This is a genomic window from Kribbella caucasensis (assembly GCF_004361855.1).
GTDB classification, from domain to species: Bacteria; Actinomycetota; Actinomycetes; order Propionibacteriales; family Kribbellaceae; genus Kribbella; species Kribbella caucasensis.
Window position 1 is genome coordinate 1 of the sequence record NZ_SNWQ01000009.1, and the last position, 115343, is coordinate 115343.

General features: G+C 67.3%; 89 protein-coding genes, 2 tRNA genes and 2 pseudogenes (1 of these 93 running past the window's edge). 52 read left to right on the top strand and 41 right to left on the bottom strand.

All coding sequences use genetic code 11. From position 1 onward, the window contains the following. Window positions 1-91 precede the first annotated feature (91 nt). From EV643_RS19365 to EV643_RS19375, 3 genes are all read right to left on the bottom strand, one after another. A complete protein-coding gene (locus tag EV643_RS19365) occupies window positions 92-562 on the bottom strand; it encodes a hypothetical protein (protein WP_133801510.1) in 471 nt (156 codons plus the stop codon). Between the two features lie 733 nt (window positions 563-1295). Then, window positions 1296-1661, bottom strand: a complete 366-nt coding sequence (locus tag EV643_RS19370) for a universal stress protein (protein WP_133801511.1) — start codon at window positions 1659-1661, stop codon at window positions 1296-1298. A gap of 13 nt (window positions 1662-1674) precedes the next feature. Beyond that, a complete protein-coding gene (locus EV643_RS19375; RefSeq protein ID WP_133801512.1) occupies window positions 1675-3099 on the bottom strand; it encodes a sugar porter family MFS transporter in 1425 nt (474 codons plus the stop codon). Window positions 3100-3302: 203 nt separating this feature from the next. On the opposite strand from EV643_RS19375, the gene EV643_RS19380 reads away from it, so the two are divergent. The 11 genes and pseudogenes from EV643_RS19380 to EV643_RS19420 all read left to right on the top strand — a co-directional run bounded on the left by EV643_RS19380 (window position 3303) and on the right by EV643_RS19420 (window position 13859). Then, window positions 3303-4226 carry a TIM barrel protein gene (locus tag EV643_RS19380; protein WP_238165676.1) on the top strand — a complete coding sequence of 308 codons (924 nt, stop codon included), beginning with the start codon at window positions 3303-3305 and terminating at the stop codon, window positions 4224-4226. A 12-nt stretch (window positions 4227-4238) separates the two neighbouring features. After that, window positions 4239-5249, top strand: a complete 1011-nt coding sequence (locus EV643_RS19385; protein ID WP_133801514.1) for a Gfo/Idh/MocA family oxidoreductase — start codon at window positions 4239-4241, stop codon at window positions 5247-5249. A gap of 13 nt (window positions 5250-5262) precedes the next feature. Beyond that, window positions 5263-6759 (top strand): CoA-acylating methylmalonate-semialdehyde dehydrogenase, encoded by a 1497-nt coding sequence (locus EV643_RS19390; RefSeq protein WP_133801515.1) that lies wholly within the window; start codon window positions 5263-5265, stop codon window positions 6757-6759. Window positions 6760-6786: 27 nt separating this feature from the next. After that, window positions 6787-6966, top strand: a pseudogene (locus tag EV643_RS46930) (sugar phosphate isomerase/epimerase); the annotation flags it as partial. 31 nt (window positions 6967-6997) lie between these two features. Next, a complete protein-coding gene (locus tag EV643_RS19395) occupies window positions 6998-7630 on the top strand; it encodes a sugar phosphate isomerase/epimerase family protein (protein ID WP_238165677.1) in 633 nt (210 codons plus the stop codon). A gap of 9 nt (window positions 7631-7639) precedes the next feature. Next, window positions 7640-8590 (top strand): 5-dehydro-2-deoxygluconokinase, encoded by a 951-nt coding sequence (gene iolC, locus EV643_RS19400; protein ID WP_133801516.1) that lies wholly within the window; start codon window positions 7640-7642, stop codon window positions 8588-8590. Then, window positions 8587-9501 (top strand): Cgl0159 family (beta/alpha)8-fold protein, encoded by a 915-nt coding sequence (locus EV643_RS19405; RefSeq protein WP_133801517.1) that lies wholly within the window; start codon window positions 8587-8589, stop codon window positions 9499-9501. Before iolC ends, EV643_RS19405 begins: the two co-directional genes overlap by 4 nt. Window positions 9502-9542: 41 nt before the next feature. After that, window positions 9543-10496 (top strand): annotated as a pseudogene (locus EV643_RS46935) (thiamine pyrophosphate-binding protein); the annotation flags it as partial. Between the two features lie 205 nt (window positions 10497-10701). Then, window positions 10702-11370 carry a thiamine pyrophosphate-dependent enzyme gene (locus EV643_RS44915; protein WP_202869633.1) on the top strand — a complete coding sequence of 223 codons (669 nt, stop codon included), beginning with the start codon at window positions 10702-10704 and terminating at the stop codon, window positions 11368-11370. Window positions 11371-11411: 41 nt separating this feature from the next. Beyond that, entirely contained in the window at window positions 11412-12473 is a 1062-nt protein-coding gene (locus EV643_RS19415; protein ID WP_202869634.1) for a LacI family DNA-binding transcriptional regulator, read from the top strand. Window positions 12474-12623: 150 nt separating this feature from the next. Beyond that, window positions 12624-13859, top strand: a complete 1236-nt coding sequence (locus tag EV643_RS19420) for an ROK family protein (protein WP_202869635.1) — start codon at window positions 12624-12626, stop codon at window positions 13857-13859. Between the two features lie 7 nt (window positions 13860-13866). On the opposite strand, the gene EV643_RS19425 is transcribed toward EV643_RS19420, so the two are convergent. Further along, a complete protein-coding gene (locus tag EV643_RS19425; RefSeq protein ID WP_166665500.1) occupies window positions 13867-14934 on the bottom strand; it encodes an alpha/beta hydrolase in 1068 nt (355 codons plus the stop codon). Window positions 14935-14999: 65 nt separating this feature from the next. Further along, entirely contained in the window at window positions 15000-16538 is a 1539-nt protein-coding gene (mhpA, locus tag EV643_RS19430) for a bifunctional 3-(3-hydroxy-phenyl)propionate/3-hydroxycinnamic acid hydroxylase MhpA (RefSeq protein WP_133801520.1), read from the bottom strand. Window positions 16539-16794: 256 nt separating this feature from the next. Here mhpA and EV643_RS19435 point away from each other — a divergent pair, with 256 nt between their 5' ends. Genes EV643_RS19435 through EV643_RS19460 form a run of 6 tightly spaced genes read left to right on the top strand, consistent with a single transcriptional unit; the run spans window position 16795 to window position 22945 of the window. Next, window positions 16795-18090, top strand: coding sequence for an ABC transporter substrate-binding protein (locus tag EV643_RS19435; protein WP_133801521.1), 1296 nt, complete (start codon window positions 16795-16797; stop codon window positions 18088-18090). Window positions 18091-18117: 27 nt separating this feature from the next. After that, entirely contained in the window at window positions 18118-19056 is a 939-nt protein-coding gene (locus EV643_RS19440) for a carbohydrate ABC transporter permease (protein WP_202869636.1), read from the top strand. A gap of 2 nt (window positions 19057-19058) precedes the next feature. After that, window positions 19059-19895 (top strand): carbohydrate ABC transporter permease, encoded by an 837-nt coding sequence (locus EV643_RS19445; protein WP_133801522.1) that lies wholly within the window; start codon window positions 19059-19061, stop codon window positions 19893-19895. Window positions 19896-19927: 32 nt separating this feature from the next. Next, a complete protein-coding gene (locus EV643_RS19450; protein WP_133801523.1) occupies window positions 19928-21469 on the top strand; it encodes a GMC oxidoreductase in 1542 nt (513 codons plus the stop codon). Further along, on the top strand, window positions 21459-21860 hold the full coding sequence (locus EV643_RS19455) for a C-glycoside deglycosidase beta subunit domain-containing protein (protein WP_133801524.1): 402 nt from the start codon (window positions 21459-21461) through the stop codon (window positions 21858-21860). The genes EV643_RS19450 and EV643_RS19455 overlap by 11 nt, the downstream gene beginning before the upstream one ends. Continuing rightward, window positions 21857-22945 carry a sugar phosphate isomerase/epimerase family protein gene (locus EV643_RS19460; protein ID WP_133801525.1) on the top strand — a complete coding sequence of 363 codons (1089 nt, stop codon included), beginning with the start codon at window positions 21857-21859 and terminating at the stop codon, window positions 22943-22945. The genes EV643_RS19455 and EV643_RS19460 overlap by 4 nt, the downstream gene beginning before the upstream one ends. Before the next feature lie 65 nt (window positions 22946-23010). On the opposite strand, the gene EV643_RS19465 is transcribed toward EV643_RS19460, so the two are convergent. Together EV643_RS19465 and EV643_RS19470 are read right to left on the bottom strand one after the other, a co-directional pair. Further along, window positions 23011-24144 (bottom strand): Gfo/Idh/MocA family oxidoreductase, encoded by a 1134-nt coding sequence (locus EV643_RS19465; protein WP_370452318.1) that lies wholly within the window; start codon window positions 24142-24144, stop codon window positions 23011-23013. After that, window positions 24048-25040: an apurinic/apyrimidinic endonuclease family protein gene (locus EV643_RS19470; protein ID WP_133801527.1), complete on the bottom strand. Its 993-nt coding sequence runs from the start codon at window positions 25038-25040 to the stop codon at window positions 24048-24050. Before EV643_RS19470 ends, EV643_RS19465 begins: the two co-directional genes overlap by 97 nt. A gap of 93 nt (window positions 25041-25133) precedes the next feature. Here EV643_RS19470 and EV643_RS19475 point away from each other — a divergent pair, with 93 nt between their 5' ends. Together EV643_RS19475 and EV643_RS19480 are read left to right on the top strand one after the other, a co-directional pair. Then, on the top strand, window positions 25134-25541 hold the full coding sequence (locus tag EV643_RS19475; protein ID WP_133801528.1) for a C-glycoside deglycosidase beta subunit domain-containing protein: 408 nt from the start codon (window positions 25134-25136) through the stop codon (window positions 25539-25541). Further along, window positions 25538-26791 carry an alpha-hydroxy acid oxidase gene (locus EV643_RS19480; RefSeq protein ID WP_133801529.1) on the top strand — a complete coding sequence of 418 codons (1254 nt, stop codon included), beginning with the start codon at window positions 25538-25540 and terminating at the stop codon, window positions 26789-26791. The genes EV643_RS19475 and EV643_RS19480 overlap by 4 nt, the downstream gene beginning before the upstream one ends. A 139-nt stretch (window positions 26792-26930) precedes the next feature. On the opposite strand, the gene EV643_RS19485 is transcribed toward EV643_RS19480, so the two are convergent. Further along, window positions 26931-27650, bottom strand: a complete 720-nt coding sequence (locus EV643_RS19485) for a TetR/AcrR family transcriptional regulator (RefSeq protein ID WP_133801530.1) — start codon at window positions 27648-27650, stop codon at window positions 26931-26933. A gap of 140 nt (window positions 27651-27790) precedes the next feature. On the opposite strand from EV643_RS19485, the gene EV643_RS19490 reads away from it, so the two are divergent. Continuing rightward, window positions 27791-28483, top strand: coding sequence for an SDR family NAD(P)-dependent oxidoreductase (locus EV643_RS19490; protein ID WP_255513024.1), 693 nt, complete (start codon window positions 27791-27793; stop codon window positions 28481-28483). Here the strand turns inward: EV643_RS19490 and EV643_RS46940 are convergent. Then, window positions 28453-28836 carry a helix-turn-helix domain-containing protein gene (locus EV643_RS46940; protein WP_202869638.1) on the bottom strand — a complete coding sequence of 128 codons (384 nt, stop codon included), beginning with the start codon at window positions 28834-28836 and terminating at the stop codon, window positions 28453-28455. The genes EV643_RS19490 and EV643_RS46940 overlap by 31 nt on opposite strands. A gap of 884 nt (window positions 28837-29720) precedes the next feature. Here EV643_RS46940 and EV643_RS19500 point away from each other — a divergent pair. The 7 genes from EV643_RS19500 (at window position 29721) to EV643_RS19535 (ending at window position 39625) form a co-directional block, all read left to right on the top strand. Next, window positions 29721-31046 (top strand): ABC transporter substrate-binding protein, encoded by a 1326-nt coding sequence (locus EV643_RS19500; RefSeq protein WP_166665501.1) that lies wholly within the window; start codon window positions 29721-29723, stop codon window positions 31044-31046. Continuing rightward, complete coding sequence (locus EV643_RS19505) at window positions 31043-31978, top strand: carbohydrate ABC transporter permease (protein WP_133801532.1); 936 nt, start codon at window positions 31043-31045, stop codon at window positions 31976-31978. The genes EV643_RS19500 and EV643_RS19505 overlap by 4 nt, the downstream gene beginning before the upstream one ends. A gap of 5 nt (window positions 31979-31983) precedes the next feature. Further along, window positions 31984-32808: a carbohydrate ABC transporter permease gene (locus EV643_RS19510; RefSeq protein ID WP_166665502.1), complete on the top strand. Its 825-nt coding sequence runs from the start codon at window positions 31984-31986 to the stop codon at window positions 32806-32808. Between the two features lie 31 nt (window positions 32809-32839). After that, on the top strand, window positions 32840-33907 hold the full coding sequence (locus EV643_RS19515; RefSeq protein ID WP_166665503.1) for a LacI family DNA-binding transcriptional regulator: 1068 nt from the start codon (window positions 32840-32842) through the stop codon (window positions 33905-33907). Between the two features lie 82 nt (window positions 33908-33989). After that, window positions 33990-36626 carry a family 78 glycoside hydrolase catalytic domain gene (locus EV643_RS19520; RefSeq protein ID WP_133801535.1) on the top strand — a complete coding sequence of 879 codons (2637 nt, stop codon included), beginning with the start codon at window positions 33990-33992 and terminating at the stop codon, window positions 36624-36626. Between the two features lie 2 nt (window positions 36627-36628). Continuing rightward, window positions 36629-38197, top strand: a complete 1569-nt coding sequence (locus EV643_RS19525) for a DUF5597 domain-containing protein (RefSeq protein WP_133801536.1) — start codon at window positions 36629-36631, stop codon at window positions 38195-38197. 621 nt (window positions 38198-38818) lie between these two features. Next, complete coding sequence (locus EV643_RS19535; RefSeq protein WP_166665504.1) at window positions 38819-39625, top strand: IPT/TIG domain-containing protein; 807 nt, start codon at window positions 38819-38821, stop codon at window positions 39623-39625. 191 nt (window positions 39626-39816) lie between these two features. Here the strand turns inward: EV643_RS19535 and EV643_RS19540 are convergent, their stop codons facing one another. The 4 genes from EV643_RS19540 to tenA all read right to left on the bottom strand — a co-directional run bounded on the left by EV643_RS19540 (window position 39817) and on the right by tenA (window position 43855). Further along, a complete protein-coding gene (locus EV643_RS19540) occupies window positions 39817-41244 on the bottom strand; it encodes a helix-turn-helix domain-containing protein (RefSeq protein WP_133801538.1) in 1428 nt (475 codons plus the stop codon). A 244-nt stretch (window positions 41245-41488) separates the two neighbouring features. Then, window positions 41489-41561, bottom strand: a tRNA-Lys gene (locus tag EV643_RS19545). A gap of 75 nt (window positions 41562-41636) precedes the next feature. Then, window positions 41637-43190, bottom strand: coding sequence for a phytoene desaturase family protein (locus EV643_RS19550; RefSeq protein ID WP_133801539.1), 1554 nt, complete (start codon window positions 43188-43190; stop codon window positions 41637-41639). Beyond that, window positions 43190-43855: a thiaminase II gene (gene tenA / locus EV643_RS19555; RefSeq protein ID WP_133801540.1), complete on the bottom strand. Its 666-nt coding sequence runs from the start codon at window positions 43853-43855 to the stop codon at window positions 43190-43192. Before tenA ends, EV643_RS19550 begins: the two co-directional genes overlap by 1 nt. Before the next feature lie 95 nt (window positions 43856-43950). Between tenA and EV643_RS45720 the strand changes: the two genes are divergently transcribed. Continuing rightward, window positions 43951-45714 (top strand): aminotransferase class V-fold PLP-dependent enzyme, encoded by a 1764-nt coding sequence (locus EV643_RS45720; protein ID WP_202869639.1) that lies wholly within the window; start codon window positions 43951-43953, stop codon window positions 45712-45714. 42 nt (window positions 45715-45756) lie between these two features. On the opposite strand, the gene EV643_RS19565 is transcribed toward EV643_RS45720, so the two are convergent. Continuing rightward, window positions 45757-46293, bottom strand: a complete 537-nt coding sequence (locus EV643_RS19565) for an ArsR/SmtB family transcription factor (RefSeq protein ID WP_133801541.1) — start codon at window positions 46291-46293, stop codon at window positions 45757-45759. A gap of 113 nt (window positions 46294-46406) precedes the next feature. Here EV643_RS19565 and EV643_RS19570 point away from each other — a divergent pair, with 113 nt between their 5' ends. Then, window positions 46407-47354, top strand: a complete 948-nt coding sequence (locus EV643_RS19570) for a DUF2218 domain-containing protein (protein ID WP_133801542.1) — start codon at window positions 46407-46409, stop codon at window positions 47352-47354. A gap of 70 nt (window positions 47355-47424) precedes the next feature. Here the strand turns inward: EV643_RS19570 and EV643_RS19575 are convergent, their stop codons facing one another. Beyond that, window positions 47425-49425 (bottom strand): tachylectin-related carbohydrate-binding protein, encoded by a 2001-nt coding sequence (locus tag EV643_RS19575; protein ID WP_166665505.1) that lies wholly within the window; start codon window positions 49423-49425, stop codon window positions 47425-47427. A gap of 267 nt (window positions 49426-49692) precedes the next feature. On the opposite strand from EV643_RS19575, the gene EV643_RS19580 reads away from it, so the two are divergent. Both EV643_RS19580 and EV643_RS19585 read left to right on the top strand, forming a co-directional pair. Beyond that, a complete protein-coding gene (locus EV643_RS19580) occupies window positions 49693-59355 on the top strand; it encodes a polymorphic toxin-type HINT domain-containing protein (RefSeq protein WP_166665506.1) in 9663 nt (3220 codons plus the stop codon). Further along, window positions 59352-59762 (top strand): hypothetical protein, encoded by a 411-nt coding sequence (locus EV643_RS19585; protein WP_133801545.1) that lies wholly within the window; start codon window positions 59352-59354, stop codon window positions 59760-59762. Before EV643_RS19580 ends, EV643_RS19585 begins: the two co-directional genes overlap by 4 nt. 47 nt (window positions 59763-59809) lie before the next feature. Here EV643_RS19585 and EV643_RS19590 read toward each other — a convergent pair whose 3' ends face one another. The 3 genes from EV643_RS19590 to EV643_RS19600 form a co-directional block, all read right to left on the bottom strand. Continuing rightward, on the bottom strand, window positions 59810-60625 hold the full coding sequence (locus tag EV643_RS19590) for a DUF6299 family protein (RefSeq protein ID WP_133801546.1): 816 nt from the start codon (window positions 60623-60625) through the stop codon (window positions 59810-59812). A 216-nt stretch (window positions 60626-60841) separates the two neighbouring features. Then, window positions 60842-61270, bottom strand: coding sequence for a RidA family protein (locus EV643_RS19595; protein ID WP_133801547.1), 429 nt, complete (start codon window positions 61268-61270; stop codon window positions 60842-60844). Next, entirely contained in the window at window positions 61267-62082 is an 816-nt protein-coding gene (locus tag EV643_RS19600; protein WP_166665507.1) for an NAD(P)-dependent oxidoreductase, read from the bottom strand. The genes EV643_RS19595 and EV643_RS19600 overlap by 4 nt, the downstream gene beginning before the upstream one ends. An 80-nt stretch (window positions 62083-62162) precedes the next feature. Here EV643_RS19600 and EV643_RS19605 point away from each other — a divergent pair, with 80 nt between their 5' ends. The 3 genes from EV643_RS19605 (at window position 62163) to EV643_RS19615 (ending at window position 64409) form a co-directional block, all read left to right on the top strand. Next, a complete protein-coding gene (locus tag EV643_RS19605) occupies window positions 62163-63077 on the top strand; it encodes a LysR family transcriptional regulator (RefSeq protein WP_133801549.1) in 915 nt (304 codons plus the stop codon). 53 nt (window positions 63078-63130) lie between these two features. Beyond that, window positions 63131-64015 carry a helix-turn-helix transcriptional regulator gene (locus EV643_RS19610; protein WP_133801550.1) on the top strand — a complete coding sequence of 295 codons (885 nt, stop codon included), beginning with the start codon at window positions 63131-63133 and terminating at the stop codon, window positions 64013-64015. Between the two features lie 94 nt (window positions 64016-64109). After that, window positions 64110-64409: an antibiotic biosynthesis monooxygenase family protein gene (locus tag EV643_RS19615; RefSeq protein WP_133801551.1), complete on the top strand. Its 300-nt coding sequence runs from the start codon at window positions 64110-64112 to the stop codon at window positions 64407-64409. Here the strand turns inward: EV643_RS19615 and EV643_RS19620 are convergent. Continuing rightward, on the bottom strand, window positions 64402-65412 hold the full coding sequence (locus tag EV643_RS19620; protein WP_133801552.1) for a LacI family DNA-binding transcriptional regulator: 1011 nt from the start codon (window positions 65410-65412) through the stop codon (window positions 64402-64404). The genes EV643_RS19615 and EV643_RS19620 overlap by 8 nt on opposite strands. Before the next feature lie 204 nt (window positions 65413-65616). On the opposite strand from EV643_RS19620, the gene EV643_RS19625 reads away from it, so the two are divergent. After that, window positions 65617-66975 carry a Gfo/Idh/MocA family oxidoreductase gene (locus EV643_RS19625; protein WP_238165679.1) on the top strand — a complete coding sequence of 453 codons (1359 nt, stop codon included), beginning with the start codon at window positions 65617-65619 and terminating at the stop codon, window positions 66973-66975. Window positions 66976-67601: 626 nt separating this feature from the next. Here EV643_RS19625 and EV643_RS19635 read toward each other — a convergent pair. From EV643_RS19635 to EV643_RS19645, 3 genes are all read right to left on the bottom strand, one after another. Continuing rightward, window positions 67602-67674 (bottom strand) — tRNA-His (locus tag EV643_RS19635). 49 nt (window positions 67675-67723) lie between these two features. Continuing rightward, window positions 67724-68332, bottom strand: coding sequence for an oligoribonuclease (gene orn / locus EV643_RS19640; protein ID WP_133801553.1), 609 nt, complete (start codon window positions 68330-68332; stop codon window positions 67724-67726). 19 nt (window positions 68333-68351) lie between these two features. Next, window positions 68352-69257: a class I SAM-dependent methyltransferase gene (locus EV643_RS19645; RefSeq protein WP_133801554.1), complete on the bottom strand. Its 906-nt coding sequence runs from the start codon at window positions 69255-69257 to the stop codon at window positions 68352-68354. Between the two features lie 167 nt (window positions 69258-69424). On the opposite strand from EV643_RS19645, the gene EV643_RS19650 reads away from it, so the two are divergent. The 3 genes from EV643_RS19650 (at window position 69425) to EV643_RS19660 (ending at window position 73642) form a co-directional block, all read left to right on the top strand. After that, window positions 69425-72631 (top strand): tetratricopeptide repeat protein, encoded by a 3207-nt coding sequence (locus EV643_RS19650; RefSeq protein WP_133801555.1) that lies wholly within the window; start codon window positions 69425-69427, stop codon window positions 72629-72631. Window positions 72632-72699: 68 nt separating this feature from the next. After that, window positions 72700-73065 carry a M23 family metallopeptidase gene (locus EV643_RS19655; protein WP_133801556.1) on the top strand — a complete coding sequence of 122 codons (366 nt, stop codon included), beginning with the start codon at window positions 72700-72702 and terminating at the stop codon, window positions 73063-73065. A 91-nt stretch (window positions 73066-73156) separates the two neighbouring features. Further along, window positions 73157-73642, top strand: a complete 486-nt coding sequence (locus EV643_RS19660) for a GNAT family N-acetyltransferase (protein WP_133801557.1) — start codon at window positions 73157-73159, stop codon at window positions 73640-73642. Window positions 73643-73719: 77 nt separating this feature from the next. Here the strand turns inward: EV643_RS19660 and EV643_RS19665 are convergent, their stop codons facing one another. Together EV643_RS19665 and EV643_RS19670 are read right to left on the bottom strand one after the other, a co-directional pair. After that, window positions 73720-73923: a cold-shock protein gene (locus EV643_RS19665; RefSeq protein ID WP_133801558.1), complete on the bottom strand. Its 204-nt coding sequence runs from the start codon at window positions 73921-73923 to the stop codon at window positions 73720-73722. Window positions 73924-74172: 249 nt separating this feature from the next. After that, the gene (locus EV643_RS19670; RefSeq protein WP_133801559.1) at window positions 74173-75651 is read right to left on the bottom strand and encodes an MFS transporter; all 1479 of its coding nucleotides are present in this window, start codon (window positions 75649-75651) and stop codon (window positions 74173-74175) included. A 48-nt stretch (window positions 75652-75699) separates the two neighbouring features. Between EV643_RS19670 and EV643_RS19675 the strand changes: the two genes are divergently transcribed. Further along, entirely contained in the window at window positions 75700-76137 is a 438-nt protein-coding gene (locus EV643_RS19675) for a MarR family winged helix-turn-helix transcriptional regulator (protein ID WP_133801560.1), read from the top strand. 349 nt (window positions 76138-76486) lie between these two features. Further along, complete coding sequence (locus tag EV643_RS19680) at window positions 76487-77533, top strand: 2-dehydropantoate 2-reductase (RefSeq protein WP_133801561.1); 1047 nt, start codon at window positions 76487-76489, stop codon at window positions 77531-77533. A 55-nt stretch (window positions 77534-77588) separates the two neighbouring features. On the opposite strand, the gene EV643_RS19685 is transcribed toward EV643_RS19680, so the two are convergent. Genes EV643_RS19685 through EV643_RS19705 form a run of 5 tightly spaced genes read right to left on the bottom strand, consistent with a single transcriptional unit; the run spans window position 77589 to window position 84019 of the window. Continuing rightward, window positions 77589-79334, bottom strand: coding sequence for a glycoside hydrolase family 35 protein (locus EV643_RS19685; RefSeq protein ID WP_133801562.1), 1746 nt, complete (start codon window positions 79332-79334; stop codon window positions 77589-77591). Window positions 79335-79358: 24 nt separating this feature from the next. Further along, entirely contained in the window at window positions 79359-80711 is a 1353-nt protein-coding gene (locus tag EV643_RS19690; RefSeq protein WP_133801563.1) for an ABC transporter substrate-binding protein, read from the bottom strand. 35 nt (window positions 80712-80746) lie between these two features. Continuing rightward, complete coding sequence (locus tag EV643_RS19695; RefSeq protein WP_133801564.1) at window positions 80747-82168, bottom strand: ricin-type beta-trefoil lectin domain protein; 1422 nt, start codon at window positions 82166-82168, stop codon at window positions 80747-80749. Between the two features lie 28 nt (window positions 82169-82196). Beyond that, the gene (locus tag EV643_RS19700) at window positions 82197-83060 is read right to left on the bottom strand and encodes a carbohydrate ABC transporter permease (RefSeq protein WP_238165680.1); all 864 of its coding nucleotides are present in this window, start codon (window positions 83058-83060) and stop codon (window positions 82197-82199) included. A 53-nt stretch (window positions 83061-83113) separates the two neighbouring features. Further along, window positions 83114-84019, bottom strand: coding sequence for a carbohydrate ABC transporter permease (locus tag EV643_RS19705; protein WP_166665508.1), 906 nt, complete (start codon window positions 84017-84019; stop codon window positions 83114-83116). A gap of 127 nt (window positions 84020-84146) precedes the next feature. Here EV643_RS19705 and EV643_RS19710 point away from each other — a divergent pair, with 127 nt between their 5' ends. Beyond that, window positions 84147-85181, top strand: a complete 1035-nt coding sequence (locus EV643_RS19710) for a LacI family DNA-binding transcriptional regulator (protein ID WP_133801565.1) — start codon at window positions 84147-84149, stop codon at window positions 85179-85181. A gap of 31 nt (window positions 85182-85212) precedes the next feature. Here EV643_RS19710 and sucD read toward each other — a convergent pair whose 3' ends face one another. After that, window positions 85213-86106: a succinate--CoA ligase subunit alpha gene (sucD, locus tag EV643_RS19715; RefSeq protein ID WP_133801566.1), complete on the bottom strand. Its 894-nt coding sequence runs from the start codon at window positions 86104-86106 to the stop codon at window positions 85213-85215. 14 nt (window positions 86107-86120) lie between these two features. Further along, on the bottom strand, window positions 86121-87275 hold the full coding sequence (gene sucC, locus EV643_RS19720) for an ADP-forming succinate--CoA ligase subunit beta (RefSeq protein WP_133801567.1): 1155 nt from the start codon (window positions 87273-87275) through the stop codon (window positions 86121-86123). A 145-nt stretch (window positions 87276-87420) separates the two neighbouring features. Between sucC and EV643_RS19725 the strand changes: the two genes are divergently transcribed. Beyond that, window positions 87421-88800 carry an MFS transporter gene (locus EV643_RS19725; protein ID WP_133801568.1) on the top strand — a complete coding sequence of 460 codons (1380 nt, stop codon included), beginning with the start codon at window positions 87421-87423 and terminating at the stop codon, window positions 88798-88800. 140 nt (window positions 88801-88940) lie between these two features. Then, window positions 88941-89366, top strand: coding sequence for a hypothetical protein (locus EV643_RS19730; RefSeq protein ID WP_133801569.1), 426 nt, complete (start codon window positions 88941-88943; stop codon window positions 89364-89366). Window positions 89367-89371: 5 nt separating this feature from the next. On the opposite strand, the gene EV643_RS19735 is transcribed toward EV643_RS19730, so the two are convergent. Next, window positions 89372-89656: an Rv0250c family protein gene (locus EV643_RS19735; protein WP_133801570.1), complete on the bottom strand. Its 285-nt coding sequence runs from the start codon at window positions 89654-89656 to the stop codon at window positions 89372-89374. A 123-nt stretch (window positions 89657-89779) separates the two neighbouring features. Here EV643_RS19735 and EV643_RS19740 point away from each other — a divergent pair, with 123 nt between their 5' ends. From EV643_RS19740 to EV643_RS19765, 6 genes are all read left to right on the top strand, one after another. Further along, entirely contained in the window at window positions 89780-91513 is a 1734-nt protein-coding gene (locus tag EV643_RS19740; RefSeq protein WP_202869640.1) for a thiamine pyrophosphate-binding protein, read from the top strand. A 26-nt stretch (window positions 91514-91539) separates the two neighbouring features. After that, on the top strand, window positions 91540-92766 hold the full coding sequence (frc, locus tag EV643_RS19745) for a formyl-CoA transferase (RefSeq protein ID WP_133801571.1): 1227 nt from the start codon (window positions 91540-91542) through the stop codon (window positions 92764-92766). Between the two features lie 34 nt (window positions 92767-92800). After that, window positions 92801-94945: an acetate--CoA ligase family protein gene (locus EV643_RS19750; protein WP_133801572.1), complete on the top strand. Its 2145-nt coding sequence runs from the start codon at window positions 92801-92803 to the stop codon at window positions 94943-94945. Between the two features lie 81 nt (window positions 94946-95026). Beyond that, complete coding sequence (locus tag EV643_RS19755; RefSeq protein ID WP_133801573.1) at window positions 95027-96526, top strand: Nramp family divalent metal transporter; 1500 nt, start codon at window positions 95027-95029, stop codon at window positions 96524-96526. Between the two features lies 1 nt (window position 96527). After that, entirely contained in the window at window positions 96528-97079 is a 552-nt protein-coding gene (locus tag EV643_RS19760) for a hypothetical protein (RefSeq protein WP_133801574.1), read from the top strand. A 74-nt stretch (window positions 97080-97153) separates the two neighbouring features. Continuing rightward, window positions 97154-98128 carry a TerC family protein gene (locus EV643_RS19765; protein ID WP_133801575.1) on the top strand — a complete coding sequence of 325 codons (975 nt, stop codon included), beginning with the start codon at window positions 97154-97156 and terminating at the stop codon, window positions 98126-98128. Here EV643_RS19765 and EV643_RS19770 read toward each other — a convergent pair. The 4 genes from EV643_RS19770 to EV643_RS19780 all read right to left on the bottom strand — a co-directional run bounded on the left by EV643_RS19770 (window position 98121) and on the right by EV643_RS19780 (window position 101534). Next, window positions 98121-98873, bottom strand: a complete 753-nt coding sequence (locus tag EV643_RS19770) for a GntR family transcriptional regulator (protein ID WP_133801576.1) — start codon at window positions 98871-98873, stop codon at window positions 98121-98123. The two genes, EV643_RS19765 and EV643_RS19770, sit on opposite strands and share 8 nt — an antisense overlap. 119 nt (window positions 98874-98992) lie before the next feature. After that, window positions 98993-99148: a hypothetical protein gene (locus EV643_RS44195; RefSeq protein WP_166665499.1), complete on the bottom strand. Its 156-nt coding sequence runs from the start codon at window positions 99146-99148 to the stop codon at window positions 98993-98995. A gap of 143 nt (window positions 99149-99291) precedes the next feature. Continuing rightward, on the bottom strand, window positions 99292-100452 hold the full coding sequence (locus EV643_RS19775) for an NAD-dependent formate dehydrogenase (RefSeq protein ID WP_133801577.1): 1161 nt from the start codon (window positions 100450-100452) through the stop codon (window positions 99292-99294). Window positions 100453-100559: 107 nt separating this feature from the next. Then, on the bottom strand, window positions 100560-101534 hold the full coding sequence (locus tag EV643_RS19780) for a LysR family transcriptional regulator (RefSeq protein WP_238165681.1): 975 nt from the start codon (window positions 101532-101534) through the stop codon (window positions 100560-100562). 151 nt (window positions 101535-101685) lie between these two features. Between EV643_RS19780 and EV643_RS19785 the strand changes: the two genes are divergently transcribed. Beyond that, window positions 101686-102459, top strand: coding sequence for an alpha/beta fold hydrolase (locus EV643_RS19785; RefSeq protein WP_133801578.1), 774 nt, complete (start codon window positions 101686-101688; stop codon window positions 102457-102459). 54 nt (window positions 102460-102513) lie between these two features. Here the strand turns inward: EV643_RS19785 and EV643_RS45730 are convergent, their stop codons facing one another. Next, the gene (locus EV643_RS45730) at window positions 102514-108567 is read right to left on the bottom strand and encodes a PKD domain-containing protein (RefSeq protein ID WP_133801579.1); all 6054 of its coding nucleotides are present in this window, start codon (window positions 108565-108567) and stop codon (window positions 102514-102516) included. 362 nt (window positions 108568-108929) lie between these two features. Beyond that, complete coding sequence (locus EV643_RS19795) at window positions 108930-109649, bottom strand: YdcF family protein (RefSeq protein ID WP_133801580.1); 720 nt, start codon at window positions 109647-109649, stop codon at window positions 108930-108932. A gap of 98 nt (window positions 109650-109747) precedes the next feature. Here EV643_RS19795 and EV643_RS19800 point away from each other — a divergent pair, with 98 nt between their 5' ends. Both EV643_RS19800 and EV643_RS19805 read left to right on the top strand, forming a co-directional pair. Then, the gene (locus EV643_RS19800; protein WP_133801581.1) at window positions 109748-111712 is read left to right on the top strand and encodes an SRPBCC family protein; all 1965 of its coding nucleotides are present in this window, start codon (window positions 109748-109750) and stop codon (window positions 111710-111712) included. Beyond that, a complete protein-coding gene (locus EV643_RS19805; RefSeq protein ID WP_133801582.1) occupies window positions 111709-112752 on the top strand; it encodes an NAD-dependent epimerase/dehydratase family protein in 1044 nt (347 codons plus the stop codon). Before EV643_RS19800 ends, EV643_RS19805 begins: the two co-directional genes overlap by 4 nt. On the opposite strand, the gene EV643_RS19810 is transcribed toward EV643_RS19805, so the two are convergent. The 3 genes from EV643_RS19810 to EV643_RS19820 form a co-directional block, all read right to left on the bottom strand. Further along, window positions 112749-113132: a hypothetical protein gene (locus EV643_RS19810; RefSeq protein WP_133801583.1), complete on the bottom strand. Its 384-nt coding sequence runs from the start codon at window positions 113130-113132 to the stop codon at window positions 112749-112751. The two genes, EV643_RS19805 and EV643_RS19810, sit on opposite strands and share 4 nt — an antisense overlap. Continuing rightward, window positions 113129-114391, bottom strand: a complete 1263-nt coding sequence (locus tag EV643_RS19815) for a YncE family protein (RefSeq protein ID WP_202869641.1) — start codon at window positions 114389-114391, stop codon at window positions 113129-113131. The genes EV643_RS19810 and EV643_RS19815 overlap by 4 nt, the downstream gene beginning before the upstream one ends. Before the next feature lie 114 nt (window positions 114392-114505). Beyond that, window positions 114506-115343 carry the 3' portion of an SDR family oxidoreductase gene (locus EV643_RS19820; protein WP_133801584.1) on the bottom strand. 77 nt of this gene lie beyond the right edge of the window, so the window shows 838 of its 915 coding nt (coding positions 78-915); its start codon lies beyond the right edge, outside the window; its stop codon occupies window positions 114506-114508.

Consider the following 115343-nt stretch of genomic DNA (forward strand, 5'->3'; position numbering starts at 1 on the left):
GCCGCCAAACACGGCAAGCACTTCTTCGACACCCTCGTCATGCTCGCCGAGGGCCGACCCTGGCTGCCCACACTTTCAACAACCTGACCAGTTACGGGTGCTCAATATCGCCGAGGCTGACCTGAGCGCGCCACTGGCCATTCGCGCTGAGTTTCACATCCTCCTCAAAGTAGATGCGCGGATCCTCATCATCTCGAACGGCCACAACTAGCGCTTTGTCTGCTGGCAATTTGCTTACAACTCCGGTGACGAGGGTACACAAGGGCACCTTCGCGTTCTCCTCAGGAGCTGTTATCGTTCGCTCCGCCGGCGGACTGGACTCGGTCGTCGGCGCAGCTGTCACGGTGGTTGTAACAGTTGTCCCCGCGCTGACAGTCGTCCCTCCAGCGTCGGCGCTGCTGCGCGAGGTCCCCTTGTATACACCGAACACCACGCCGCAGATCGCGGCCACGGTGCCGCATATCGCGGCAATTCTCTTGGTGGTCTCCTTCATTCTTGTCTTGGCCAGCATTGCTGCAACTGCTGGATCCGATCCGGTTGATCCGGATTGTTTCACCATCATTGGCAACACCCCCCGGTGAGGATTGTAGGGACGTAGGCTTGCCCCCGACAGAGGCAAGGGCTTGACTACGTGGCGTCCGGTACCTGTCGGGCGCGATGCGGCCCGGCCAGCGGTTGCGCGGCCCGCGGAGCGGAAGGCGATCCGTCGGCTGAAGGCCGCGGAAGGCTTGGACGGTTGGCAACATCCCGCTGTCAACCCCACAGTCTTGGCCAAGCCTCAGTCTGCGTCGCCCGGCCAAGGCCAGCAGGAGGTGCGTCAAGACGTGAGTAAACGGCTCTGCCAGGACTGTGCGGTCGGCTCTCGGAATCGAACTAGTCCTGAGCTCGGCTGCGCCGTCGTTGGTCGGCTGGCTCGCTATGGCAGCCCGGCGGGGAGTGCTCGAGGACGGATGATCGGCACAACTGTTGACGATTCACCGTGAGCGGCAAATTTGCAGGCAGGCTGGCGGCAAATTTGCAGTCTGGCTCTGTGGGAACTGGAGCCGTGACCAGCTTGGCCGCACGGCTCCGGGCAGTTAGAGGTCCGATCTTTGCGCGCTGCCCGCTCGCATAACGAGGTCCGAGATGCGGACCCACATCTCGGGTGGGCCGCACACCCGGCCCGCTTCTGAGTGTCGCAACGGCTCGCGCCAACACAAGGCGCCGCGCTCTCATCCGCGCTGAGTGTTGCAACCGAAGGCCTCGGGCCGGACCGGGGCCTGGGCGCGACCGCCGGTCTGGCTCGAGGGCTGGTGTCAGGCGCGGGCTTCGTTGATTTTTACTGCCAGTACGGGGATGGGGGACTCCAGTAGGAGGCGTTGGCTGATGCTGCCGAGGAGGGCTTTGCCGACGGGGGAGCGGCGTTTGATGCCGATGACGAGGCGCTGGGCGCGGTGTTCCTCGATGTCGGCGAGGACGGCGTCGGCGGGGTCGCGGTCGGACTTGCCGTGTCGTTCCAGGACGGTGACTTTGATCGTGGCCGGGATCGTCGAGGTGTCGAGTGGGTTGAGGGCGAGGTTGACTGCGACGAGGTCGGTGCCTAGGAGTTCGGCTTCGGCCGCGCCGGCTGCGAGTGCGGCGACGCCTTCAGGGCTGTCGGGTACGGCGACCATCACGGTCATGGCGTGTGCCTCTCTAGGCGTGGGTGGTCTTGAAGGAGTCCTCGAACTGCTCGAGGGTGACGCCGCGGGTCTCCGGGACCGAGGTGGCGATGAAGACGAGGGCGAGGATGCCGAGGCCGGCGAAGATGAAGAAGGTGGGCGCGATACCGATGGAGGAGACGACGGGCGGGAACCCGAAGGCGACGCCGGCATTGGCCATCCAGAGACAGAAGACGCACACTCCCATGGCGAAGCTGCGGATCTTCAGTGGGAAGATCTCGGCCAGCAGTAGCCAGACCAGGGGCCCGATGGTGCCCTGCATCGAGAACACGAACAGGACCGCGAACACCAGCAGCGCGTAGGGCTTGACCGAGTTGTCCGGCATCAACAGCGCAGCCAGTCCGACTAGAAGGTGGAAGCTGGTGGTAAGTCCGAATCCGCCGAGCAGCATCGTGCGGCGGTTGACCTTGTTCATCACCAGGATGCCGACCGAGATGCCTACGACACTGGCCAGACCGAACAAGGTGTTCCCGAGGATCGCGGCATCTGCGGAGAAGCCGGCCTCCTCGAGTAGTTGGCTGCCGTAGTACATGATCGAGTTGATCCCGGTGAACTGCTGGAAGACGCCGAGTCCGATCCCGACCAGCAGCAGCCGGCGGACCCACGGCACCGCGAGGTCGGCCCAGCCGCCGGTCTGCGCCAGCTTCTCCTCCTCGGCGAGCGCCTGTACTTCGGCCATCTCGGCCTCCGCGCGCTGTGGTGACCGAACCTGCCGGAGTACGGCGAGCGCCTCGGGATCGCGGCCCTGGGAGGACAGCCACCGTGGGCTCTCCGGCATCCGCAGCATGCCGACGAACAGCAGGATCGCCGGCGCGACGGCGACCAGCAGCATGAACCGCCAGACCGACTCGTGCTCGCCCCAGAGCTGGAAGATGATCGCGTTGATCACGAACGCCGCGAACTGGCCCGACACGATCATCACCTCGTTGCGGGTGACCAGACTGCCCCGTCGTTCGTACGGCGAGACTTCGGCCAAGTACACGGGGACTGTGGCCGAGGCGCCGCCGACGGCGAGACCGAGGACGAACCGGAACAGCGCGAGGATCTGCCAGGACGGTGAGAGTACGCATCCGATCGTGCCCACTGCGAAGATCGCCGCGAGCATCAAGATGTTGTGCCGGCGGCCGTAGCGGTCGGAGAGCCGGCCTCCGACGAGTGCACCGATGGCGGCGCCGAAGATCAGGATGCTGACAACGAAGCCCTCGGTGAACGCGGTGAGGCCGAGGTCCTCCTTCATCGGTGCGAGGGCGCCGTTGATGACACCGGTGTCGTAGCCGAACAGCAAGCCGCCGAAGGTCGCGACGACGGCGATGAGCCCCAGCCGTCGGGAGTGTGGGCCTGGTAGGTCGGCGGGTAGGGCCGAGTGCTGCGCCCCCGGTGCGCCGGTTGCTTGAGTCATGGGTCAACCTTCCGTACGGTTCTGCCCCCGCGGATCGTGGACTGGCGACGCACTAGCACGTGCCAGACTTCACGTTTGAATCGGGACAGTAGGTCCGAACAAAGGTGGCGTCAAGATCGAACGGCAAGTTGATTTAGCACGTGCTAGTAAGTGTGACGGCGAAGTCTTGACATTCACTAGCACGTGCTAGTTCCATGATTGACGTGACCAACCTTTCCAAGCTTCGTCTCGGTACCGCGCCCGATTCCTGGGGCGTGTGGTTCGCCGACGATCCGCACCAGGTGACCTGGGACGTGTACCTCGACGAGATCGCAGCTGTCGGCTACGTCAATACCGAGCTCGGCCCACAGGGCTTCCTGCCGCAGGATCCCGAACAACTCAAGGACGAACTCGCCAGGCGCGGACTCTCGGCGTGCGGTGGCACGGTCTTCGCCGGGCTGCATGAGGGACAAGGTGCGCTGCAGAAGGCAAAGGCGGCGTTCGGCCGGGAAGCCGAGTTGCTGTCAGCGCTCGGTGCGGAGTACTTGGTGCACCTTCCGGAGCAGTACACCGACATGCACACCGGCGAGGCGACGCAGGCTGCCGATATCAACCCGGAGCAATGGAAGAACCTGGTCACCGGGACCGACGAGCTGGCGAGGTACTTGTACGAGTTGTACGGCGTGAAGCTCGTGTTCCACCCGCACGTGGACACCCAGGTCGACACCCAGCAGCGCATCGAGCGTTTCCTCGAAGACACCGACCCGGAGTTGGTGAACCTCTGCCTCGACACGGGCCACATCGCGTACTGCGAAGGCGACAACCTGCAGATCATCAGGCGCTTCCCCGAGCGGATCACCTACGTCCACCTGAAGTCGGTGGATCCGGCGATCCGGGCACGTGCGGTGACCGAGAACCTGGCGTTGTCCGAGGCGGTGAAGCTCGGCGTGATGTGTGAGCCGCCGTACGGCGAACCCGACATGCCGCCGTTGCTCGAGGCGCTCGGCGAACTGGACCGCGACATCTTCTGCGTCATCGAACAGGACCTGTACCCGGTGGAGCAGCATATTCCGCTGCCGATCGGCGCGCGGACCGCCGGCTATTACGTCGGCTGCGGTCTCGGCCCGGTCCGTCGCTGGCCCTACTGAGAGGGGACACCCATGGCGCTTCGTATCGGAGTCATCGGCACCGGGATGATCGGCACTGATCACATCCGCCGGATCACCCAGGTGCTGTCGGGAGCGGAGATCGCGGCGGTTACCGACGCCAACCTCGACCTGGCCAAGCAGGTCGCGCAGGACCTGCCGGATACCGAGGTGTTCGGCGACGGTCACGATCTGATCGGCTCCGGTCAGGTCGACGCGGTGCTGGTCACCTCCTGGGGGCCCACGCACGAAGAGTTCGTGCTCGCTGCCATCGCGTCGGGCAAGCCCGTGTTCTGCGAGAAGCCACTGGCCACCACGGCAGAGGCCTGCAGGCGCATCATCGCCGCGGAAGTCTCCGCCGGCTGCCGTTTCGTGCAGGTCGGTTTCATGCGCCGGTACGACGCTGCGTATCGGCAACTGAAGGCCGTGATCGACTCCGGCGTGATTGGCGCTCCGCTGATGTACTACTCGGCGCACCGCAATCCCGACGTACCGAGCACGTACACCAGCGAGATGGCCGTCGTGGACACCGCCGTCCACGACTTCGATGTGGCTCGCTGGTTGCTCGGCGAAGAACTGGGCGCGATCCGGGTCCTGCCGGCGAAGCAGAACAGCCTCGGTGGCGGTCTCAAGGACCCGCTGCTGATGGTCGTCGAGACCGAGAGCGGCGTGCTCGTCAACGTAGAGACCAGCGTCAACATCCGCTACGGCTACGACATCCGGGGTGAGGTCGTGGGGGAGTCAGGCGCGGTCGCGCTCGCCGACCGCAACCAGGTCGACCTCCGGCACGCGGGCCTGCGCTCCGGCGGTGTTCCAGCCGACTGGCGGGAACGCTTCGCGGTGGCCTTCGATACCGAGTTCCAGGAGTGGATCGACACGATCGCGTCCGGCTCGGAACCAGTAGGACCGTCCTCGTGGGACGGGTACGCGGCCACCGTGGTCTGCGATGCGGGCGTGCGTTCCCTTGCCACCTCTGAGCGTGTACCGATCGTCCTCGGCGACAAGCCGGCGCTCTACCGAAACTGAATGGAGGCTCACCGTGAGAACGATCGAGCATTGGATTGGTGGAGCGTCGACGAGTGGTGCCTCGTCCCGGCGTGGACGGGTGTGGAATCCGGCGACGGGTGAACAGCAGGCGGAGGTCGTGCTGGCCTCGGCGGCAGATGTGGATACCGCCGTACAGGCGGCGAAGCGGGCGTTCGACTCGTGGTCGCAGTCGTCGCTGTCACAGCGGACGAAGGTGTTGTTCGCGTTCCGCGAGCTGGTGAACGCGCGGGTGCGCGAGTTGGCGGAGATCGTCAGCGACGAGCACGGCAAGGTCGTGTCGGATGCAGCCGGTGAGGTGCAGCGCGGGCTGGAGGTCGTGGAGTTCGCGTGCGGTATCCCGCAACTGTTGAAGGGCGACTACTCGGATCAGGTCTCGCGAGGCGTCGACGCGTTCTCGTTCCGCGAGCCGATCGGGGTGTGTGCGGGGATCACGCCGTTCAACTTCCCGGTGATGGTGCCGATGTGGATGCATCCGGTGGCGATTGCCTGCGGCAACAGCTTCGTGCTCAAACCCAGTGAACGCGACCCCTCGGCAGCAGTGCTGATCGCGGAACTGTGGGCCGAGGCCGGACTTCCCGACGGGGTGTTCAACGTGGTGCACGGAGACAGGGAGTCCGTCGACGCGTTGCTGGACCACGCGGATGTCGCCGCGATCTCTTTCGTCGGCTCCACGCCCATTGCGAGGTACATCCATCAACGCGGTACGGCGGCCGGGAAACGGGTACAGGCACTTGGCGGCGCGAAGAATCACGCGATCGTCCTGCCGGACGCCGACCTGGACTTCGCGTCGGGTCACCTGGTGGCGGCGGCGTTCGGGTCGGCCGGTGAGCGCTGCATGGCGATCTCTGCCGCCGTGGCCGTCGGTGCGGCCGGCGATGCGCTGGTCGAGGCGGTCAATTCGAAGGCGCGCGATGTCGTGGTGGGCGCGGGCCGGGACGAACGCAGCGAGATGGGGCCCGTGGTCACGCCCGAGGCGCGGGACCGGATCGTCGGCCTGATCGATGCCGGGGAGGCCCAGGGCGGGAAGATCACCACGGACGGCCGCGGCCTGGTTGTCCCTGGCCACGAGAACGGGTTCTTCGTCGGTCCGACCGTGGTGGATCAGGTCACGCCGGACATGGACGTCTACCGCGAGGAGGTGTTCGGCCCGGTGCTGTCCGTCCTGCGGTCCGACAGTGTGGACGCGGCGATCGATCTGATCAACGCCAACCCCTACGGCAACGGGACCGCGATCTTCACCGGCAGCGGCGAGGCGGCGCGCCGGTTCATGCGGGGCGTGAAGGTGGGGATGATCGGCATCAACGTTCCCGTCCCGGTGCCGATGGCCTATTACTCCTTCGGCGGCTGGAAGGACTCGCTGTTGGGTCAGTCCCACATCCACGGCCCCGAAGGTGTGGCGTTCTACACCCGTGCGAAGGCAGTCACCTCCCGCTGGCCGCACGTCGAGCACCCGGTCGACTCCAGCTTCTACTTCCCGACAGCGAGCTGACACATGAAGATTGCTCTCGATCCCTACATGTTCCGCAGTACCCCGCTCCTCGAGCTCCCGGCGCTGGTGGCCGATCTCGGCTATCAGTACATCGAGTTGTCGCCGCGGGAGGATTTCACGCCGTTCTTCCTGCACGCCCGGGCCGGCGACGACACGGTGAAGGAGTTCAAGAAGGCCTTGGACGCCGCCGGCGTGCAAGTTGCCTCGCACCTGCCGTTGTACCGCTGGTCGGGGCCCGATGAAGACGAACGCCAGGCCGCGGTGCGCTATTGGAAAACGCGCGATCCAGCTCACCGTGGACCTGGACTGCCGGGTGATGAACTCGGAGTTCAACGGCCGCCCCGAGCAGGCGAGCCGGAGCGAGGCGATGTTCTGGAAGTCGATGGAAGACCTCTTGCCGGTCTTCGAGCGCGAGGGCGTGCAACTGCGTCTGGAGCCGCACCCGGACGACTTCGTCGAGGGCGGCCTGACCGCGATCGACATGATCCGCGGCATCAACTCACCTTCGGTGTCGTTCCTGTACTGCGCCCCGCACACCTTCCACATGGGCGGGAACATGGCCGAGATCATGAGGTACGCCGGGCCGCTGCTGACACAGGTCCATCTGGCGGACTCGTTCGACCACCGCGCCTCGTCCGGCCTGCGCTACATCGTCAACCCACCGGGATCGACGGCCCGGATCCACCAGCACCTCGACATCGGTCAGGGGGAGGTCGACTGGGACACCTTCTTCGGCACGCTGGGTGAGCTGGGGTTCGGTGATCGTGAGGAGACGATCATGACGTCGTGTGTGTTCGCCTGGGAGGACCGCGCCCGCGAATCCGCCACGTACATGCGCGAAACCGTCGACAAGTACGTCGGGTCCTGGTGACAAACAGTGATGACAGATCTTGGTCTGCTGACGGTCGGCCGGGTCGGGGTCGACCTGTATCCGCAGCAGGCGGGTCCGCTGAAGGACGTGACATCGTTCGGCCGGTACCTGGGCGGCACGGCGACCAACGTCGCTGTCGGCGCCGCCCGGCTGGGACGCCGTACCGCCGTACTCACGAAAGTGGGGGCGGACGGGTTCGGCGACTACGTGCGCGAGGCGCTGAGCGAGTTCGGTGTCGACCCGTCGTACGTCGGAACTTCGCCCGAACTGCTGACACCGGTCGTGTTCTGCGAGTTGAACCCTCCCGAGGACCCGCCGCTGTTGTTCTATCGACGGCCGGTTGCTCCGGACCTGACCCTCACGTCGGACGACGTGCCCTGGGACCTGGTACGGGAGGTTCCGGTGTTGTGGGTCACCGGTACCGGCGTCAGTGTCGAGCCTGCCCGCAGCACACAGCTGGCAATGCTCGAGCACCGCGGCCGGCGACGGTGGACGGTGCTCGACCTCGACTGGCGTCCCATGTTCTGGTCTTCTCCCGAGCAGGCCCGACCCGAGTACGACCCGATGCTCGATCTGGTGACTGTTGTCGTCGGCAACCGTGCGGAGGTCGAGATCGCCACCGGAACCGCTGCCCCCGAACTGGCCGCCGATCGGCTGCTGGATCGCGGCGTGGAGCTGGCGATGGTGAAGCTGGGTGCTCGCGGCGTGCTGGTCGCCACTCCCGACGAGCGGTCCGTCGTGCCGCCGCATCGGGTCGAGGTGGTGTGCGGACTCGGCGCGGGCGACGCGTTCGGTGGAGCACTCGTACATGGTCTCCTGGCCGGATGGCCGGCGACCCGGATCGCCGAATACGCCAATGCGGCCGGCGCACTGGTCGCATCTCGTCTTGCTTGTGCCGACGCCATGCCCGCCGCGGCTGAGCTTGATGCTCTGCTCGCATCCCAAGGAGTGAGAGCGTGACAGGTCCTCTGCTCGACGCGGACCGGTGGCGCCGGCTGCTGCGCACTCGCGCGACCGATCCGTACGCAGTGAAGCGGGCCTACGCGACCCGGACCCAGCCGGAGCGAGTACTCAGCCCGCGCGGGACATTGTTCTTGGTGGCCGCGGATCATCCCGCCCGCGGTGCGTTGGCGGCTGGTGCGAACACGATGGCAATGGCCGATCGGCGCTCGCTGCTGGCGCGGCTGGTCGAGGCGCTCGAACATCCCGATGTCGATGGAGTGCTGGGCAGCCCGGACATCGTCGAGGAGCTGCTGTTGCTCGGAGCGCTCGAGGGCAAGGTAGTGATCGGGTCGATGAATCGCGGCGGTCTCGACGGTGCTACCTGGACGATGGACGACCGGTTCACCGGGTACGACGCGGCCGGCATCGCGGACTGCGGTTTGCAGGGCGGGAAGATGCTGCTGCGGATCGACGACACGGATCCGTCGACCGCGGGCACCATCGAAGCGTGCGCGCAGGCGGTGTCCGAACTGGCCGTCTGCGGGCTGATGGCAATGATCGAGCCGCTGCCGTATCACCGCGACGACGACGGCACACTGCGGTTGCGCAAGGATGCGCCCGCCCTGGCCCGTGCGATCGCTGTCGGCAGCGCGCTCGGCAGCACCAGCGCTCACACCTGGTTGAAGATGCCGTCCTGCGACGACCCGGTCACGGTGTTCGGTGCGACCACGCTGCCCTGCGTCGTGCTCGGCGGGGTACCGAGCCTGGACCCCGCCAAGGACCTTGAATCCTGGGGCGCCGCTCTGAACCAGCCTGTGGTGCGTGGGCTCGTGGTCGGGCGGGCGCTGCTGTACCCGCCGGACGGCGACGTACGAGCGGCAGTGGACGCGGCCGCGAAGATCCTCAGTGCAGCGGAGGCGGCGGCATGAGCGCGCTTCGCCTGACGACGGCGCAGGCGCTGGTTCGGTGGATGATCGCGCAGCGCTCGGAGCTCCTCGACGGGACCGAAGTACCTTTGTTTGCAGGGGTCTTCGGCATCTTCGGGCACGGCAACGTCCTCGGCCTGGGCACCGCTCTGTACGACGTCCAGGACGAGCTTCCGACCTGGCGTGGCCAGAACGAGCAGGGCATGGCTCTGGCGGCGGTTGCCTACGCGCGCGCAACCGACCGCCGGCAGGTCATGGCGGCAACCTCCTCCGTCGGACCTGGCGCGCTCAACATGGTCACGGCCGCAGGAGTCGCCCACGCGAATCGCTTGCCGATATTGCTACTGCCAGGCGACACCTTCACAAGCCGCGCACCGGATCCCGTCCTGCAGCAGGTCGAGCACTTCGGCGACCCGACCACCACGGTCAACGACGCGTTCCGCCCGGTGTCGAGGTACTTCGACCGGATCACCCGCCCTGAGCAGCTCGTGACCACCTTGCCTCAGGTCGCCCGCGTCCTCACCGATCCGGCTGACGCGGGTCCCGTCGTCCTGGCGCTGCCGCAAGACGTGCAGGCCGAGGAGTACGACTTCCCGATCGCGATGTTCCAGCACCGGCTTCACGTCGTGGACCGGCCTCGCCCGGACCGCGACGCGCTCGCATCCGCGGCCGCCGTACTGCGAACCGCACAGCGACCGCTGCTCGTTCTCGGCGGAGGCGCGCGCTATTCCGGCGCTGCCCGCGAAGCGCTCGCTTTCGCCGAAGCGCACCACCTGCCGGTCGTGGAGACCGTGGCCGGGCGCACCCTGGTGCCACATGACCACCATCTGTACGGCGGGGCGCTCGGCATCATCGGCTCCACCAGCGCCAACAACCTCGCCGTGGCGGCAGACGTCGTACTCGCCGTCGGCACACGTCTACAGGACTTCACCACGTCGTCGTGGACCGGCTTCGCCGCGGACGCGCGGATCATCACCGTGAACACCGCTCGCTTCGATGCGGTCAAGCACGCCGCCCGGGCGGTGGTCGGCGACGCCCGCGAAACCCTCGACGAGCTCACCGCGAACCTCGCCGGCTGGACCGCGCCGACCGCCTGGATGGCACGGGCAGCCGAAGAGAAGGCGACCTGGGACGCCCAGATCGACCAGTTGCGTACCGGCGGCGGACCCCTCACCTACGCGCAGGTCGTTGGCGCCGTGAACGATGCCAGGCCCGGACGACTACGTCCTCACCGCTTCCGGCGGCATGCCCGGCGAAATCCACGGTGGCTGGCGCACCGGCGACGTCAAGCCCGGCACCACCTCCGGCGCCACCATGGACCTCGAATACGGCTTCTCCTGCATGGGGTACGAGGTCGTCGCGCCCTGGGGTGCGGCCATGGCTCGCGCGACGACCCATCCCGACGGCCTCGTCACCGCGCTCTTCGGCGACGGCTCCTACCTGATGCTCAACTCGGAGCTCTACTCCGCCGCCTTCTCCGGCCACCCGTACGTCGCCGTACTGTGCGACAACGGCGGGTACGCCGTCATCCACCGCCTGCAAACCAACCAAGGCGCCGCCGGGTTCAACAACCTGCTGACCGATTCCCGTGGACCGGGGGCCGACGGCCTCCGCGTCGACTTCGCCGGCCACACGAAAGCCCTCGGCTGCACAGTCGAACACGTCACGGAAGGCACCGACGCCTTCCGCGCGGCCTACCAACGAGCTCGGCAGGCAGCCCGGACCACCAACCGCCCCGCTGTCGTCGTCTGTCACACGCACCCGTCGTCCTGGACCGAGGCCGGCGCCTGGTGGGAAACCGGCGTACCCGAGGTGCTGGCCGGTCGCACCGGCTACGAGGACGGCAAGGCGCGGCAGGTTCGGTGGTTGTGAAGGATTAACCTCCTACAGTGGTGGCGAGCGAAGGAGGACCGATGAGCAGCGACGCGGCCGAGACGCCTCGTCCGCCGACAATGGCCGACGTCGCGGCTCATCTCGGCGTCTCACGTCAGCTCGTCTCGATCGTCCTGCGCGACCAGCCCGGGGCCAGCGACGAGACCCGCCGCCGAGTGCGCGAGGCTGCCCGAGAGCTCGGCTTCAGTCCACACGGCGGTGCCAGGTCGCTGCGCCGAGCGCGCAGCAAGGATCTCGGCGTGATCTTCGCCCCGGCCCACTCCACCGAGCCCGAGATCGTCGAAGCCATCTACCCGGCGGCCGCGGCCCGAGGGTACGACGTCGTGCTCAGCGCCGAGACGGCGACTCGGAGTACCGAGCAGGCGGTCGAGGAGCTGCTGGGCCACCGCTGCGCTGCGCTCATCGTCATTGGCTCCGACCTCAAGCACGCCGGACTCAAGGCGGTTGCCGAGCGAAGTCTCGTACCGCTGGTCGACGTCGGCTACGGCCGGCGCAACCAGTTCTACGACGTCGTACGGTCGTCCGGCGACAAGGGGATCGAGGAGCTCGTCGAGTACCTCGTGGAGCTCGGGCACCGGCAGATCGCGTACGTCGATCCCGCGTCGATGCCGCCCGGCAGCCTGCGCCGCCGGGGTTACGAGCGTGCGGTCAAGCGCCTGGACCTGCAGAGCGACATCGTGTCCGTGCCGGGCGACTACACCGAGGCCAGCTACTTCGACGAAGTGGGAACCGCTGCCGGACGAACCCTCCTCGCACGGCGTCGGCTGCCGACCGCCGTGATCGCGCCCAACGACGACACCGCCGTTGGCCTTCTGCACACCCTGATCCGCATCGGAGTACGCGTTCCCGAAGATGTGTCGGTCGCCGGCTTCGACGACGCGCCGATCGCGCGGTTGTCCTCGGTGGACCTGACCAGCGTGCGACAAGATCCCGAACTCATGGGCGTCTCCGCTGTCGAGGCCGCCGTACGCCGAATCGAGAAGCGGGAGGAGCGACCCCGCGAGACCGTGGTCGAGACCTCCCTGGTCGTCCGGAGCAGCACCGCCGCACCCAGTCGACGTCAGCGTCCGTCACGGCGATGACGGCCGGTCTGCGCGACGTGATGGGAAGTCCTGCCTTCCCCTGTCGGTTCGCTCGTCGGTGGTACATCTGTCGAGTATCATCATAAGTATGAGCAGCGATGGCGGCGGCGTGCGATGGTGAGGCCTGTCGTTTCGGCCAGGGACGGGCTGGTGCTCACGCACATCTTCGATCTGGTGCGGACGGGACGAGCGCGGACGCGGGCCGAGCTCGGGGACATGACCGGTCTCGGTCGCACGATCATCAACGACCGCTTGCAAGAAGGCATGGAGCTCGGCCTCCTGGCTGAAGGTGATCTGGTCCCTTCGGGTGGGGGCCGTCCTTCGCGGACGGTCCGCTTTCGCTCAGAGGCCGGGCTGCTGCTCGGTGCCTCACTCGGAGCGATGGAGTGCCGCGTCGGCCTCGCAACGCTCGACGGAGAGCTGCTCGCGACCGAGGTCGCCGATCTCGACATCAGTGGTGAACCGGACAGCGTGCTCGGACGGGTGAACGAGATGTTCGAGGACTTGTTGGCGCGAGCGCCAAAAGGTCGTGCCCCTGTGTGGGGGATCGGTATCGGTGTTCCCGGACCGGTCGACTTCCGGACCGGTCGCGTGGTCGCGCCGCCGAGTATGCCGGGTTGGGACGGTTTCGAGATCCGTGGCTGGTTCAGGTCCCGCTACGAGGCGCCCGTCTGGGTGGACAACGAGGTCAACCTGATGGCCTTCGGTGAGTGGGACCGCGCCGAGCCTGATGACAGTCGGGATCTACTGTTCGTCAAGGTCGGTACCGGAATCGGCAGCGGACTGGTAGCCGGTGGCCGACTCCATCGGGGGGTCAGTGGAGCGGCCGGTGACATCGGCCATATTCGCGTGACCGACGACCCTCAGGCGATCTGCCGTTGCGGCAAGACGGGGTGTCTGGAGGCGGTGGCAAGCGGTTGGGCCCTCGTTCGGCAGTTGACCGCGGCCGCGGAGTCGGGGGAGAGCAGCTTCCTCGCTGCGCGGCTGGCGAAGCGTGGGCGCCTGACGTCTGAGGACATCGGCGATGCTGCTGCGAGTGGTGACCCCAGCGCCGGGGAGGCTGTGGCGCGAGGAGCGGCTCAGGTCGGACGTACGGTCGCCGGCATCGTCAACTTCGCCAACCCGGGCCGACTCGTTCTCGGCGGTGGCGTCCTGCGAATCGGGGACTTGTTCTTCGAGACCTTCCGTGACTGCGTCCTGGAGGGAGCCATTGAGCTCGCCAGTCGTGGGCTGAGCATCCGCAAGGCCTCGCTGAACTTCGACGAAGGCGTGTACGGCGCGGTCTCGCTCGCGATGCACCGCCTCTTCAACCGTGACGCACTCAACGTGTGGATTACCAACGGCTCGCCGGTGGGGTCGGCGATCCGGCTGCAGCGCGCCAGCTGACCCGGCCCTACTGCGGCGGGCCGGAGCCCAATCGGCTTGCGAACCAGTCAGCCATCACCGCGTCGCGCTCCTGCGCGTGGTTGTAGAGCGTGTGTTCACCATCGGGCCAGATCAGCAGGGACGAGTCGTGATGGGAGCTTCCGGCCATGAATCGGCTGGCGTTGTCCTGGGTCACCAGGGCGTCGGCGACGCCGTGCAGAAGCAGCAGTGGGGCGGACATGCTGTGACGGTCGGGGAGGAAGGCGAGTCGACCGAGCGCCTCGTTGGCTCGGCTGGAGTCCGTCGTACCGACGAAGGCGAAGATCTGCTCGCGTGCTGTACGGATGTCGGGCAGTTCGAGAGTCGACGGCGCGCAATTGATCGCGCACGCCGACACGAGTTTGTTGCCTGCGGCAACGCGGGCTGCGATCATGCCGCCGAAACTGTTGCCGTAGACGCCGACCGGTGCATCGGTGAGGCGTCGGTCGGTTGCCGCGAACTCGACGAAGCGGTCGTAGCCGGTCAGGGTGGCCTCCGCGCCATAGATGCGTGAGGTGAGGCGGGTGCTGCCTTGACCGGGGCCTTCGGCAAGGATGCAGGCCAGGCCCCTGGCCGTCAGAGCTTCGGCGGCTGAGAGGTAAGCCGCGCCCCAACCGCTGAGCCCGCCCCACGCGACGACGGTGCCGGTGACGGTGTCGTCGGGAAGGACGAGCCAGCCCTCGAGCGTCCCGTCGGCGTAGTCGATTCGCAAGCGCTCCAATCCGCCGCGATGGATCGCGTAGCGGCCGACAGCGCTTTGGAACTCTTCGTACAGGACACGTTTCTGTGGTTCGTCGAAGGTGATAGGTATCTGGGCGACGTTGAGTGCTGCCGCGGCCGCCAGCGCGGCGTCGCGAGCGGTGACGCCTCGGCCTCGATTCGCGGCTTGATCGGAACGAGCCAGTTGGCGGCGGCCGATCTCAGTGGCCGCGCTCGTCCAGTCCTCCCCGTTGGCGGTGCGCCAGAGGAGTTCTCGCGCGTCGGCGGGCTCCATCCCGTAGTCGGTGATCCGGGTGTACGGCATGGCGCGGTGCCACTCCCGCGCCGGGTCGTTCAACTCGGCTGGGTCTGGTACTGATCCGCCTAAGGTGACTGATGTCGGTCGGTGCAGCGGCGCCATCGTCACGGAGCAGCCACGCGTCCGTGGAGGGCGACGCCCAGACTTTGGATGAGGTCCGATGCTTCGGCCGCGGCCGCCACTCCGTAGACGATGTGATCGGGGCGAATGAGAGCGACGGCTGCACGGTTCTCCTCCAGGAGTTGTGTGTAGCGGCCCTCCTCGTCCGTTGCCGACCCGAGGTCGAGGACCTTGACGTCCAACGCTGTGAGCACTTGGCGGTCGTCCTCGGTGATCGCCGCGAGCCCGTCCGAGGTCGCGATCAGGCGGAAGCCGCCACCGAGCACATCATCACCGCGACCGCTCCGCCCGTCGATGGTCAGCCGCCCTTGCGGTGCCACCGTGCCCGCGGCCTCGTCATCGCTGTGCAGAACACCGTCGAGCAGCCGAGGGAACGGGGCGGGGCCGGCAGCGGATCCGTCGAGGAACGCCTTGTCCCTGGCGGCTGCGGCCTCCGGATCCGTGGTGTTCGCTATGCGTCCGAGTGCTATCGACGACTGAACCACGAAGTCGGCGTGAGGCCGGCGCTCCGATTCGTAGGTGTCGAGCACTTGCCGGCCGGCCAAGCCGCGAAGCACCAGGTCGAGTTTCCAGGCGAGGTTCGCCGCGTCACGGACGCCGGAGCAAGCGCCCTGCCCGAGATAGGGCGGCATGGTGTGTGCGGCATCGCCGGCGATGAAGACCCGGTCCGATCGCCACTGGTCGGCCACTCGCCCGGTGAAGGCGTAGCGCAGATAGCGGAGCGGACGAAGGTCCTGCGGGCCCAAGCCATGCGTCTGTTCCAGCCAAGCCCAGCAGGTGGAGATGTCCGCGAACTTCTCCGGGTCCTCGCCGGGCAGGACGGCGAACTCGAATCGCTGGCGGGTTCGTCCGATGCCCATGTACATGTGGCCGCGCGCCGGATCGCAGTACTGCTTGGCGAGCGCGAACGTCTCCGGCATCGGACGTAACCACTCCGCGTCGAACGTGACCCACGTTTCGTGGAAGTCGTACTCGGTCACGGGAACGCCCAGTGCGGCACGCACGCTGCTGCGGTTCCCGTCGCATCCGATGACGTACTTCGCCGCCACGACCTCGGCTCTGGACTCGTCCGCGTGGCGGTCGACGAACGGGGCGACGGTGATCCGTACGTCGCTGGTTTCCTGAGCGAGCCCGGTGAGAATCCACCCTTGGCGGAGCGTGACGTTGGGCAGGCTGCGTAGCCGCGCGTCGATCGCGACCTCGATGTCGGGCTGATAGATCGAGTTGTGCACGGGATAGCCCTGGTTCCCCATCGGGGTCGCCATGGACAGCAGCACGTCGTCATCGCCGTTGACCCACTCGTAGACGGTCGGCGAGGAGTCCGCCAGCGCGCGATCGATGTCGCAGATCTCCTGGAGCGTGCGCGCGGTGTCGTCGTCGACGTGGGTCAGACGCGGAAGGCCGTACAGGCTCGGCCAGCGCTCGATGACGATCACCCGATGCCCGGCTTGGCCGAGCAGGGCCGCGGCGGTCATTCCAGTGGGACCGTAACCGACGATCGCCACGTCGTAGGAGTTCTTCACAGTCTGTCTCCACGCGAAGGAAGAAGTTGGCGACCGATCGGTCCCGCCACTGACCGTGGCAGCGTAATCTTTTGCTGTTACTGAGCACAAGACTGAAGATGAGATCAGATCTACGATCAAGGCAGTAGAAAACTTACGCCTCTTCTTCTGTTGTCAACGTGCAGAAGTGCTGCAATCATCAGATCGGTCGCCGACAGTCGGTGACCGGGCCCTGGTTCAGGGGCAGGGTGACAGCAAGCCCGAAAGGCTGAGCACCATGAAGAAGCGCACACACCGAAGGGGGAGGCGACCGGCCGCGACTGCCGCGATGCTCCTGATCAGCGCCGCCGCGCTCGCCGGTTGCCAATCGGCCAGTAGTTCTGACGGGCCGGTCACGGTCCGGTTCGCGGTTGAAACCGGATTCGGCAAGACGAGTCCCTACGCCCAGATCATCGACGGCTTCAACAAGTCGAACACCCAGAACATCAAGGTCGAGCTCACCGAGATCCCGACCGACAGCTACTTCCAGACGGTCAGGACCATGTTCCAGGCGGGCAACGCGCCTGACGTGGTGTGGGGGTCGCCGGGCACCGGAGCGGCGAACGCGCTCGGTGTCTTCGCGCAAGCGGGCCAGCTCGTGGACCTGTCGAAGGAGCAGTGGGCGTCCGCCTCCGTTCCGGACAGCGCGCACGATCTGTACTACGTCGACGGCAAGCTCATCGGGGTGCCGGTTGACGTCGCGCCCATCCCACAGGTCGTCAACGCGACGGCCTACAAGAGCCTGCACCTGGACTTCGCGAAGACCTACGACCAGCTCCTGCAGCAGTGCGCGGCGGTGCGGAAGGCGGGACGCACCTCGCTTCTGGGCCTGGCCGGATCGCAGCCGACGAACACCGGCCTGATGGGGCTGGAACTCGCCGCGTCCCGCGTCTACGCGAAGGATCCGGACTGGAACCAGAAGCGTGCGTCGGGGCAGGTCACGTTCGCCGGCTCACAGGAATGGCGCGACACCCTGCAGGCTGTCGTCGACCTTCACAAGCAAGGGTGTTTCCAAGGCGGTGCCGAGGGCGGTACGCCGGAGACGGTGACTCCGGAGTTCACCAAGGGCAAGATCCTGGGGATCTTCGCCCCCGCGAGCATTGCGACCGACCTGGGCAGCCTCGCGCCGACTTCGCAGATTTCGGTGGCTGTCTTCCCGGGCACAACAGAGCGGGACACGTTCCTGTTCGCTTCGCCGAGCAACGCCTTGAGCATCAACGCATCGAGCAAGCATGTCGACGCTGCCAAAGCCTTGCTGGAGTACTGGATGCAGCCGCAGCAGCTCGACAAGTTCGCCGCGCTCAGCGGCAACGTGTCACTGACCAGTGTTCTCCACGGCCGGCCGGTGTCGAAGAAGTACGCCGGGCTCGCGACGTACCTGACCGATCCGGCGCGAAACGCGCCACTGCCCTCCCTGTTCTGGCCGAATCCCGACATCTACAACAAGCTCGGCGTCGGCATCCAGGGTTTGCTCACCGGGCAGGCAGAAGTGGACAAGGTGCTCCAGGACATGGACGCGGCTTGGCAGAGCTAGGCCGTCAAGCAACCGAAAGGAGGCGTTATGCGCTCCGTAGCCGTCCCGGCGACGCGCGTCGAGGTGGTCGAGACCGAGGGAAAGGCTCGCCGAGCAGGCCGGCGGGCCGGCGGCTCCATCGCGGTGTGGTGGTGGGCCGTGCCCGCCGTAGTGCTCACGATCGGGATCCAGTATCTGAGTGTGGCCGCCGGCTCGGTCTACGCCTTCACGAACTACCGCGGCTTCGGCAAGGCCACGTTCGTCGGCTTCGACAACTTCGTCAAGATCTTCCATTCACCGGCAACGACCCGGGCTTTGTGGAACACACTGTTGCTGGCGGCATGTTTCGTCATCTTCACCAATGTGATCGGCATGGCTCTCGCCCTGGCACTGAACCGCCTGCTCAAGTTGCGCTACTTCCTCCGCGTGCTGATCTTCCTGCCGGTCGTGCTGAGCCCGCTCGCCGTCGCCTACGTGTGGAAGTTCATCTTCCAGCCCAATGGTCCGCTGAACGGCATGCTCAGGACCGTAGGACTCGGTGACTGGGCGACGGCCTGGCTGGGCAATCCCGCAACCGCGTTCTCGACGATCGCCGTCGTGGTCGTGTGGCAGAACATCGGTCTGGCCATGGTGATCTATCTCGCGGGCCTGGCGAATGTGTCGCCGGAACTCGAGGAGGCGGGGGCGGTGGACGGGGCAGGCCCGGCGGCACGGCTCTTCCGCATCGTGCTGCCGTTGTTGCGACCGACGATCGTGATCGCCTCGACGTTGACGCTCATTCAAGGGCTTCGGGTGTTCGACCAGGTGCAGGCGCTGACCGCGGGTGGCCCGTACGGCGCCACCGAGACCCTCTCGACCCTGGTGTACAAGGAGACGTTCGTCAACGGAAAGTTCGGATACGGGTCGGCGTTGTCGCTGCTGCTGACGGTGCTCATCATCGCGGCCGCACTCCTCCAGAACGCGGCGCTGCGCTCGAGGGGAGATTGACGATGCATCGCTACACCAAGCGGACGCTCATCCTCGAGATCCTCACTGTGATCGTGGCGCTGGCGCTGATGATCCCCTTCTTCTTCCTGGTGAATCTCGCCTTCAAAGGCGACACGGATGCCTTTCTCTCGCCGGCTGTCGCACCTCCCAAACCGCCGACGCTGTCCGCGTTCGCGGACGCATGGGCGGGAACTCCCACCGGCAACATCCCGCTCGGGCTGCTCAACAGCGTTATCGTCACGGCAGGGTCGCTCGTGGTGCTGATCGCGCTCGGATCGCTGGCAGCGTTCACGATCACGCGTATACCCGGCAGGCTGAGCAGCGCCCTGTACGTCCTGTTCCTCGTCGGCATCATCCTTCCGTTTCTGCTGGGGCTGGTTCCGCTGTACGTCGTGATGCGGCAGCTCGGACTGGTCGGCACCCTGCCCGGCATGATCATCCTGTACAGCGGCCTGCTGATGCCGCTGTCGGTGTTCCTCTACACAGGTTTCACGCGGTCGTTGCCGCGGGAATACGAGGAGGCAGCTCAGGTCGACGGGTCCTCCAGCCTTCAGACCTTCGTCCGGATCATCTTTCCGCTTCTGCGGCCTGCGACAGGCACCGTTGCCATCCTGGCCGGGTTGATCATCTGGAACGACTTCTTCACCGCGCTCATCTTCCTCATCGGATCGAGGAACGCGACGTTGCCGGTGGTCATCTACGGCTTCGTCGGCCAGAACGTCTCGGCGTGGAACGTCATCTTCGCCGGGATCATCCTCTCGATGATCCCGGTCCTGCTCCTCTACCTGTTCGCGCAACGCAAGTTCATCCAAGGCTTCGCCGGTGGCATCAAGAGCTGATCTTGCCGGAACAACGAGAGAGGTGCTCTGCGGTGGCTGGACGCAGCTATGACATCGTCATTGTCGGGAGTGGACCCGTGGGATCCGCCGTCGCCAGGACGGTGGCCGATGAGGCACCGGACCTGGACGTCCTCTTGGTGGAGGCTGGACCGGCTCTGTCGGACCCACCGGGCCGGCACGTGAGGACGCTGCCGAACGTGGAGGACATCGCCCGCGCGCAGATGCTTGCTCAGGCAGGCCGCGTCAGCCAGCCCCCTCAGGAAGGTCGGATCGCGGCCCGGCCCGGCACGTACCTCATCGGCGACGGAGTGGTCGACTCCGACGACACCGGTATGCCCGCTGCGGCGATGTCGACCAATGTCGGCGGTATGGGTGCGCATTGGACGGGCTCGTGTCCGGTTCCTGGTGAGGGAGAACGCATCCCGTGGATCCCGAGATACGAGTTCGACACGGTCTGGGCCGATGCGTGCGGCCTTCTTCGCGTCACACAGAGCGCGTTCGACGGCTGGCCGCTGGGAGCGGAGGTCCGATCCGCATTGTCGGCCGTCTTCGACGAGGGGCGTGCCCCTGATCGCCGCGTGCAGCCGATGCCGCTGGCGATCGAAATCGGCCGAAGTTGTGAACGGTACTGGACCGGGATCGATGTGATCCTGGGCGACGTCATCGAGCGAGGCGCAGTCGAGTTGCGGGCCGAGACGCTTGTGACCCGCATCACCCTCGAGAACGACGAGGTTACCGGGGTGATGATCCGCGATCGCCGCGGTGAGGAGGAGTACATCCCGGCGCGGGCTGTCTTCGTCGCGGCTGACTCTTTCCGGACTCCACGTCTCCTACACGTCTCCGGTGTCCGCCCGCCGGCCCTCGGGCGCTACCTGAACGATCACCTCCAAGTCATGGCACTGGCCCGGCTCGACGATCGGTTGATCCCGGCCGCGGCACGCACACGCCACTCGCGCACCGCCGGAACACTCGAGCTCTTCTCCGGCGTCAACTGGATTCCCTACGACCGCGAACGATTCCCGTTCCACGGCCAGATCATGCAGATGGACGCGTCCCCGGTTCCGATCGACGGCCTCGACGAGCCCTGGCCCGGATCCATCGTGGGCATCGGCTTGTTCGGCTGCAAAGACATCGCAGCCGAAGACCGGGTCGCGTTCGACGACGCAGCTCCTGACGAGACAGGCCTGCCCGGGCTGACCATTCGCTACCGACTGACCGACACCGACCGCGCGACGATCGACGCGATGAAGAAGGCCGCCGCCGACATCGCGGTGGCTCTGGGCGGGCCGGTCGGCGGCGAGGAGCCGACGGTCCTTCCCAACGGGAACTCGCTGCACTACATGGGCACGGTGCGGATGGGCCTGGTCAACGACGGTACGTCGGTGTCCGACAGACTCGGCCGGGTCTGGGACGTGAACGGACTGTTTGTCGGAGGCAACGGTGTCATCCCGACCCCCACGGCCTGCAATCCCACCGCGATGAGCGTCGCGCTTGCCATCCGCTCCGCCCGCCGGGCCATTGAGGACCTGCGCGGTGCCACACCCTGCACAAAGGAGGAGTCAGTTGCTACCTGATCAGATCATCGAGCCGGACACGCTCCGCACCGATGACGGCCGCGTGAGCGTATCCATCCGGATTCCCTGGTACCGGGCGCTCCCGTTGTCGTCGGTATCGCAGGTCGGCCTCGACATCGACGGCCACCAGGTGCCCAACGAATCCATCGTGTGGCGGACCGCGCACGGTGAACGCTACGCACTCGACGAGCTCCCACCGCGCCACGACAAGTGGTGGTTCGTCCTGGACTCCGCAGTCCTCGAAGGGGATCTGCCGCCACTTGCCGAGGCTGACGAGCATGAGGTGCACGTCGTGATCGGCCTCTACATCCCGTATGTCCCCGCAGCCGACGGAGCCCCGCTCGTACTGGAGCAAGACCGCAAGACCATGAAGCTGGAGGCTGCAGCATGACGGCCACAACCGCGGCACTGGGAACACCGATCCAAGGCGTGACCCTGTACTCCCTGACACGATTCTGGCACTCGCGCCAGATGACCTTTCCCGAGCTCGTCCGCGAAGTGGCGCGGCGAGAACTGGGGCCGGGGCTGGAGATCGTCGGGTTCCAGTCCATTCGTGACTTCCCACGAGTGGATGAGAACTTCGTTCGCGAGTTCCGTGACCTGCTGGACGAGACGGGCCTGGTTCCCACTGCGCTCGGCGCCAACGCGGACGCCGGACTGCGGCGAGACCGGATGCTGACCGACGACGAACTCGTCGAGTACATGAAGCCGCAGATCGACGTCGCGCGCAGGCTGGGATTCCCCATCGTCCGCGTGCAGTACTCGGTGACCCCGGACGACATGGAACGTCTGCTTCCGGTCGCCGAGGCGGCCAGCGTCACCTTGGGCATGGAGATCCACGCCCATCACAGCCCGAGGCACCCCACGATGCAGGCCCTGTTGGAACGCTACGAGAAGCTCGGATCCCCACACCTGGGATTCATTCCCGATTGGGGATCCACCATGAGCCAGGTGCCGAGATCCCTGCTGGAGAAGTACCGCAGGCGCGAGATCGCACCGGAGCTGATTGCCGAGGTCGACAAGTACTGGAACTCCAAGCACGGAGCCGGCGGCTTGACCGACGAGGAGCAGCAACGGCAGCTCGAAGAGTTCGCGGACCTCGCTCGCTCGTACGGCGCCGACGACATCGCGTTCGAACTGGCAATCAACGCCACGAGCCTGTTCGGCCACGGCGAGGTGAGCGAGTGGCTGGACATCCTCCCGTGGGCCGTGCACACGCACGGCAAGTTCTACGAGATCGACAGCGCGGGGGAGGACCCGTCTGTTCCCGCACGAGAACTCCTCGATCTCTACGTCAAGAACGGATACTCACGCACGATCTCCACCGAATGGGAGGGATTCCACTGGAACGACTGGGAGAACGCCTTCGACATCATCGCCAAGCAGCAAGCCCTCCTTCGCGACGCAACCGAGCAGAGCGGCTCCCGAATGATCGTTGACGCCGCGGAAGCGCGAGCGGTGCGCGGCTGGCGCTGAGTACACGCGGGCGAGAGCGGGTCCCACGTCATCCAGACCCGGTCCCGGGCGGATCACCCAACGTCTCAGTCGACGTGGACGATGCTGCGTTCGTCGGCGGACTGCTGGCTCGCTTCGAGGATCCGAAGGATCTGGATGGCGTCCTCCGCAAGGACGGGCGGAGGTTCCGCGCACTGGATGTGCTGCCGGAGAAGGCGGTAGAACTCGACCCAGTCGCCGGGGACGATCGGCTCGGAGCGTGTCCTGGTGCCCGTAAGCGCGGCTGCTGGTCTTGACGGATCCGTTCCCCATCCAATGGATCCGGGTCGGATGCCCGCGACAAGTTGCTCCTGTTGTGGATCCATTCCGTCGACTTGGCATGATCCGAGTCGCCCTTGCGCGAGAAATCGGGGGACAGGGGCGGATTGGACGGCCGACATGTGTGCGTGGCTGGTCACGCCAGATCGGTGCCGGAGGGCCAGAAAGCAGTCGTCGTTGGGCCCTCTCGCGACCCGGGCGGCGCGAACTTCGGCGTACACGCTGTCGACTGGACCAAGGAGATTGACCAACTGGTCGACGAGGTGGCTGCCGAGGTCGGCGAGCCTGCCGTCCAGGCCTGGTCGGCTGCGCTCGCGCCAGGAGTTGCCGACGGCAGCTGTCCAGCGGGCGATGCATGACGTCACCCGGATGAGGTCGCCGAGCGAGCCGTCTCCGATGAGGCCCTTCATGGTCAGGAAGTCGCCGTCCCATCGCCGATTCTGGAACGGGACGAGTACAGATCCTGCGGACCTCGCCGCCTCTGTCATCCGTACGGCTGCGGCCGACGACGTCGCCACAGGTTTGTCAACCACAACGGCACGCGGCTTGAGTGCGAGGGCGCTGTGGAGCATGTCCTCGTGCGCCTCGTCGGGTACGGCAACAACAACGATGTCCGGACTGCTGCCGTCGACTGTTTCCAGCGACTCCATCAGTGGAAGCCCTGCCTCCCGGACTCTGGCTTCTGCGGCGGCAGAGGTCGCCACAACGCCACTGACCTCGAAGCCCGCGGCTACCAAAAGGGGAAGGTGCATCATGCGGCCCGCGTTGCCAAAGCCGATCAGCACGGCATGTAAGGGCGGCTCTGTCACCGGGCCACGACCTGCTCGACGAGAGACCGGTGCCCTCGGGTCATGGTGACGGCGTCGAAGTCCGGCCCGTCGAGCCACTCGTGGCCGCCCCACTCGCTCGTGATCGGGCCGGTGAAATCAGCCCGTGCGAGCTCGTACGTGAGCTCCCGCAACGGAGTCGACACTATGCCGTCGGGGTCGTAGAGGTCCCAGAACTTGAGGTGGACAATGTCGGTGACGGACAGGAAGTCGCGCCAATCCCCGACGCGCGAGTTGCCGAACCGGGCGAACGGCATCATCAACCGCAGCCGCGCATCGGCGGACAGTTCGGCGCCGTCGGTCACCGCGAGCACGTGGTCGCGGACGGCGGAGCCGCGGTCGGACGGCCATTCCTCGGCGATCAGCCGCACCGCCTCGCCAGGAATCCCGAGTCGGTGCAGTTCCTCCAGATACGTGACCGGTACGCCGTACATGCAGGCGGACAGATCGAACACGAATCCGAACAGGCCCGGGTACTTCTGCGCGAATTCGACACGGCTCTGGACATCGTGCGAGTCGGCTCGGAGGCCGCCTTGTGCCTCCTGATTCAGCGAGATCCCCGACCGGTCGAGACAGGGGCGCAGGCGGTCGAGGACCTCGAGATCCACCCCCCACATCACCTTCACGGCCGGAAACCCGAGTCGGGCGGCGGATTCGATCTGACGCTCGAGGTACGAAACACGCTCGCCGACAGTCGCCCGATGCCGCGGATCGACGTAGAGATCGTCGTAGATGCCGAGCTGCGTGAGCTGAAGGTCGAGGTGCTCCACCTCGTTGCGGAAACGCTCGACTTCCTCGTCGGCCACAGTGGGGAACGTGGCGAAGTGCTGGAAGCCGTCGATCTCGAACCTGCCCGCGAGGCCGGCAGAGCTAGCACCGCGCAGCAACTCCTGCGGACTGTGCTCGCCGCGCGCGATCTCGGTGGTGAACGAGAACATGGTTACCGCCCACTGACGGTCGACAGACGGCATCGGCTCGCTCCATTTCCAACCCGGCAGAACTCCGCTACGATCCACATATGTTGATAGTGTACAAAAGTTCGCCGTGGTGATGTAGTGCCTTTCATGTCAGGGTTCGTGCGTGCGGGCGGACTTCGGGTGGTCGACGACGGGCTCGACTTCGAGGCTCGCCTGCCCTGGATGCGGAGCCTTCCTTGGCGGTGCATCGACCAGATCTCGGTGACGCTGGACGGGCAGGAACTGCCGGACAGTTGCCTGCGGCTCCGCGTCGACGGCCGTCTGGTGCGGATCGAAGAGTGCTCGAGCCTGGACGGTTACTGGATGATCGGCCGTGCCGTCACCGTGCAAGTTCGCCGGCGTCGGATGCGGGAGGGGGCGCTGCTGCGTGTCACGGTCAGGTTCGTCATCCCCTATGTGGAAGGTGACGACGGCCCGACCGAGTTGCTCGCGGCAACCACCCTGCGGTTACCGGTCGCGCGAGCCGGAGATCACACCGACGTGGAGGTCGGATGAGGCGCCGTCTGCCGCGTCCACATGAGCTGGCTCCGTTGATTCGGTTCAAGCAGCCCGTACTGCGCTCACGGGACCGCACGCTGGCCGACTCCCTCACCATCGAGGACCTCGCACGGGCTGCGAAACGCCGTACTCCACGGATGCCGTTCGAGTACGCCGATGGCGGCGCGGACGATGAGATCTCGCTCCTCAGGGCACGGCTGGCCTTCCGGGACGTCGTGTTCCACCCATCTGTCCTGCGTGACGTGTCCAAGCTCAGCACTGTCAGGAATGTCCTCGGCAGTCCCGCGGCACTGCCGTTCGGGATTGCGCCGATCGGGTTCACGCGGCTGCTGCACACGGCCGGCGAACTCGCCGGTGTTTCGGTCGCCGCAGAAGCAGGCATCCCGTTCGCGTTGTCCACCATGGGAACCGCCTCGGTCGAGGACGTCGCACGGACAGCGCAGCAGACTGCGCCGGGAGCGCGAACCTGGTTCCAGCTGTACATCTGGAAGGATCGCGACCGCTCCGCCGAAGTGATCCGGCGCGCGGCCGCCGCGGGAATGGAAGCGCTCATCGTGACAGTGGATGTCCCGGTCGGCGGTCGCCGGCTGCGCGATGTCCGGAACGGTATGACGGTGCCGCCGACGCTGACGCCGCGAGCAGTGCTCGAGACCATCCCGCATCCCGCGTGGTGGTTCGACTTCCTGACCACCGAGCCGCTCGCCTTCGCCGCCCTCGACCGCTCGTCCGGAAGCATTCGCGAACTGTTCGAGAGCATGTTCGATGCGTCCGTGACGATCGACGACCTCGGCTGGATCCGGCAGCAGTGGAGCGGCCCTGTGGTTGTCAAGGGCATCCAATCCGTTGAGGACGCGCTGCGCGTCGCCGCCACCGGGGTGGACGCGATCGTGCTGTCGAACCACGGTGGGCGTCAGCTTGATCGGGCCCCGACACCGCTGGATCTGCTGCCGGACGTTGCTGAAGCGCTACGGGCAAGGCAATCCACTACGGAGGTCTGGCTGGACAGCGGCATCAGGTCTGGTTCGGACATTGTCGCTGCGCTGGCCATGGGCGCCCGTTTCACCCTCATCGGCCGCGCGTACCTCTACGGGCTGATGGCAGGCGGGCGACTCGGGGCCGCCCGGTCGATCGAGATCCTCCGAACCGAGATCGAACGGACGATGCAGCTACTCGGCGTCGCCGACCTCGACGAACTCGAGCCCAAACACGCATCCCGCCTCGCGGACCGCCGTCCGGACTCCAGTTGAGGAGGCAGGTGCTGCGGCATACGACTACTCGATCACCCTGAGGACTCCGCGTCGAGAGAGCCAGACTTCGGAGGTGATGTCGGGGGCGTTCAGTAGGCCGAGAGCTCATCAGCTCAACCGAAGAGTCCCCTTCGGGCAGTCACTCTTGCGTGATCTGACTGCGCTCGATGAGGTCGAGTACGGCGTCCCTGGCTTCCTGGAGGATTGCGACGGTGTCTGCTGCGGCTGCGGAGATGGCCGGCGCGGCCGGGGCGACGGGCGGCGCGAACAACTGAGCGATGGTGTCGGAGAGGACTTCGGCAGGGGCGTCGACGCCGAGTGGCGCGGCACTGGCGGGGTTCGACACCGCGACGTCGAATCCAGTGAGCACGGCGTGCAGGACATAGGCCTGGGTAGCCAACGAGCGGTCGTGGCGGACCAGCCCGTGGTGGCTCAGCACCGGCAAGACTGTGTTGCACAGGGCGCTCGGTCGGGTCCGGTCGAACAGATCCCGGTTCTCAGGCTCCGACAACAGTCGCATCAGATCGGCGTCGCCGCTCTTCAGACGGGACTTGAGCGGAAGGTTCAGTCCCGTGCTGATCAACAGCGGGGCCAACCGGTGTGGCAGCACCAGGGTGTGGTCGGCCGTGATAGGCGCGATGAGTTCGTCCAGGAACGTCAGCAGCTCGCGTGCGAACAGTCCGACGATGAGGTCTTCTTTGGCGGCCCAGTACAGGTAGACGGTGCCTTTTGCGACGCCGGCCGCTCGGGCGATCTCGTTCACGGTGACTTTGCGTACGCCGTGCTCGAGCATCAGCTCGCGCGCGCTGTCGAGGATGCGCGCGGCTTTACGTGATCGCTGCTCGATCAGCTGTGTCACGTGAGTTGCCTTCCCTGGTTCGTCATAGCAGTGCTGACGTGTTGTGTCTCCTGCATGGTAGCGGACGAACTGACCGAAGCGGTCTGGTTGGTTCTATCTGTGCTAGATTCAGAGGCGTGGATGAGGCGTTGAGCGTTGTCGTGACGGGTGGTAATCGGGGCATAGGGCGGGCTGTGGCAGCGGAAACTGTTCGGCGTGGTCATCGGGTCACGATCCTGGCGCGCCGCCCGGACGAAGGTGCCGCTGCCGCAAAGGACACGGGGGCCGATCTTGTTGTAGGTGACCTCTCGTCCGTCCGATCGGTGCGACAGGCTGTGGAGAAGATTGCTGCGGCGATCCGTCGGATCGACGTACTCGTCCACAACGCGGCGGTCTGGCCGAGTCGCCGCATCATCAACGAGGACGGGTTCGAGCAGGCGTTCTTCGTCAATCACCTCGCGCCGTTCCTGATGAATCATCTGCTGGAGGAGCGCCTGGGGCGGGTCGTCCAGGTCAGTGCCGGGCTCTACGTCAGCGGGAAGGTCGACCCGGATCGGACGCCTACGGGCGAGGACTTCCACTCGATGAGAACCTACGCGGACACCAAGTTGGCCAACTTGTTGATGGTCGCGCTGTTCGCCGAGCGGTGGAGGGCTTCCGGGGTGACGATCGATGCGGTGCATCCTGGCGTCCTGCGGACCGGACTTGGCGATCCTGGTGGGGTTCGCGGGCTGGCCTTGAAGACAGTCAAGCGGTTGTGGAAACCGGCCGAGGAGGCAGCGCCGCCGGTGGTCGACCTCCTGGTGTCCGAGGGGACAGGCCGCTACTTCAACCGGTCGAAGGAGGCCCGCTGAGGCCTGTAGCCCGCGACGCGGCGCTCGCTCGCAGACTCTGGAACGACGCGACGAACGCACTCGACGTGGCCTGACGCAGCGACCCCGACCGGTGAACGTGACCAGGCGAGCGCTCGGCGTCGCAGGAGGAGCCAGAGTTCGGCGCTGGTGTCGGGATCGTCGACGTCGTCCTCGAGTCGTTCTTCGCATTTGGTGATTCGGTGCCGGAGGGTGTTCCAGTGCACGCCGAGGGAGCGCGCCGCGGCCGCCCACTGCCCGTGGCGCCGGAGATAACCGACGAGCGATTCGAGTTGACGGGCGCCGAGGCGGTCCAACACTGTAGCGAGCCGCTCCGCGTTGCCGGCCGCCGTCATGGAGCGGCTGGCCCTACCCTGGCTGCATCAACAGTCGCACCGGGCTCTGGTTGCCAACGACGGGCGGGTGCTCGTTTCCCTGGATCCTGATCGACCGCCGGGGTGCTCTCTCCCGGACTTCGCTGGGCTGAGTGAGTTCGTTCCGATCGACGCGGACGGACCCGTAGGCCAGTTCCCCGTGCTGCACTGGGCCTAGAGACATCAGGTCAAGGGGATCGTCGATGAGGTCGAGCACGACGTGCAGGACATAAGCCCGGGACGCCAAGGAGCGGTCGTGGCGGATCAGCCCGCTGTGGCGCAGTATCGGCAAGACTGTGTTGCACAGGGCGCCGGTCTGATCCGGTCGAACAGATCTCGGTTCCGGCCTCCGACAACCGCCGCAGCAGATCGGCGTCGTGGAGTTCGTGGAGCGGTCAAAGGCGCAGGAGGCTCTGACCGTCGCGACCACCGGGATGGCCGATTCGCCGATCGGCGTCTCGCGGACATCGCGCTCGACACCGGCACGCCGAACGGCGCCACCTGGACCGAGTTCTTCGCCGGCCGCGCTAGCGACGTACTCACCGCAGGCCTCTTGTTCGTCCTTGTAGCTCAACGCGTCCCGGACCCGCTGAGCCGCTCGAGCGAGCTGGTCAAGCCCGTCGTGCAGCCAGTCACCTGAAGCGAGCAATCGCGATGGGCCGCGCGGCGCGGCCGTAACGTCCGGATCCGGTCAGGGTGGGCTGTTGACAGGTCTTGCTACCGATAACAAGATGTTACCGATAACAGCGCTGCTTTCCGGGCGACTCGCCCTTCGCGGATGCAGCGTTTCGCAGGGCTTCCTGTGCGGTTCGGGGGATCGCGGTCGGGCTCTGTATCGATGCCGTTCGGCGAGGAAGGAATCGCACATGCCCATACCAGGCGGAGGAAATCGACTGACGCGCCGTCGACTGCTCGGGCTGGCCGCAGTCTCTGCTGGAGCTGCGTTGTCCGGCCCGGTCCTTGCCGCTTGTGGCAAGGACTCGGCGAAGGGTGGCGGATCAACCACGCTGACGTTCCTGAACCAGTCCCGGGGACAGGTCAAAGCGCTCGAGAAGCTGGTCGAGACGTACGAGAAGCAGACCGGCGTACGGGTGACGATCGACAGTCCCGGACCGACGAATTTCCCGGCGAAGTTGCAGTCGAAGTCGCAGTCGGGCGATATGCCGGACGTCTACTCGACGCTCACGCTGCCCGAGATGATCCCGTACTACAAGGCCGGCTGGGCGATGAACCTGGAGCCGAAGCTGACCGGTGAGTGGAAAGGCAACTTCTCGCCGATCGCGCTGGACCTGACCACTGTGAGGGCCGGTTCGGTCAGCGGCCTGGACGCCGGTATCTATTCGGCGCACTGGGAGATCCAGACCATGGGGCTCCTGCTGAACACCAAGACGTTCGAGTCGGCCGGGATCGATCCGAAGGTTCCGCCGGCCACGACGGACGCGTGGATCGAGCAGCTGAAGAAAGTCTCCGGCAAGACCGGCAACGGTGCGTTCCTGATGGCTGCGTCCCTGGCGGACCGGTTCCTGCTGACTCATGCCTCCAACTGGATGACCGACGCCGAGATCGACGCGACGCTCGCAGGAAAGGCGAGTTGGAAATCGGACGGCTGGCGTAAAGGTCTGCAACTGCTGGCGGAGCTGAGGGACGCCGGAGTCATCGTCAACAAGACCCTGCCCGGCGGCAACGACGACAACCCGACGGTGGAGAAGGGCTTCTTCAACGTCCAGGACACGCCGGCGATCTTCGACGCGTCGGTCGCGATCGGGGTCGCGCGGGCCACCGCGCCGGACTTCACGGAGTACACCTCGATGGGGATTCCGAAGGCGGCCGACGGCACGCAGAAACCGCGGGTGTACGGCGGTGTCGGCAAGGGGGCGTGCATCAACCCGAAGGGAACGAACGTCGATGCCGCGGTGAAGTTCGTGCAGTGGTTGACCGAGCCCGAGCAGGCGAAGGTGTTCGCCGACATGGTCGGGTTGATCCCGGCGAACCCGAAGGTCACCTCAGCCGACCTGCCCCCGCAGGTCGCCGGTTTCGCGTCGCTCGCCAACGCGATCGAGGTTGTTCCGTCACCGTTCAGCCCCGACGCCCGGACGGCGTTGATCAGCGGCGTGCAGAGCCTCGTGCTGAAGGAGAAGACCGTCGACCAGGTGCTCGACGACATGGAGACGGCGCAGAAGAGGACCAAGTGACGGTACGTCCGCTCGAACGGGTCGCTCTGCGTGTGCAACCGGCCTCCCGGCGCCGCAGCCCGCTGGCGCGGCGCAGGGAACTCATGGCCTACGTGTTCCTCCTACCGGCGGCTGTGCTGCTGGCGGTATTTACGCTCGTCCCGTTCGTCCAGGCGGTCGTGCTGAGCTTCCAGGAATGGGACGGGGTCAGCGCGGTCACGTCCTTCGTTGGCCTGTCCAACTACCGGTTCGTGATGCACGACAGCGTTTTCTGGTCGTCGATGCGGAACGTTCTGGTCTTCGGCGTGGCCGGTTTCGTCCTCGGCAACGCGTTGTCGTTGGGGATGGCAGTCGCGGTCAACCGGGTACGTCGCGGGAAGGCGTTCTTCCGGACCGCGTTCTACCTGCCAGGTGTCTTCTCCGTGGTGGTCATCGGGATGATGTTCTCCTGGCTGCTTGCTCCGAACGCAGGCATTCTGAACCGCCTGCTCGGCGGCGTTGGGTTGTCCGGACTCCAGCACAACTGGCTCGAGGATCCCGGTACGGCGCTGCCGGCGGTGGCGGCGGTCTTCCTCTGGTATCACTGGGGATTCGGCTTCATTCTGTACCTGGCCGGCCTTCAGGACGTGCCCGTGGAGCTGTACGAGGCGGCCGATCTGGACGGCGCGAGCGGCTGGGCGAAGTTCCGGTACGTGACGTGGCCGGACCTGCTGCCGGTGACGGCGATCGTGTCGTTGCTGACACTGCTCGGAGCGTTGCAGGTCTTCGGCACTGTGCAGGTCCTCACCAACGGCGGACCGGGTGACCACACGATGGTGCCGACGCTGCGCATCTATCAGGAGGCGTTCACGAACCAGCGCTTCGGATCGGCGGCAGCGATGTCGGTGATCTTCGGCGGCGCGCTGGTCCTGCTCGCGATGCTGCACCTGTGGTTGTCCCGGCGGCGGAGGTGATGGTGATGTTGAAGGGTCTGGCCGGCCGTGGCGGTCTGTACGGGCTACTGGTGCTGGCTGCGGTCGGGGCACTGTTCCCGATGGTCTGGTTGCTGATCGGTTCGCTGCAGACGAGCAGTGAGCTGTACCGCGGCAAAGATCTGCTGCCGGCGAAGCCGCAATGGTCGAATTACGTTACTGCGTGGACCGACGGCGACCTCGGCACGTATCTGCCGAACAGCGTGATCTACACGGTTTCGGCGGTCATCGGGATCCTGGTCGTGTCCAGTATGGCGGGCTACGCGTTGGCCCGGATCGAGTTCCGGGGCAAGGCCGCGGTGACGTTCGCGCTGCTGGCGGTGATGATCATTCCGGCGCCGGCGTCGTTTATCGCGCAGTACAAACTGATGGTGATGCTGGGACTGACCAACAGCCGGCTCGGCTATGTGCTGATCCTGGTGTCGGCAGGCATCCCGATCTCAGCGCTCATCATGCGCGGGTTCTTCGCGAATCTGCCGAAGGACTTGGAGGAAGCCGCCGCGATCGACGGCAGTTCGGCGCTGAACACGTTCGCCCGGGTGATTCTCCCGCTGGCGCGGCCGGGGTTGATCGCTGTCGCCGTGATCCAAGGTCTCGCGGTGTGGAACGAGTACCTGCTGGCGTTGGTCCTGTTCGACGACGACCGGCTGATGCCGGTGCAGCGCGGGCTGATGAACTTCGTGTCCGCGGAGACACCGGTGCAGAACATTCTGCTGGCCGCCACCGCGATCTCCGTCCTGCCTGTGGTGGTGTTCTATGTCTTCGCTCAGCGGCAGGTTGTGCAGGGGATCAGCAGCGGAGCGGTCAAGTAGGCTGCGTGATTCGAAGGGAGGTGTACAAGCGATGACCGAGAAACCTGTGCCCGTGGTGCGGGCCACTCTCACCGACGTCGCCCGCGCCGCCGGGGTCTCCCGGCAGACGGCGTCACGCGTCGCTCGCGGGGGTGAGAACGTCAACGCGCGCACGGCGGCGCGGGTACGGCGAGCCATCAAGGCGCTCGGCTACCGGCCGGATCCGATCGCGCGGGCGTTGTCCATCGGGCGTGGGCTCAGTGTGGGATTGCTGACCCATCAGCTGACCGATCGGCAGATGGGGCTCGGGGCGATCTCGATCATGATCGGCGTCGAGCAGGCCGCGACCGAGTTGGGGCTCGGCGTCAGCGTCGCGACGTTCGCGACCTTCGATCGGGCCACTGTCCAGGACGGGATCGACCGGCTGGCCAGGGCCGGCTGCGACGGTGTGATCTTCATGGCGCCGTGGGTGTCGGCAGTGAAGACGTTGCGGGCGATCGACACCTCGCTGCCGATGGTGTCGACCAGTGACGTCCCCGACTACGACGGTCCCGCCGTGCATGCCGATGCCGCGCAGGCAGCAGGTGACGTGGTGGACCACTTGCTGTCGCTGGGGCACGAGACTGTTCACCATGTCGCGGGTCCGCTCGACTGGATTTCGAGCCAGCGTCGTCTGGTCGGTTGGGAGAGCGCTTTGCGGCGGGCCGGTGTGGCGGTGCCCGAGCCGCTGGCCGGCGACTGGACCGCCGGGTCGGGGTATACGGCCGGCAGGCAACTGGCGCAGGATCCCTCGGTCACGGCGATCTTCACCGCCAATGACGAGATGGCGTTGGGTGTCGTCTACGCGCTCAACGAGGCCGGGCGGCAGGTTCCGGAGGACGTCAGTGTCGCGGGCTTCGACGACGCGCCGGGGTCGGATTTCTTCCGGCCGCCGCTGACGACGGTGAGGGTCGACGATGCCGAGTACGGACGGGAAGCCGTCGCGCAGCTCATGCTGCAGATCAACGGCGACGCAGCGTCCCCGGCAACGATCCTGCCGCACCAGTTGATCATCCGCGCCAGTACGGCGAGCAGTCCGCGCAGGGTACGAAAAGCAGCTGGACGTCAGCGTTCGCGCTGACGTCCACAGCACTGTCAGCAAGCGACTCGGTCGACTCCGGCCGGGTCTAGGAAGCATGCCTGTTTACCTAGTGAGGACAACAGTGAGTGGAGCTCCGGACCGGCTGCGGATCGACAGCGGCGGCGACCAGTTCACCGTATCGGGCGCGGCGCCCAGACTCTCCTGGCGAATTCCGCGCGCGTTCACCGGCCAGTCGGCGTACGAGCTCGAAGCGACCGTTGACGGTACGCCGCTCGCCCGCGTGGCCCGAACCTCGAAGGAGCACCTGTTCATCGCCTGGCCGTGGGCACCGCGGCGAAGCTGCCAGCGAGTGACGTGGCGTGTCCGGGTGCGCAGCGAGCAGGGCTTGTCGGACTGGTCGGCGTCGAGCGCGTTCGAGGTCGGTCTGTTGAATGACGACTGGACCGCTCGGTGGATCTCCCCGGTCGAAGGTGTGGACGAGGGCTACGGCAACCGGCCCGCTTACGCGCTGTCGACGCGGTTCGAGGTGTCCGCCGACGTGCTGTCCGCGCGGCTGTATGCCACTGCCCTCGGCGTCTACGAGGCGTTCGTGAACGGCCACCGCGCCGGTACGGCGGAGTTGACGCCCGGCTCCACGTCGTACGACCGCACGCTCTACGCCCAGGCGATGGACGTCACGGACGCGCTGCGTCAAGGCAGCAACGAAGTCGAGGTCCTGCTGTCGGACGGCTGGTACCGCGGCAAGACCGGAGGCTTCCGGCTGCCGTCCGGTTGGGGTACGACGACCGCGGCTCGACTCGAGCTGCACCTGTGGAACCAGGACGGCACGCGGACCGTCGTCCGCAGTGGCGAACGGTGGACGAGTAGGCCGTCGAAGATCACCCGCGCCGACCTGATGGACGGCCAGTCGATGGACCTCGGATCGTCGACTGGCCCATCACAGCCGGTGCTGATCGACCAAGTGGTTGCCCCTGGCATCGACTGGTCGCCCGCGCCGCCGGTACGCCGGATCGAATCGCGACCACCGGCGTCGCTGCGGCAGATCGATGCCGGGACCTGGGTGGCGGACTTCGGCCAGAACGCCTCGGGCTGGATCTCACTCGCGGATCTCGGTCCGGCAGGGACTCGCACAGTGATCGACCATGGTGAGTTCGCGGGGCCGGACGGCGAACTGACTACGGCGCATCTCGACTCCGTTCTGCCAGGGGGTGGGCCGGTCCGGTTCGTGCAGCGCGACGAGGTCGTGTCTGCCGGCGGCGGCGAGGTGTTCGAGCCGCGGCACACCGTTCACGGGTTCCAGTACGCGCGGCTGCGGCGCGACAGTGCCGAGCTCGACCCGGCGAGTGTGACCATGCACGTGGTGCACTCGGATCTCACCCGGACCGGGACGTTCGAATGCGCCAACGCCGACATAAACCGTCTGCACGACATCGCGGTGTGGAGCTTTCGCGGTAACGCCGTGGACGTGCCCACCGACTGCCCGACCCGCGAGCGGCTCGGCTGGACCGGTGACTACCAGGTCTTCGCCCCCGCGGCGGCGCGGCTCTACGACGTTCACGGCTTCACCCGCAAGTGGCTGCGCTCGGTCCGCGACGACCAGCTGTCCGACGGAAGGATCGCGAACTTCTCCCCGGACGGGCGGCGTACCAAACTCCATCTCGAGGACCGCCTGGCGAAGTCGACCGGATCCGCCGGCTGGGGAGACGCGATCGTCGCGGTCCCGATCGAGCTGTACGAGACGTACGGCGACCGCGAAGTGCTGGCCGAGAACTGGGAAGCGATGGTGCGGTGGGTGGAATGGACGCTCGCGGCCGCCCACGAGTACCGGCATCCATCCCGGATCGAGCGGTCCGCGGAGCCGCTGCCGCATGAGGAGTTCATCTGGGACGGCACCTACCACTGGGGGGAGTGGTGCGAGCCGCGGACCGACCCGCCGCTGAGCTGGGAGGAATGGCAGCGGTCCGACAAGGGTGAGGTCGGAACCGCCTACCTGTACCGATCGAGCGCTACTCTCGCGCGGATCGCGGCGATCCTCGACCGACCAGTCGAGGCCGAGCGCCACATGCGGATCGCCGACCAGGTGCGTGCGGCCTGGCGTACGGAGTTCCTGGACGATTCCGGCCGGACGACCGGCGACAGCCAGGCAGGTTACGTGCGCGCGCTGGCGTTCGGCCTGGTGCCGGAAGAGGTGCGCGGGGCCGTCGTGCGGCGCCTGATCGAACTGATCCGGGCCGCGGGCAACCATCTCGGGACCGGCTTCCTGTCCACAGGCGAGCTGCTGCCGGTGCTCGCGGACAGTGGGTACGCCGACGTCGCGTACGACCTGCTCTTCCAGCGCACCTCGCCGTCGTGGCTGGCCATGCTGGACCGGGGTGCGACGACGATCTGGGAGGACTGGGACGGCGTCGACGACGACGGGAACCCGCACGAGTCCCTCAACCACTACAGCAAAGGCGCCGTGGTCCACTTCCTGCACACGCACGTCCTCGGCCTCCGGCAGGCCAACGGGTCCGCCGGGTGGGAGTCGTTCGTGGTTTCTCCCGTGCCGCATCCAGACATCCCGTGGGCACGAGGAACCTACGAAAGCCCTCAAGGCACGATCGAGGTCGCGTGGCACACCGCGGGCGGCACCTTGCAGCTCGAGGTCGACGTACCGCCCGGCTCCACCGCCGAGGTCATCTTCCCGCACGGCGAAACCACGACGCTGCCAGCAGGCCGTTCCACCTTGACCCGGCCCACCCGAGAGGCCTTACGTTGACCATGCCAACAGATCCTCCCGTCTTCCGGGACGGCCACCTTCTCGTCGACGGGTCGCCGTACCTGGTCGTCGGAGCAGAAGTACACAATTCGAGCTCGGGCAGTGGCGCCGCGATCGAGGCATCGTTCCGCACCGTGGCCGAGCTCGGCGCGAACACCGTCCTCGTACCTGTCACCTGGGAACTCGTCGAACCCGTCGAAGGAACCTTCGACTTCGCCCAGGTCGACGGCATCCTGTCCGCGGCGCGGTCGCACGGCCTTCGCGTGGTGCCTCTGTGGTTCGGCTCGTACAAAAACGGGATGTCGAGCTACGCGCCCGGCTGGGTCAAGGAGGACGTTGCGCGCTTCCCACGTGCCGAAGTCTCAGGGGGACCCATCGAGCATCTGTCGCCTTTCGGTGATGCTGCCGTGTCCGCGGACATGCGTGCGTTCGCCGAATTGATGGCGTACCTGGCGCGCGAGGACACGCAGCACACCGTGATCATGGTGCAGGTCGAGAACGAGGTCGGTCTGCTCGGTGGCTCCAGAGACCTCAGCCCGCTCGCGAATGACGCCTTCGCCGCGGAGGTCATACCTACCGTCGTGGCGACCGTTGCAGGCCATCCCGAGATGCCGGTCCACGATGACTGGGTTGCGCGCGGCTCGAAGACCGCGGGAACGTGGGCCGAGGTGTTCGGAGACACCGACAGCGCGGACGAGCTCTTCATGGCCTGTGCGTACGCCGGGTACGTCGAGCGCGTGGCAGCGGCCGGCCGAGCCCAGCTCGATGTCCCGCTTCTCGTGAACGCCTGGCTCGACGGGAGCTCCGCAGACCCCGGGCCGACCGACGTAGCCGGCGGACGACGGCCCGGCGTCTATCCCAGCGGAGGACCGGTCATCCGGGTCGCCCCGATCTGGAGAGAGTTGGCTCCCACCATCGACCTCTTGTGTCCGGATTTCTACTTCGGCGGCGTACGAGCCGTCTGCGAAAGCTACGCCCAGGCGTCCGCCGGACTTTTCATTCCGGAGATGCACCGTACGGCGGACGGCGTGGCGCAGATGTTCCTCGCGATCGGCGAGTTCGGCGCCGCGGGCGTTTCCCCGTTCGGCGCGGACTCGCTGTCACCGGGCACACCGGATCACGGGCGCCTGGCAGACGCAAACGCGATGCTCCGCCTGGCCCACCAGCTGCTACGTGAACAGCCAGGTGCAGTTCGGCGTGGCTTCCTCCTCGACGGGTCTGCGCCTTCGATCCAGGTGGAGTTGGGTGATTACGCTCTGAGCGCTCAGAGGTCTGGCGGCGAACCGGCGTACGGCATGGTGATCGAGCAGGCACCCGGCCAGTTCGTCATCCTCGGCCGAGGCTTCACCCTCAGCTTCTCTGCCCCAGCCGGCAAGGTCGGCATCCGCTCGGCGCAGGAGTTGCACTGGAACGGGAACCAGGTGCTGCCCGGACGCCGCTTGAACGGGGACGAGACAGCCGCCGGCACCCTCGTACGCTTCCCAGCCTACGGAGCCGAACCCGAGCCGCTACGCATCCCAAGACTCCAGGACCTGTCCGGCGCAGTCCAGCTCCACCTATACCGCTTCTGACCGCAGCGTCCCAGCGGCCTGGGGACAGCGGTGAGCCAGACTGCTGCCGGCTGTGCCGATCAGAACGAGGAAGACCAGCACACCGCCGTACCCGTAGATCAGCCCGCGGCACTCGTAGCGGTCGGCGACTCACCCGCCCCAGTGGTTGCCGACGGCCATGCCGGTACCGAACACGGCCAGGGCGATGTGGCCGCCTTGGTCGAGGGCGGTGTCGGTGGGTTTGCGGAGAGCGTGCGATTTGATCCAGGCGAGTTTGTCTGACTCTGCCGGTTGGGCGCCTTCGTCGAGCTGGGTGAGTAGTTCAGGCGAGTCGTCGAGGGTGATCTCGTAGGGCTTGAGGAGTTCTGCGACGAGTTGGTGGTCTACTTTGATGCGGCCGGTCTCGATCAGCTCGATCCTGGTCTTCGGTCAGCTAAGGAGGTCGGCGGCCTCGTTGCGCGTTATGCCGGTGTCGCGGCGGAGGGTTCGGGGGTGAGGCCGAGGTCGCGGCGGGCGGTGCTGCCGATGGGGAGAGGGCGGCGCGGAGGGCTCGGCGGGTGTTGGAAGGGTCTCGGTAGCCGCCGCGGGTGTCGGCGAAGATGGGGTCGTCGAGGCGGATGCCGGCGGTGTGGCGGGCGCGGAGTGTCGCACTGGGCGGCCGAGCGTTTGGCACCGAAGAGCCTGTCGATCACGCCTACGCCCTTCACGATCGCAAAGGGAGACACCAAGGCCGTATTGGTGTGGGGGACGTACCCCGACGGCAGCACCAGGGACGCCTCGAAACTCGTCACTCTGACCAGTGACAACCCGAGCGTCGCGACCATCGACGACTTCACTGTCAAGGCCGTGGCTGTCGGCCAGGCACACATCGCGGCGATGCTGACCGCGAATCATTCCATCGCGGTCGTTCTCACCGTCGCGGTTGGACCTGCGGTGCCGAGGAGTCTTGCGATCGCACCTGCAAGCCCGCTGCTGGTTGTCGGCAAGAACCTGCAACTCGCGGCGACCGTGACCTACACCGACGGCACGACTCTGTCCACAACATCGTGGTCTACCTGGAGTTCCGGCAACACGGCCGCGGCGACCGCTTCGGCGAAGGGCTCACTTCGCGGAGTCGCCGTGGGCATCGCCTCGATCAGCGCGACCTACAAGGATCCCAGAAGCCCGGGAATTGTGACTCGTTCGACAATCGCAACAGTCCTGTCGGGTCCACCACAGGTCACCGGATTCACACCAACGTCGGGACCCGTAGGGACACCGGTGACGATCCAAGGAGCCGATCTGCTGGGCGACATCTCGGTTGAGTTCGGTGGGGTCTCAGCGCAATTCACCCCGAACTCGAGCTCGAGCGAGACGGCCATCGTCCCCGCGGGCGCGCGTACCGGGGCCATCAGCATTACGTCATCCCTCGGCACAGCGAGGAGCAAGAACAAGTTCACAGTTCGCTAGGGTGCGCGGGCGGCGGTTGAAGCGTGCGCACCATTCCTCGGGTCTGAGAGGCTTTTCGGATCCATCTGCGGTATGACGACAGGTATGCCCAGGTAAAGCGGGGATTAGGGTGTCGAGTCGCCTCAGCTGAACCGCTCGGCCTCGGGGCTGATGGACTCCCTGGCGCGACCGTCTTGACGCGGTCGGTTGCATCACAGGAGGTCTGGGCCTTCGAAGGCTTGTTCAAGGGCTTGGGCGGCTGGGTTGGCGGCTCGGCGGCCTAGGTAGACGTCTTGGGTGATGGAGACCTTGGCTTGGCCGAGTTGGTCGGCGATTTGGCGGGCGGTGTGGCCGGCTTCGTCGAGGGCGGTGGCGGTTGTTTTGCGGAGTGCGTGCGATCGGATCCAGGCGAGCTTGTCGGAATCGGCCGGTTGGATCGCTGCCTTGACTTCAGACTGGAGGCTTGGGGAGGTCTCGAGGTTGATGCCGTAGGTCTTGACGAGGTTGGCGACGAGTTGCTGGTCGGTCTTGATGCGGCCGGTTTCGATGAGCTCGATCCTGGTTTGGGGCCAGGCGAGGGCTTCTGCGACCTGTTTGCGGGTCATGCCGGCTGTGCGGCGGAGGGTTCGGAGGGATTGGCCGAGGTCGCGGCGGGTGGTGCTGCCGATGGGGGACAGGGCGGTGCGGAGGGCGCGGCGGGTGTTGGATGGATCGCGGAAGCCGCCGTGAGCGTCAGCGAAGATCGGGTCGTCGAGGCGGATGCCGGCGGCGTGCCTGGTGCGGAGCATGGAAACGGCCCAGCGGGGCAGGCTGAGGACGCGCTTGCCAGCTCTGGACTTGGCGGCCTTGCGCAGGAGGCCTTCGCCTGCGATGCGGGCGAGGGTGTGGGTGATCTCGACGGTCCCGGCTTCGAGGTCGACCTGAGACCAGAGGACGGCGAGGGATTCGCCGATGCGGACGCCGGTGCCCAGCATGAACGTGACCAAGTCGGGGAGATCGGCCTGGATAGCTTGGCCGTCAGCGGTCAGGCTCTTGCGGAGGAGGGTGACTTCTTCGGTGGTGAGGGCTCGGGGTGGGTGCTTGGGTTTGGCTTCGATGGCGTCGACCTCGCGAACCGGGTTGACACTTATGGCGCCGTAGCGGACAGCGAGTCTCATGGCGCCGGAGATGACGGCGCGGCAGGTCTTGGCGGTGGGGGCACCGGCTTTGTTCTTGATCTTGGTGAGGGCGGTGTCGATGCGTGGGGTGGTGGCTTCGCCGATGCGGAGTTCGCCGAGGGCGGGGCGGATGTGGTTCTTCAGGGCGCGACGGTAGGTGTCCAGGGATGTGGGGGAGCGCGTGCCGTCGGCGACCAGGCCCTCGAATCTCTTCTCCCAGAGGTCGAGGAGGTGGTTGATCTTGTGCATCGCGGTCAGCTCGCCCGACTGGCTGGTCCTCGCCCGGTCCTGGAGCTTCTTCAGGAGGGCACGTTCGGCGGCGGTCTTGTTCTTGCCGAATGCGGACACAACGCGGACGTGGCCGTCGTGGTCGCGGAACTTCGTCTTGGCGCGGTAGGCGACAGGTCTGTCCTTGTCGTCGGTTCTCTCGACGCTGGTCGAGATGCTTCCCCAGCTTCCGATGGGCAGCGGTGGTCTCGACATCTCAGGCCTCCAACCGGGGCGATGGTTGGCAGCTCAACGCTGGGTGCGGCCGAGAATCCGAGAAATCGGTAGCGATGCGAACCGATGTGATGTGACGCACAGTCACAATCAACTCAGGGGCGTGAAGCTGACCTGAACAAGACGGTGGGCACTCGCTGCGAACGGAGGTTCTGGCAAAGGGGCACGTAAAGGGCCCGTGGCAGGCATGAAGAAACCCAGGGCACCTTGGTGACCTGGGCTTTTGTGCGCCGCCAGGGACTCGAACCCCGAACCCGCTGATTAAGAGTCAGCTGCTCTGCCAATTGAGCTAGCGGCGCTTGTGGTGCTTTCGAACGAAGAGGATCGTAGCAGGGTCGATCGGGAGATACGAAATCGGTTAGCGGCGACCGGGGTCAGGGGTGGAGGGCCAGGACCGCGTGGGCGGCGTTGTGGCCGGAGATGCCGCTGACGGCGCCGCCTCGGCGGGCTCCGGAGCCGCAGATCATCAGGTTGGCCACGTCGGTTTCGACGCCCCAGCGGCCGGCGCCGGACTCGTCGTCGGCCCAGGGCCACGACAGGTCGCCGTGGAAGATGTGGCCGCCGGGCATGCCGACGGATTCCTCGATGTCGTACGGCGTCTTGGCCTCGACGCAGAGGTTGCCGTCGGCGTCCCGGGCGATGCAGGGTTCGAGGGGTTCGGCCAGGTACGACTCCAGGCCGGCCAGCACCCGGCGTACCGACTCGGCGCGGGCGGAGTCGTTGTCGGCGGCAAACAGGCGGGCGGGGAAGTGGACGCCGAATACGGTCAGCGTCTGGTGGCCGGAGGCAACCAATGAAGGGCTGAGGATGGACGGGTCGGTGAGCGAGTGGCAGTACACCTCGGACGGCGGTACGGCGGGCAGTGAACCGGCCGCGGCCTCGCCATAAGCGGTCTCCAGTTGGGTGTAGTCCTCGTCGATGTGGAAAGTCCCGGCGAACGCGCGCCGCGGATCGTCGCCGGACCTCAAAAGAGGCAGACGCGACAGCAGCAGGTTGATCTTCAGTTGCGATCCCTCCGGCTTCGAGGCAACCGGACGGCCGCGCAGGCGGTCGAGTACGGCGGGCGCGACATTGGCGAGCACGAAAGAGCAGTCGACCGAGCGCTCCCCGTCACCGCCCATCCAGGTGACCGAACCGCGGGTGCCGTCCGCCTCGACCGACAAGACCTCCGCGTTCGTCACCACCGCGGCGCCCGCCCGGCGAGCGGCCTGGAGCAGAGCATCCGTGACCGCGCCCATCCCGCCGACCGGGACCCGCCACTCGCCGGTGCCATTGCCGATCAGGTGGTAGAGGAAGCAGCGGTTCTGCAGCAGCGACTCGTCGTGCAGCCGGGCGAAGGTCCCGATCACACCGTCTGTCGCGACCACTCCACGCACGGTGTCGTCGGTGAACCGCCGCTCGATGGTCTCCCCCAGCGGCCGCTCCACCAGTTCCTCCCACAGAGCAGGATCCACCCGCCGGCGTACCGAATCCGCCGATTCCAACGGCTCCAGCAGGGTCGGTGCGACCGCCGAAGCCAACGACCCGACCGACCCGTAGAACGCCTGCCAGGCGTCGTAGTCTGGGTCGCTCCCGGTCAGCGCCGCGAACGACTCCCGGGTGGCCGCTCCCTCGGGCCGCTCGACCATCAGGCCGAGGTCGCGCCCGCCTCGGCGTACCGGCGTGTACGACGCGACGGAGCGCGAGCGGAGCTCCAGGGACAAGCCCAGGTCGGCCACGATCTTGTCGGGCAGCAGGCTGACCAGGTACGAGTACCGCGACAGGCGGGCGTCGACCCCGGGGAACACCTGCTCGCTGACCGCGGCGCCGCCCGTGTGCGACTGCCGTTCGAGGACCAGGGTGGACAGCCCCGCGCCGGCCAGATACGAGGCCGCGACCAGTCCGTTGTGCCCGCCGCCGGCGATCACCACGTCGTAGAAGTCCTTCATCAGACCGGCCAATCCAGTTCGTGGTACGCGGCGTCCCAGAACATCCACTCGTACCGGGTGGTGGTGGAAAAATGCCGATGGCAACGATCCCGTTCACCCGGGCCGACCTCGGCGCCGAGCCGGTCCGTCACCGCCAGCACCGACTCTACGACCGCGTCGAACTCGGGGGAACCATACGTCGCGATCCACTGCGCGTAGAGCGGATCGGGTGAGGACCGCTCCAGCAGGGCGCGCCCGACGTCGCGGTAGATCCAGTAGCAGGGCAGCACGGCCGCCACCGCCTCGGCGTACGTGCCGGTCGCGCAGACGGCGGTGAGATAGGACATGTACGCCGTGGTGGTGGGCCCCGAACCAGTCGCATCGACATCGGCGGACGTGAGCCCGAGCGAGCCGAGCAGCGAGGAGTGGAGTTCGCGCTCGACCTCGATCGCTTCGGCGGCGTGCCGGGCGAACATGCTCACCGCGTCCTCGTCGGTGGCGCGACCGGCGACCAGGGCCAGGGCGCGGGAGTACGAGCGCAGATAGTGACTGTCCTGAACGATGAAGTAACGGAACTTGTCGTGCGGCAGCGACCCGTCGGTGAGCCCGGTGATGAACGGATGCCGGACGATCTCGTCGTACACCTTGGCCGCGCCCGCGTCCCACAGCTCGGCGGAAAACGTCATCCCGGTCTCCTCACCCGTCGACTGCCACGAAGACTAGTCAGCCCCGTCCACAGAAGCACGAGACGAAAGTCACGTCGCGGACTTACTCTGACGCCATGGGGGACCAGTTGATCGCGCCCGCCGTCGGCGCAGTACAGACGGACGCTGTACGGACGGAGATGCCGCCCGACACACCGCTGCTGCGCCGGATCCGTGCCTCGGTGATCGGGGACGACCAGGTGATGCCCGGGCCGTATGGGCCGCGCCGGGTCACGTACGCCGACTACACCGCGTCCGGCCGCGCCCTCACCTTCCTCGAGGACTTCATCCGCGACGAGGTGCTGCCGCGGTACGCGAACACGCACACCGAGTCGAGCGGCACCGGCCTGCAGACCACCCGGTTGCGTGAGGACGCCCGGCGGATCATCCACCAGAGTGTCGGCGGTGACGACGAGACCGCGGTGATCTTCTGCGGCTCCGGCGCGACCGGCGCGATCGACAAGCTGATCGGCGTGATGGGCCTGCGCATCCCGGCCGAGCTGGACGACAAATACCACTTCACCGACGAGATCCCGCCGGCCGAGCGACCGGTCGTTTTCATCGGCCCGTACGAGCACCACTCCAACGAGCTGCCATGGCGCGAGTCGATCGCCGACGTGGTCGTGATCGGCCAGGACGCGGACGGCCACATAGACATCGAGCAGCTGGAGAGCCGGCTCGTCCAGTACGCCGATCGCCCGCTGAAGATCGGCTCGTTCTCGGCCGCCAGCAACGTCACCGGCATCGTCAGCAACACGGCTCGGGTGTCCGCCCTGCTGCACGAACACGGTGCGCTGTCGTTCTGGGACTGCGCCGCCGCCGCGCCGTACGTGGAGATCGAGATGTACGGCGGCCGCGCGGCGAACCCGATGTCGTACAAGGACGCGATCTTCCTCAGCCCGCACAAGTTCATCGGCGGACCGGGCACCCCCGGCGTACTGGTGGCTCGCCGCGAACTCCTGCGCAACCGCGTTCCCGACGTACCGGGTGGTGGCACGGTCGCGTACGTGAACCCGACCGAGCACCGGTACCTCGACGACCCGGTGCACCGCGAGGAGGGCGGCACCCCGGCGATCATCGGGTCGATCCGGGCCGGCCTGGTGTTCCAGCTGAAACAGGCGGTCGGGATCGACGTGATCCGCGCGCATGAGGACGCGTACCTGCGGCGCGCGGTCGAGGCCTGGCAGCAGGAGCCGAACATCCAGATCCTCGGCAACCTGGACTCCGAACGGCTGTCGATCGTTTCCTTCGTGGTGAAGGCGCCGTCCGGGCGGTACCTGCACCACAACTTCATCGTCGCCGTGCTGAACGACCTGTTCGGGATCCAGTCCCGCGGCGGCTGTTCCTGTGCGGGACCGTACGGTCACACGCTGCTCGGGATCGACCTGGAACGCTCGCACGAGTTCGCCGAGGAGATCGAGCACGGCTGCGAGGGGATCAAACCGGGCTGGGTCCGGGTCAACTTCAACTACTTCATCTCCGAAGCGGTCTTCTCGTACGTCGTCGAGGCGGTCCGGATGGTCGCGCGGGAGGGCTGGCGGCTGCTCGGCGACTACCGCTTCGACCCGTCGAACGGCCTCTGGCGACACCACCGCGGCCCGGTCGAACCACCGCTCCGGCTGTCCGAAGTCGGGTACGACGCCGACGGCCGCCTCCGCTACCCCCGGCACGAGGCAACCGCCCCCGAATCAGCCCTCCAGGACTACCTCGCCGAGGCCCGCGACCTCCTGGCCGCCTGCCACCACGCCGACACCGACACCGAAGGCCACGTAAACACCGACTTCGACCACCTCCGCTGGTTCGACCTCCCCAGCAGCTGCCTAACGCCGGTCGTGCACTGACTTCTCAAGTCGTGCACTGACTTCTCAATCAGCGGGTTCGGGTCAATCAGCGGGTTCGGGTTCCAGGGTGGGGATGTCGGCTGGGAACAGGCTGACAAGGAGGCCGTAGGGCTCGCGGTGTGTTCCATCGACCGCATGCGGTTCAGCCTCATGCTCGGCCAGTCGGGCAGCGAGGGCATGGGCCTCCTCCCGGGACAGCCACAGGTGCCGCAATGAGGTGTGTTCGGGCTGGCCCGGGCGGGTGGGCAGCATCTCGCCGAGCGCGGCGTTGATCAGGAACTGGGGGCCGTTGTCGACGTCCTCGTGGAAAGTGAAGGCGGAGCTGACCAGAGCGAAGTACTGCTCTGTGCCGCCGCGCACCTGTCGCGTTTCCGTCAGGTGGATCAGGCCGGCTTCGCTCAGCATCCGTACGTGGTAGCCGACGGTTCCCTTGGCCAGTCCGAGTGCGGCGGACAGCTGGCGCAACGTGGCCGATCGCTGGCGCAGGAGGTTCACGATGCGGTGCCGGATGGGGTGACCGAGCGCCTTGAACTGCTCGGGTGATCGCAGCACCAGGGGCTCGGACCGGACGTCTGGCATGCACGCAAGTGTCCATAAAACTCGATCCTTTGACAAACGAGTTGGCCGGAGTCCAAACTTGCCCCGAATAAAGCGACGAGAATTTTCAACACTTTCCTCTGGGAGGACCAGCGATGCCCCTGTCGACGGCACTGGTTGCAACCGACCGTCCCGCCCGCTACCTCAAGCAGCTTGTCTCCCACCTGGGGCACAAGGCCACCACCCGGCTGAGCGGTGACGGCCGAGGCGCCGTCACGTTCGGCACCGGTACGTGCGGGCTGGCCGCCACTCCGGACGGGTTGAGCCTGATCGCTACCGCTACGGATGCTGAGAGCTTGGTCCGGGTCCAGGACGTGGTCGCTCGGCACCTGGTGCGCTTCGCCACCCAAGAGGAGCTGAGCGTCGAGTGGACCAAGCCAATGGCGGGCGAGGATCTGGACATCCTCGACACAGTGCTCGACGACTACCTGCTGTCCCACTGCACGCCTCCTGATTCGATCCTCCAGGACCTGGCCGCCTCGACGCGGGAGGTCACCGGGAGTGCGTCGAGGATGCAGGTCAGCCCGGACGAGGGAGCTCTGCTGACGATGCTGACCCGCTTGGTCGGCGCCCGATTCGCCGTGGAGGTGGGCACCTTCACCGGCTACTCCACCTTGTCCATCGCCCGAGGTATGGCCGACGGAGGCCGCCTGATCACTTGCGACGTCAGCGACCAGTGGACCACGGTCGCCCGCCCGTTCTGGGAACGGGCGGGCATGGCCGACAGGATCGACCTCAACCTCGGCCCTGCGATCGAAACTCTGCGCGCGCTGCCGGAGGAGCCGGTCATCGACATCGCCTTCATCGACGCAGACAAGGACAACTACCCCGTCTACTACGAGGAGATAGTCACGCGACTGCGTCCCGGAGGGTTGATCGTCTTGGACAACGTCTTCCTCGGCGGCCGCGTCTTCGATCCTGCGTACCAAGAGCCGCACCACCTCGCCATGCGTCGACTGAACGGCTTCATCGCGGGTGACGAACGGATGGAGTCGGTCATGCTGCCACTGCGCGACGGGGTCACCCTTGCGCGCAAGCGCTGACGACTGATCCCTGCCAACGCCGATGTGCTCCGCCGTACCACCAGCGGAGCACATCGACGCGACGGTCTACTTACTTCGGTGCGGCCGGTAACGCGTTACTCGTGAACACCGGGTCAGCCGTAGTCGTGGTGAGGCTGGACCTTGCCGCTGCCGCGGTTTCGGCGGCGCTGGCTGTGATTACCCGGACCTGGAAGTCCTGGGTGTGGGTGACGAATGCCCACTTCTGTACGCCGCCCGCTGTGTAGATGAAGGGGGTGGGGTCGGGCGTGTACTGCTCGGACACCTCGGGCATCACGACCTTGAATTGGCCCCAGGTGCCCGAGCCCTGGGCGATCTCCTGGGCGAAGTAGTTCTTGCCGTCGGCACCGAGGGCGAGGATCTCGATCAGTCCGGTGCTCGGCGACATGATCGCCTGCGGCGAACCGGGCCAGGTCTGCTCCGGCGCGACCGTCTCCCAGGTGCCGGGGAACGCCGTACCGGCGGCGGTCTGCTTCTGGGTCTGGACGTGTCCGTTGGCGTCGCGGGCGAACACGCGGAGCAGGTCGCCGGGGTACCGCACGATCGAGGCCTTGCCGGTGAAGCCGCTGCCGCCGAGGCTGCTGAAGGCGGACAGCGTCGTGCCGTTCCAGTTCGCGGCCCAGTAGGTGCCGGCGGTGTCGCGAGCGATCACCGTGAGGGTGTTGCCCGCGCCGGGACCGACGGACGGTACGCCGGACAGCACCGGGCTCGGGAACTTCTGCCAGGCGAGGTATCCGCCGGTGTTCTCCGCCTTCGCCCAGAGGCCGCCGCTACCGTCCACCGCGAACAGAACGATCTTGTTGGTGGAAGGGTTTTTGGCCGAGACCGCGCTGGATGCCATCAGGCCGGCCCGGTCGACCGGCGCCCCGAGCAGGGTCGAGTCCTGCGCGGTCTGGATCCGCGCCGCGAACCTGCTGTTGATGTTGTGCAGGGTGATGTCGACCTTGTTGTCCGCGCCCTGGACCAGCCCCGGCGTCCCGGTGAAGGCGTCGGGGCCGTTGATCGGGGTCCAGGCGGTACCGCCGAAGTCGGTGGGGTCGGGCTGGTGACCCCACTGGGCCTGCCCGATGTTGTCGGTGTAGGTGTATTCGATCCGACCGGTCGTGGTCTGCAGGACGGCGATCTGCGAGTTGTTCTCGATCGGTACAGCCGGCGCCGGCGGTACGAACGAGGCGGTCAGGTTGCAGGCGTTCGACATCCCGACGACGGTGCTGAACTGCTGCCAGCCGCCGCCGATCGTGTGGTTGCTGATCAGCCAGGCGGCGTTCGGCCCGGGCCGGTACCGGTACTGCGCGAGGCGGCCGGTGCCGTCGATGCCGAGCAACGTGTCGCCACCCACCGAGAACAACGTGCCGTAGGCGTTCCAGCCGCTGCCGAACTGCAGATGCTCGACCATCCGGTCGCTGGTCTTGTCGAACTGGTAGCGGTGCAGGACCCCGGTCGTGGAGCGGGCGTAGATGACTCCGTCACCGGCCGCCGTGATCGAGTTGTACACGTTGAAGCCGGTGGCCATCGGCTTGCCGGTGATGGCGCCCGTGGTGGCGTTGTACTCGTAACGCCGCAGAACTCCGTCGTCCAGGATGGCCCAGAAGTCACCCTTCGAGTCCATCGTGAGCTTGTCCTGGCGGGCCGGGTCCGCGAAGGACCTGAAGGCGGTGCCGAGCGGCTTGGCCTGCACGTCCCACTTGCCGCCGTCCCAGTGGTAGGCCCAGGTGCCGGCCGTGCTGGTGGCGTAGATCCAGCCGTCCGGACCGGCGAGCAGCTTCGGGAACGGCGTCCAGCCCTGGCCGATCTGACCCGGGGCCACGGTCTGGACCGGCCTCGCGGTGGTGCTGCTGAGATCGTTGAACTGGTAGAGGATCAGTTCGCCGGTCGTCTTGACCGCGAACACACTCTGACTCGGCTTGCAGCTGATGTCGGCATCCTCCGCCGAGGCCGGCGCCGTACCGGTGAGGGTCAGGGTGGCGGCTGACAGACCGGCCGTCAGCAGGATCGCGCCGAGTTTGCGACGCAGCCCAGAACCGGGCCGGCGTTCGAGGACAGTGGTGACCATGGGAACCCCCAGTTTCGGGTGATACATGCGAGATGCCCGCCCCGAGCCGCATGCCGCACGGAGACTACCGGCGTTTCGCGGGTCCTGGGCGGAATCTGCAACAACCTGCAATGCCCACTCGTTTTGCTGGTCAGGGGTTTTCGGCGCGTGTTAGCTTCCGTGCCGTTGTCGTGACTCGGGGGACGAGTAGGACAACCCATTCTGGGGGTATTCCACATGGCTGGATCGCTGTCGCGCGCCCGGAAACGGGCGATTTTCCTTCGGTGGTTGAGCAAAGGCCTCGCCTTTGCCCTGGTTGCCGCCGTCCCCCTCACCGCCGCGGACTACGGTACGGCGGCCGCGGATCTGACCGCTGCCGGCAAGCCGCCCGACCATCGTGCCCAGCCCGCTCCCGAGCAGCGGGAGGGATCCGCGGACGGGCAGCCGCAGGTGATCGGCGAGAACGTCAACAAGACGGTGCCGACCAGCCTGAAGGGGCGGTACCCCGATCTCAACCTCGGTACGTCGGTGCCCAAGGCAACCAATGCCACACGGCCGTTGTCCGAACCGGCGAAGCCCGTGACCGGGTTCGACAGCAGGACCAGCCGTGAGCTCCCGGCCAAGCGCGACCGGTACAAGACCACGTACGCGAACGCGGACGGCACCGAGACCACCGTCGTCTCCACGACACCGAGCAACTACCGGCTGGCCAACGGCAGCTGGGCACCGGTCCGTACGACGCTCAGCCGGCAGGACCTGGTCAGCGGGGACGGCTGGCGGAGTACCGGCGACAGTGTCACGTCAAGCCTGTCCACGCAGGTCACCCCCGACCGGCCGGTCGCCGAGCTGACCCTGGCCGGTGGGGAGAAGGTCGGCTGGGGTGTCCTCAACGGCACCTCGGTCAGCGGCAAGACGAAGGGCGCCAACACCGTCGAGTACTCAGGTTTCGCCCCCGGCGCCGATCTCGAGCTGACCGTCGAGCCCGGCGGGATCAAGGAGACAGTTGTACTGCGGTCGAAGGCGTCGGCGCGATCGTACGTGTTCCCGCTGCACCTGCAAGGTCTCAAGGCCGAGCTCAGAGGGCAGGACATCGCCCTGATCGATGCCCAGGGCAACGAGAAGGCGTCGATCCCGGCCGGGTTCATGGTGGACGGCAAGTCCGCGACCTCGAGCGGCGTCAACTACAGCCTGATCGATTCCCCAACCGGCCAGGCCTTGAGGGTGGAGCTGGACAACCGCTGGCTGGACGACCCGGCCCGCGCCTACCCGGTCCGGGTCGACCCGACGGTCAAGGAAGTCAAGTTCACCGAGGCACTCACGGTCCGGGACTCGGGCAGCTACCTCGGTACCTCCGATTTCATGGTGGGTCGCCGGGCCGGCAACCGCTCCGCGGCGTACCTGCGGTTCGTCATGCCCACCGAGCTGCGGTACCACACGGTCTACGGCGCGCAGTTGCAGGTGAACAGCTACAGCGCACCGTCCTGCACACCGCGACCAGTGACGGTCTATCCGGTCACCGCGAGCTGGACGGCGAGCACCAGCCTGACGTACCCAGGTCCGACCGTGGGCGCGGCGCTGACCTCCAAGTCCTTCGCGCAGGGCTTCATCGCCAGCGGGTCGACCACCACCAAATGCAAGCCGGTGCCGACGTCCTTCAACCTCGGTGCAGCGGGTGCGGCCCTGGTCCAGCGGTGGGTCGACGATGCCGCCGCGAACAAGGGACTCTCGCTGCGCGCACCGGTGACCGACGACAGCTCCTGGAAGGAGTTCGCGGGCGTGGGCACCGAGAACCCGCCCAAGCTGTTCATCACCCACACGCCGTACAACGCGAAGTACACGATCACCGGGGCGCCGAACCCGCCGGTCCTGCAGAACCAGGACGGCAAGGTCAAGATCACGGTCAAGAACCTCAGTGCCGAGGCCTGGGCGCCGTCGCAGTACTACCTGAAGACCGTCGTCACGGACATGAGCAACCGGCAGCTCTACCAGTACCGCGGCGCCAACCTGCCGACCACGCTGCCGCGGGGCGCCAGTGTCACCCTCGACGCGCTGGTCAAGGCGATGAGCGCCGGTACCGGTTCGAAGCAGTACCGGGTGTACTTCACCATGGTGCGCGTCGGCGGCCCCGACTTCAGCATGGAGCAGGTCAAGCCGGCCAGCATCGCCATCGAGGTCCGCAACCTGCCGCCCGTCGTCGACCAATTGTCGCCGGACAACGGCTATCGCACCCAGACGCTGACCCCGCAACTGTGGGGTCGCGCCTTCGACATCGACGCGCCGACGAGCGGAATCACCTACAGCTTCGAGGTCTGCGAGAAGACCAGCGCGGGCACGTACGTCGGATGCTTCAGCTCCGCCTACCAGTCCGCCAGCAACTGGGACATCCCGGCGGCCAAATTGTCGTGGAACAAGGAGTACGCCTGGCGGTTGTCCGCGAAGGACACGAACGGCGCCGTCACCGTTTCACCCCCGGCACCGCAACGGATGGCATTGCTCACGGAGGTGCCCCAACCCGCGATCACCGCGCGCCTCGCGAACGCGCCGTACGGCAGTGGTGATCGCCCGTTCGACCCGAACCTGGGTAACCACCTGACCTCCGCGGTCGATGTGTCGGTCCCGGTCGCCGGTCCCGAGCTCGACGTGGTCCGTACCTACAACAGCCTCGACCCGCGCCGGACCGGGGTGTTCGGCGCCGGCTGGTCCAGCAAGTACGACCTGAAGCTCGTGGTCGAGCCCGAGGGCAGCGTCCTGGCCACGTACCCCGACGGTCAGCAGGTCCGCTTCGGCAAGAACCCGGACGGTACGTACGTCGGTCCGTCCGGCCGGCAGGCGCAGCTCACCTTCGACAGCAGCGTCAGCAACTGGCTGCTCAAGGACGGTAACGCGAACACCTACACGTTCTCGCTGTCCGGCAAGCTCAACCAGATCAAGGGCCGCTGGGGCAAGCCGATGCTGTTCGAGTACGGCGGCGACGGCAAGCTCACGAAGGTCACCAGCCAGCAGGGCAACAACCGTGCGCTGACGTTCACCTGGAACGGCACCCACATCGCCTCGGTGAGCACAGCCGCGGTCGACGGTGCTCCGCTGAAGGTGACGTACAACTACACGGGCGACCTGCTCACCTCGGTCTGCGCTCCGGACGGGAAGTGCACGACGTACGGGTCCGCGCAGGGATCGCACTACCGGTCGGCGGTCATCGATTCGCAACCCGCGTCGTACTACCGGCTGAACGACGAGGACGGCCCGGCGCAAAGCCAGGTGACGCTCAATTTCGGCAAGGACAACGGCGCCTACCAGGGCGTGACGAGGAACGTCACCGGGGGGATCGCGGGCTCCAGTGACACCGCGACGACTTTCACCGGCGCCACCGCACCGTCGTACGTGTCGCTGCCGAACGGCGCGATCCGGCGCGACCGCGGCCAGTCGATCGAGCTGTGGTTCAAGATCCTCGGCAAGGGGTTGGTCAACCCGCTGATCGGCTACCAAAACAAGGCGATCGACCAGGCGTCGACCACCGGTATGCCGATCCTGTACGTCGGCTCGGACGGGCTGCTGCGCGGCCAGTTCTGGAACGGTGCCGCCGCGCCGATCTCCACCGTGTCACCTGTTGACGAGGGCAACTGGCACCACGTCGTCCTCTCCTCGACCGGTTCGGCCCAGACCCTGTACCTCGACGGTGCGGTCGTCGGTACCAGCACCGGCCGGAACGTCGACCACGCGAACATGGTGGTGAACCAGGTCGGTGCGGCCTACGCGGTCGCCCCGGGCGCCTGGCCCGGCTGGGGTACTGCGCTGCGTCAGTACCTGAAGGGCTCCATCGACGAGGTCGCCGTCTACTCGCGACCGTTGTCGGCGGCCGTGGTCGCCTCGCACTACCAGCTCGGCAAGAACCCGTCGGACCAGCTCACCTCCGTCACCCAGCCGAGCGGCAAGGTGATCTCCTCGGCGGCCTACGACACGAGCACCGAACGGGTGAAGGAGTTCACCGACGACGACGGCGGCCTGTGGAAGATCAGCGCGCCCGAGCTCACCGGCGGTGCGAGTGATCTGCGCCGGACCGTCGAGGTCCGCGACCCGGCCGACCGCCGTTACTTCTACGAGTACGACGGGATCGGCGGCTGGCTGCTGCGGTCCGGCGTACCCAATGGACTGGGGACCCGGGAAGAAGACCTGCCCCCGGCGCCGACCCCGACGCCTTCGCCGACGACCTGCAGTACGCCGGACCCGGGGGACCCCGAGTTCTGCATCGTCACGCCCGGATCCGGGTCGCAGGACCCGATCTTCGACTGGCACGCGCTGGACGGGATCGCCGTCCGCAGCTTCGAGTACGACAAGGCCGGTCAGCTGCTCAAGACGACCAACGAGGTCGGTGAGACCGTCACCCTCGGGTACGACGCCAAGGGCAACAACACCTCGCAGACGACGTGCCGCAGCGGCAGTACCGACTGCCGCACCAGCTACGAGACCTTCCCGACCACCGGCCTCACCGATCCGCTCGATCCCCGTTGGGGCCTGCCGACCGAGTCCCGTGATGGTCGTGCGAGCGGCCCGACCGACAACACCTTCAAGACGACGTACACGTACGTACCGCAGGGCGAGTTGTCGACTCAGACCAGCACTGACGCCGGGACGATCGAGAACACCTACACCAACGGGTCCGAGGTCGGGCCGACCGGCGTCATGCCGTCGGGGCTCGTCCGTACCACCAAGGACGCGCGCGGCGCCGTCACGACGTACTCGTACCACTCGACCGGTCAGCTCGCGAAGATCACCACCCCGACCGGGCTGTCGACCTCGTTCACGTACGACGCCGTCGGCCGGAAGATCAGTCAGACCCAGGTCTCCGACTCACAGCCCGCCGGGGTCACCACCACCTTCACCTACGACACCGCGTCCCGGCTCAGCACCACCACCGGCCCGGTGACGACCGACAAGGTGACCGGGGCCAAGCACCAGCAGAAGGTGACGCTGACCTACGACGACGACGGCAACCTGGTGACCCAGGAGACCGTCGATCTCCAGGCCGGTGGCGAGCCGCGCCGTACGACGTACTCGTTCGACGACCGCAACCGGCTCGAACGGCAGACCGATGCAGCCGGCAACGAGGTCAGCTACGAATACGATGCCTTCGGCAACCGGACGGCGATGACCGATGCGGGAGGCAACCGGTACGAGTACGCCTACACCGCGCGGAACATGATCGCCGAAGTGCGGTTGCGGGATCCGGACGGCACCGGCGACTCGGCGTACAAGGTGATGCGGTCGTTCGGCTACGACCAGACCGGTCGCGTGGTCCGCGAGACCGACACGATGGGCCGGACGGTCCAGTACCTGTACTACGGCGACGGCCTGCTGAAGTCGAAGATCCTCAAGGAATTCCACAATCCCGACGGCAGCAAGCGCGACTTCGTGCTCGAGACCAACACGTACGACGGCGCCGGCAACCTGCTCACCCAGGTCACGGACAACGGCAAGAACACGATCAGCTACACCCGCGACGGTGCCGGCCGGGTCAAGACGAGCACGGTCGACCCGGGCGGGCTGAACCGGACGACCGCGATGACGTACGACCTGGGTGGCAAGGTGCTGTCCACGGTCGAGACCGGCGAGTACTCCAACACGCACTGGCTGGTCAGCGGTCAGCAACGGAAGACCACCTTCGGCTACGACACGGCCGGTCGGCAGACCTCGCAGACCCAGTGGCTCGACGCCACTCGCGGTCTCACCACCAGTTGGACCTACGACCAGCGCAGTCTGCAGACCAGCGCGACCTCTCCGCGCGGCAACGAGAGCGGAGCGGTGAAGGCCGACTTCACCAGCACCTACGGGTACGACGAACTGGGCCGCCAGGACGTCGTCACGCAGCCGAAGGTCCAGGTGGAGGAGGACGGCCAACCGGCCGTTGCGGCGTCACCTGTCGTCCAGGTCGGGTACGACGCGTACGGTATGGCCGTCTCCACGAAGGATGCCCTGGGCAACGTCGGGCGCACGACGTTCGACAAGCTCGGCCTGCCGATCGAGACCACCGGGCCGACGTACACCCCGCCGGGCGGCACCGCGATCACCCCGAACGTCAGGTCCGAGTACGACGCCAACGGCAACATCCTGAAGATCACCGATGCCCGTGGCAACGAGACGAAATTCGGGTACGACCGGCAGAACCGGCTGGTCCGGAAGGATCAGCCGGTCGGCACCAACGCCGATCGCGCGGTCTGGTCGTACGAGTACACCGGCAACGGTGACCTGAAGACCGTCATCGATCCGCTCGGCGGCCGGAGTGAGTCGACGTACGACGATCTCGACCGGGTGATCACCACGACCCAGGTCGAGCGGAAACCGGTGACGGACAACTTCGTCACCCGGTTCAGCTACGACGACGCGGATCGCCTGGTCTCCACGGTGTCGCCGACGGGCGCGACCAGCACCACGACGTACGACACGCTCGGTCAGCCGACCAAGGTGACCGACCCGGCGAGCGTCGTGACCCAGTTCGGCTACGACTTCCTCGGCCGCCAGGTCGAGCAGGTCGACGGACTCGGCCGGATGACCACGGCCGGTTACGACCTGGCCGACCGGCTGCTCGAGTCCACCGACCTGGACGCGGCGCAGACCCAGCTGCGCAAGACGGTCTACACCTTCGATGCCGACGGCAACGTCCTGACCGCGAAGCCGCCAGTCGGCGGGCCCACCACCTACACGTACGACGCGTTGTCGCGACTGGTCGGCCAGCAGGAGAAGGTGTCCGCGACGCAGTCCATCACGACCAGTCTCGGCTACGACGCGGCCGGCAACCAGACCCGGTACACCGACGGTCGCGGCAATTCGACGTACACGACGGTGAACAGCCTCGGCCTGACCGAGTCCGTGATCGAGCCGTCCACGGTGGCCCACCCGGCCGCCGCCGACCGGACCTGGACCACGTCGTACGACGCCGTCGGCAACGCGGTCCGGCTGGCCGAACCAGGCGGCGTCACCCGGGTTCGCACCTTCGACGCCGCCGGACGCCTGACCGACGAGGCCGGCTCCGGGACCGGCGTACAAGCTGCTGCCCGGAAGATCGGGTACGACGCGCTCGGGCGGGTCACCTCGATCAACAGCGTCGGCGCGGACAACACCTACACCTACAACGACCGCGGTCAGGTGCTGACCTCGACCGGACCGTCCGGGTCAGCGAGCTTCTCGTTCAACGCGGACGGCGCACTCGTCCAGCGCGCCGACGCGTCCGGCACCGCCGACTTCGGGTACACGCAGGGACGGCTGACCTCGATCACCGACTCGGTGACCCGGACCGCGCAGACCGTCGGCTACGACAACGCGGGCGCGCCGAAGACGATCGGCTACGGACTCGGCCGGACCCGCACCTTCGAGTACGACGATCTCGGCCGGCTCAAGTCCGACGGGCTGAAGAACAGCGCGGGAACCACGGTCAGCTCGGTGACGTACTCGTTCGACCTGGACGACCGGCTGGCCGGCAAGACGACCACTGGAGTACAGGGCGCCGGTGCGAACACGTACACGTACGACGACGCGGGACGGCTCAAGACCTGGACCGGCGCCGGCAAGACCACGTCGTACGGCTGGGATGACGCCGGCAACCGCACCCAGGTCGACGGCACCACCGCGCGGTACGACGAACGCAACCGCCTCGTCACCGACGGCTCCGCGGACTACAGCTACTCCGCCCGCGGCACCCTGACCTCGAAGACGACCGGCTCCACCACGGAGTCGACCAAGTTCGACGCCTTCGACCGGGCGATCGAGCAAGGCGGCCGCGCCTACCAGTACGACGGCGCGGATCGCCCAGTCACCGGCGGCGGCACGACCATGCAGTATGCCGGGTTCAGTGACGAGGTGGTTGCCGACGGCACCCAGCTCTACGGTCATGGGGTTTCGGACAACGTCATCTCGCTGGCCCAGGGGCAGACTGAGCGCCTGCTGTTGTCCGACGGCCGGACCGACATCACCGGCGGCTTCGACCCGACCGACGCCGCCCTCACCGGCCTGCCGGACTCGCGCACGTACGACCCGTTCGGCAAGGAGCTGTCGACCGGGGGCCTCAAGTACGGCGTCGGCTACCAGAGCGATTGGAGCGACCCGGCCACCGGCAACGTCAACATGGGTGCCCGCTGGTACGACCCGGACTCCGGCACCTTCACTTCCCGGGACACCATCAGCTACTCCGGTGGTTCCTCCACCACCGCCAACAAGTACCTCTACGGCAACGCCAACCCCCTCACCAACTACGACCCCACCGGCAACTACGCCGTCGACCCCTACGGGCAGGTCAAGCAGGTTTGCAAGGACGTCCCGAACAAGAACGACGGCCGTGGCCACAAGCGGAGCGGCGACGGATTCAACGCGACCCACGCCAGCTACTCGACCAGCTCCGGTGGCGGCACACACGTCAAGTGCACCTGGACCGGCGGCACCATCGGCAAGGACGACTGCGAGTACGGCCCTTGTCCAATCGATCCGCCAAAGGTTCCGCCCTGCCCCAAGAAGCCCTGCCCGAAGCCGGTGGACCCGCCGGACGACCGTGATGACCCCACGCCCACGCCCACGCAGCACCCCAGGCCCAAGCCCAAGCCGGTCGACCCGGCCATCAAGGCGCGGAACCAACTCGAGAACAACGTCAAGAACAACCCACGGCCGAACGCGGCCGGCGTCGCCGTACCGCTGATCAGCCAGGGCAACCCGACCGGCGGCGGCACGTCGCAGAACATGATCAACGACACCCGCGGGCAGATCGACCAGATCTACCAGCAGGCAGTCCAGTCCGTCGGCCCGGTGGTGCAGAACGCGCCCCCGCCGTTCAACCCGTTCCCGGACCCGTTCCAGAAGAGCAACTATGGCGGCCCGAAGAAGCACACCGGGTTCTTCGAGGGTCTCAAAGCGGGCTGGGAGGACAACAAGAAGCTCTTCGGCGGCGCCGCCAAATTCCTCTGGGAGAACAAGAGCGAGATCGGCCACGCCGCCCTCGACGTCGTCGGCCTGATCCCCGTCGTCGGCGAGGTGGCCGACCTCGCCAACGCAGGCTGGTACGCCGCCGAGGGCGACTACGTCAACGCCGCACTCAGCGCCGCCTCCGCAATCCCAGTAGCCGGCTACGCCGCCACGGCGGCGAAGGGCGCCAGATACGTCAACAAGGGCATCAAGGCCGGCAAGGACGCAAGAACCCTAGGAAAGACCGCCGAACGCGCCGGCCTGCCGTCCTGCAAGTGCTTCCCCGCCGGTACGACAGTTGACACGGCCGCCGGCGCCAAACCGATCGAACAGATCAAGGTAGGCGACCGCGTCTGGGCCCGCGACCAGATCACCGGCAAGTCCCGCCTGCAGAAGGTCACCAGCCTCTTCCGCAAGCAGACCAACGAACTGCTGACCATCAAGCTCGCCGGCGGGGGAGAGGTCCCGGTCACCAGCGAGCACCCCTTCTACACCCCCGACCGCGGCTGGCTGGAATCCGGCGACCTCAAACCAGGCGACAAACTCCTCCAACGCGACGGCAAGACCGCAGTGGTCGCCGCGATCACTCACAGCCCAATAACCACCACGGTCTACAACTTCTCAGTAGAAAACGACCACAACTACTACGTCGGCCCCTCCAGTCTCCTCGTCCACAACTGCCCTCCGCCGCCGATCACTGTGGATAGGCATGGCAACTTGACAAATGGCAAGTTCACCTTGAGCGAGCAGATGGTTAAACACACGGGTGGCGTCCCTGGTAAGAGCATCTTCTTGTTCCACGTCAACTCGGGCAAGGCTGTTCTCGACGCGGCGGCATACGCTGATGCGTACAAGCTCTGGAACAAGGCGGGAACGAAGGCCAAGGTCTACGTGGAGAATGGTCCGGTCGGGGTCCTCGGTAGGACCGGAGAGTTGACAGACTGGATCAACGTGTACCGCGACCCCAAATCCAACTTTGTGCATGGCAGCCCGGGAAGTCCACGGTGATGATCGATCTGACGCAGGCGCTCACCGATCTCGTTCTCAGTGGCGCCGTGGAGAGTTGGTCTGAAGCTCAGGTGGCGGATCGGCTGACCGACTTCACCGCTGCATTGGGAGGGCAAATCGACTGGGACGATGCAGCGGGCGAAAAGTGGGCACAGATAGAAGGTCACGATGCGCCTCTGGTGTACCTGTCGGTGCATGCTCCGCTCCTCGTACTGAATGAGGAGTTGGTATCCGACTCCTTCAGTCCTGAGGGGTTGACGATCGTACGTGTGCCGTCGATGCACGCGTCCGTCTTGACCTGCGATCGCGAGGTGCTGCGTCAGTTCTTCGGGGTCGAAGACTTTACATCCGAGTTCGACGATTCGCGCTTCTCGTTCTCTGATCTCTACTACCAGACCGTCACCTGACCGCGCCTGGTGCCGTCCCGGGGTGGGGGCGGCACCAGGTCAGTGGGTTAGGGCTTGCCGCGGAGTTGGATGGTGTGTTCTTCGAAGTCGGTGCCGCATTCGAAGGGGCCGCAGGCGATGGCGAAGGTGACTGTTGCCGCCTTGCCGCCGGAGAACTTGCCGGTCTCCGAGAAGATGTCGACACTCCACGGCCGCGTGGTGCCGTCGCAGAGGATGTCGGCGAGGCCGAAGCCCTGGAGCGTGAACCGGCCGATCTGTTGGGTCAGCGAGGCCTCCACGAAGGTGAAGTCCGGCTCGCCCGTGCAGGTCGCGGTCCCGGTCAGCGTGACCGCACCCGTCTTGTTGTTGAAGGACGCGAACCCGTTGACGGTGATGTCCACAGTGGGTGGTGGCGGGATGACGTCGATGGTGAGGTTGAGCGTGCCACCGTTGCCGCCGCCGTCGAACTGGTCGTCGAAGACCAGGATCGTGTACGTCGTCCCCGCGTCGGCCGACCAGGCGACGGCGCCGGGTCCACAGGCCACCAGGGTCCAATTACCCGGACTACCCGTCGCCACGATCGCGCCCGCCGAGTAGGTCGACGAGGACACATCGGCGGCCAGACCGCCAGTCGCGGTGGGCGTGATCTCGTACCAGACGCTGGCATCGGTCGCGGGTGCTCCACACACCACGTTGAGCTCAGCGTCGTCGGTGTCGGTGGTCGCCTCGGTGGTGTCGAGGCTGTCGGTGAACGGGACGGCCCCGACCACCGTGCGGCCGCCGTACAGGTCGTTGCCTGGCGCAACCGCTTGAGCGGTCCCCGCCGAGGCGATCAGGGTGGTGAGCACTAGCGCGGCTATGGCCGCGCGGCGAGCGTGTCTCATCTGCTGCTCCTTCTGGACATGCGCGCGGGCGCAGGCTGGCGCCCGCATCCGGATGATGTTCCAGACGGCCGTCCGCCCGGCGGGCCCCGATCCCTCCCCTGCCCGGAGCAGCGCCGGCTCGCTCAGTCCGGCGGGCCCTCCGTCCGCCGGTGCGCCGCTCACTGATGAAGACGCCAAAAGGCGGCCAGTAGTTGCAGGAGAGCGCCAGATTGCTAGCTATACAAGGGTTTGATTCGCCACCACCGCCGCTGTGATTTCTACTTCCAGGACTGCGCCGGGTAGGAAGAGGCGGCTGACTTCGACTGTGGTGCTGGCTGGTGGGGTCGCCAGGGAGGCGGGGAAGTGTTTGCGGCGTACGGCGCCGTAGGCGGGGAGGTCGTCGAGGTCGGTCATGAAAGTGCGGATGTGGAGGACGTCGGCGAAGGTTGCGCCGTGGGCGGCGAGTACGTCGCGGATGATGTCGAAGATGCGCTCCGCTTGGGCGTCGGCATCACCGGGTGCCACCACCTCGCCGGCGTCGTCGACCGCTACTTGTCCGGCGAGTACCAGGAGTGCGCCCCCGGCGACGTCGAGGCGGGCGACGTGGGCGAAGCGATCGCCGAACGGCGCGGCGACCGTCGGCGGGTTGTCCAGGGTCAGTTTCATCGATTCTCCAGGTTGATCAGGGATGCGAGGTCTGCCCGCTGATCAGTGGCGTCGTCGAGCAGCTGTACGGCGGCTGCCGCGATCGGCGCGGTTCGTACGTCGCTGAGCGCGAGTCGAAGGTCTTTGGCGGCAAGTGAGATCGCGAACTTCGCATCGGTGTTGCTCGCTCGGCGGATCGCACCGTTCAGCGGCCCGGCCGTGAGAGCGTCGAGCGCCAGCGACCGGTCGATGCCGAAGGCGTCGGCGACGGCGAGGGAGTCGTGCAGGGCGCCGAGGGCGGTGATCATCGCGGTGTTGACCACGAGCTTGAGGGCCGTCCCGGTGCCGACGGGGCCGCAGTCGTGGACCGTGCCAAGGTCACGCAGCATAGGCCCTGCCTGCTCGATGACCTTGTCCCGGCCACCCGCGAAGATCGTCAGCTTGCCCGCGTCGACCGCGCCGACACTGCCACCGACGGGAGCGTCGAGAAACGAGATCGCCGTCGGCAGCCGCGCGGCGAGCGCGCGGGTCTCGTCGGGGCCGATCGTCGACATCTGCACCAGGATCGCGCCCGACCTCGTCGCGTCCACCGCAGCGTCGGGTCCGAACAGGGCGGCTTCTACCGCTGTGGCGTCGGTCAGCATGGTGATGATCAGGTCAGCGTCGAGTACAGCCTTCGCCGGCGTTTCGGCGATCACGGCACCCGATCCCGCCAGCGCGGCGGCCCGGCTCGGCGTACGGTTCCACACTGTTACCCGATGGCCGGCGACCAACAGTCTGCGCGCGATGGCAGCACCCATGTGCCCGGTCCCCAGGACCGCGAGGTTCGTCATACCTGCAACGGTAGGGAAGCCAACGGCATGCGACCAGCGAATGTCTGGCATGGCTGACATGCGTGAGTAGCATGGGCCATATGGATACCCAGCTCCTGGAGGTGTTCCGGACCGTCGCGCAGTACGGGTCGATCACCGCGGCGGCTCGTCGGTTGAGCTTCACCCAGTCGGCTGTCTCCCGCCAGATCGCGACGCTCGAGGCCGAGGTCGGAGCGCGAGTCTTCGACCGGCTGCCGCGCGGTGTGACGCTCACCGAGGAAGGACGGACGCTGTTACCGCACGCGGAGGCGGTGCTCGATCGGTTGGCCACCGCTCGGCGGGACCTCGGCGAGCTGGCCGGACTCGGCCGCGGCCGGTTGCGCGTCGGCGCGTTCCCAACCGCTGTCGCGGCGCTTGTTCCGCAGGCGCTAGCGTCCTTCCGCGATGCGTATCCAGATGTGGACCTCTCGCTCGTCGAGGGCCTGACACCTGTCTTGCTGGAACGCCTCGCCGCCGGGGACGCCGACATCGCGGTGGTGAGTTCGTCACCCACCGGCTCGATCGACTCCACCGCTTTCGAGCTGCACCACCTGCTGGATGAGCGCCTGCTGGTGGCGGTCTCTCGCGATCACAGGTTGGCCCGGCGACGGACAGTACGGCTGGCCGAACTCGCCGACGATCCGTTCATCGTCGGCTCCGCGACGGCCGAGGACACCCTGCTGCGCGCCAGCCTCCCCAGTGGATTCCAGCCGAGAATCGATATCGTCGCCGCGGAGTGGACCGGCAAGCTGGGCTGTGTCGCGGCAGGTCTCGGGGTCGCCCTCGTCCCGGCTCTGGCCGCTCGCGGCGCACCCGCCGACATCTCGTTGCTCCGCCTGCATGCCGAAGACGAGTCGATCCGCCAGATCTTCGCCGCAACCGTCGCCGGCCGCACCAAGCCGCCCGCCCTCACCCGGTTCCTCACTCACCTCAACGAAGCCGCCGACGCATTCGAGAGGTCCAAGCCGCGAGCCTGACGGGTACTGACAGGGCATCCCTCGCCCAGACGGGTCCGCGTAGCCTCGGTGACGTGGACAACCGGAGCGAGATTCGTGAGTTTCTTGCCAGCCGGCGGGCAAAGGTCACGCCGCAGCAGGCCGGACTCGGCGCGGCGAACACCGGTCACCGGCGGGTCCCGGGACTCCGCCGCGAGGAGGTCGCGCTGCTCGCCGGGGTCAGTTCGGAGTACTACGCCCGGCTCGAGCGCGGCGGCCTCGGTGGGGTCTCCGGCAGCGTGCTGGAAGCGATCGCCCGCGCACTGCAGCTCGACGAAGCCGAACGCGAGCACCTGTACGAACTGGCTCGTACGGCCGGCGCGACGCTGCGGACCCCGCGCCGCCGGAGGACCAGTGAACAGGTCCGCCCCGGCATCCTCGCCGTTCTCGACGCGATCACCGAGGCGCCCGCGTTCGTCCGCAACGGGCGGCTGGACTTGCTGGCTATCAACCCGCTCGGCCGCGCCCTCTACTCGCAGGCGTTCGACGGCCCGGACCGGCCGGTCAACCTGGCCCGCTACAACTTCCTCGATCCGACGGCCAGGACCTTCTACCCCGACTGGGATCGCGCCGCGAACAACACCGTCGCCCTGCTCCGTACCGAGGCCGGCCGCGATCCGTACAACCGCAACCTGTCCGACCTGGTCGGTGAGCTCTCCACCCGCAGCGACGAGTTCCGCACCCTGTGGGCGACGCACAACGTCCGCCTGCACCGGACCGGCGTCAAGCACTTCAACCACCCGGCCGTCGGCACCCTCGACCTCCTCTTCGAGGCGATGCCGTTGCCCGCGGATCCCGGCCTGACGCTGACCACCTACGCCGCCGAAGCCGGTACGCCGTCCTACGACGGCCTCAAGCTCCTCGCCACCTGGGCCGCCACCCTGACCAGCACCCCCGGATCGAGGTCAGCTTCCCAGTAGGCAGCGCATACTGGCGGTTGGGGGATATGGCCCAGCCGGACCGGAGTACGGCGGCCGGGGGTCTGCGTTCTTGGCGAGTGGCGGGGAGGCAGAGATGGCTGAGATGTACACGACGGCGGAGTGGATTCCGAACGTCGGCGAGGAAGAGGCCTTCGTGGACGCCTGGACAGCGTTCGCAGGCTGGGCGGGGACGATGCCGGGGGCCGGGACATTGCGGCTCGCCCGGGATCTGGGGGATGCGACTCGCTACGTCAGCTTCGGATGGTGGGACAGCGCCGAATCCGCGCACGCGTGGAAGTCGAGTCCGGAGTTCCGCGAGCGGATGGGGCGGGTGCAGCAGCACGTCGCGAAGTTCAGCCCGGCCGAACTGGAGATCGTCGAGACCGTCAACTGAGCGCTGCGCGGCCGCTACTGCCGCGGACTTGCAGCCGGGGGCGGTAGGTGGCCGGCGGCGTGGCGGGGCTGCCCTCAAGCAAAGCCCAGAGGCGGGTCCACGCGTCGCGGCCGATGGCGTTGGCCGGTACTGCGGTCGTGGTGAGCGGTGGTGTGGTGAAGCGGGCGAACGGGATGTCGTCGAAGCCGGTGATGGAGATCTGCTGAGGGACGGCGACGCCCAACTCGTGTAGGCCGCTGAGCGTGCCGAAGGCAACCATGTCGTTGTACGCGACAACGGCCGTGGCGCCCGTACCGACAACCGCCCCGGCCATCGCGTGACCGTCCTCGAACATCGAACCGCAGGCCAGCTCGACCAGTTCGAACGCACGGCCCTCCCGGGACAACCGCAGCAGGACGTCGAGGCGGTCCTGGTTGGAGATGCTGGCCGGAGGACCGGCGAGGTACACGATCTTGCGGTGCCCGAGGGACAACAGGTGGGCAACGAGATCGCCGATACCCGCGGCATGATCGACCGAAAGGGACGGTACGCCGCCGCCGGGCAGCGTCCGGTTGATCAGGACGAGTGGGCTGAGTTGTTGGGCCAGCCGGCCGAGATCTTCGGCCGGCAGCCGGGGTGAGGCGAGCACGATGCCGTCGCAGCGGCGGCGGGCCTCGACGGCCAGGACCTCCTCGTCCTCGACGTGCTCGGCCGACTCCGCGATCAGCAGGCGGTGGCCGTGTTCGCCGGCGGCCTGGCTGAGCCCGCGCAGTACCTCCTGGAACGTCGGGTTGGCCAGGTCCGGCACGATCAGCGAGATCGTCGCGGTCCGGCCGAGGGCGAGGCTGCGGGCGACCGGGCTCGGCGCGTAGTCGAGCGCGCGCGCCGCCGCCAGCACCCGTTCGGCCAGCTCGGGCGCGACGGTCGAGCGGCCGTTCATCACCCGGGAGACGGTCGCGCGGGAAACCCCCGCGGCCTCCGCGACCCGGCTGATGGTGGCCGTCGGCCGGCCGTTGTCTCCCATCGCCCACCTCCACTCCGCCGCAGGCCCAGGCGGGGACCCGAGGGCGGCCACCATAACGCCTCCGGGCGGGATTGAGAAACCGGTCTCTCAGTCTGCGAGCGGTCAGATTTCATCAGAAACCAAAGATCATCCACTCGGTGATCCAAGCGTTGACTCGTTTCAGAGAAGGCTGCTAGAAACCGGTTACCCAGCCGAAGGAGAACCGTGAAACGCTACGCAGTCGTCGGAACTGGCTCCCGCGCCGCCATGTACATCGACGCCCTGGCGAACTCTTACGCCGACGTGGGCTCGATCGTCGCCTGGTGCGAACCGAACCCGACCCGGATGACGTACTACGACCGCGTGCTGACCACGGCCGGTCACACCGCGCCGACCCGCTACGCCCCGGACGACTTCGGCCAGCTGCTAGCCGAACAGAAGCCCGACGTGGTGATCGTGACGTCGCCCGACGCGACCCACCATCGGTATGCGACCGCAGCCCTTGACACGGGCGCCTCGGTTGTCGTCGAGAAGCCACTGACCACCGCGCTCGATCCGGCCCAGGCGATCGCGAAGGCGGTCGAGTCGTCGTCGGCCGGACTCATCGTGACTTTCAACTACCGCTACTCGCCGCGGAACAGCGAGGTCCGGCGGCTGATCGCGTCGGGTGCGATCGGCAAGGTCACCTCGATCCACTTCGAGTGGGTGCTGGACACCGTGCACGGCGCCGACTACTTCCGCCGCTGGCACCGGGACAAGTCGATCTCGGGTGGTCTGCTGGTGCACAAGTCCAGCCACCACTTCGACCTGGTGAACTGGTGGCTGGCCGACGTACCGGAGACTGTGACCGCACTGGGCGGGTTGCGCTTCTACGGCGACCAGAACGCGGCCGAGCGCGGGTTGACCGACCGGCCGTCACGTTCGGCCGGTGCGCCGGGCGCCGCGGAGGACCCGTTCGCCCTCGACCTCGCGGCCGACGACAAACTGCGTCAGCTCTACCTCGAGGCGGAAGGCGACGACGGCTACATCCGGGACCAGGACGTGTTCAGCCCCGGGATCACGATCGAGGACAACCTGGGCCTGCTGGTCGGCTACCGATCGGGTGCCGTCCTCACCTATGCGCTGAACGCCCACTCACCTTGGGAGGGGTACAGGGTCGCCGTCAACGGCACCGAAGGCCGCCTCGAACTCGACGTGGTCGAACGAGGCTTCGTCCAAGGCGCCACCGGAGTAGTCGGCCGCCCAGCCGTAGACCCGAGCGTCAACCCAGACGACCCCACAGCAGGCGGTACGACGAACCCGCGCCCGGCCGGCGAACGTCTCCTGGTCCAACGCCACTGGGAGCAAGCGGTAGAAATCCCGATCCCCGAGGGCGACGGAGCCCACGGCGGCGGCGACAACCACCTCCTGGACGACGTCTTCCGCCCAACCGGCGACCCAGACCCCCTCGAACGCCGGGCCGGCTACCGAGACGGCCTGCGCAGCGTAGCCGTAGGCATCGCCGCGAACCGCTCCCTGGAAACCGGGCTCCCCGTCCACATCGCGGAATTCGGGCTCCCACTGGACCGCAACGCCGGCGCATAACGCCCCTCCGCGTCCGCGGTCCACACCACACCATTGACGATCAGGGTCCGGGCGGCGATCGGCGCCCGCGCAGTAGCCAGCACCGGCTTCCGCTGCCACTTGCAGTCAGCCCGATAAGCCTGCTGAGTAACCCGCACAGCCACCGCCCCCGGCCCCTCCGCATAAGCAGCCGCCCGCAAGAAATTCGTACACCCCACCGGCGTAGCCACAATCAACACCACCTGCCGCTTATCCGCCACCACCGCCCGAACCTCATAAACCCGAACCAACGTAGTCCGAGCCACAGGAGTCGCAGTCGCCGTAGGAGTAACCGTCGGCTGGCCCTGAACCACAGGCCCCGGCTCGTTCTCCCCACCCGAACCGAACACCTGGGCGAGCACAAACACCGCGAACGAGATCAGCCCCACCAAAAAGGTCACCACCACGGCAACCCCATACACAAACCACACACTCCCCGACGACTTCACCCGACCGATCCTCCCAGCCCCCCGAGCCAACCAACGAAGGGCCACCCCGACAAGGGGGTGCGGGTGGCGAAGCCCCCGCCCGCGCCGAGCGAAGCGAGGCGCACAACACAACGAAAACGACCTGGGTCTGCGCTTTCCGCAGACACAGGCCGCCTGTCGGGTGAGTGACGGGACTCGAACCCGCGACCACCTGGACCACAACCAGGTGCTCTACCAGCTGAGCTACACCCACCATGTTGCACCGCCTGACTACGACGGCTGGGTAATCATAGCGACGAACGTCAGCTACCTGAAATCGGGCCCATCACCAGGCTCGCGGCCGCTCGGGCGGTGTCCGAATCGGGGCCCGGCTGCGGTACGAAGACCGTCTGCCGGTAGTACCGGAGCTCGGCGATGCTCTCGGTGATGTCGGCCAGCGCCCGGTGGTTGCCGATCTTCGCCGGCGTCGCGTAGTACACCCGGGGGTACCAGCGCCGGACCAGTTCCTTGATCGAGCTGACGTCGACGTTGCGGTAGTGCAGGTGCGCCTCGACCTTCGGCATGTCGCGGACCAGGAACGTCCGGTCGGTGCCGACCGAGTTCCCCGCCAGCGCGGCCTTGCGGGGCTCCTTGACGTAGCCGGAGATGAAGTCGAGCACCTGGTTCTCGGCCTCGGCGAGCGGGATCCCGTGCGGCAGTTCGTCCAGCAGACCGGAAGCGGTGTGCATCTCGCGAACGAAGTCACCCATCTGCTCCAGCGCGGCAGGAGGTGGCGTGATCACCAGGTCGATGCCGTCGCCGAGCACGTTGAGTTCGTAGTCGGTCACCAGCACCGCGACCTCGATCAAGGCGTCGGCCGCCAGGTCGAGGCCGGTCATCTCGCAGTCGATCCATACCAGCCGGTCGTTCATGGGCACCCACCCTACGGCGTCACCCGGCCGCGTGGCCGACATGGATGCTGCGCGCCGACAGTACGGCGAGATCGGTACGGCGGCCGAGGTACTGCGAGTCGTCCGGGTCAAGGAGTCGCCGCCAGACCAACAAGTCCTCGGCACTCAACCCCAGCTCGGGCGGAAAGTCCCCGTGCCCATGACCATGTCCGTGCCCAGTGGACCCGCTGGAAGCAGCCGGGTCGAGCCGATCGACCTTGTGCCGGAACTGGCCGATCAGCTGATCCAGGTCCTCGTCCGACAGCGGTGCGGACTTCTCCGTCAGCACGGTTCGGGTGGTCACGTCGACGAGTCCGGCGCGCCGCAGCGCATCCGTCCACCCGTACGGCATCGGTACCGAACCCGGCAGCCCGGCACGCATCGCGGCGAAGTACCGATCCTGCGCAGCGTCGAGCCGGAGCTCCATCCCGGGCTCCCCGATCCCCAGCTCCCACGGCAGACTCCGCGACGGCAGCCCACCCTCGGCCAGCGCCAACCGCCCACCTGGCGCCAGCAGCGAGGCCAGCGCGTCGACCGCCGCCTGCTGGTCGCCCGCATGATGAACCGAGGCAGACGCCCAGATCAGCGAAGCCGGCGCACCGATTGCCTTACGCAACGGTTCCGCCCCGTCGTCCATCGACGCCAGCTCGCACCGGACCGCGCCGCCGGTGTGCTCCCGCGCCTGCCGCAACACCTCCGGATCAGCGTCGATCGCCACCACCTCGGCACCATCCGGCAGAGCGGCCGCCAACGCCTTCGCCATTCCACCGCCGCCGCAGCCCACGTCCACGGCGATCCGGTCCGTCGCCCGAACCAGGCTGCCGGCAACCATCTCGTTCCAGTCCGCCTCGTTCACCGCCGCGTTCCGCAGCCGCCCCGCCTCTTCACTCCAGTCGATCTCGATCATGTGGCCAGTCTCTCCCGGTTGGGCCGCGGCACCGGCGGAAATTTGCCGCATCGGCAAACCCCGACGGTTGAATCAGTTGCGGACGCACTACCCACGGTGTTGTCCTGTGTGCGGGGAGCGGTACAGGGTGGGCAGCGGTACTGGGCGGGGGACAGGAGGTGGGGACCATGGCAGAGCCCGTGCAGGGCACTGTTGCGCGCCCCCGGCTGACCGCCCTGCTGGACGAGGGAGCCCAGCGACGGCTGCTGACGATCGTCGCGGACGCCGGCTTCGGCAAGTCCACCCTGCTCGGCTCCTGGGTGGCGGACCGTCCCTGCGCCTGGCACACGGTCCGCTCCGAAGACCGCAGCCTCGCCGCGATGGTCTCCGGTCTGGTCGAGGCCGTACGCCGCCAGGTGCCTGCCCTGTCGGCAGTGCTAGCCGCAGAACTCCAGGGACCGCGCGGCCCCGACGCGGACGCCGAACAGGAAACCAGAGCACTCGCGTACGCCGCTGTCCTGGCCGATGCCTTCGACCAGAACCTCGACGGCGACCTCGTCCTCGTCCTGGACGACCTCCACGAGCTCGGTCCAGCCGACCCCGCGACCAGGTTGATCGAGGGCCTGGTCCGGATCGCTCCGCCCTCACTGCACCTGGTGGTCGCGTCCCGTACGCCGATGCCGTTCGGGATCGACCGGCTCCGGGGCAGGGGCCAGGTGCTGGAGATCGACGCGAGCGGGTTGGCCTTCACCGTTCCGGAGACCCTTGCCGTGCTCCGCGTAGTACTGGGTGAAGGGTCCGAGGAGCTGGCCGAGACGCTGCAGTCCGCAGTACAGGGCTGGCCGGCGGCTGTGCGGCTCGCGGTGGAGGCGTTGCGCGCCGTACCGACTGCGGAGCGGCCGAGTCGGCTGCGGCGCGCCCTGCGGTCGGACGGGCCGCTGTACGACTACCTGGCCGGTGAGGTGTTCGCTGCCGAGCCCGAGTCCGTACGCCGATTGGTCGCGGCCGCCGCCGTGTTGCCCAGGTTCGGATCCGAGTTGTGTCGTGCGATCGGGCTCGCGGACAGCGTGGATCTCGTGCAGCAGCTCCGGACCAGGGGACTGCTGGTGTCGGCCGGTGACGCCGACTACGAGCTGAACCCACTCGTCCGGTCGTTCGCCAAGGACAGGTTGTCGACGGATCGGCAGGAGATGGCCGAGCTGACCATGCGCGCCGGTCAGTGGTTCGAGTCGACCGGCGAGCACCGCGACGCATTGGCCTGCTTCCAGGCGGTCGATCCGGCTGAGGCGGCCCGGATGCTCGGCGAACGCGGCCACGCGATGGTCAGCGGAGGCCTGGCCGAAGTCGTCGTCGCAGCGGTCTCAGCGTTGCCGCCCGAGTTGCGCAACACGGCCCTCGACCAGCTGGAAGGCGAGGCGCGACAGGTACTCGGCGACTGGCAGGGCGCCGAGGACTGCTTCGACCGGATCATCGAACCCGATGGTGAGATCCCGGTCGCGGTGGCCTGGCGGCTCGGACTGATCCACCATCTGCGCGGCCAGACCGACGTCGCGATCGCCACCTATCGCCGCGGCCGGATCGACGGTGAACAGCTGACCGACGAGGCCCTGCTGCAGGCGTGGTGGGCGGGAGCGCACTGGTTGCGCGGTGAGTTCGACGAGTGCCGCCAGCTGATCCATGCCGCGCAGGAGGCCGCCAAGGTGTCCGGTGATGACCGGGCCTTGGCGATCGTGCACACAGTGCTTGCCATGCTCGCGGCGGTCGACAGTGATCCGCGCGGCAACGCGTCGCACTACCTGCATGCGTTGGAGCATGCGGAGCGGGCAGGCGACCTCCTGCAGTCGATCCGGATCCGGGTGAACCGCGGCTCGCACCACATCGCCGAGGGCGACTACGCACACGGCCTGGCGGAGCTGGACCTCGCACTGGAGCTCGCGGACCGCGCTGGTTTCGCGGTGTTCCGTGCACTCGCACTGAACAACCGTGGTGAGGCGCTGTTGCGGTTGGGGCGGCTGGATGAGGCGATCGGCGAGCTGGAGGCGTCCCGTGCGCTGTACCAGCGGTTGGAGTCGAAGCGGGTCGCGCAACCCCTCTCTGTGCTGGGCGAGGTCTACCGCGAACGTGGTGACCGCGCGATGGCCCGCGCCTGTTTCGAGGAAGCGATCGCGGTGGCTGACGACACGAAGGACATGCAGTCGCTCGTCCCGTCGCTCGCGGGGCTCGCGCGCGTCCTGGCGGTCGAGGAGCCCGAGCGAGCCGCCGAACTGGCAGAGATGGCCAAGCAGGCGGTCGCTTACGGACCAGTGCTCGGCCTGTCAGGCGCACTGGTCGCCCTGGGCTGGGTGACTCTGCACGCGGGCAACGAAGCAGAGGCAGCCCAATCGGCCGAGGAGGCTGCCGCGCTGTGCCGCAAGCGTCGCGACCGCGCCGGCCTGGCGGACGCACTCGAGCTGTACGCCGCTGCGGGCGGCGGCGAGGTGCTGCACGAAGTACTGAACATCCGCAAGGAACTGAGCGATCCACTCGGGCAGGCGCGAGCGGAGCTCATGTTGGCGACCCGGACGCGTGGACCGGAGGGACAGGAGCTGGCACTGCACGCGCATCAGCAGTTCCTGGCTGCGGGAGCCACTCGCTATGCGGCGGCCGCGTTGGCCGCGAGTCAGGAGACGGGACCGCCGCCGGTCCGCGTCGAGTGTCTGGGTGGTTTCCGGGTGCTCCGGGACGGCAAGGCAGTGCAGCTCGGCGAGTGGCCGTCCAAGAAGGCCCGCGACCTGCTGAAGATCCTGGTCGCGCGTCGCTGCCGGCCGGTGGCCCGTGTGCAACTGCTGGACCTGCTGTGGCCGGACCAGGACGAATCGGTCGCCTCCCCGAGGCTCTCGGTTGCTTTGTCGACGGTGCGCGCGGTGCTTGACCCCGGCAAGCGGTACGCCGCCGACAGGTTCATCGGCGCCGACCGCGCGACCATCTGGCTCGACGGCGACCGGGCCGCGGTCGACGTCGAGGACTTCCTCCGCGACGCCCGGTCCGGGCTCGACTCCAACGATCTGGCCAAGCTCCGAGCCGCCGAGGCGTCGTACAGCGGTGACTTCCTCGAGGAGGACGTGTACGCCGACTGGGCCGCCGGACTCCGTGAGGAGGCCCGTGCCCTGTACGTCCGCGTTGCCCGGGTCCTGGCCGACACCGGTCGCCGTGACCCGGATGCCGCGGCCGGCTACCTACTCCGGATCCTCCAGCGCGACCAGTACGACGAACGGGCCCACCTGGGTCTGGTGGCCGCGTTCCAGGCCGGCGGGGCACATGGTGAAGCTCGCCGTGCGTACCGGACGTACGTCGGCCGGATGACCGAGCTGGAGGTCGAGCCGGCGCCGTATCCGGGGGTCTCCGCCCGCGTCTGAGTCCTCGGGACAGGACGTCGTAGGGGCGGCTTTAAGGGTTTCTGAAGCGGCGTACGGACCATCAGGTCATGGGTACGCCGGTGCACAACGCGATGGTGGTCCGTGATTTCGGGGTCGGGGTTCATCCGGGGCGGGACTACCGGGCGGATCGCGGTACGGCGGTTCGGGCGACGCTGGCGGGTGTGGTCGTGCGGGTCGAGGGGGACGAGGTGGTGGTCGAGTCGAACGCGATCTGGCACCTCTACTGCCACCTGTTCGAGCCGACAGTACGTCGGGGGGACACGGTGGAGACGGGGGACTGTCTCGGCCTCGCGGAGGGGCCACATCTGCACTACGAGGAGCGGGTCACGCCATACGGACCGGGGGATCACCGCAGTCCCCGGTTCGACCAGCACCTCAACACGCAGCACCCCAACACCCGGCTGCCCAGCTGAGGCGCCGGACGGTCCGGCCGAAGGAGGGAGCGCCCGGACCATCCGACGTCTCAGCAGTCAGTCCGGCGTCGCTCTGCGTTAGTTTTGGGTGATGATCGCGACCAGGTTCGACACCGAGCGGCTGGCGTTGCTGCCGTTGCGGGTCGAGTACGCCGAGGAGATGGCGAAGGTGCTGGCCTCGCCCGACCTGTACACGTTCACCGGCGGCGAGCCACCGACGGCCGACGTACTGACCGAACGGTACGGACGGCAGTTGTCCGGTCCGGGCCGGGCGGAGGAGTACTGGCTCAACTGGGTGATCAGTTCGCTCGAGGACGACGCCCTGGTCGGGTATCTGCAGGCGACCGTGACTCCCGACGCCGCCGAGATCGCGTGGGTGCTGGGAGTCGACTGGCAGGGCCGGGGATACGCGAAGGAGGCCGCGACCGGACTGGTCGACTGGTTGCGCGCTCAAGGGGCCGGCCGGATCGTCGCGCACGTACATCCCGACCACACAGCGTCAGCGGCTGTCGCGACGGCGGTCGGCCTGCACCGCACCGATCAGCTGGACAACGGCGAACACCTCTGGGAGTCCTGAGCAGCGCCCCGAAAACAGGCCCAGAAAACACGAACAGGCCCAACCGCGCGATGCGGTGGGCCCGTTGTGAGGGTGGTTCAGAGCGGGCGGACGTTCTCCGCCTGCGGGCCCTTCGGGCCCTGCGCCAGGTCGAACTCAACCTTCTGGTTCTCGTCAAGCGACCGGAAACCGTCGGTCTTGATCGCCGAGTAGTGCACGAAGACGTCGGCGCCGCCGCCGTCCTGCGAGATGAACCCGAAACCCTTGTCGGCGTTGAACCACTTCACTGTCCCGCTGGCCATAATTTGCTCCTTTGTGGGGCGGGTGGGCTGGTCCGGCGGGTGCCGGCACCAGGGTTGCCGCCACGAGCCCTCCCACTCGGACCAAGGCCCGGATATGAGAAAAACGCCCGGCGGATCACAATCTCCGCGGGCGTTTCGTGAACGAACGTGGAACTGTAAAGCCAGCAACCAGGGAAAACGGTAGCACGATTTCCCCCGCCCCGCTGGGTCGGTGTCCGGACGATTCGCAGCCGCCTGGTCACGGCGCGGTCACCAGGAGCCGCGGTGGTCGGGGACCATCAGGGTGAACGGGACGATCAGGACGAGAAGGGCGGCGAAGACGACGAAGGTGTGCGCCTGCGCGACGCCCGCGTTGGCGCTGTGTGACAGCATCGTCGTCGTCACCGAGACCGCGATGATGCCGCCGGACTGGCGGAACATGCCGCGCAAGCCCGCGATCGCCGAGATCTGATCGGGAGCCAACTGCAAACTGGCGTTGTTCGAGGCGGGGATGGACAGGCCCATCCCGATCCCGGTCACCCCAGCCGCCGCCGCGAGCCAGGCGTACGGCGTCATCCCGTGCGGTGCGAGCGCCATCACCGACATGCCACCCGCGACCATCAGGATGCCGCCGATCATCGGCGACCGGTACCCGGTCCGGCGGAGCGCGAACACGGCCAGCCCGGCGACGCAGATCATCCCGACGGCCCTTGCCGTCAGCAACGTCCCGGCCTCCAACGGCTGGATCCCGTACCGCGATTCGGCGTACAACGGGACCAGGGCGCCGAACCCGAGCACGGCGGCGCCGTACATCAGGTTGATCGCGTTCATCACGCCGAACCCACGACCGCGCAGCAACCGGATCGGGATGAACGGCGCCGCGGCCCGGTGCGCGTGCCGAATGAACACGAACCCGAACACGAGGGCCAGTACTTCGGCCGCGATGAAGAACGGGTCGGTCGGCTCCGTACCGCGGCTGCCGAGCAGGCTGATCCCGAACATGCCGCACAGGATCGTCAACGCCAGCAGGCCGGCGCCGACCAGATCGATGTGGGCGCCCCGGGTCCGCACGCTCCGCGGGATGAACCTGGCGCCGAGCACGATCAGCAGCACGCCGGCCGGGACGTTGACCAGGAAGATCTCCCGCCAGGACCAGTAGGTGACGATCACGCCGCCGACGATCGGGCCGAGGATGCCGCCGATCGGGAAGATGCTGGTGAACATCCCGACCGCGCGATCCCGGTTCCGGCCGAACTGCTCGGCCACGATCCCGGTCGCGGTCGGCATGAACGCGCCGCCGCCGAGGGCCTGGAACGCGCGGCACACCACCAGCAGATAGATGTTGTCGGCCAGGCTGCACGCCAGCGACGCGACCGTGAACAGAACCGCGGCGCCGATGAAGATCCGCTTCCGCCCGAACTGATCCCCGAGCCGCCCGGCCAGGGGCATCGCGATGATCTGGCCGAGCGCGTAGATCGTGATCGTCCACCCGCTCCAGTTCAGCTGCGCGCCCAGGTCCCGCTGGATAGCGTTGAGCGCGGTCGCCACGATCGTCTGGTCGATGGACGCCATCAGAAGGGCGATGGAAACGATGCCGAACACCAGCCACCGATGCCGACGCGGCTCATCCCCAGCGGGCTCCGAGGCTGATTCGGCGGGTTCCGAGGCGATGGCGGCGGGCTCCGAGGCTATGGCGGCAGCGGCGTCGGGGTTTTCGACGCCGGCTGCTGGAAGACTCGGGCGATCCATCGGGTTCCACAGTACATTGCTTGCCAGCAGGCAATAAAGGGGTTTGATATGTCCGACACCGAGACGCTGAACAAGCTGCGCGGCGTGATCTCCAAGCTCGCCCGGGAGCTCAACACCACCGCGACCAGCGAGGGCCTGACGCCGACTCAGGCGTCCGTGCTCGGCCTGATCGTGTTCCGCGGCCCCCTCGGGCTGACCGAACTGGCCCAACTGGAGGGCCTGAACCCGACCATGCTGTCCCGGGTGATCGGCAAACTGACCGAGCTGGGCCTGATCCAGCGCGACCCCAACCCCGCCGACCTCCGTGCCATCCAGGTCGAATCCACCGAAGCCGGCCGCGAACTCTCCGACCGCATCAAACACCACCGCACCGAAGCCATCGCCGCCTGCCTGGACCAACTCCCCGAGACGACGGCCCAAACCATCATCAACGCCCTCCCCGCCCTAGAAGCCCTAGCCCAAGCCCTCCGCTCCACCCACAACTAGGCGCCCCCATCACCAACCACCCACCCCCAAACCGGCCCGCGGTCACCGCCCCGGGCACCCGAATCCCGTCCCCGCCCGCGAGAACCCGCGACCTTGAACAACAACCGGTGACCGTGAACTGGCTATTTCATGTTCAAGCCCCCCACTTCTTGACCGAGGTTCCAGCGAGGACCCAACCCGGATTCGGTCGATTCCTCCGGGCAGGTTGGTGCAGAGCGGGGCCGGCCGATGGGGAGTGCGAAGCGGCGAGCGTTTGCCGAACTTGTGAGGTTTGTCATGCCTTGACCGGGTTCGGGTCGCGGCCTACTGTATGCCGTATACCGAGCCCCACCGAAAGGCGGGACCCATCATGCGTGTTGCAGTACTTGGCGCCGGTGCGATCGGCGCGTATGTCGGGGCGGCCCTGCATCGCGGCGGGACCGAGGTCCATCTCGTTGCCCGCGGCGCCCATCTCGACGCGATCCGGAAGGGCGGTGTCCAGGTCCACAGCCCACGCGGCGACTGGCTCGCCCGTACGCCGGCCACCGACGACACCACCGAGATCGGACCGGTCGACTACGTGTTCCTCGGCCTCAAGGCGAACTCCTACGCCTCGGCCGGACCACTGCTGGAACCCTTGCTACACGGCAAAACGGCGGTCATCGCCGCCCAGAACGGCATCCCCTGGTGGTACTTCCACGGCCTCCCAGGTCCGTACGAAGGCCGCCGGATCGAGTCGGTCGATCCTGGTGGCGAAGTGACTCGGGTGCTGTCCCTGGATCGCGCGATCGGCTGTGTCGTGTACTGCTCGACCGAGCTCGACGGGCCGGGGGTGGTCCGGCACCTGGAGGGCACCCGGTTCTCCATCGGCGAACCGGGCGGCGGGCAGAGCGAACGCTGCCTCGAGTTCAGTGCGGCGATGGTGGCCGGCGGGCTGAAGTGCCCGGTCGAGGCCGACGTCCGCAAGGACATCTGGATCAAGCTGCTCGGCAACGCCGCGTTCAACCCGATCAGCGCGCTGGCCCGGGCCACGATGGTGGAGATCGCCAAGCACTCCGGGACGCGCGCGATGGTCCGGCTGATGATGGAGGAGTCGCTGGAGATCGCCCGTGCTGTCGGCTGCGAACCCGCCATCTCGGTGGACAAACGGATCGACGGCGCCGAACGCGTCGGCGAACACAAGACGTCGATGCTGCAGGACCTGGAGAAGGACAAACCCCTCGAACTCGACGTGATCCTCGCCGCTGTGGTCGAGCTGGCCGACCTCACCGGTACGCCGGCGCCGACGCTGCGGGCCGTCCACGCGGTCGCCGATCTGCTGGCCACCAAGATCGGCAACGGGACCGGCACAGAGAAACTCGCCCACGCCCCCACGGCAGCCTCCACCCCGGCCCCCACCCCGGCCCCCACCCCCTAGACCAGGCGGGTCCGGAGCGCGCCCTGCCGATGCCCTCCGGACCCACCTGTTCCAATCACAACTCGATCGGCCCCAGCGCCAAGCCCGGCCCGAAACGTGCCACCGGCTCGGCGATCACGTCGAGCTCCAGTACGACGAGTTCGTTGCCCCCGGCCCGTACCACGGGTCCGGGTACGAAAAGAGTTTGCTGTGGGCCCCGACGCCAGTATCGTCCGAGGCAGAAGCCGTTGATCCAGGCAATGCCCTTGCCCCACGCATCGGTGTGGAGGAAGTGGTCCACGGACTCGTCCGCCTCGAAGAACGCCCGCCAGGCAACAGGTCCGACACCCGGCCGCGAGTCTGTCCCACCGGACTCCCACAACCGAGGTACGCCGTCCAGATCGATCGCGCACGCCGACCAAGAAGTCAACGGTTCCGAGCCCAACCTGATCGGACCCACCAACCCCTTGGCCTCGCCGATACGGGCGCCGTAGTTGACCCGCCCCTGATCCTCGACGACCAGCTCGAGCCGGCCACGGCCGCGAGGCAACATGATCGCCTGGTCATGCCGTTCCCGGTCCAACACACCCACCGGGTCGCCGTCCAGAAACACCGTGGCCCGATCCCGGACCTCGCCGACAGTGAGCAACGCCGGACCGCCATCGACATCGATCGAGGTCCGGAAGAGCGCAAGCCGCGCATCAACATCCTCGAGCGACGGCATCGACTCGTGCTGACTCCACACACCCCAGGCGTCCGGGTTCGCGAGCAGCCGGATCGGCGACCCCAGAGCCACCTGCTGCTCCGGGGCGGAGAACGCCGGCCGCTGAGCGGGAACGGCCGGCACCGGTGCGTACCGGGAGATGACCTCCCGGAACGCGTAGTACTTCGCGGTCGGGTGGCCGGCCTCGTCCAGCGGGGCGTCGTAGTCGTAGGAGGTGATCGTCGGCCGGTACACGCCCTTGTCGTTGGCGCCACTGGTCAGCCCGAAGTTCGTGCCGCCGTGGACCATGTAGATGTTGACCGATGCCCCGGCGGCCAGCAACGCGTCCAGTTCCGCGGCGGCCTCGTCGACCCCCGTGGTGTGGTGCCGCCCGCCCCAGTGGTCGAACCAGCCGTCCCAGAACTCCATACACATCAACGGTCCGGACGGCTGGTGCGTCCGCAGGGTCTCGAGCCGTTCCGCAACCCGTGACCCGAACGAACCAGTCCGGAGTACGCCGTCCAGACCGCCGGCCGCCAGCATCTCGTCGACCGGCTGGTCCACAGTCACCAGCGGCACCGTGATCCCGGCGCCCCGGATCACCTCGACCAGCGCCTTCAGGTACGTCGGGTCGTCGCCGAACGCGCCGTACTCGTTCTCGACCTGGACGAGCAAGACCGGCCCACCCTGGTCGACCTGTAGCGGCTGCACGATCCGCAGTACGTGCTCCAGGTACTCGGTGACCGCTGCCATGAACTGCTTCTCGTACCGGCGGACCCCCACGCCTGACCCCTGGAAGAGCCAGGCGGGGAGGCCGCCGTTGTCCCACTCCGCACAGATGTACGGACCGGGCCGGACGATCGCGTACATGCCCGCGTCGGCGATACACCGCAGGAAGCGCTCGAGGTCGAGCATCCCCTCGGTGCCGAACTCCCCGGGACGTGGGCTGTGGGCGTTCCACGGCACGTACGTCTCGATGGTGTTCAGGCCCATCGACCGCGCCTTCTCGATCCGGTCCGCCCAGGAGTCCGGGTGCACGCGGAAGTAGTGCAGCGCCCCGGACAGGATCCGGAACGGCTTGCCGTCGAGAAGGAAATCGGACTCACCGATCGCGAACATGTATCCCCTTCAAACCCAAAACTTCTAACCGTTGGTCTGGAAGCCCTGCTGGTTTCCGTACGTCACCAGCGCGTCCTGCCACGCCTTCAGCCCGGTGTTCAGCTCGGACTTGGCCTGGTACGACTTGCCGACGGTGTCACCGAAGATGGTGTTGGCGTACAGCTGGAACGGCAGGTAGCTCCAGCCCTTGACCACCGAGTCGGCCGAGCCGGTGAGGACCTGGTTGATCTGCTGCCCACCGAAGTACGCGCTCGGCTTGTCCACGAACGTGGCGTCCTTGAGGTCGGCCGTGGTCGACGGGAAACCGCCGCTGGCCAGGAATGGCTTCACGCCACCGTCGTGGTTCAGCCACTTGACGAAGGCGGCCGCCAGCGCGGGGTTGGCGCTCTGCTTGAGCACCGACTGGGTGCTGCCGCCGTTCTCCGCCGTCGCCGGCTGTCCGTCGTACGTCGGCATCGGCGCGACCCGCCACTTGCCCGCACCGGCCTTGACCGACGCCTCCATCACACCCGGCATCCACGCGCCGGTCGGAAGCGACGCGATGGTGCCGTCGCCGAGCGCCTTGAACCACTCGTCGGTCCAGCCGGGAATGTTCCCCACCAGACCACCCGTGACGAGCTGGTCCCAGACGCCGGTCCACTTCTTCGTCCCGTCGTCCTGCAGGTTGATGCTGACGTTCTTGCCGTCGGTGCTGAACGGCTTGCCGCCCGCCTGCCAGATCATGCTGGTGGTGAAGCCCGCGTCACCACTGTCGTTGGTGATGTACTTCTTCGGGTCGGCAGCGTGCAGCTTCTTGCCCGCGGCGACGTACTCGTCCCAGGTCTTCGGCACGGTGATGCCGTACTTGTCGAAGACTTCCTTGTTGTAGAACAGCGCCATCGGGCCCGAGTCCTGCGGCAGACCGTAGAGGCCGTCGCCGGCGTGTACGGCGGTCCAGGTCGACGCGGTGTAGGCGGATTCGTACGTGTTGAAGCCGTACTCACGGAGGTCGACCAGCGAACCGGGCAGCGCGAACTGCGGCAGCGCCTGGTACTCGATCTGCGCGACGTCCGGTGCTCCGGAGCCGGCCTTGATGGCGTTCTGCAGCTTGGTGTAGTGGTCGTTGCCGGTACCGGCGTTGACCAGGTTCACCTTGACGTTCGGGTACTCCTTCTGGAACGCGGCCACCTGCGCCTCGGCGGAGGGAGTCCAGCTCCAGTAGGTGATGGTGCCGCCCTTCTCCAGGGCGGCGTTCACGGCGTCCGGCGACCCCTGCGGCTGGGCGCTGCCGCCGGAGTCGTCCGATCCTCCGCAGGCGGCCAGCAGAACCGTGGCCGCCGTGACGGCAGCGGTGGCGAGCACGAGCCGCCTGACGCTGCGCCGATGACTGGTCTTCATGGTGTTCCTTTCACTTTCACTGTTCTGACGCATCGCTATGACCGCGTCCACTGCTGGTTGGCCTGGCCGTTGCAGTACCAGACGTCGACCGCTGTCCCGTTGCCCGTGCCGGCACCCGCGGCATCGAGGCAGAGGTCGGGATGGGCGACGCTGCTGACCGAGAGGTCGGCGTTGAGTTCCCAGGCCTGGTTGGGCGCACCGGTGCAGTTGTCGATGATCACCGGGCTGCCGGCGCCGGCTCCGTCGCCGCCGATCGTCATGCACTTGTCGGCGTAGACGGTCAGCTGCTTCTCGGCCGTGTAGTTCCACGACTGGTTGCCACCGTTGTTGCAGTCCCACAGGTCGAGCGCCGTACCGGGTGCTGTCGAGAAGCCTGGTACGTCGACACACCGGCCACTGGCGACACCACGCAGCGGCTCGCCCGGAGGCGCCGGCGGCAGGTCGTTGCTCGGCTCCTTCTTGAGCAGACCCCAGCCCCACCACAGCTGGTCCAGGCCGCTCCGGCTGTTGACCTCGAGGTCCGCGGGGCCGACCTGCGTCGTCATCGAGTAGGAGTCGCCGTTGCGCAGGCCCGGCCAGTAGACGATCCCCATCTTCTGCTCGCGCGCCGTCTGGGTGAGAGCGGCGAGGTACGACGTATAGACGTTGCCCTCGTGGTTGCCGTAGTTCAGGCCGATCGTCATCGGCGAACCGGCCTCGTCGATCAGCGTCCGCCAGCCGTACTCACCGATGCGCGGCCGCAGGTTCGCCAGCCACGCCGCCTCCGTCTCGTCGGAAGCCCAGAAGCCGTAGAAGTGCAGGGAAAGCAGCGTGCCCTTCAGCTGCGGTGCCGCACCCACCCCGGTCACGTTGTCGTTGTAGCCGGTGCCCGAGATGACCACCCGGCCACGGGGTACGGCGCTGTGCCTTGCCAGCCAGGACGACGTCAGGGAGACCCACTCGTCGAGCGAGTAGCCGAACGGCTCGTTCATCGGCTCGAAGTACACCTTCGGGTTCTTGCCGTACTTGGCGACCACGATGTTCCACATGGCCTCGAAGGCGGCCGGGTCGTCGACCCGCCCATCCTTGGCGTTGTTCGCCTCCCAGTAGCTGAGGATCACCTTGAAGCCGTTGGCGGTGGCAGCGTCGATCGCACCCTGGTAAGACGCCCACCAGTCCGTCCCGACACTCGTGGGGTTGATCGGCAACCGGACCGTGTTCGCCTTCAACTCATGGCGGAACTCCAGCAGGATGCCGGTGGCCTTGCGGTAGGTGGTCGCGTAGTCGTCGTCGGTGCTCAGACCGGACGGCACGACCTCGTCCGCGGCGTAGTTGTCCCGCGGGTCGGCCCAGTTCACCCCGCGGAAGTCGGTCGTGATCGATGGTTTGGTCGTAGGTGAGGCGGTTGCGGGGAGGGTCACCGCGCCGGTCACCAGGACGACCGCGGCCAGAACCCCCCGCCAGACTCCAGGTCTCATCGGGTCATTCCCTTCACTGTTTGACACTTCACTGTTTGACGCTGCCTGCGCTCAGGCCGGACTGCCAGAACCGCTGAAGAAAGAGGAAGGCGATCACCAGCGGCACGATGGTCAGCAGCGACCCGGTGATCACCAGGTTGTAGATGGGCCGCGCGCCGACGCCGGTCGCCTGGTTGCTCCACTGGGTGAGCCCCACGGTGAGCGGGTAGAGGTTCGGTTTGCTGAGCATGATCAGCGGCAGGAAGTAGTTGTTCCAGGTCGCCACCACCGCGAACAGCAGCACCGTCACGACACCCGGGACGAGCAGCCGCAGCGCCACCGTGAAGAAGATCCGGATCTCCCCGGCGCCGTCGATCCGGGCCGCTTCGAGCAGGTCGTGAGGTATGGCGTCCGACGCGTAAACCCACATCAGATAAAGGCCGAACGGGCTCACCAAAGACGGGATGATGATGGCCCAGACCGTGTTCGTCAGCCCGAGGTTGGAGAACATCAGGAACGTGGGGACTGCGAGCGCCGTACCAGGGACTGCGACCGCGCCCAGCAGTACTGCGAAGACGGCGCGACGCCCCGCAAACTTGTACTTCGCCAACCCGTAGCCGGCCGCGGTCGCGAGCAGGGTCGCCCCGCCGGCGCCGACCACCACGTATAGCAGCGTGTTGCCGAGCCAGCGCAGGAAGATGCCGTCGTCGTAGGTCAACGTGTCCTGGATGTTGCTGAACAGCGCGAACGTCTTGCCGAACCACAGACCCGGGCTGGACAGCAGATCGTCCTGGGTCTTGGTTGCGCTGAGCAACAGCCACAGCAGCGGCACCAGCGTGTACACGAGGTACAGCAGCATCATGCCGGTCAGCAGCCGTGAGCGACGGGGCTTGAGCGGTGATGTCCTACTCACACCGCCTCCCTTCAGCGGCCGGGACGGCCGGGACCGCAGCAGCGTCGTGGTACTCACATCGCCTCCCGGGAGCCGCGCAGCTGGACGACGTAGGCGATCACGGCCGTGATGACACCCATCACGATCGCGACCGTGGCGGAGTAGTTGAACTGCTGGCCGGCGAAGGACAGGTTGTAGGCGTACATGTTCGGCGTGAAGTAGGTGGTGATGACGTTCGGCGCCAAGGTGCGCAGGATGTTGGGCTCGTTGAACAGCTGGAAGCTGCCGATGATCGAGAAGATGGTGGCGATCACGATCGCGCCGCGGAGCGCCGGGAGCTTGACCGCCCGGATGGTGCGGATCGTCCCCGCGCCGTCGATCGCGGCCGCCTCGTACAGCTCCTCGGGCACCGTCCGCAGCGCCGAGTAGAAGATGAGCATGTTGTAGCCGACGAACTCCCAGGTGACGATGTTCGCGATCGAGGGCAGCATCCAGCGGGCGCTGAGCGGCACGATCGAGGTGCTGCCGAGCAGATCGTTCAGGTCGGCCGCCAGCCCGAAGTTGTTGCCGTAGATGTAGCCCCACATCAGCACCGCGACCACGCCGGGGACGGCGTACGGCAGAAAGATCACGATCCGGAAGAAGTTCGCGCCGTGCAGCCGGGCGCTGTCGATCGCGAGCGCGGCCAGCAAGGCCAGCACCAACATGATCGGCACCTGCACGACCAGGAACAGGAGCACCCGGCCGAACGCCTCCCAGAACTTCGAGTCCTGGATCACGTCGAGGTAGTTGTCCAGGCCGACGAACACGGTGCCGCCGAAGAAGGCCTGCTCGCGGAAGAGGCTGAGATAGATCGCGTAGCCGATCGGCGCCAGGAAGGTGAGCGCGAAAACGGCCAGGAACGGACCGACGAAGATCCATCCCTTGCTGTCGCGATGGAATCCCGCGCGCCGTCGGCGCAGTACTACGGACTCGGCCATATGTCCGCCGACCTCCTTGTCACTGGTCCGCTCGCTGCATCGATGTTTACGTCAACATCGACCGCGGCGAAACTAGCGTGTTTACGTCAACATGTCTATAGTCCAAGTCATCCAAGGGGGAGTGCCGATGCCTACGGACGAAACACCGGTACGCCGGCGGCGCGGGCCGTCGATGGCCGATGTAGCACGCCTGGCCGGGGTTTCCGGGCAGACCGTGTCACGGGTCGCGAACGAGCGCCACAACGTGGACGCGGCCACCCGGGACCGGGTGCTCGCCGCGATGCGGGAGGTCGGCTACCGGCCGAACAGCGCGGCGCGTGCGTTGCGCAACGGCCAGTTCCGCAGCATCGGCGTGATCGTCTTCGAGCTGTCCAGCTTCGGCACCACCCGGACGCTCGACGCGGTCGCCGCGGCGGCAACCGTCAGCGGCTACGCGATCAACCTGCTGCCGGTCCTGGACGTCAACCAGCGCGCGGTGACGAACGCCTTCAGCCGGCTGGGGGAGCAGGCGGTCGACGGTGTGATCATCCTCATCGAGGCGCACACGCTGGACGAGGCCGGCGTACAGCTGCCCGAAGGGCTACCGGTCGTCGTCGTCGACTCCAGCGCCCATTACGACTACCCGATCGTCGACAGCAACCAAGCCCAGGGCGCGCGCCTGGCGACTGAGCACCTGCTGGATCTCGGCCACGAGACGGTCTGGCACGTCAGCGGTCCGCCGACGTCGTTCGCGGCGGATCGGCGCCGGCGTTCCTGGGAGCTGACCCTGACGCAGCGAGGTTGTGAGGTACCGCCAGTTCTCAACGGCGACTGGACGGCGAGCTCCGGGTACGAAGCCGGTCGGATGCTGGCCGCGAACCCTGACGTCACCGCGGTGTTCGCCGCCAACGACCAGATGGCGCTCGGCGTTCTCCGCGCGCTGCACGAGCGGGGCCGCGTCGTGCCGGATGATGTGAGCGTGGTGGGCTTCGATGACATGGAGGAATCCGCGCACTTCTGGCCGCCGCTGACCACGATCCTCCAGAATTTCGTCGATGTCGGCCGGCTCAGCGTCGACGCGCTCATCCACGAGATCCAGGCCGGCGAACACCACCACGACCCGGTCGCCGTACCCACCAAGCTCGTGGTCAGAAGCAGTACGGCGCCACCCCGTCGTCCCTAGGTGAGGCTTGCCCCCTCAGTTCGGGGGCGGGTCATACGGCGACCTCCTCCACCGCCATCACCGCGCGCATCAGTTGCGCGGTCTCCGACGGGGTCTTGCCCACGCGAACGCCGACGGCCTCGAGGGCCTCTTGTTTCGCGGCCGCGGTGCCGGACGAGCCGGAGACGATGGCGCCGGCGTGGCCCATCGTCTTGCCCTCCGGCGCGGTGAACCCAGCGACGTACCCGAACACCGGCTTGGTCACGTGGTCGGCGATGAAGGCCGCCGCCCGTTCCTCGGCGTCGCCGCCGATCTCGCCGATCATCACGATCGCGTCGGTGTCCGGGTCGTCCTGGAACGCTTGCAGGGCATCGATGTGGGTGGTCCCGATGATCGGGTCGCCGCCGATGCCGATCGCGGTGGTGAACCCGTACTCGCGCAGCTCGTACATCATCTGGTACGTCAGCGTGCCCGACTTCGACACCAGTCCGATCCGGCCGGGACCGGCGATGTCGGCCGGGATGATGCCGGCGTTGGCGCGGCCGGGACTGATCAGTCCGGGGGAGTTCGGACCGATGATCCGGGTGCCGTTCGCCTGAGCGTGGGCGAAGAACTCGGCCGTGTCGTGCACCGGTACGCCCTCCGTGATCACCACCACCAGCGGGATCCCGGCATCGACGGCTTCGAACACCGCGCCCTTGGTGAACCGCGGCGGCACGAACACCACCGACACGTCGGCGCCGGCCGACTTGACCGCGTCGGCACACGATCCGTAGACCGGGATCGACCGCTTGGCGAAGTCGACCGACTGGCCGCCCTTGCCCGGAGTCACGCCGCCGACGATGTTGGTGCCTGCGGCAAGCATCCGGCTGGTGTGCTTCTGTCCTTCGGCGCCGGTCATGCCCTGCACGATGACCCGGCTCTGCTCGGTCAGGAAGATCGCCATCTTCTCGGTTCCTTTCAGGCCTGCGCGGCCAGCTCGGCGGCGCGGTCCGCGGCGCCGTCCATCGTGTCCACCACCGTGACCAGCGGGTGGTTCGCCTTCGCCAGGATCCGACGGCCCTCGGTGACGTTGTTGCCGTCCAACCGGACCACCAGCGGCTTGTTCGCTTGCTCGCCGAGCAACTCCAGCGCCTGCACGATGCCGTTGGAGACCGCGTCGCACGCGGTGATCCCGCCGAACACGTTGACGAACACGCTCTTCACCTGCGCGTCGCCGAGGATGATGCCCAAGCCGTTCGCCATCACCTCCGCGCTGGCGCCGCCGCCGATGTCGAGGAAGTTGGCCGGCTTCACTCCGCTGTGCGCCTCACCGGCGTACGCGACGACGTCGAGGGTCGACATGACCAGGCCCGCGCCGTTGCCGATGATGCCGACCTGGCCGTCGAGCTTGACGTAGTTCAGGCCCTTCTCCTGTGCGGCGGCCTCCAGCGGATCGGCGGCCGCCTTGTCCTCGAAGGCCGCGTGGTCCGGGTGCCGGTACGCCGCGTTCTCGTCCAGGGTGACCTTGCCGTCGAGCGCCTCCAGACTGCCGTCGGCGAGCTGGACCAGCGGGTTCACCTCGACCAGCGACGCGTCCTCCGCGACGAACACGGCCCACAGCTTCTGTACTACGTCCGCCGCCTCCGCCGGGAACCCTGCCGCTGCGACGATCTCGGCCGCCTTCGCCTCGTCCACGCCGATGGCCGGATCGATCGAGACCTTGGCGATCGCGTCCGGGTTGGTGTGCGCGATCTCCTCGATCTCGACGCCGCCCTCGGTGCTCGCGATGCACAGGTAGTTGCGGTTGGCCCGGTCGACCAGGAAGGAGAAGTAGTACTCCTCGGCGATCTGGGCCGCCGGCGCGAGCAGCACCCGGCGTACCGTGTGGCCCTTGATGTCCATGCCGAGGATGTCCTCGGCGCGCGCGGTCGCCTCGGCCGGATCGGCAGCCAGCTTCACTCCGCCGGCCTTGCCGCGGCCACCGGTTTTCACCTGGGCTTTGACCACCACTCGGCCGCCAAGTGCCTCGGCCGCAGCGGCCGCGTCGGCCGGGTCTTCGACCACCCGGCCGAGAGTGACCGGCACCTGATGCCGGGCGAAGAGTTCTTTGGCTTGGTACTCCATCAGGTCCACGGGGAGCTCCTCAGGTCGGAAGGATCCTGAATGGCGACTGTATTCTGTATGCACACATCTTCACAAGGGTCCGGGGTCTGGACAACGGTGACCGAGGGGAGTACCAAAGTCCCATACGGTATGCAGTAGTCAGTCAGGAGGCGACATGACCGACGCGACCCCCCGGGATGTGCGTGACGTGTACGGCCGCCAGTACCGGATCGGTGAGGATGCCCGGGAGCTGACCGGCCACTCGCGCCGCTGGCAACTGTGGGCCACTTGGGCATGCATGGTTGCGATCAGCCCGCTGCAGTACTCCTTCGGTTCTGCCGCGCTCGGCCTGCAATCCAGCCGCAGCTGGGGCGCCGTGGAGACGATGTGGTTGCTCGCGCTGTTCGTGGCCTGCCAGGCTCTGGTCGCGATCCCGGCGGCGTGGATCCACCGGGTCAGGCGCGCGACGCCGACGCAGCTCGTCGTACTGGGTGGGGTGTTCGCGGCGGTCGGGTTGACCACGCTGGCGCATGTCGACAGTTATGTGGTCGTCGTCCTCGGGTATGCGGTTGTCGGGGGTGCCGGTGCCGGCTTGGTGTACTCCGCTTGCATCACGACCGCGGCTCGCTGGTTCCCCGATCGGCGGACGGCGACGATCGGCTTCGTCACCGGCGGATTCGCTTGTGGTGCAGTGCCGAGCATCGCGTTGCTGACCGTCTTCGACTCGGCCGGTGGGCAGCGGCTCGTGTTCGACCTGACCGCCTTGGTTGCGCTGCTGGTCGTGCTGACCGCCGGGGGTGTGCTGAAGGATCCGCCGCGGCACTGGTGGCCTGCGGACATCGACGCGCAGGCGTGGGCCGTGGACCGCAAGCTCAACCGGAGCTACCCGCACAACCTGCCCGCGATCCGCTACTACCGCCCTGCCGAGGCGATGCGGACCGGTGCGCTTCCGCTGATGTGGTTGACCTTGGCCCTCAGTACTGCGCTGTCGCTGTTCGGCATCGCGTTCGTCGTCAGCTATGCGATCGAGGCGAACCTCGGTACGGCGGTCGCCGGATTCGCGGCCGGATTGCTTGCCGCGGTCAACGGTCTCGGGCGGTCGTTCGCGGCCGGCCTGTCCGACCGGTTCGGGCGGCGACGGGTCCTGGCCGCCGTACTGATGATCGAGGGGTTCACGCATGTCGGACTGGTGCTGGCGGGCGAGTCGGGTGCGGGTGTGGCGTTCGTGTTGTGCGCGATGTTCGCCGGGCTCGGTGGCGGCGCGTTCTACGCGATCATGGCGAACCTGGTGCTGGAGTTCTTCGGCGAGAACAGCCTGCTGCAGAACCAGGCGATCCTGTACAGCGCGAAGGCGGCCGGTGGTCTGGTGGGCATCGGTGTCGCGGCCGGCGTCGTCGCGGCGGTTGGCTATCGGCCGCTGTTCTTGGGTGCGGGGCTGCTCGGGTTGTTCACCGCGCTGATCGTCCGTTTCCTGAAGCAACCAGGACGACCTGCCCTACCGGTCCGACCTCAGCTGGGCACCCCGGTCGCCGGTGCCGTCCGGCCGGGCGAGTGAGCCGAACGGAAGCAGGGCTCAGGGCGGGCGACTATGTCTGGGTCGCACGTGCTGAGCCCTGCGTTCTGGAAGTGGTGTCCAAGCTGGCCCGCGAGCCCTGGACCGATCGGCCGAGTTGCGTTCATCCCGTCCTGGGAGCCGTGGCGCGAGCGGTCCACGACCACAGCAGTACGGCGGGACGTCATGCGCTCCTGTCGCTCGCGCCGGGGTTCCTCGAGACCGCACGGCCTGGCTTCGAACTGTCCGCCCGCTTAGTCGCTCTCTGTGTGTCCTCGGCGCTCTGCTGTCCGGGGGAACTGACCCGCGATGAGCAGCTGCGGCTGACCAATGACCATCGAACAGCTCTGTATCTGCTCAACGAACGGCCGGATGACGCTGAGCCCGGGGGAGCCGCTCGTTGGTGGCTGCCTGTTTTCGACCGGTTGAACCTGAGTGAGCCGTTCTATCGGACCTTCGTCGCCCCCGAACACGCCGCGGAAGCGGTCGCGGTCGCCGCCCGGACCACGGACGGCGACCGCGACGTACGGCTCAAACAACTGCTGAGGCAGTGTCTAGCGGTGTTCTGAGGTGGTCACGGCGCGCGGCGGCCGGGGGCTCCGAGGCCCTCGTGGTCGACGTCGCCGGCGCCCCACAGGGCGTGCTCGCGATCGTCGTCAGGGATCACCACCAGCTCGTGCCGGTGGGGTGCCCGGATCTGCTCGGCCAGCCGATCGAGGTCGGCCGCGCATCGGGCCGCGTCGTCCATCAACCGCAGTACGTCGAGGTGCGGGCCGAGCTGATTCCTCAACGCCGCAAGGGATTTCTCCAACTCACGCAACGCGCGGCGGGTCCGGTCGAGGTCCTCATGAATCGTCATCGCAGCTCCCTCAGGCTCGAACTCTGGACAACCACCGTGGCTTGCGATAAGACTACGACTACCACATACGGTATGCAATCTACACATAAGCCGCACCCGGCCCTTCCGAGGAGATGACTGCAGATGGCGCAGACAGTGTCGGAGACCCAACCAGCCGCAGATGTCGAGGAGCCCGGTCCGGGGGCGCAGCCCGCGACGATCTCGGGCGGCCACCTGGTGGCCAAAGCCCTCAAGGCTGAGGGGATCGACGTGATCTTCACGCTCTGTGGAGGTCACATCATCGACATCTACGACGGCTGCGTGGACGAGGGCATCGCAGTCGTCGATGTCCGGCACGAGCAGGTCGCCGCCCACGCCGCCGACGGTTACGCCCGGATGACCGGGAAGCCCGGCTGCGCGGTCGTCACCGCCGGCCCGGGCACCACCGACGCCGTCACCGGGGTCGCGAACGCGTTCCGGGCGGAGAGCCCGATGCTGCTGATCGGCGGCCAGGGTGCGCTGAACCAGCACAAGATGGGGTCCCTGCAGGACCTGCCGCACGTCGACATGATGACGCCGATCACCAAGTTCGCCGCCACCGTGCCGCACACCGCGCGGGTGGCCGACATGGTCTCGATGGCGTTCCGCGAGTGCTTCAACGGCGCTCCGGGCCCATCGTTCCTGGAGATCCCGCGGGACATCCTGGACAACTCGGTCCCGGTCGACTCCGCGACCGTCCCGGAGCCGGGGCGGTACCGGGCCTCGACCAAGAGCATCGGCGACCCAGCGAGCATCGAGGCGCTCGCCGACCTGCTGGTCCGGGCCGAGAAGCCGGCCGTGCTGCTCGGCACCCAGGTCTGGACCTCGCGGGGTACCGACGCCGCGATCGACTTCGTACGGCAGCTGAACATCCCGACGTACATGAACGGCTCGGCCCGCGGCACGCTGCCGCCTGGCGACCCGCACCACTTCCACCTGTCCCGGCGGTACGCGTTCAACAACGCCGACGTGATCCTGATCGTCGGCACCCCGTTCGACTTCCGGATGGGCTACGGCCGGCGGCTGCCGAAGAACGCGACCGTGGTGCAGATCGACATGGACTACCGCACGGTCGGCAAGAACCGCGACATCGACCTCGGCCTGGTCGGCGACCCGGGCGCGATCCTGGCCGCTGTCGTCCAGGCGGCGTCGGGCCGGCTGCAGAACAAGTCCGGTGATCGGAAGGCCTGGTTCAACGAGTTGCGCGCCGAGGAGGACGCGGCGTACCAGAAGCGGTTGCCCCGGCAGCTGTCGGACGCGAACCCGATCCACCCGCTCCGGCTGGCGCACGAGATCAACGAGTTCCTCACCGAGGACTCGATCTACATCGGCGACGGTGGCGACATCGTCACCTTCTCCGGTGGCGTGGTGCAGCCGAAGTCGCCCGGCCACTGGATGGACCCGGGCCCGCTCGGCACCATCGGCGTCGGCATCCCGTTCGTGATGGCGGCCAAGTACGCGCGGCCGGACAAAGAAGTGGTCGCGCTGTTCGGCGACGGCGCCTTCTCGCTCACCGGCTGGGACTTCGAGACGCTGGTCCGGTTCAACCTGCCGTTCGTCGGTGTGGTCGGCAACAACTCCTCGATGAACCAGATCCGCTACGGCCAGGAAGCCAAGTACGGGCACGACCGCGGCCGGATCGGCAACACCCTCGGCGACGTGAAGTACGACGAGTTCGCCAAGATGCTCGGCGGCTACGGCGAGGAGGTCCGCGACCCCAAGGACATCGGGCCAGCCATGCAGCGGGCCCGCGAGTCCGGGCTGCCGTCGCTGATCAACGTGTGGGTCGATCCGGACGCGTACGCGCCCGGAACCATGAACCAGACCATGTACAAGTAGCGATTCGCTCAGCCCCGGAGGACCAGATGGCCAAGGCCCTTGAAGGTGTCCGCATCCTCGACATGACCCACGTGCAGTCCGGACCGTCCTGCACCCAGATTCTCGCCTGGCTCGGCGCCGACGTGATCAAGCTCGAGCAGCCCACCGGTGACATCACCCGCCAGCAGCTGCGGGATCTCCCGGACGTCGACAGCCTGTACTTCACCATGCTCAACTGCAACAAGCGCAGCATCACGCTGAACATGAAGTCCGACCGGGGCAAGGAGATCTTCACCGACCTGGTCAAGGACGTGGACGTGCTGGTGGAGAACTTCGCCCCCGGCGCGATCGACCGGATGGGCTTCACCTGGGAGCGGCTGCAGGAGCTCAACCCGCGGCTGGTGTTCGCCTCGATCAAGGGTTTCGGCCCGGGCCGGTACGAGGACTTCAAGGCCTACGAGGTGGTCGCCCAGGCGATGGGCGGCGCGATGAGTACGACGGGGTTCGAGGACGGACCGCCGACCGCGACCGGCGCCCAGATCGGTGACTCCGGGACCGGGATCCACCTGGTCGCCGGCATCCTCGCGGCGCTCTACCAGCGGACCAATAGTGGCAAGGGTCAGCGGGTCAGCGTGGCGATGCAGGAGGCCGTACTCAACCTGACCCGGGTGAAGCTGCGCGACCAGCAGCGGCTCGCCCACGGACCTCTGCGGGAGTACCCGAACGACAACTTCGGCGACGAGGTGCCGCGATCGGGGAACGCGTCCGGTGGCGGTCAGCCCGGCTGGGCGGTGCGGACCGCTCCCGGCGGCCCGAACGACTACATCTACGTGATCGTCCAGCCGCCCGGCTGGGCTCCGATCGCGAACCTGATCGGCAAGCCCGAGCTGGCCGAGGACCCGGACTGGGCCACCCCGGCGGCCCGGCTGGACAAGCTGGACAAGATGTTCGCGCTGATCGAGCAGTGGACCGAGCAGCACACCAAGTTCGAGGTGATGGACAAGCTCAACGCGCTGAACGTGCCCTGCGGGCCGATCATGTCCACCCGGGAGCTGATCGAGGACGAGACGCTGGCCGAGCTCGGCGCGGTGGTCGAGGTCAAGCACCCCGGCCGGGGCAGTTTCAAGACCGTCGGCTGCCCGATCAAGCTGTCCGACTCGCCCGTCCAGGTGGAGACCTCACCGGGCCTGGGCGAACACAACTCCGTGATCTACGGCGGCCTCGGCATCGACACGGCCGAGCTCGAGGAACTCAAGGCCGCCGGCGTCATCTGAGCGACACCCACCACGCTTTAGAGGAGCTTCAGGCATGACCTATGACAAGGCAGTGGTCCAGTCCGTCCTCGACCAGGCGCTGGCCGAGGGGCGGAGTTCGCTGAGCGCGCCCGAGGCCAAGCGGGTCGCGGACGCGTACGGCATCCCGAGCCCGGGCGAAGGGCTGGCCACGACCGCCGAGCAGGCCGCCGGACTGGCCGCCGAGATCGGATTCCCCGTTGTGCTGAAGATCGTCTCGCCCGACATCCTGCACAAGACCGACGCGGGTGGTGTCGTGGTCGGCGTCGATTCCGCCGAGGCCGCCGTCGCGGCGTACCAGAAGATCGTCGCGAATGCGGCCGCCTACAAGGCCGATGCGGAGATCACCGGTGTACAGGTGCAGAAGATGCTTGTCACCGGCGGTGACGTGCAGGAGGTCATCGTCGGTGCGGTGACGGATCCGACGTTCGGCAAGGTGGTCGCGTTCGGGCTGGGCGGCGTACTGGTCGAGGTACTGAAGGACGTGACCTTCCGGCTGGCGCCGCTGTCGGCCGAGGAGGCGCGCTCGATGGTCGACGGGATCAGCGCGCACGAGATGCTGGACGGCGTCCGCGGCGCCGAGCCGGTCGACAAGGACGCGGTCGCGGACCTGATCAAGCGGCTGTCGGACCTGGTCAGCGACTTCCCGCAGTTCGCCGAGGTGGACCTGAACCCGGTGCTGGCCGGGCCGGACGGGTCCACCGCGGTCGATCTGCGGATCATCGTGGACGCCGAGGCGGGCAAACCGGTCGAGCGGTACTCCCAGGAGCAGATCCTGACCGCGATGAACCGGATCATGAAGCCCCGCGCGGTGGCCGTGATCGGGGCGTCGAACGAGGCCGGCAAGATCGGCAACTCGGTGATGAAGAACCTGGTCAACGGTGGGTACACCGGTGACATCTACCCGATCAACCCCAAGGGCGGCGAGGTACTCGGGCTGAAGGCGTTCCCGGCCATCACCGACGTCCCGGGTGACGTGGACGTCGCGGTCTTCGCGGTACCGGCCAAGTTCGTCGCCGGCGCCCTCGAGCAGTGCGGCCAGAAGGGTGTGGCCGGCGCGATCCTGATCCCGTCCGGCTTCGCCGAGACCGGTGAGCAGGAGCTGCAGGACGAGGTCGTCGCGATCGCGAAGAAACACAACGTACGGATCCTCGGCCCGAACATCTACGGCTACTACTACCTGCCGGAGAACCTCTGTGCGACCTTCTGTACGCCGTACGACGTGAAGGGCAGCGTTGCGTTGTCGTCACAGAGTGGAGGCATCGGGATGGCCATCCTGGGCTTCTCCCGGTCCAGCCGGATGGGCGTCTCCGCGATCGTTGGGGTAGGCAACAAGGCCGACATCGACGAGGATGACCTCCTGACGTTCTTCGAGAACGACGACAACACCAACCTGATCGCCATGCACCTGGAGGATCTGAAGGACGGCCGGGCGTTCGCCGAGACGGCGTCCCGGGTGTCCAAGCAGAAGCCGGTGGTGGTGCTCAAGGCCGGCCGGACCGACATGGGCGCGCGGGCCGCGAGCTCGCACACCGGCGCGCTGGCCGGCAACGACAAGGTGTACGACGACATCCTGCGGCAGAGCGGGGTGGTCCGGGCGCCGGGCCTGAACGAGATGCTCCAGTACGCCCGCGGCATCCCGAAGCTGCCGACGCCGAAGGGTGAGAACGTGGTCATCATCACGGGTGCGGGCGGCTCCGGCGTGCTGCTGTCCGACGCTTGTGTGGACAACGGGCTGACCCTGATGGCGATGCCGGCCGACCTGGACGAGGCGTTCAAGAAGTACATCCCGCCGTTCGGGGCGTCCGGCAACCCGGTCGACATCACCGGCGGTGAGCCGCCGGCGACGTACCGGAACACGATCGCGCTGGGGCTGGAGGACGATCGGATCCACGCGCTGATCCTGGGTTACTGGCACACCATCGTGACGCCGCCGATGGTGTTCGCGCAGCTCGTCGCCGAGGTGGTCGAGGAGTACCGGGCCAAGGGCATCGACAAGCCCGTGGTCGCCTCGCTGTCCGGTGACGTCGAGGTCGAGGAGGCCAGCCAGTACCTGTTCGAGCACGGGGTGGTGGCCTACCCGTACACCACCGAGCTGCCGGTCGCGGTGCTCGGTGCCAAGTACCGCTGGGCCCGGAACGCGGGCCCACTCGGATCATGAAGCCGGTGATGCGTCTGGAAAGGGGGGAATGCACGGGGGAGTAGGTTCTCGTCAAGCTGGCGTCGAAATAAGGAGTCCGCCTTGGACGTCACAAGCAAGACCTCAGGAGTACCCGAAGAGCCGGCAGCCGCCGCGGCGACCGAACGGGTCTGGCGCGCGGGCAGGCTCGAACCGATGCCGATCCGGCCGTTGCCGGCGGCGCCTCCGTCCCTGCACATCCTCGGTCCGACCGTCTTCCTGGTCGCGCTGGGCGTCGGCATGGGTGAGTCGTACATGTGGCCCCGGCTCGTCCTGGTGTTCGGTCCGGACATCCGGTGGCTGTTCCTGGTGGGAGTCACCCTGCAGGCGTTCGTGCTGCTGGAGATGGCCCGGTACGCGATGGCGACCGGCGAGAGCATCTTCTTCGGCGCCGCGCGAGTGTTCAAACCGCTGATGTGGTTCTTCTACGTGGCGGCGATCCTGATCTACATCTGGCCGGGGCACCTCTCGGCCGGGGCCGCCGCGTTCGAGGAGATATCAGGGATTCCCTGGCAGGCGACCGCCTGTGTCGCCCTGATCTTCGTCGGTGTGCTGTTCAGCATGCTGTCGGTGATCTACAACTTCCTGGAGAAGCTGCTCGGTCTGCTGATCGGCTTGCTGGTCGTCGGCACCTCGGTGATCGCGGCGCTGGTCGGCAGCTGGGGCGACCTGAGCAACACGTTGTCCGGGATGTTCGCGTTCGGCTACTTCCCGGAGAAGGCGCTGTCGGAGGCGTGGTTCCCGATCGTGGTCGGTTCGATCGCGTTCGCCGGCCCGTCCGGTATGCAGCAGATGTGGTACACGCTCCAGTTGCGCGACAGCGGCGCGGCGATGGGAGCCCATATCCCGAAGATCCGCGGGCTGCGGTCCGCGGGCGAGGCGGAGTCGATGCCGTCGCGGGGTTACATGTTCGACACCGACAACCCCGAGGAGATGCAGAAGTGGAAGGGGTGGCGCAAGTGGGTCACCTTCGATGCCCTGCTGCTGTTCTGGGGTATCACCATGCTCGTCACCGTCTCGTTCACCGTGCTGGCCATGTCGGCGGCCCGGGAGAATCCGGACGTGGCGGGTCTGATCGAAGGCGGTGACCGGGAGGCGGCGCTGAAGGCGATGTCCGACGCGTTCGCCTCGGCCGGCAGCCCGATACTGGGGACGCTGTTCTTCGCCTTCATCGCGCTGATCGGCCTGAACGCGACGCTGGGTCTGTTCGACTCGTTCAGCCGTGGCCAGGCGGACATGACGTACTACTTCGTCCCGGGGGCCAAGCGGTTCTCCATGTCGAGGCTGTACGCCGGGTTCCTGTGGGGCGTGATCACGTTCGGGATCCTGATCCTGCTGTTCGGTCCGGCCGACGGTCCGGCCGGGATCCTGGACATCCTCGCCTTCCTGTCCACGTTCGCGATGGGTGCCTACTGCGTCGTGTTGCTCCTGGTGAACAACAAGTTGCTGCCCAAACCGATCCGGCCCGGCCCGATCCGGAACGTGATCATCGGGTTCGGCGCCTTCTTCTACCTCGGCCTGCTGTTCTACAGCCTGGTGCGCTTCGGCGTGGTCGTGGGCTGAGATGGACACCCAGAAGGCCCGGCAGCTGGCGGCGTACTCCGTCCCGGCCGCATCGGTGGGAGTCGCAGCCGGTCTGATCGCCGGAGGGCTGGCCGCGTTCGTCGGCCAGCCCGCCGGCTGGGCCGTCGTCAGCGGTCTCGGACTCGCGGTTCCGCTCGTCGCCTTCGGCGTCGGCTACGCCGTCCTGCTGGCGTTCGGCAAGGTCCCTGCCGGGGTGTTCGCGCCGGCAGCGGTCTACTGGGTGATCGGGTTCCCGCTCGCCCTGATGGTCCACGCGATGGTGACCGCGTGGACGGTCACCGGTTCGCCCGGGCTGCCCGAGGCGCCCTTGCAGTTCCTGGCGTTCCGGGCGTTGCTCAGCATGGGGTTCGCGATCGGGTTCCTTTGGATGCACGAGCAGCTCGGCCGGCACTGGTGGCCGCGGATCATGGCCGACAACCCGTACGCCGAGCGGACCGTCGCGCAGTACGTCCAGCTGGCCGAGACCATGCAAGCCCGGAAGGAGGCGGCCGCCCGCGCCCGGCAGAAACGACGCGCGGCCCGGACCGCCTAGAGCCTGTCCCACTATCCCGCCGCCCGCGACTGGACCCCTGACAGCCGCGGGCGGCGGCGTACCCGGAGGAGCAGATGACCGTTTCGTTGTCGGCGTGGATCATCACCATCGCCGCCCTGCTGGCCCTGATGGTGCTGGACTTCCTGATCGTGGCCCGGAATCCACATGAACCGTCCCTGCGCGAGGCGACCCTGTGGGTGACCTTCTACGTCGGCATCGCGCTGTTGTTCGGTGTCGGCCTGAGTGTCGCGGCCGGCGGCCAGTCCGGTGGTGAGTTCTTCGCCGGCTGGCTGACCGAGTACTCGTTGTCGGTGGACAACCTGTTCGTCTTCATCATCATCATGGGCAAGTTCGCGGTGCCCCGGCAGTACCAGCAGAAGGTGTTGCTGGTCGGGGTCGCGCTGGCGCTGGTGATGCGTGGCATCTTCATCGCGATCGGCGCCGAGGCGATCTCGCACTTCAACTGGATCTTCTACCTGTTCGGCGCGTTCCTGCTCTACACGGCCTGGAAGCTGGCCACCTCGGGCGACGAGGAGGACGAGTTCAAGGAGAACGTCGTACTGGCGAAGGTCCGCAAGGTGGTGCCGACCACCGAGACTTACCACCAGGCTCGGATGATGACGCGGGTCGACGGGAGACGGTTCGCCACGCCGATGCTGATCGTGATGATAGCGATCGGTACGACGGACCTGCTGTTCGCGCTCGACTCTATCCCGGCGATCTTCGGGCTGACCCAGGAGCCGTACCTGGTGTTCACCGCGAACGCCTTCGCGCTGATGGGGTTGCGCCAGCTGTTCTTCCTGATCGGGGGTCTGCTCGATCGGCTGGTCTACCTGTCGTACGGCCTGTCGGTGGTGCTGGGCTTCATCGGCGTCAAGCTGATCCTCGAGGCCCTCCACCACAGCGGCGTCGGGTGGGCCCCGGAGATCCCGATCCTGGTCTCCCTCAGCATCATCCTCGGCACCCTGTTCATCACCGCAGTGGCCAGCCTGCTGAAATCCCGCCGCGACGCCCGCGCGGAGGAGCCGGTCCCCGAAGAGGTCAGCTGACGGTGCGGCGGCGGCGCGGGGCTGCCTTCTTCTCGGCGGGGGGCGGGGAGGTGGCCTCGCTCGCCTGGAGGTCGTGGTAGGCCTTGCGGGTGTGTTCGGTGTGCTCTCGCATGATCTGGGCGGCTTTGTCCTCATCGCCGTCGCCGATGGCCTTGACCAGGCGGGCGTGTTCGCGCCAGGAGGCGGCGCCGCGGACCGGGGCTACGGGGGTGTAGTACCAGCGGACGCGGCGGTCGACCTGGCCGGCGAAGTCGACCAGGAAGCGGTTCCCGGACATCGCGGTGATCTTCGAGTGCAGCTCGCCGTTGGTACGGACCGCGCCGTCGATGTCACCGGAGTCCTGGAACGCCGTCCCGACCTTGCAGAGCTCCCGGAGCTGGGCGACGTCCTCCTTCGAGGCATACCGCGCGGCCAGCCGGGCCGACTCCGACTCCAGCGCCGCCCGGGCCGCCAGCAACTGGTCCACCTCGTCCTCGGCGGGCACGTGCACCATCGCGCCGAACCCCGGCCGCAGATCCACCCAGCCCTCGTTGTTCAGCCGTTGCAGGGCCTCCCGGACCGGCTGCCGGGAGACGCCGAGCAGGCCGGCCAGCTCCACCTCGACCAGGTGCCGGCCGCGCTCCAGGGTGCCGTCGATGATCATCTCGGTGAGGGCCTCGTAAACCGACTCCCGCAGCGGCGTCGGCCGCTTGACGTGCCGGACGGCGAGGCCGTCGGAGTCCGGTCCCGCGCTGATAGTCGTCATGAGGTCCTTCCCGTACATGAGTCGGCCGAGAAACGTAATGGCACTTGGTAGACAGTCTACCAAGTGCCAGGTCTGATGCCGTGCTCTTCGTTGAGCCGGCCAGTTCAGTGGACCAGGGGTCAGGCGGCCGAGGTCTCGCGCTCGGCGCTCCGGTCCTCGTCGCGCTCGGTCCGGGACAGCTCCAGATCGACGTTCAGCTCCTGCTGCAGCTCCGGCGAATCCGGGAACTGCGGCCGGGCCGCCAGAGCGCCGAACCTACGGGTGAAAATCATCATGACCTCTCTTGGGTTTTCTCAATACTGGCTACTGCATACATTCAACCAGCCTGGTGAACCGGCTATGCCCACATCTCACGTGATCCCCGTTACAAGCTGACTGCTCAGGCGTTAAATGCCCGGAACGGGTCACGTGAGGTCGGTCACGACCGGGTGGAATACGAGTGCGCGCCGGTCCCCGCCAAGCCGCCGCCGTCGACGATCAGGTACTCGTCCCGGATCGGCGTCCCGTCCAGCCAGGACTCGAGGATCTCCCGCGTCCCGGCGGCGTACCGGGCCTGGGCGGACAGCGACGAGCCGGAGATGTGCGGTGTCATCCCGTGGTGCGGCATGGTCCGCCACGGGTGATCCGCCGGCGCCGGCTGCGGGTACCAGACGTCGCCCGCGTACCCCGCCAGCTGCCCGCTCCGAAGTGCCCGGTCGACGGCGTCCCGGTCGGCGATCTTGGCGCGCGCGGTGTTGATCAGGTACGCGCCACGCTTCATCTGGCCGATCAGCTTGTCGCCGAACAGCCCCTCCGTCTCCGGGTGCAGTGGAGCATTGATGGTGACGACGTCGCAGTGCGGCACCATGTCGGCCGCGTCCGGGTGGAACGTGAGGTTCAGGTCGCGCTCGATCGACTCCGGCAGCCGGTGCCGGTCCGTGTAGTGCAGCTTCACGTCGAACGGCGCCAGCCGGCGTAGTACGGCGAGCCCGATCCGTCCGGCGGCGACCGTACCGACGTGCATGCCTTCCAGGTCGTACGAACGGCTCACGCAGTGGGCGATGTTCCAGCCGCCGTCGAGCACCACCTGGTACGACGGGAGGTAGTTCCGGACCAGGCTCAACGTCATCATCACCACGTGTTCGGCGACGCTGATGCTGTTGCAGTAGGTGACCTCGGCAACCGTGATCCCGTGCGCGATCGCGGCGTCCAGGTCGACGTGATCCGAGCCGATCCCGGCCGTGATCGCGAGCTTCAGGTTCGGCGCCTTCGCGATCCGCTCCGCGGTCAGGTACGCCGGCCAGAACGGTTGCGAGATCACCACCTCGGCGTCGGGCAGCTCGCGATCCAGGACGGAGTCGTCGCCCTCCTTGGACGACGTCACCACCAGCGTGTGCCCCTGACTCTCCAGGAAGCTCCGCAGTCCGAGCTCACCGGAGACGCTGCCGAGCAGGTGGCCCGGGGTGAAGTCGATCGCCTTCGGAGTCGGCGTCGTCTGGCCGCCCGGGTAGTGGTCGATGACGGGCAGGTCGTCGCGGGCGTAGGTGGTCGGGTAGCCGTCCTCCGGGTCGTCGTACAGCACACACAGAACCTTCGCCATGGTGAGCAACTCCTCTTGTTCTGAAGGGTTTCCGTCCCTTCAACGGTGCTCGCCGCGACGGTGGTGGGTCAAAGACTTGGTTGCTATCTCGGCATAGCGCCTGGCTATCAGGCCGAACGGACCGTATAGCTGGATCCCAGCAGATGCACGTCGAGGAGTTCGTCCAGCGACTGGTGAACGGCGGCCTGCCGGGCCACGTCGAGCAGGGCCCGGGCCAGCACGGGTTCGGGACTCCGGGCCGCGATCACCAGGCCGACCCGCGGACCGTGCGCGGGGCTCTTCAGCGGTACCACGCGCATCCCGGCCGGTACGCCGAACATGTGCAGCCAGGCGTGCGAGATCACCGTCGACCAGTGGTTGCCGTGCAGATGGCTGTAGAGCCCGGAGACGGTGTCGCTCTCGATCGACGGGGTCGCGGTGACGCCGTCGTCGGTGAAGTAGCCGTTCATGATCCGGCGGTTGCGCATGTCCGGTGACAGCAGGCAGAGCGGGAGCTCCGCGACCTGCGCCCACGTTGCCACCGGCAACTCCGCCAGCTTGCTGTCCTCCGGAGTCAGGAGCAGGTACCGCTCCTCGTACAGGGGCGTCTTGCGAACGCTGCCGAGGGTGTCGTCGTCCAGATAAGTCATCGCGACGTCCAGCTCGAACTCGGCCAGCTTCTGGGTGATGTCGCGCGACGACAGCGACTCCAGCGTCACCCGGGCCTGTGTGTGCCGCTCGCAGAACGGCGTCGTCAGCAGCGAGACGACCGGCATCGCGGTCGGGATCGCCCCAAGCCGCAACGTGCCGGTTAGGCCGCCGCGCATCACGGACAGCTCGTGCTTTAACGCGTCCCGCTCGGCGAGGATCCGCTGCGCCCACAGCAGTACCCGCTCGCCCTCGGGGGTCAGCCCTTCGAACCGCCGGCCGCGCCGGACGATCGGCACGTCCAGCTCCTGCTCGAGTTTGCGGATCGCCGCGGACAACGACGGTTGCGATACGTAGCAGGCGTCGGCCGCCCTGGCGAAGTGCCGCTCCCGGGCGAGCGAGACGAGGTACTCGAGCTGGCGCAGCAACATATCAGCCTCGTTCCGCGACGGCATACCGGTTGACTGTATACATCATCCAATGTTACGACGCGAGGCTCCGAGGCGATAGAGTTCAGATGTGACCCAGGTCACAACACGTCCGGTCTAATCCCGGTCGGGCCGCTCGACGGGTTGGTAAGAGCATCCGAACGGAAGGCAAGTTGACATGGACACGGCTATCTCCACCGACGGCACGCCGATCGCGTACGACACGTTCGGTTCCGGGCCCGGCTTGATCCTGATCGCCGGCGCGATGACCGATCGCTCGTACTACGTCCCGCTGGCGACCGCGCTCTCGTCGTCGTTCACCGTGGTGACCTACGACCGGCGGGGTCGCGGTGACTCGGGGGACAGTGCGCAGTACCAGGTCGAGCGGGAGTGGGAGGACCTCGACGCGGTCAGGAAGGCGGCCGGTGCGGTTTACGCCTCCGCCGACTCGTCCGGTGCGGTGCTGCTGCTTCGTGCGGTGGCCGCCGGGGTTCCGTTCGAGAAGGTGGCCATCATGGAGCCGCCGTTCCGGGTGGAGGGTGCGCCGCCGGCGCCGCCGCGGTACGTCGAGAGGCTGGAAGAGTTCATCGCGGCCGGGAACCCGGGTGGTGCGGTCGAGTTCTTCATGGTCGAGGCAGTCGGCCAGCCGAAGGAGGAAGTGGACGGGATGAAGGCCATGCCGTTCTGGGCCGGGCTGGAGGCGATCGCCCCGACGCTGAGCTACGACGGGCGGCAGATGGGCGACAGCGAAGTGCCCACCGAGCTTTTGAAGGGCATCTCGACGCCGACGCTTGCGGTGTACAGCACGGGGAGCCCTGACTGGCTCAAGCAGGCCGTGCGTTCCACCGGCGACGCGCTCCCCGCTGCCGAGATTCGCGAGCTGCCCGGTGAGTTCCACAGTCCCTCACCGGAAGCGCTCGTGCCGGCGTTGAAGGAGTTCTACCTCGGCTGACGGACAAGGCGAAGGGGCGCCGGGATCCACTCCGGCGCCCCCTCGTCGTACTGGTTAGGTGACCGTCACCTGTCTCGTGACGGTGTTGGCCTTGCCCCAGCCGTCGGTCGCGGTCAGCGTGACCGTGTAGGTGCCGGCTGCTGGGAACACGTGGGTGTTGGCCTGCGTGGTGCTGGTTGGTGTGCCGTCCCCGAAGTCCCACAGGTAGGTGAAGGTGTCACCGATGTTCGGGTCCGTGGCCGAGCCCGAGATGTTGCAGGAGAGCCCGGTGCAGGTCGGCGCGTTGATCACCGGGTTGGGTGCGACGTTGCCGGCCGGCTCGACGATCGTCACCGTTTGCGTCGCCGTTCCTGTGACGCCCCACTGATCCCTGACCGTGAGAACGACGCTGTACGTGTTGGCGCTGGTGTACGTCCTGGTCACTAGCCCGCCGGTGCCCGTTGTCCCGTTCCCGAAGGTCCAGGAGTAGGTCAACGACGCCGTGTTCTCGTCCGTGGAGCCACGGCCATCGAAGGTGCAGACGTTCTCGTTGCAGGAGATGGTGAAGTTCGCGACCGGTGGCTGGTTGTCCGCCGGGATCGAGACCGTCACCACTCTCGTCGTGCTGTTCGCCTTACCCCATCCGTCGGTCACCGTCAGCGTGACCGTGTAGGTGCCGGCGGCCGGGAACGTGTGGGCGTTCGCCGAGGCGGTGCTGGTAGGCGTGCCGTCGCCGAAGTTCCACAGATAGGTGAACGTGTCACCGGTGTTCGGGTCCGCGGAGCCCACACCCGAGATGTTGCAGGACAGCCCGGAGCAGGCCGGCGGGTTGATCACCGGGTTGGGTGCGACGTTGCCGGCGGGTTCCACGATCGTCACGGGCGCCGTGGTCGTCGCGGTGGCACCCCACTCGTCCAACACCGTGAGCGTGACGGTGTAGGTGTTGGCGGCGGTGTACGTGACGGTCCGAACCGGTCCGGTAGCCGTCGTGGTGTTGCCGAAGTTCCACGAGTAGCTCAGCGTCTGCGCGTTCTCGTCCGTGGAACCGCGGCCGTCGAAGGTGCAGACGTTCGCCTGGCACGAGACCGTGAAGCTCGGCACCGGTGGGTTGTTGCCCGGCGGGACCGACACGGTCACGTGACGCTCCGACGGCACCGGAGTGATCTGGTCATGCTGGTCGACTGCTCGAACGCGCACGGTGTACGAACCCGACGGGATCACCGGTGACGTGTAGGAGAAGTTGGACCCCGGCGTTCCCGGGCTGGTGAGGAATGCTGCCCGCCAGCTCGGGTTGGTGCTGGTGAACGCTCCGGTCGAGCTCATGTAGCGGCCCAGGGAGTCGACGATGCCGATCTCGACCCGCTGCATCGCCTGGTCGTCCTCGGCCCGGCCGGTGACGGCGATCTTGCCTTCCGAGAAGGCGGTTCCCTCGGTCGGGGTGAGCAGGGTCTCGTTGAGGACCGGCGGCTGGTCGCCCGGCCAGATCGGGTAGCGCGCCGTCGCCCCGGTGCTCGACGGGTCCTGTTGTCCGGAGGCGTCGAACGCGTAGGCCGTCACGGTCCAGTCGCCCTGGGTCGGCAGGTCGACCGGCAGTGTCCAGTTCGTGCTCGTCGCATTCGGCGATGCCAGGTTGGCCGGCAGGGTGGCGAAGTTGGATGCCGTAGTGCCGTTCGGCTGCAGGTACCGGGCGGTGATGCTGTCCCGGAGCGAAAGGCTCACCTCGGTGACACCCTGGTCGTCGCGAGCCGTGCCGGCGAGGTCGAGGTGCAGTGTCTGCAGCCCGGTGATCGTGCCGGTCGGGCTGATCGTCGTGTCCGGTGGTGCGTCGCCGGGGACCTGAGCGTTGATCGTGAGCCTGCCCTGGTTCGCCGACGACGTCGACAGCCCCAGCTGGTCCGTGGCGCGCAAGGAGAACGTGTACGTGCCGGGCCTGAGGTTGAACGGCGTCGTGTACGACCAGTTGTAGCTCGCCTGGTCCAGGTTCAGCGGCGTGAGGCGGTACCAGCCCGCGATGACGTCCGTGCTCCAGGTCCCGTCGGACGCCAGGTTCTCGCGCGTTGTCGTGTTGCGCAGCTGGATCTCGACGCTTTCCAGGGACACGTCGTCGTTGGCCGAGCCCGCGAAGGTCATTGGGCTGCCCGGCGCCACGATCAGCGGCTGGGCCGCGGTCGGGGGCACCATCGCGACCGGATCGCTGATCGACACCGACGGCGCGACACCGGACTCACTCACGATCCACGTCCGGTCGCTCGTGTCCAGGTCGGAGTTGCCGTTCGTGTCGGTGGCTCTCGCTTGTGCCATCCAGGTTCCTTCGTAGGGCACCGTCACCTCGTACTGCCAGGTGGTGTTGAGGGCACCGACGACGTCCGGTGTGACACGGAACGAGTTGTAGATCGGGGAGACCGATCCGTCGTTCTGCAGGTATTCGAGGTTCCTGTTGACGTCGCGGATCGCCAGGCTGAGCGAGGAGACGCCCACGTCATCGGTGGCGTTACCGGTGATGGTGAACGTACGCGTGGTCACCGGGTTGATGGTCGGGCCGGTGACCGACGTGTCCGGTGGCTGGTCGCTGATACCCCAGACCTCGAACTTCTTCGTCGCCTTGCTCGGGTCCGCGGCGTTGTTGTTCGCGATCGTGCGGGCGAACACCTTCATGGCCCGGTTCGCCGGGAACGTCAGCGGAATCGACCAGTTCGTCGAGGTAGCGCCGGGCGTGGCCAGCGTGGCGTTGAACGTGTTGCTGGTCGTCGTCCCCCAGGTGGTCAGGTCGTCGTTGAGGTACCGCCGGCTGTTGTAGTCCATGATCTCCAGCTCGACCCGCTGGACGCCGTTCGCCGCCGAGGCCGTACCGGTGATCGTGATCTGTTCGTTGATCGGCTTGATCCGGCCCTCGATGGGATCCGTGATCGTAGTCTCGACGCCGTTCCCGGCCGGGAGGGAGTTGAAGTCGAAGAACGCGATGCGGCCTACGTTGTACTCGCCCTTCGTATTGCCGTCGCCACCGACGAACAGGCCTCGAGGTGTCAGCGCCATCGCCTTGTCGCCCTCGAACGAGTTGGAGCCCGGGTTCCACTCGAGCGCCGTACCGTCGACGGGGTTCAGGGCGGCGAGGTGCTCGCGTTTGACGACGGCGTCGCCGAGCCCGTAGCCGGACAGGCCCTGACCGGTGCCGTAGCCGACGTCGTCCAGACCGGGCCACGGTTGCGGTGAGGTCGGGGACTCGGCCCAGCCCATGTGGCCGCCCACGTAGATCGCCTGCTCGGAGATCGCGATCGAGTAGACGCTGTCGAAGTGACGCGAGATCCACAGCGGCTGCATGTTGTCGCCACCGTCGAACCGGTAGGCGACCACGGTGTCGTTGATCGGCGGGCGGTCACCGCCGGAGCCACTGGTCACCGCGAAGTACGAGTCGTCCGGTGCGATGTCGCCGCCGTAGATGCGCTGGATGCCACCGACGAACGGCAGGTTGTCCTCCCACAGGCGGGTGCGCCACGGCAGCAACTTCTGGGTCCGCGCGTTGATCAGCGCGATGCCATAGCGGTTCTGGCCGTTGACCTGGCGGCCGGTGTGCACCACCAGCAGCGTGCCCTCATCGTGCGTCAGCTTGAGCTTCTGCACGGTGAGTTCGCCATTACTGCCGATACCGCCGGTGATGTTGTTGACGAAGTCGGTGCGCACCGCGCCGGTGTTGCCGTCGAGCGCGGCGAGCGCATTGCGCGGGGTGCCGTTGATCGTGGCGAACCGGCCACCCACGTACACCGTCGTGTTGGTCGCCTGGATCTCCGTCGCCTTCTGGTCGGCGCTCGCCGTGAAGGTGGTGATCGGGGCGCCGGTGGCCGGGGTCAGGCGGGCGATGCCGCGCTTGGTGACCCCGTTGATGGCGTTGAAGTTGCCGGCCACGTAGAGCTTCGTGCCGTCGGGCGAGGCCTCGACGGACTCGGGGCCGCCGTTGCCGCCGAACACCGGGCGGAAGTTCGGGTCGACCAGGCCGGTGGCGAGGTCGTACGCCGCGAGGCCTGCCTGCGCGTAGCTCGTGTTGTTGGTCCCGGTGTTGTTCCGGATCGAGGTGAATCCGCCGGCGATGTAGACCCGGTTGCCGACGACCTCGATGTCCCAGATCTCGCCGTCGTTGATCACCGGCAGGTTCGTCCGCGGGATGTCAGGCACCAATCGGGTGTGGCCCGGGCCGGGCAGCGTCGGGGTCGTGGTGGCTGTACGGGTCGTCTGGACGGTGTGGGTGCCGTCGTTGACCGTCAGGGTCACCGTGCGGGTGCCCGGGGTGGCGTAGGTGTGCGCCGGGCTGTCGCCGGTGCCCGTCTGGCCGTCGCCGAAGTTCCAGCTGTACGTCAGCGGGTCGCCGTCTGGGTCGAAGCTGCCGTTCGCGTCGAATTCGCAGGTCATCGTGGCGCAGCCGGTGGTGAAGGCCGGGATCGGCGCCTCGTTGGTGGCGCTGGCGTCGGTGCCGGGGTCGAGGACCACGGAGAACATCACCGACCGCGAAGCAGCCGAGCTGGTCGTGGCTGTGCGGGCCGCGGCGGTGCCGATGGCAACAGCTGTGTTGGAGTCGGCGAGGACGGCGCTGACCTTGCCCGTGCCGGTGCTGGCCGCGGTGGTCCGGGAGGTGACGTTGCCGGGCAGGGTCCAGCTCTGGACGACCGAGGACTTCTCGTTCCAGACGTTCACCAGCCAGGAGTTGCCCTTCGCGACCGGAGCGGTCGGGGTGGCGTGGCTGGAGGCGGATGTGTCGACGCCGCGGACGGCCGAGGCCGACACCACGCCTACGCCCGTACTCCGGTACGCCGCGACACTGATGACGGACTTCGACAACTCACTGCCGCTGACAGTCACGTCGGTGCCCGCATCGCCGGCGACCGCGGCCTTGGTCCAGGCGCGGCCACGAATACCGTTGCCGTCGCGGGTCTGGATCAAGGTCCAGCCCGGCAGCGTGTCTGTGAGCGTGCCGGTGGTCGAGTTGGTCGACAGGAACAGCAGCAGCCGGTCCTGCGGAAGGACGTTGGACGGGATGCGGACGGAGTGCGCCGACCGGTTCCCCGCAGTACTGGCTGCTCCGACGTAGGAGACCTCACCCTGGCTGACTGTGCCGACCGGGCTGACCTGGTGGGTCTCGGTGTCGGTCAGCTCGCCGTCGCTGACCGTCAGCGTGACCGTACGGGTGCCGTCGCTGGCGTAGGTGTGGTTGGGGTTGACGCCGGTACCGGTCTGGCCGTCGCCGAAGTTCCAGTTGTAGGTGAGGGTGTCGCCGTCCGCGTCGGTCGAACCGGACGCGTCGAAGCCGCAGACAAGACCGTTGCAGCTGGAGACGAACGCTGCCACGGGAGCCTGGTTCACAGGATCCGCGACCTCACCAGGACTCAGGGCCACGGAGAACAACACGGACCGGGAGGTGGTCGCGCTGGTGGTGGCGGTCTGGCCGGCCGCAGTACCGGTCGGAACGGCGCCGGCGGAGTCGGCCAGGATGGAGCTGACCTTGCCGGTACCGGTCGCGGCCGCCGTCGTACGCGAGGTCGAACCGGCCGGCAACGTCCAGGTGAGAGCGGTCGAGGACTTCTCGGACCAGATGTTCACCCGCCACGAGTTGGTGTCGGCGATCGGCACGGTCGGCGTGGTGTGGCTGGTGCTGCCCACGTCGCTGCCGCCCACCGCTGACGCGGAGATCGTCGCGTTGCCCGTACTGCGGTAGGCCGCGACTCCGACGACGGACTTGAGCGTGTCGCTCGTGGTCACGGTGACGTTGGCGTTCACGTCTGCGGCGGTGGCCGTCTTGGTCCACAATCGCCCTCGGACGCCGTTGCCGTCCCGCGACCTGATCAGTGTCCAGCCTGCCAGTGAGTCGGAGATCGTGCCCGTCGTCGCGTTGATCGTGATGTACAGCAGCAACGCGTCGCCCGCCTGCGCGGTCGCCGGGACCCGGACGGTGTGAGCGGTCCGGGCGCCGCCGTTGCTGGTACCACCGACGAACGAGATCTCGCCCGGGGCCGCGGACGCGGACGGTGCCAGCGCCGCCGTGAGGCCGAGAGCGGGAATCAGGGCGACCAGTGCGGCGACCAGCACGTGCAGCACGCGCCGGCGGTCACGGACAGGTCGATCGAAGAGCTGGGACACAGTCACTCACCAACCAGATTCGTAAATTCAGGACTCGACCGAGCGAGGCGCCGGCCGGCGGCGAAGTCCATGGAGGTGAGATGTGGGTACAGCCAGGTGGGGCAGGTGACTCGCACCTGCCCCGGATCGTGCATGACCGTGACAACGACGTCGTCGAACGGCAATGCCCGTCACCCCCCAGTGACCAAGAATCCCCACAAAGACCCGCCCCCCGGATCCTCAGGGCGACTTTCGCATTCCGCCACGCTCTGTGCAAGAGTTCGGGCTCAGATTGGTGAAATGACTACCCACTGTAGTGCGACGGCTCCGGTTGTTCAGGCAGCTGACGCCTGTTGTTCAAGGTCGGCAATCGCGTCGGCCGGTGCCGGTCAGCCGCCGGCCGGGCGGACCAGTTCTTGGTTCCGTGCGGCGACGTTGCGATAGGCAACGAGTACGTCGGCTGGGATGCCCACGTGATCGATGAAGTCACGTCCGCGTGGACCGTAGCCGTCGGCATCATCCCGCAATCGCCGGATCTCGCCGAGCACCAACGACGTGAACCGCCCGGTCGACCAGATCGCATCCGGCCCGTCGCCCACCTCGGCGCCGACGCGCGGAAGGACCGGGGCGAAGCTGATCAGCTCAAGGTGTCGCCGATCCCGGCAAGCTCGCTCGAAGGAGGCATGGGTCCGCCGCTGCATGGTCGGATCCTGCACCAGCACAACGGTCTTCTCATCGGTGATCAGCCGGCTTGCGAACTCCGCGTTCTCTCCGCAGTTGGTCGACTGGTCCTCGATCGTGATCGCGTCCCGATCCACCTGATCCCGCAAGAGGTCGGCGAAGATGTGCGACTCGGGTCGCGCGTTGGTTGCCACGTCGAGCTTTCTCCGCTCGATCGCCTCGACCAGGTACCGCGTCGAGTGCCCGATCCCACCGCTGATCAGGATCCGCCTGGCGACGCCGCTCTGGTACGCCGCTGCCACCACCTCGACGGACTCGATGACGGCACTCCCCATCAACACGATCAGATCGACCGGCTCCGTCAGCCCGGCAACATCACGCCGGGCAAGAAAGTCGGACATCACCCGCAGTTCGCCGGCCAGCGTCATACCTCATTGTCTCTGCCTTGACCGGGTGGGGCGGGAGCACGGCGGGCCGAAAGGGCAAATGCTGGTCAGTGGGTGGATGGGTCTGGTCTGATGGGTGGGTGGCTCTGGGGCTGAGGGAGGGGACGCCGGGTGCCGCGGTGGTGCGTGCGGACTCGGTCGACGAGGCGATCCGGCTGGTTCGGGATGGGCTGCGGGATGCGGGGGTAGACCTGAAGCCGCCTTCGAAGCGGCGGGCGTCGGCTGTGATGCTGGCCGGGCTGTCGGGGCCGGCGGCGGTCGAGCCGCGGGTGGTCGATGAACTCGTCGACCTGCTCTGCGAGCGGGGATGGACGTCGGTTGCCGTCGCCGGTGCGTGCACGCTGCTGGATCGGGATGCGGGTGTGGGCGATGTCGATGCGCTTGCGGCGGCTGCGGGACTGACCGGTACTACGGCTGCGGGCAACGAGTACGCGCTGGTGGATCTCCACAGCGAGCTGGTTCCTGCGCCGGTGCCGGCGAGCAGCGTTCTTGCCGACCGGGACGTGAGCAAGGTGTGGGTGGATGCCGCCTTGCGGATCGTGCTCGCGCGGAGTGCGTCCGACCTTGCCGATGGGTACGCGGGTTGTCTCGAACTGCTGGCGGAGGTCGTCGTCGCGGGCCCTGAGATCAGCCGGGCCGACCTCGCGGTGGAGGTTCATCGCCGGCTTCCGGCCGCGGTCGCGGTGATCGACGCGACGGTCTCGAGCCATGGCATCTCTGGGCGGTCCCGGTTCGAACCGCTGGAGACCTGCGCACTCGTCGTCGCCGATGACGCGCTGCTCGCCGATGTCGTGATCGCGCGACTGCACGGCCAGGATCCGGCCGTGTCCCGCCCGGTCCAGGCGGCGCTGCGGGAGATCGGCCTGCCGGAGGGCCGGAGCATCGTCGGGGACCTGACTCCGTTCACCGGTTGGCTCACCGCGCCGCCGTTGACCCGTGAAGCGGTCCGTGCCGCCGGTCCGGTTGCCGAACGAGTGGCCGCTGCGGCGCTGCGTCGCGACGACGAAGGCGATCCGGTCCTTGCCGCACTCCGGCAGGGGGTCGAGGCAGTCGAGGAGCGTGGTGGCGAGGCGATGCTGGCGGCGGGATTCGCTGCGCTGGGGTACGGCGCGTCGTCCGGTCGCGCGTTGCTTGACGCCTGGTCGACGGTGTTCGACAAGGGGCGCGTCGGCCGGATCGACGTACCACTTGGCTTCGACCCGGCCGGGTACGACGAAGCGGAGTACGAGGCGATCCCCGCCTACCTGGCCGCCTTCGAACAGTTGCTTGCGGGGCATCCACGCGACGACGGACTGCACTGGACGTATCTCGACGGCTCCGTCGTCTTCGAGATCTCGCGGCTGCTGGAGGCGCCGTACGAGGAGTTCGTCGAGCGGGTCGACATCAGCCGGGGGATCAGCCTGATGGCCGACTACCTCGGCGGTCGCGTGGTGCCGATCAAGCAGGACGAATTGGGCAGACCGATCCTGCAGGCCGAGCGCAACCTGTATCTCCCGCAGCCGAACTACCTCGCCTCGTGGGGCGGCTTGCCGATCGACGTTTGCAAGATCGAGCTGGTCGAGTACGGCGACGACATGCAGCGACTGTCCTGGCGGACCGTGGCCAGCCCCAACGACTCGGCGACGTACGACGACGGTGCGCTCACGTTCGCGGCGGCGCCCGGCGAACGGACCCGGGTGACCGTGATGGGCCGGCAACTGTTCACACTTCCGGCGTTCTGGAAAGCGGTCGATCTCGATCGGTTCCCGGAGCTCAAGGCGCCGCTGGTCGAGGATGCGTACCGGCGATTCTTCACTGCGACGTTCGACAATCTCGAGGCCTGCTTCGAGGGACGGGATCACCGCATCGGCCGGGATCCGGAGCACTCGCCGCTGCCGACCGAGAGCGCGTCGCTGCTGCTCGAGGTAGCCAAGGAGTGGCTGGCGGAGGAGCCGGTCGGTGATCGGCTGCGCGGCTCGGGGCGGCCGCAGCCTGTGCTGGTCGATGCACATGGTTTCAGGCACTTCAGTGGCTCCTCCTCCGACTCGGCGAGGCGACGGTCATGACTGTGGTCGTCACCGGCGCCACCGGACTCGTCGGGACGCAGGTGTGCAAGGTGCTGGTGGAGTCCGGTCGCTCGGTGGTTGCCGCGGTCCGCAACGAAGCGCAGTCACCCGCAGGTACCGAACCGCGCTTCGCCCGACTCGACGTACCGGGCAGTCTGGTCAAGGCGATGTCTGGTGGTACGTCGGTGATCCACTGTGCCGCCGTGTATGCGTACGACGAGTCCCGGCAGGACGAGATCGAACAGGTGAACGTCGAGGGCACCCGGAACGTCGTACGGGCTGCTGCCGAAGCCGGAGTACCCCGGGTCGTCGTCACGTCGTCCTCGGTGACGGTGGGGTCCAGTGCTGGTCCGGTCGTGCGGGACGAGTCCGGTCGACTCGGTGACGAGCCCGTACCGGCGTACTTCGCCAGCAAGGTGCGGCAGGAGCGGGTCGCGTTCGAGACCGGCGCGGAGTACGGCGTCGAGGTGGTCGTCGCCTGCCCGACTGTGGTTCTCGGTGGGCCGTCCAGGCGGCTGGTGCCGAGCAACGCGATCCTGCTCCGCTACTTGCTCGACCCGACCCGGAGTACCTACCCGGGTGGCTGCAACGTCGTCAGTGCCGGCGACGTCGCCCGGGGACACGTGCTGCTCGCGGACGTCGGCGTACCGGGGGAGCGGTACCTGCTCGGCGGAGAGAACCTGTCATGGCGCTTGCTGCACGCAACCGTCGCCGATCTGGCCGGGGTCCCCGGACCGTACGCCGAGGTCCCGTCGTCCGTGGCGGTCGCGGTCGCAGCCGCATCGGAGTTCGTCGCGTCGCGCCTCGGCAGTGAGCCACTAGCCACCCGGGACGAGGCGCTGACCATCGGCCGGTACTACTGGTACAGCCACGAAAAGGCAGCCGCGTTGGGGTACTCACCCGGCTCGGCCCGCCAGGCGGTCGCGGAAGCGCTGGCGTGGCTGCTGGCCAGCGACCACCTGCCGCGCTGGGTGCGCGAAGGACTGCAGCCGATGGCCGAGGTCAGGTCGGCCAGGCGACTGGTCCCGCGACCCCTCTAGCTGGTTGCCTTGCGAGCCCGGCTCGGGGCAGCCTTCTTGGCTTCCTTGTCGGGTTCCTTGTGGCCGGCGGCCGTGGTCACCTCGTCCAGGACCGTCCGGGTCACCTGATCGCCGAGTTCGAGCACGCCGCTGCCGAAGGCGACGCTCAGCTCGGTGATCCGGCTGAAGTAGGTCTCGGCTTCGCGCTGCGCCGACTCGAGGAAGGTCCGTGCCGCCGCGACCTTGTCCGCGTCACCGGACAGCACGGCGCGCGCGGCGTCGAGGTACTCCTGGGTCAGCTTCAACTGCGTGTCGACGACCTTCTTGGTCAGGTCGGTGACGGCTTGCACCGACTCGCTGGCGAGCTTGCTCGCCGATGTCGTGTCGTTGGTTGCGTTCATCGGTGGATCGCCTCTTCGGTGGTGGGATTGGTGTGCTGTCCGGCCGGGCTGACCAGCCAGGAGTGGTGGAACCCCAGCCGCGGGTCCGACCACGACGACAGCCGTGGGTCGAACTCCTGGAGCTCGGGCATCGGCACCCGCAGCCGCAGCTCGAGCGAGGGGTAGTCGTAGATGGTGATGTGGTTCTGGCCGCGGTTCGCCGTGAACAGCAGGCTGTGGTCCGCGGACAACTGGCAGGCGTAGATCCCGTCGATCAAGGCGCCGCGGCTGACCTGCAGGGCGGCGGTGTGCAGATCGGCGTTGGTGAAGACGGATCCGCGCGCGAGACTGTCGATCACGGTCTGGGCGGCCTGGCGGGAGTTGGTGGACAACGAGAACGGGCCCGGGTTCTCGTCGATCAGCCGGTGGGTCGCCATGGTGTCCAGGTCGATCAGGACGACGGTCTGGCTGCCGCCGGTGCAGAAGATCAGCTCGGTCCCGGATACGCAGACGTCGGAGTTGATGTGGGCCGGCACTTCGCGACCGGCCGACCAGTGCCGCAGTACCTGACCTGTTTCCGCGTCGATCTCGTACGCATACTCGCGCGAGTACGCCATCCCCCACTCCTGCCAGTCATGGCCGTCGCCGGGCCGCACCCGGAACGAGATCGCGTAGAAGACGTCCAGATCCGGGTGACACGCGAGATGCCAGCAGGTGGTCGGCAGCCGGACCCGCCGGGCTGACCCGGTGACGGTGTCGAAGATCCCCACTTCCTTCGCTTCGCCGTACTCCGGATGGTCCATGCCGCCGTAGACGATGTACCGGCCGGACGCCGTCCGCTTCATCGCGTGCGGGACCTTGAGCCCATGTGGGGCGATCCGCTCCGCCTTGCCGAGGCGGTTGACGTCGAACTTCCAGAAGTGTTCGCCGATCGAGGTGATGAACTCGGCCTGGTCCAGCCAGATCAGGTGCGTGCTCGACTGGATCGTGGTGTCGGGTATCTCGAACCGCAGCGTCGACACCCGGTTCGCCTCCTCGGCGGTGGCGGCGTCGTAGAACAGCAGGTGCTGCCCCATGTTGCCGAGGAACCCGATCCGCCCGCCGGGATCGACACTCGGCGCATGTCCGCCGGCGATCCCGTCGTAGTACGTGACCTTGTACGCGTGATCCCCGCTCGCCGCGTCGTACAGGAAAACGCAGACCCCGGCCCGGCCGTCCAGCCCGTTCAACCCCGACCCGTCCAGGGCGACATGAAACGCATACCCGTACTTCCGCAGCATCGAGCAACCTCGCCGGCATGGTTTCGACGGATAAGCCCACCCTCCGCCCAACATAGCCGCTCGCCCCCCACCCCCGCCACGACCGCGACACCCTCTGCACGAACGGGCAGATCGTCAGGTTTGGTCGCGAGTGGGGTGGCCGAGGTGGGTGATGAAGCGTTTGAGGGCGTCTTCGGCGGTGGGTACGGGCCCGAAGACTTCGCGTTGGCGGGTGGTGTCGGCGACGTACTTGCCGGTGCCCAACCAGGCGAGCATGGCGCTCATGTCCTTGAAGAGTGGCAGGAACGGTCCGGCGACGGCGCCGATGGCTCGAATGGGGCCTGTGGGGACGGCGCGGACCTTGACCTTCGCGCCGAGCAGGCGGGTGGCGATGTCGGCGATGTTCTGCATGCTGACCGGGCGGTCCCAGCCGATGTCGATGCGTTGGCCGTCGACGCCGGGTGCGTCGACCGCGGCAGCGAGATAGCCGGCCAGGTCGGCGGTGAGTACGAAGGTCAGTGGGACGGTCTTGGTGCCGAACCACATCAGGCGCTTCTTCTCGAACGGGTCGCCGCCCAGTTGGGTGATCTGGTCGAGGAACGCGCCAGGACGCAACGCGACGAAGGGGACGCCGAGTTGTTCGAGCTTGTCCTCGGCGAGCTTCTTGTGCCAGAAGTGCGAGACGTCCGGAGTCTGGTCGCTGGTGAGGATGCTGGTCAGCACGAAGCGACGTACGCCGGCCTGGTGGGCGGCCTCAGCGAGGTTGGAGTTGCCGATCGTGTCGATCTCGGTGGCGTTCTTGTTCCGCCCGGTGTAGCCGGCGGCTGTGGTGATGACGGCGTCGGCGCCGGTCATCGCGGCCACCAGGGAGTCCAGGTCGAGCATGTCGCCGCGGGCGATCTCGACGCCCTTGGATTCGAGCTTGGACGCGTTTGAGCCGGGTCGGACGAGCGCCCGCACCTTCTTGCCGCGA

What these genes read in the sequence shown, in the direction of transcription:
- EV643_RS19365 (WP_133801510.1), bottom strand. Translation starts at nt 562, where the DNA reads ATGATGGTGAAACAATCCGGATCAACCGGATCGGATCCAGCAGTTGCA.
- EV643_RS19370 (WP_133801511.1), bottom strand. Translation starts at nt 1,661, where the DNA reads ATGACCGTGATGGTCGCCGTACCCGACAGCCCTGAAGGCGTCGCCGCA.
- EV643_RS19375 (WP_133801512.1), bottom strand. Translation starts at nt 3,099, where the DNA reads ATGACTCAAGCAACCGGCGCACCGGGGGCGCAGCACTCGGCCCTACCC.
- EV643_RS19385 (WP_133801514.1), top strand. Translation starts at nt 4,239, where the DNA reads ATGGCGCTTCGTATCGGAGTCATCGGCACCGGGATGATCGGCACTGAT.
- EV643_RS19395 (WP_238165677.1), top strand. Translation starts at nt 6,998, where the DNA reads ATGAAGACGAACGCCAGGCCGCGGTGCGCTATTGGAAAACGCGCGATC.
- iolC (WP_133801516.1), top strand. Translation starts at nt 7,640, where the DNA reads ATGACAGATCTTGGTCTGCTGACGGTCGGCCGGGTCGGGGTCGACCTG.
- EV643_RS44915 (WP_202869633.1), top strand. Translation starts at nt 10,702, where the DNA reads ATGCCAGGCCCGGACGACTACGTCCTCACCGCTTCCGGCGGCATGCCC.
- EV643_RS19415 (WP_202869634.1), top strand. Translation starts at nt 11,412, where the DNA reads ATGAGCAGCGACGCGGCCGAGACGCCTCGTCCGCCGACAATGGCCGAC.
- EV643_RS19435 (WP_133801521.1), top strand. Translation starts at nt 16,795, where the DNA reads ATGAAGAAGCGCACACACCGAAGGGGGAGGCGACCGGCCGCGACTGCC.
- EV643_RS19440 (WP_202869636.1), top strand. Translation starts at nt 18,118, where the DNA reads ATGCGCTCCGTAGCCGTCCCGGCGACGCGCGTCGAGGTGGTCGAGACC.
- EV643_RS19445 (WP_133801522.1), top strand. Translation starts at nt 19,059, where the DNA reads ATGCATCGCTACACCAAGCGGACGCTCATCCTCGAGATCCTCACTGTG.
- EV643_RS19460 (WP_133801525.1), top strand. Translation starts at nt 21,857, where the DNA reads ATGACGGCCACAACCGCGGCACTGGGAACACCGATCCAAGGCGTGACC.
- EV643_RS19470 (WP_133801527.1), bottom strand. Translation starts at nt 25,040, where the DNA reads ATGCCGTCTGTCGACCGTCAGTGGGCGGTAACCATGTTCTCGTTCACC.
- EV643_RS19475 (WP_133801528.1), top strand. Translation starts at nt 25,134, where the DNA reads ATGTCAGGGTTCGTGCGTGCGGGCGGACTTCGGGTGGTCGACGACGGG.
- EV643_RS19480 (WP_133801529.1), top strand. Translation starts at nt 25,538, where the DNA reads ATGAGGCGCCGTCTGCCGCGTCCACATGAGCTGGCTCCGTTGATTCGG.
- EV643_RS46940 (WP_202869638.1), bottom strand. Translation starts at nt 28,836, where the DNA reads ATGACGGCGGCCGGCAACGCGGAGCGGCTCGCTACAGTGTTGGACCGC.
- EV643_RS19500 (WP_166665501.1), top strand. Translation starts at nt 29,721, where the DNA reads ATGCCCATACCAGGCGGAGGAAATCGACTGACGCGCCGTCGACTGCTC.
- EV643_RS19510 (WP_166665502.1), top strand. Translation starts at nt 31,984, where the DNA reads ATGTTGAAGGGTCTGGCCGGCCGTGGCGGTCTGTACGGGCTACTGGTG.
- EV643_RS19515 (WP_166665503.1), top strand. Translation starts at nt 32,840, where the DNA reads ATGACCGAGAAACCTGTGCCCGTGGTGCGGGCCACTCTCACCGACGTC.
- EV643_RS19525 (WP_133801536.1), top strand. Translation starts at nt 36,629, where the DNA reads ATGCCAACAGATCCTCCCGTCTTCCGGGACGGCCACCTTCTCGTCGAC.
- EV643_RS19540 (WP_133801538.1), bottom strand. Translation starts at nt 41,244, where the DNA reads ATGTCGAGACCACCGCTGCCCATCGGAAGCTGGGGAAGCATCTCGACC.
- EV643_RS19550 (WP_133801539.1), bottom strand. Translation starts at nt 43,190, where the DNA reads ATGAAGGACTTCTACGACGTGGTGATCGCCGGCGGCGGGCACAACGGA.
- tenA (WP_133801540.1), bottom strand. Translation starts at nt 43,855, where the DNA reads ATGACGTTTTCCGCCGAGCTGTGGGACGCGGGCGCGGCCAAGGTGTAC.
- EV643_RS45720 (WP_202869639.1), top strand. Translation starts at nt 43,951, where the DNA reads ATGGGGGACCAGTTGATCGCGCCCGCCGTCGGCGCAGTACAGACGGAC.
- EV643_RS19565 (WP_133801541.1), bottom strand. Translation starts at nt 46,293, where the DNA reads ATGCCAGACGTCCGGTCCGAGCCCCTGGTGCTGCGATCACCCGAGCAG.
- EV643_RS19570 (WP_133801542.1), top strand. Translation starts at nt 46,407, where the DNA reads ATGCCCCTGTCGACGGCACTGGTTGCAACCGACCGTCCCGCCCGCTAC.
- EV643_RS19575 (WP_166665505.1), bottom strand. Translation starts at nt 49,425, where the DNA reads ATGGTCACCACTGTCCTCGAACGCCGGCCCGGTTCTGGGCTGCGTCGC.
- EV643_RS19590 (WP_133801546.1), bottom strand. Translation starts at nt 60,625, where the DNA reads ATGAGACACGCTCGCCGCGCGGCCATAGCCGCGCTAGTGCTCACCACC.
- EV643_RS19595 (WP_133801547.1), bottom strand. Translation starts at nt 61,270, where the DNA reads ATGAAACTGACCCTGGACAACCCGCCGACGGTCGCCGCGCCGTTCGGC.
- EV643_RS19600 (WP_166665507.1), bottom strand. Translation starts at nt 62,082, where the DNA reads ATGACGAACCTCGCGGTCCTGGGGACCGGGCACATGGGTGCTGCCATC.
- EV643_RS19605 (WP_133801549.1), top strand. Translation starts at nt 62,163, where the DNA reads ATGGATACCCAGCTCCTGGAGGTGTTCCGGACCGTCGCGCAGTACGGG.
- EV643_RS19615 (WP_133801551.1), top strand. Translation starts at nt 64,110, where the DNA reads ATGGCTGAGATGTACACGACGGCGGAGTGGATTCCGAACGTCGGCGAG.
- EV643_RS19620 (WP_133801552.1), bottom strand. Translation starts at nt 65,412, where the DNA reads ATGGGAGACAACGGCCGGCCGACGGCCACCATCAGCCGGGTCGCGGAG.
- orn (WP_133801553.1), bottom strand. Translation starts at nt 68,332, where the DNA reads ATGAACGACCGGCTGGTATGGATCGACTGCGAGATGACCGGCCTCGAC.
- EV643_RS19645 (WP_133801554.1), bottom strand. Translation starts at nt 69,257, where the DNA reads ATGATCGAGATCGACTGGAGTGAAGAGGCGGGGCGGCTGCGGAACGCG.
- EV643_RS19650 (WP_133801555.1), top strand. Translation starts at nt 69,425, where the DNA reads ATGGCAGAGCCCGTGCAGGGCACTGTTGCGCGCCCCCGGCTGACCGCC.
- EV643_RS19655 (WP_133801556.1), top strand. Translation starts at nt 72,700, where the DNA reads ATGGGTACGCCGGTGCACAACGCGATGGTGGTCCGTGATTTCGGGGTC.
- EV643_RS19660 (WP_133801557.1), top strand. Translation starts at nt 73,157, where the DNA reads ATGATCGCGACCAGGTTCGACACCGAGCGGCTGGCGTTGCTGCCGTTG.
- EV643_RS19665 (WP_133801558.1), bottom strand. Translation starts at nt 73,923, where the DNA reads ATGGCCAGCGGGACAGTGAAGTGGTTCAACGCCGACAAGGGTTTCGGG.
- EV643_RS19670 (WP_133801559.1), bottom strand. Translation starts at nt 75,651, where the DNA reads ATGGATCGCCCGAGTCTTCCAGCAGCCGGCGTCGAAAACCCCGACGCC.
- EV643_RS19675 (WP_133801560.1), top strand. Translation starts at nt 75,700, where the DNA reads ATGTCCGACACCGAGACGCTGAACAAGCTGCGCGGCGTGATCTCCAAG.
- EV643_RS19680 (WP_133801561.1), top strand. Translation starts at nt 76,487, where the DNA reads ATGCGTGTTGCAGTACTTGGCGCCGGTGCGATCGGCGCGTATGTCGGG.
- EV643_RS19685 (WP_133801562.1), bottom strand. Translation starts at nt 79,334, where the DNA reads ATGTTCGCGATCGGTGAGTCCGATTTCCTTCTCGACGGCAAGCCGTTC.
- EV643_RS19690 (WP_133801563.1), bottom strand. Translation starts at nt 80,711, where the DNA reads ATGAAGACCAGTCATCGGCGCAGCGTCAGGCGGCTCGTGCTCGCCACC.
- EV643_RS19695 (WP_133801564.1), bottom strand. Translation starts at nt 82,168, where the DNA reads ATGAGACCTGGAGTCTGGCGGGGGGTTCTGGCCGCGGTCGTCCTGGTG.
- EV643_RS19705 (WP_166665508.1), bottom strand. Translation starts at nt 84,019, where the DNA reads ATGGCCGAGTCCGTAGTACTGCGCCGACGGCGCGCGGGATTCCATCGC.
- EV643_RS19710 (WP_133801565.1), top strand. Translation starts at nt 84,147, where the DNA reads ATGCCTACGGACGAAACACCGGTACGCCGGCGGCGCGGGCCGTCGATG.
- sucD (WP_133801566.1), bottom strand. Translation starts at nt 86,106, where the DNA reads ATGGCGATCTTCCTGACCGAGCAGAGCCGGGTCATCGTGCAGGGCATG.
- EV643_RS19725 (WP_133801568.1), top strand. Translation starts at nt 87,421, where the DNA reads ATGACCGACGCGACCCCCCGGGATGTGCGTGACGTGTACGGCCGCCAG.
- EV643_RS19735 (WP_133801570.1), bottom strand. Translation starts at nt 89,656, where the DNA reads ATGACGATTCATGAGGACCTCGACCGGACCCGCCGCGCGTTGCGTGAG.
- EV643_RS19740 (WP_202869640.1), top strand. Translation starts at nt 89,780, where the DNA reads ATGGCGCAGACAGTGTCGGAGACCCAACCAGCCGCAGATGTCGAGGAG.
- frc (WP_133801571.1), top strand. Translation starts at nt 91,540, where the DNA reads ATGGCCAAGGCCCTTGAAGGTGTCCGCATCCTCGACATGACCCACGTG.
- EV643_RS19750 (WP_133801572.1), top strand. Translation starts at nt 92,801, where the DNA reads ATGACCTATGACAAGGCAGTGGTCCAGTCCGTCCTCGACCAGGCGCTG.
- EV643_RS19760 (WP_133801574.1), top strand. Translation starts at nt 96,528, where the DNA reads ATGGACACCCAGAAGGCCCGGCAGCTGGCGGCGTACTCCGTCCCGGCC.
- EV643_RS19765 (WP_133801575.1), top strand. Translation starts at nt 97,154, where the DNA reads ATGACCGTTTCGTTGTCGGCGTGGATCATCACCATCGCCGCCCTGCTG.
- EV643_RS19770 (WP_133801576.1), bottom strand. Translation starts at nt 98,873, where the DNA reads ATGACGACTATCAGCGCGGGACCGGACTCCGACGGCCTCGCCGTCCGG.
- EV643_RS44195 (WP_166665499.1), bottom strand. Translation starts at nt 99,148, where the DNA reads ATGATGATTTTCACCCGTAGGTTCGGCGCTCTGGCGGCCCGGCCGCAG.
- EV643_RS19775 (WP_133801577.1), bottom strand. Translation starts at nt 100,452, where the DNA reads ATGGCGAAGGTTCTGTGTGTGCTGTACGACGACCCGGAGGACGGCTAC.
- EV643_RS19780 (WP_238165681.1), bottom strand. Translation starts at nt 101,534, where the DNA reads ATGCCGTCGCGGAACGAGGCTGATATGTTGCTGCGCCAGCTCGAGTAC.
- EV643_RS19785 (WP_133801578.1), top strand. Translation starts at nt 101,686, where the DNA reads ATGGACACGGCTATCTCCACCGACGGCACGCCGATCGCGTACGACACG.
- EV643_RS19795 (WP_133801580.1), bottom strand. Translation starts at nt 109,649, where the DNA reads ATGACGCTGGCCGGCGAACTGCGGGTGATGTCCGACTTTCTTGCCCGG.
- EV643_RS19805 (WP_133801582.1), top strand. Translation starts at nt 111,709, where the DNA reads ATGACTGTGGTCGTCACCGGCGCCACCGGACTCGTCGGGACGCAGGTG.
- EV643_RS19810 (WP_133801583.1), bottom strand. Translation starts at nt 113,132, where the DNA reads ATGAACGCAACCAACGACACGACATCGGCGAGCAAGCTCGCCAGCGAG.
- EV643_RS19815 (WP_202869641.1), bottom strand. Translation starts at nt 114,391, where the DNA reads ATGCTGCGGAAGTACGGGTATGCGTTTCATGTCGCCCTGGACGGGTCG.